Origin of the sequence: Lentibacillus daqui (genome assembly GCF_027186265.1) — a bacterium.
In the GTDB taxonomy this organism is placed as follows: domain Bacteria; phylum Bacillota; class Bacilli; order Bacillales; family Amphibacillaceae; genus Lentibacillus_C; species Lentibacillus_C daqui.
Map to the genome: position 1 here is coordinate 3,517,168 of NZ_CP114176.1, position 115,343 is coordinate 3,632,510.

102 protein-coding genes, 3 pseudogenes and 2 riboswitches (2 of these 107 only partly in view) are annotated in these 115,343 nt (G+C 41.0%); of the genes and pseudogenes, 33 read left to right on the top strand and 72 right to left on the bottom strand.

Annotated elements, in window-relative coordinates; genetic code table 11:
* The 5 genes from O2S85_RS17540 to O2S85_RS17560 form a co-directional block, all read right to left on the bottom strand.
* Window positions 1-6: the beginning of a YwhD family protein gene (locus tag O2S85_RS17540; RefSeq protein ID WP_269410569.1), read on the bottom strand. It extends 522 nt beyond the left edge of the window; 6 of the gene's 528 nt are visible here — the first part of the coding sequence; the start codon lies at window positions 4-6; its stop codon lies beyond the left edge, outside the window.
* A gap of 122 nt (window positions 7-128) precedes the next feature.
* Entirely contained in the window at window positions 129-917 is a 789-nt protein-coding gene (locus tag O2S85_RS17545) for a YhfC family intramembrane metalloprotease (RefSeq protein WP_269412635.1), read from the bottom strand.
* 33 nt (window positions 918-950) lie between these two features.
* Window positions 951-1,238: a DUF3784 domain-containing protein gene (locus O2S85_RS17550; RefSeq protein ID WP_367746896.1), complete on the bottom strand. Its 288-nt coding sequence runs from the start codon at window positions 1,236-1,238 to the stop codon at window positions 951-953.
* A gap of 272 nt (window positions 1,239-1,510) precedes the next feature.
* Window positions 1,511-2,017 carry a YwgA family protein gene (locus O2S85_RS17555; RefSeq protein ID WP_269410571.1) on the bottom strand — a complete coding sequence of 169 codons (507 nt, stop codon included), beginning with the start codon at window positions 2,015-2,017 and terminating at the stop codon, window positions 1,511-1,513.
* Window positions 2,007-3,317: an HD domain-containing protein gene (locus tag O2S85_RS17560; protein WP_269410572.1), complete on the bottom strand. Its 1,311-nt coding sequence runs from the start codon at window positions 3,315-3,317 to the stop codon at window positions 2,007-2,009. The genes O2S85_RS17555 and O2S85_RS17560 overlap by 11 nt, the downstream gene beginning before the upstream one ends.
* A gap of 162 nt (window positions 3,318-3,479) precedes the next feature.
* On the opposite strand from O2S85_RS17560, the gene O2S85_RS17565 reads away from it, so the two are divergent.
* Entirely contained in the window at window positions 3,480-4,331 is an 852-nt protein-coding gene (locus tag O2S85_RS17565) for a lipoate--protein ligase family protein (protein WP_269410573.1), read from the top strand.
* 338 nt (window positions 4,332-4,669) lie between these two features.
* On the opposite strand, the gene pta is transcribed toward O2S85_RS17565, so the two are convergent.
* Window positions 4,670-5,638, bottom strand: a complete 969-nt coding sequence (gene pta / locus O2S85_RS17570) for a phosphate acetyltransferase (protein WP_269410574.1) — start codon at window positions 5,636-5,638, stop codon at window positions 4,670-4,672.
* Between the two features lie 246 nt (window positions 5,639-5,884).
* Between pta and hemQ the strand changes: the two genes are divergently transcribed.
* The 3 genes from hemQ (at window position 5,885) to O2S85_RS17585 (ending at window position 7,923) form a co-directional block, all read left to right on the top strand.
* On the top strand, window positions 5,885-6,634 hold the full coding sequence (hemQ, locus tag O2S85_RS17575; protein ID WP_269410575.1) for a hydrogen peroxide-dependent heme synthase: 750 nt from the start codon (window positions 5,885-5,887) through the stop codon (window positions 6,632-6,634).
* Between the two features lie 334 nt (window positions 6,635-6,968).
* Window positions 6,969-7,550, top strand: a complete 582-nt coding sequence (gerQ, locus tag O2S85_RS17580; RefSeq protein WP_269410576.1) for a spore coat protein GerQ — start codon at window positions 6,969-6,971, stop codon at window positions 7,548-7,550.
* A 121-nt stretch (window positions 7,551-7,671) separates the two neighbouring features.
* Window positions 7,672-7,923, top strand: a complete 252-nt coding sequence (locus O2S85_RS17585; RefSeq protein WP_269410577.1) for a hypothetical protein — start codon at window positions 7,672-7,674, stop codon at window positions 7,921-7,923.
* Window positions 7,924-8,155: 232 nt separating this feature from the next.
* Here O2S85_RS17585 and O2S85_RS17590 read toward each other — a convergent pair whose 3' ends face one another.
* The 6 genes and pseudogenes from O2S85_RS17590 to O2S85_RS17615 all read right to left on the bottom strand — a co-directional run bounded on the left by O2S85_RS17590 (window position 8,156) and on the right by O2S85_RS17615 (window position 11,660).
* Complete coding sequence (locus O2S85_RS17590) at window positions 8,156-8,524, bottom strand: DUF423 domain-containing protein (protein ID WP_269410578.1); 369 nt, start codon at window positions 8,522-8,524, stop codon at window positions 8,156-8,158.
* Between the two features lie 51 nt (window positions 8,525-8,575).
* Window positions 8,576-8,869, bottom strand: coding sequence for a YwdI family protein (locus tag O2S85_RS17595; protein ID WP_269410579.1), 294 nt, complete (start codon window positions 8,867-8,869; stop codon window positions 8,576-8,578).
* 195 nt (window positions 8,870-9,064) lie between these two features.
* On the bottom strand, window positions 9,065-9,214 hold the full coding sequence (locus O2S85_RS17600; RefSeq protein ID WP_269410580.1) for a hypothetical protein: 150 nt from the start codon (window positions 9,212-9,214) through the stop codon (window positions 9,065-9,067).
* Window positions 9,215-9,383: 169 nt separating this feature from the next.
* Window positions 9,384-9,602 (bottom strand): annotated as a pseudogene (locus tag O2S85_RS18995) (coiled-coil domain-containing protein); the annotation flags it as partial.
* A gap of 106 nt (window positions 9,603-9,708) precedes the next feature.
* Window positions 9,709-10,005 (bottom strand): phasin family protein, encoded by a 297-nt coding sequence (locus O2S85_RS17610; protein WP_269410582.1) that lies wholly within the window; start codon window positions 10,003-10,005, stop codon window positions 9,709-9,711.
* Between the two features lie 11 nt (window positions 10,006-10,016).
* Window positions 10,017-11,660 carry an ABC1 kinase family protein gene (locus tag O2S85_RS17615; RefSeq protein ID WP_269410583.1) on the bottom strand — a complete coding sequence of 548 codons (1,644 nt, stop codon included), beginning with the start codon at window positions 11,658-11,660 and terminating at the stop codon, window positions 10,017-10,019.
* 243 nt (window positions 11,661-11,903) lie between these two features.
* Here O2S85_RS17615 and O2S85_RS17620 point away from each other — a divergent pair, with 243 nt between their 5' ends.
* On the top strand, window positions 11,904-13,247 hold the full coding sequence (locus O2S85_RS17620; RefSeq protein ID WP_269410584.1) for a YjiH family protein: 1,344 nt from the start codon (window positions 11,904-11,906) through the stop codon (window positions 13,245-13,247).
* A 79-nt stretch (window positions 13,248-13,326) separates the two neighbouring features.
* Here O2S85_RS17620 and O2S85_RS17625 read toward each other — a convergent pair whose 3' ends face one another.
* From O2S85_RS17625 to ku, 3 genes are all read right to left on the bottom strand, one after another.
* On the bottom strand, window positions 13,327-14,151 hold the full coding sequence (locus tag O2S85_RS17625; protein WP_269410585.1) for a sugar nucleotide-binding protein: 825 nt from the start codon (window positions 14,149-14,151) through the stop codon (window positions 13,327-13,329).
* Between the two features lie 40 nt (window positions 14,152-14,191).
* Window positions 14,192-15,202: an acyltransferase family protein gene (locus O2S85_RS17630; protein ID WP_269410586.1), complete on the bottom strand. Its 1,011-nt coding sequence runs from the start codon at window positions 15,200-15,202 to the stop codon at window positions 14,192-14,194.
* A 208-nt stretch (window positions 15,203-15,410) separates the two neighbouring features.
* On the bottom strand, window positions 15,411-16,262 hold the full coding sequence (gene ku, locus O2S85_RS17635) for a non-homologous end joining protein Ku (RefSeq protein WP_269410587.1): 852 nt from the start codon (window positions 16,260-16,262) through the stop codon (window positions 15,411-15,413).
* Between the two features lie 134 nt (window positions 16,263-16,396).
* Between ku and O2S85_RS17640 the strand changes: the two genes are divergently transcribed.
* Window positions 16,397-18,214, top strand: coding sequence for a DNA ligase D (locus tag O2S85_RS17640; RefSeq protein ID WP_269410588.1), 1,818 nt, complete (start codon window positions 16,397-16,399; stop codon window positions 18,212-18,214).
* A 197-nt stretch (window positions 18,215-18,411) separates the two neighbouring features.
* Here the strand turns inward: O2S85_RS17640 and O2S85_RS17645 are convergent, their stop codons facing one another.
* From O2S85_RS17645 to O2S85_RS17660, 4 genes are all read right to left on the bottom strand, one after another.
* On the bottom strand, window positions 18,412-19,806 hold the full coding sequence (locus O2S85_RS17645; RefSeq protein WP_269410589.1) for an L-cystine transporter: 1,395 nt from the start codon (window positions 19,804-19,806) through the stop codon (window positions 18,412-18,414).
* Window positions 19,807-20,173: 367 nt separating this feature from the next.
* Window positions 20,174-20,614 (bottom strand): OsmC family protein, encoded by a 441-nt coding sequence (locus O2S85_RS17650; protein ID WP_269410590.1) that lies wholly within the window; start codon window positions 20,612-20,614, stop codon window positions 20,174-20,176.
* A 39-nt stretch (window positions 20,615-20,653) separates the two neighbouring features.
* A complete protein-coding gene (locus tag O2S85_RS17655) occupies window positions 20,654-21,013 on the bottom strand; it encodes a DUF488 domain-containing protein (protein WP_269410591.1) in 360 nt (119 codons plus the stop codon).
* A gap of 316 nt (window positions 21,014-21,329) precedes the next feature.
* A complete protein-coding gene (locus O2S85_RS17660; RefSeq protein WP_269410592.1) occupies window positions 21,330-23,054 on the bottom strand; it encodes a phospho-sugar mutase in 1,725 nt (574 codons plus the stop codon).
* A 480-nt stretch (window positions 23,055-23,534) separates the two neighbouring features.
* On the opposite strand from O2S85_RS17660, the gene O2S85_RS17665 reads away from it, so the two are divergent.
* A complete protein-coding gene (locus O2S85_RS17665) occupies window positions 23,535-24,617 on the top strand; it encodes an AI-2E family transporter (RefSeq protein ID WP_269410593.1) in 1,083 nt (360 codons plus the stop codon).
* A gap of 72 nt (window positions 24,618-24,689) precedes the next feature.
* Here O2S85_RS17665 and O2S85_RS17670 read toward each other — a convergent pair whose 3' ends face one another.
* Window positions 24,690-25,544, bottom strand: a complete 855-nt coding sequence (locus tag O2S85_RS17670; protein ID WP_269410594.1) for a GNAT family N-acetyltransferase — start codon at window positions 25,542-25,544, stop codon at window positions 24,690-24,692.
* 206 nt (window positions 25,545-25,750) lie between these two features.
* Here O2S85_RS17670 and O2S85_RS17675 point away from each other — a divergent pair, with 206 nt between their 5' ends.
* The gene (locus tag O2S85_RS17675; RefSeq protein WP_269410595.1) at window positions 25,751-25,930 is read left to right on the top strand and encodes an SE1832 family protein; all 180 of its coding nucleotides are present in this window, start codon (window positions 25,751-25,753) and stop codon (window positions 25,928-25,930) included.
* Between the two features lie 21 nt (window positions 25,931-25,951).
* Here the strand turns inward: O2S85_RS17675 and O2S85_RS17680 are convergent, their stop codons facing one another.
* Window positions 25,952-27,763 (bottom strand): cation:proton antiporter, encoded by a 1,812-nt coding sequence (locus O2S85_RS17680; protein ID WP_269410596.1) that lies wholly within the window; start codon window positions 27,761-27,763, stop codon window positions 25,952-25,954.
* Between the two features lie 557 nt (window positions 27,764-28,320).
* On the opposite strand from O2S85_RS17680, the gene O2S85_RS17685 reads away from it, so the two are divergent.
* The 5 genes and pseudogenes from O2S85_RS17685 to recQ all read left to right on the top strand — a co-directional run bounded on the left by O2S85_RS17685 (window position 28,321) and on the right by recQ (window position 33,071).
* Window positions 28,321-28,743 (top strand): MerR family DNA-binding transcriptional regulator, encoded by a 423-nt coding sequence (locus tag O2S85_RS17685; protein WP_269410597.1) that lies wholly within the window; start codon window positions 28,321-28,323, stop codon window positions 28,741-28,743.
* Window positions 28,730-30,073, top strand: a complete 1,344-nt coding sequence (locus O2S85_RS17690) for an RNA-guided endonuclease InsQ/TnpB family protein (RefSeq protein WP_269410598.1) — start codon at window positions 28,730-28,732, stop codon at window positions 30,071-30,073. The genes O2S85_RS17685 and O2S85_RS17690 overlap by 14 nt, the downstream gene beginning before the upstream one ends.
* A gap of 143 nt (window positions 30,074-30,216) precedes the next feature.
* Window positions 30,217-30,624: a type VII toxin-antitoxin system MntA family adenylyltransferase antitoxin gene (gene mntA, locus O2S85_RS17695; RefSeq protein WP_269410599.1), complete on the top strand. Its 408-nt coding sequence runs from the start codon at window positions 30,217-30,219 to the stop codon at window positions 30,622-30,624.
* 10 nt (window positions 30,625-30,634) lie between these two features.
* Window positions 30,635-30,781 (top strand): annotated as a pseudogene (locus O2S85_RS17700) (HepT-like ribonuclease domain-containing protein); the annotation flags it as partial.
* A 145-nt stretch (window positions 30,782-30,926) separates the two neighbouring features.
* The gene (gene recQ / locus O2S85_RS17705; RefSeq protein WP_269410600.1) at window positions 30,927-33,071 is read left to right on the top strand and encodes a DNA helicase RecQ; all 2,145 of its coding nucleotides are present in this window, start codon (window positions 30,927-30,929) and stop codon (window positions 33,069-33,071) included.
* Window positions 33,072-33,249: 178 nt separating this feature from the next.
* On the opposite strand, the gene O2S85_RS17710 is transcribed toward recQ, so the two are convergent.
* On the bottom strand, window positions 33,250-34,488 hold the full coding sequence (locus tag O2S85_RS17710) for an aminopeptidase (protein WP_269410601.1): 1,239 nt from the start codon (window positions 34,486-34,488) through the stop codon (window positions 33,250-33,252).
* 304 nt (window positions 34,489-34,792) lie between these two features.
* Here O2S85_RS17710 and O2S85_RS17715 point away from each other — a divergent pair, with 304 nt between their 5' ends.
* Entirely contained in the window at window positions 34,793-35,122 is a 330-nt protein-coding gene (locus O2S85_RS17715; RefSeq protein ID WP_269410602.1) for a winged helix-turn-helix transcriptional regulator, read from the top strand.
* Window positions 35,123-35,288: 166 nt separating this feature from the next.
* On the opposite strand, the gene O2S85_RS17720 is transcribed toward O2S85_RS17715, so the two are convergent.
* From O2S85_RS17720 to O2S85_RS17790, 15 genes are all read right to left on the bottom strand, one after another.
* Window positions 35,289-36,425 carry a YvbJ-related protein gene (locus tag O2S85_RS17720; protein WP_269410603.1) on the bottom strand — a complete coding sequence of 379 codons (1,137 nt, stop codon included), beginning with the start codon at window positions 36,423-36,425 and terminating at the stop codon, window positions 35,289-35,291.
* Between the two features lie 2 nt (window positions 36,426-36,427).
* Window positions 36,428-37,495 (bottom strand): DUF5105 domain-containing protein, encoded by a 1,068-nt coding sequence (locus tag O2S85_RS17725; protein WP_269410604.1) that lies wholly within the window; start codon window positions 37,493-37,495, stop codon window positions 36,428-36,430.
* Between the two features lie 474 nt (window positions 37,496-37,969).
* Window positions 37,970-39,469, bottom strand: coding sequence for a histidine ammonia-lyase (hutH, locus tag O2S85_RS17730; RefSeq protein ID WP_269410605.1), 1,500 nt, complete (start codon window positions 39,467-39,469; stop codon window positions 37,970-37,972).
* 201 nt (window positions 39,470-39,670) lie between these two features.
* A complete protein-coding gene (nhaC, locus tag O2S85_RS17735; protein WP_269410606.1) occupies window positions 39,671-41,077 on the bottom strand; it encodes a Na+/H+ antiporter NhaC in 1,407 nt (468 codons plus the stop codon).
* 217 nt (window positions 41,078-41,294) lie between these two features.
* Window positions 41,295-41,534, bottom strand: a complete 240-nt coding sequence (locus O2S85_RS17740; RefSeq protein WP_269410607.1) for a hypothetical protein — start codon at window positions 41,532-41,534, stop codon at window positions 41,295-41,297.
* A gap of 156 nt (window positions 41,535-41,690) precedes the next feature.
* Window positions 41,691-42,158 (bottom strand): flavodoxin domain-containing protein, encoded by a 468-nt coding sequence (locus O2S85_RS17745; RefSeq protein ID WP_269412636.1) that lies wholly within the window; start codon window positions 42,156-42,158, stop codon window positions 41,691-41,693.
* Between the two features lie 9 nt (window positions 42,159-42,167).
* A complete protein-coding gene (locus O2S85_RS17750; RefSeq protein ID WP_269410608.1) occupies window positions 42,168-43,214 on the bottom strand; it encodes a ribonucleotide-diphosphate reductase subunit beta in 1,047 nt (348 codons plus the stop codon).
* 141 nt (window positions 43,215-43,355) lie between these two features.
* Window positions 43,356-45,791 carry a ribonucleoside-diphosphate reductase subunit alpha gene (locus tag O2S85_RS17755; protein ID WP_369419635.1) on the bottom strand — a complete coding sequence of 812 codons (2,436 nt, stop codon included), beginning with the start codon at window positions 45,789-45,791 and terminating at the stop codon, window positions 43,356-43,358.
* 60 nt (window positions 45,792-45,851) lie between these two features.
* Window positions 45,852-46,032, bottom strand: a riboswitch (cobalamin riboswitch).
* Window positions 46,033-46,153: 121 nt separating this feature from the next.
* The gene (locus tag O2S85_RS17760; RefSeq protein WP_269410609.1) at window positions 46,154-46,459 is read right to left on the bottom strand and encodes a hypothetical protein; all 306 of its coding nucleotides are present in this window, start codon (window positions 46,457-46,459) and stop codon (window positions 46,154-46,156) included.
* A 771-nt stretch (window positions 46,460-47,230) separates the two neighbouring features.
* Complete coding sequence (locus tag O2S85_RS17765; RefSeq protein WP_269410610.1) at window positions 47,231-47,374, bottom strand: hypothetical protein; 144 nt, start codon at window positions 47,372-47,374, stop codon at window positions 47,231-47,233.
* Entirely contained in the window at window positions 47,359-48,420 is a 1,062-nt protein-coding gene (locus O2S85_RS17770; protein WP_269410611.1) for an ABC transporter permease, read from the bottom strand. Before O2S85_RS17770 ends, O2S85_RS17765 begins: the two co-directional genes overlap by 16 nt.
* Window positions 48,420-48,983: an ABC transporter permease subunit gene (locus tag O2S85_RS17775; protein ID WP_269410612.1), complete on the bottom strand. Its 564-nt coding sequence runs from the start codon at window positions 48,981-48,983 to the stop codon at window positions 48,420-48,422. Before O2S85_RS17775 ends, O2S85_RS17770 begins: the two co-directional genes overlap by 1 nt.
* Before the next feature lie 11 nt (window positions 48,984-48,994).
* Window positions 48,995-49,276, bottom strand: coding sequence for a hypothetical protein (locus O2S85_RS17780; protein ID WP_269410613.1), 282 nt, complete (start codon window positions 49,274-49,276; stop codon window positions 48,995-48,997).
* A 938-nt stretch (window positions 49,277-50,214) separates the two neighbouring features.
* Window positions 50,215-50,613, bottom strand: a complete 399-nt coding sequence (locus tag O2S85_RS17785) for a hypothetical protein (protein WP_269410614.1) — start codon at window positions 50,611-50,613, stop codon at window positions 50,215-50,217.
* Between the two features lie 20 nt (window positions 50,614-50,633).
* Window positions 50,634-50,840: a helix-turn-helix transcriptional regulator gene (locus O2S85_RS17790; RefSeq protein WP_269410615.1), complete on the bottom strand. Its 207-nt coding sequence runs from the start codon at window positions 50,838-50,840 to the stop codon at window positions 50,634-50,636.
* A gap of 460 nt (window positions 50,841-51,300) precedes the next feature.
* On the opposite strand from O2S85_RS17790, the gene O2S85_RS17795 reads away from it, so the two are divergent.
* Entirely contained in the window at window positions 51,301-51,459 is a 159-nt protein-coding gene (locus O2S85_RS17795) for a hypothetical protein (protein ID WP_269410616.1), read from the top strand.
* A gap of 286 nt (window positions 51,460-51,745) precedes the next feature.
* On the opposite strand, the gene O2S85_RS17800 is transcribed toward O2S85_RS17795, so the two are convergent.
* The 4 genes from O2S85_RS17800 to megL form a co-directional block, all read right to left on the bottom strand.
* A complete protein-coding gene (locus tag O2S85_RS17800; protein WP_269410617.1) occupies window positions 51,746-53,170 on the bottom strand; it encodes an alanine/glycine:cation symporter family protein in 1,425 nt (474 codons plus the stop codon).
* Between the two features lie 407 nt (window positions 53,171-53,577).
* Window positions 53,578-54,093, bottom strand: a complete 516-nt coding sequence (locus O2S85_RS17805) for an acyl-CoA thioesterase (RefSeq protein ID WP_269410618.1) — start codon at window positions 54,091-54,093, stop codon at window positions 53,578-53,580.
* Window positions 54,094-54,171: 78 nt separating this feature from the next.
* Entirely contained in the window at window positions 54,172-55,614 is a 1,443-nt protein-coding gene (gene cls, locus O2S85_RS17810; RefSeq protein ID WP_269410619.1) for a cardiolipin synthase, read from the bottom strand.
* 176 nt (window positions 55,615-55,790) lie between these two features.
* Complete coding sequence (gene megL, locus O2S85_RS17815) at window positions 55,791-56,975, bottom strand: methionine gamma-lyase (protein ID WP_269410620.1); 1,185 nt, start codon at window positions 56,973-56,975, stop codon at window positions 55,791-55,793.
* A gap of 389 nt (window positions 56,976-57,364) precedes the next feature.
* A riboswitch (SAM riboswitch) is annotated at window positions 57,365-57,481 on the top strand.
* 173 nt (window positions 57,482-57,654) lie between these two features.
* Here megL and O2S85_RS17820 point away from each other — a divergent pair.
* From O2S85_RS17820 to O2S85_RS17830, 3 genes are all read left to right on the top strand, one after another.
* Window positions 57,655-59,364 (top strand): O-acetylhomoserine aminocarboxypropyltransferase/cysteine synthase family protein, encoded by a 1,710-nt coding sequence (locus O2S85_RS17820; RefSeq protein WP_269410621.1) that lies wholly within the window; start codon window positions 57,655-57,657, stop codon window positions 59,362-59,364.
* A 329-nt stretch (window positions 59,365-59,693) separates the two neighbouring features.
* Entirely contained in the window at window positions 59,694-60,623 is a 930-nt protein-coding gene (locus O2S85_RS17825) for a GDSL-type esterase/lipase family protein (RefSeq protein WP_439649422.1), read from the top strand.
* Window positions 60,624-60,678: 55 nt separating this feature from the next.
* Window positions 60,679-61,302, top strand: coding sequence for a YpmS family protein (locus O2S85_RS17830; protein WP_269412638.1), 624 nt, complete (start codon window positions 60,679-60,681; stop codon window positions 61,300-61,302).
* 70 nt (window positions 61,303-61,372) lie between these two features.
* On the opposite strand, the gene O2S85_RS17835 is transcribed toward O2S85_RS17830, so the two are convergent.
* Complete coding sequence (locus tag O2S85_RS17835; protein WP_269410623.1) at window positions 61,373-62,002, bottom strand: hypothetical protein; 630 nt, start codon at window positions 62,000-62,002, stop codon at window positions 61,373-61,375.
* A 329-nt stretch (window positions 62,003-62,331) separates the two neighbouring features.
* Between O2S85_RS17835 and O2S85_RS17840 the strand changes: the two genes are divergently transcribed.
* On the top strand, window positions 62,332-63,948 hold the full coding sequence (locus O2S85_RS17840) for an ABC-F family ATP-binding cassette domain-containing protein (protein ID WP_269410624.1): 1,617 nt from the start codon (window positions 62,332-62,334) through the stop codon (window positions 63,946-63,948).
* 708 nt (window positions 63,949-64,656) lie between these two features.
* Here O2S85_RS17840 and O2S85_RS17845 read toward each other — a convergent pair.
* Both O2S85_RS17845 and O2S85_RS17850 read right to left on the bottom strand, forming a co-directional pair.
* Entirely contained in the window at window positions 64,657-65,589 is a 933-nt protein-coding gene (locus O2S85_RS17845; RefSeq protein WP_269410625.1) for an L-threonine 3-dehydrogenase, read from the bottom strand.
* 132 nt (window positions 65,590-65,721) lie between these two features.
* On the bottom strand, window positions 65,722-66,912 hold the full coding sequence (locus O2S85_RS17850) for a glycine C-acetyltransferase (RefSeq protein ID WP_269410626.1): 1,191 nt from the start codon (window positions 66,910-66,912) through the stop codon (window positions 65,722-65,724).
* A 263-nt stretch (window positions 66,913-67,175) separates the two neighbouring features.
* On the opposite strand from O2S85_RS17850, the gene O2S85_RS17855 reads away from it, so the two are divergent.
* Window positions 67,176-67,310, top strand: coding sequence for a hypothetical protein (locus O2S85_RS17855; protein ID WP_269410627.1), 135 nt, complete (start codon window positions 67,176-67,178; stop codon window positions 67,308-67,310).
* 92 nt (window positions 67,311-67,402) lie between these two features.
* Here the strand turns inward: O2S85_RS17855 and O2S85_RS17860 are convergent, their stop codons facing one another.
* From O2S85_RS17860 to O2S85_RS17890, 7 genes are all read right to left on the bottom strand, one after another.
* The gene (locus O2S85_RS17860) at window positions 67,403-68,476 is read right to left on the bottom strand and encodes a LysM peptidoglycan-binding domain-containing protein (RefSeq protein WP_269410628.1); all 1,074 of its coding nucleotides are present in this window, start codon (window positions 68,474-68,476) and stop codon (window positions 67,403-67,405) included.
* A 468-nt stretch (window positions 68,477-68,944) separates the two neighbouring features.
* Window positions 68,945-69,871: an oligopeptide ABC transporter permease gene (gene opp4C, locus O2S85_RS17865; protein ID WP_269410629.1), complete on the bottom strand. Its 927-nt coding sequence runs from the start codon at window positions 69,869-69,871 to the stop codon at window positions 68,945-68,947.
* A gap of 14 nt (window positions 69,872-69,885) precedes the next feature.
* A complete protein-coding gene (opp4B, locus tag O2S85_RS17870) occupies window positions 69,886-70,851 on the bottom strand; it encodes an oligopeptide ABC transporter permease (RefSeq protein ID WP_269410630.1) in 966 nt (321 codons plus the stop codon).
* A gap of 32 nt (window positions 70,852-70,883) precedes the next feature.
* Window positions 70,884-72,629 (bottom strand): oligopeptide ABC transporter substrate-binding protein, encoded by a 1,746-nt coding sequence (gene opp4A / locus O2S85_RS17875; protein ID WP_269410631.1) that lies wholly within the window; start codon window positions 72,627-72,629, stop codon window positions 70,884-70,886.
* Between the two features lie 30 nt (window positions 72,630-72,659).
* Complete coding sequence (locus tag O2S85_RS17880) at window positions 72,660-73,679, bottom strand: ABC transporter ATP-binding protein (protein WP_269410632.1); 1,020 nt, start codon at window positions 73,677-73,679, stop codon at window positions 72,660-72,662.
* A gap of 4 nt (window positions 73,680-73,683) precedes the next feature.
* Window positions 73,684-74,712: an ABC transporter ATP-binding protein gene (locus O2S85_RS17885; protein WP_269410633.1), complete on the bottom strand. Its 1,029-nt coding sequence runs from the start codon at window positions 74,710-74,712 to the stop codon at window positions 73,684-73,686.
* Between the two features lie 276 nt (window positions 74,713-74,988).
* Window positions 74,989-75,915 (bottom strand): DUF1002 domain-containing protein, encoded by a 927-nt coding sequence (locus tag O2S85_RS17890; RefSeq protein ID WP_269410634.1) that lies wholly within the window; start codon window positions 75,913-75,915, stop codon window positions 74,989-74,991.
* Window positions 75,916-76,154: 239 nt separating this feature from the next.
* On the opposite strand from O2S85_RS17890, the pseudogene O2S85_RS17895 reads away from it, so the two are divergent.
* Window positions 76,155-77,426, top strand: a pseudogene (locus tag O2S85_RS17895) (MFS transporter); the annotation flags it as partial.
* Window positions 77,427-77,727: 301 nt separating this feature from the next.
* Here the strand turns inward: O2S85_RS17895 and O2S85_RS17900 are convergent.
* The 5 genes from O2S85_RS17900 to O2S85_RS17920 form a co-directional block, all read right to left on the bottom strand.
* Entirely contained in the window at window positions 77,728-78,672 is a 945-nt protein-coding gene (locus O2S85_RS17900; RefSeq protein WP_269410635.1) for an ABC transporter ATP-binding protein, read from the bottom strand.
* A gap of 2 nt (window positions 78,673-78,674) precedes the next feature.
* The gene (locus O2S85_RS17905; protein WP_269410636.1) at window positions 78,675-79,733 is read right to left on the bottom strand and encodes an ABC transporter ATP-binding protein; all 1,059 of its coding nucleotides are present in this window, start codon (window positions 79,731-79,733) and stop codon (window positions 78,675-78,677) included.
* A gap of 32 nt (window positions 79,734-79,765) precedes the next feature.
* Entirely contained in the window at window positions 79,766-80,785 is a 1,020-nt protein-coding gene (gene opp3C / locus O2S85_RS17910; RefSeq protein WP_269410637.1) for an oligopeptide ABC transporter permease, read from the bottom strand.
* Window positions 80,782-81,714 (bottom strand): oligopeptide ABC transporter permease, encoded by a 933-nt coding sequence (gene opp3b / locus O2S85_RS17915; protein ID WP_269410638.1) that lies wholly within the window; start codon window positions 81,712-81,714, stop codon window positions 80,782-80,784. Before opp3b ends, opp3C begins: the two co-directional genes overlap by 4 nt.
* A 115-nt stretch (window positions 81,715-81,829) precedes the next feature.
* Window positions 81,830-83,527: a peptide ABC transporter substrate-binding protein gene (locus O2S85_RS17920; RefSeq protein WP_269410639.1), complete on the bottom strand. Its 1,698-nt coding sequence runs from the start codon at window positions 83,525-83,527 to the stop codon at window positions 81,830-81,832.
* A gap of 370 nt (window positions 83,528-83,897) precedes the next feature.
* Here O2S85_RS17920 and O2S85_RS17925 point away from each other — a divergent pair, with 370 nt between their 5' ends.
* Together O2S85_RS17925 and O2S85_RS17930 are read left to right on the top strand one after the other, a co-directional pair.
* Window positions 83,898-84,230: a DUF3899 domain-containing protein gene (locus O2S85_RS17925; RefSeq protein ID WP_269410640.1), complete on the top strand. Its 333-nt coding sequence runs from the start codon at window positions 83,898-83,900 to the stop codon at window positions 84,228-84,230.
* Window positions 84,231-84,321: 91 nt separating this feature from the next.
* Window positions 84,322-84,567, top strand: a complete 246-nt coding sequence (locus tag O2S85_RS17930) for a YuzB family protein (protein WP_269410641.1) — start codon at window positions 84,322-84,324, stop codon at window positions 84,565-84,567.
* Window positions 84,568-84,582: 15 nt separating this feature from the next.
* Here the strand turns inward: O2S85_RS17930 and O2S85_RS17935 are convergent, their stop codons facing one another.
* From O2S85_RS17935 to O2S85_RS17945, 3 genes are all read right to left on the bottom strand, one after another.
* Complete coding sequence (locus tag O2S85_RS17935) at window positions 84,583-84,960, bottom strand: RidA family protein (RefSeq protein ID WP_269410642.1); 378 nt, start codon at window positions 84,958-84,960, stop codon at window positions 84,583-84,585.
* A gap of 60 nt (window positions 84,961-85,020) precedes the next feature.
* The gene (locus O2S85_RS17940) at window positions 85,021-85,638 is read right to left on the bottom strand and encodes a lysozyme family protein (RefSeq protein ID WP_269410643.1); all 618 of its coding nucleotides are present in this window, start codon (window positions 85,636-85,638) and stop codon (window positions 85,021-85,023) included.
* A 136-nt stretch (window positions 85,639-85,774) separates the two neighbouring features.
* Entirely contained in the window at window positions 85,775-87,127 is a 1,353-nt protein-coding gene (locus O2S85_RS17945) for an MATE family efflux transporter (RefSeq protein WP_269410644.1), read from the bottom strand.
* Between the two features lie 239 nt (window positions 87,128-87,366).
* Here O2S85_RS17945 and O2S85_RS17950 point away from each other — a divergent pair, with 239 nt between their 5' ends.
* Window positions 87,367-88,971, top strand: coding sequence for a long-chain fatty acid--CoA ligase (locus O2S85_RS17950; protein ID WP_269410645.1), 1,605 nt, complete (start codon window positions 87,367-87,369; stop codon window positions 88,969-88,971).
* Window positions 88,972-89,486: 515 nt separating this feature from the next.
* The gene (locus O2S85_RS17955) at window positions 89,487-90,758 is read left to right on the top strand and encodes a hypothetical protein (RefSeq protein ID WP_269410646.1); all 1,272 of its coding nucleotides are present in this window, start codon (window positions 89,487-89,489) and stop codon (window positions 90,756-90,758) included.
* 104 nt (window positions 90,759-90,862) lie between these two features.
* On the opposite strand, the gene O2S85_RS17960 is transcribed toward O2S85_RS17955, so the two are convergent.
* The 6 genes from O2S85_RS17960 to O2S85_RS17985 form a co-directional block, all read right to left on the bottom strand.
* Window positions 90,863-91,012: a hypothetical protein gene (locus tag O2S85_RS17960; protein WP_269410647.1), complete on the bottom strand. Its 150-nt coding sequence runs from the start codon at window positions 91,010-91,012 to the stop codon at window positions 90,863-90,865.
* A gap of 563 nt (window positions 91,013-91,575) precedes the next feature.
* On the bottom strand, window positions 91,576-94,674 hold the full coding sequence (locus O2S85_RS17965; RefSeq protein ID WP_439649423.1) for a DEAD/DEAH box helicase: 3,099 nt from the start codon (window positions 94,672-94,674) through the stop codon (window positions 91,576-91,578).
* Window positions 94,675-94,813: 139 nt separating this feature from the next.
* Complete coding sequence (locus O2S85_RS17970; RefSeq protein WP_269410649.1) at window positions 94,814-96,007, bottom strand: MFS transporter; 1,194 nt, start codon at window positions 96,005-96,007, stop codon at window positions 94,814-94,816.
* Between the two features lie 189 nt (window positions 96,008-96,196).
* Complete coding sequence (locus O2S85_RS17975; RefSeq protein ID WP_269412640.1) at window positions 96,197-96,931, bottom strand: sulfite exporter TauE/SafE family protein; 735 nt, start codon at window positions 96,929-96,931, stop codon at window positions 96,197-96,199.
* 97 nt (window positions 96,932-97,028) lie between these two features.
* Window positions 97,029-97,541 carry a DoxX family protein gene (locus O2S85_RS17980; protein ID WP_269410650.1) on the bottom strand — a complete coding sequence of 171 codons (513 nt, stop codon included), beginning with the start codon at window positions 97,539-97,541 and terminating at the stop codon, window positions 97,029-97,031.
* A 265-nt stretch (window positions 97,542-97,806) separates the two neighbouring features.
* The gene (locus O2S85_RS17985) at window positions 97,807-99,255 is read right to left on the bottom strand and encodes an amidase (RefSeq protein ID WP_269410651.1); all 1,449 of its coding nucleotides are present in this window, start codon (window positions 99,253-99,255) and stop codon (window positions 97,807-97,809) included.
* A 367-nt stretch (window positions 99,256-99,622) separates the two neighbouring features.
* On the opposite strand from O2S85_RS17985, the gene gdhA reads away from it, so the two are divergent.
* The 7 genes from gdhA (at window position 99,623) to O2S85_RS18020 (ending at window position 107,042) form a co-directional block, all read left to right on the top strand.
* Window positions 99,623-101,005 (top strand): NADP-specific glutamate dehydrogenase, encoded by a 1,383-nt coding sequence (gdhA, locus tag O2S85_RS17990; protein ID WP_269410652.1) that lies wholly within the window; start codon window positions 99,623-99,625, stop codon window positions 101,003-101,005.
* 35 nt (window positions 101,006-101,040) lie between these two features.
* Window positions 101,041-101,220, top strand: coding sequence for a hypothetical protein (locus O2S85_RS17995; protein ID WP_269410653.1), 180 nt, complete (start codon window positions 101,041-101,043; stop codon window positions 101,218-101,220).
* A 133-nt stretch (window positions 101,221-101,353) separates the two neighbouring features.
* Entirely contained in the window at window positions 101,354-102,085 is a 732-nt protein-coding gene (locus O2S85_RS18000) for a hypothetical protein (protein WP_269410654.1), read from the top strand.
* A gap of 15 nt (window positions 102,086-102,100) precedes the next feature.
* Complete coding sequence (locus tag O2S85_RS18005; protein WP_269410655.1) at window positions 102,101-102,496, top strand: GntR family transcriptional regulator; 396 nt, start codon at window positions 102,101-102,103, stop codon at window positions 102,494-102,496.
* Window positions 102,497-103,363, top strand: coding sequence for an ATP-binding cassette domain-containing protein (locus O2S85_RS18010; RefSeq protein ID WP_269410656.1), 867 nt, complete (start codon window positions 102,497-102,499; stop codon window positions 103,361-103,363). It abuts the gene before it with no gap.
* A gap of 194 nt (window positions 103,364-103,557) precedes the next feature.
* The gene (locus O2S85_RS18015; protein ID WP_269410657.1) at window positions 103,558-104,982 is read left to right on the top strand and encodes an aldehyde dehydrogenase family protein; all 1,425 of its coding nucleotides are present in this window, start codon (window positions 103,558-103,560) and stop codon (window positions 104,980-104,982) included.
* A gap of 896 nt (window positions 104,983-105,878) precedes the next feature.
* Window positions 105,879-107,042, top strand: coding sequence for an N-acetylmuramoyl-L-alanine amidase family protein (locus O2S85_RS18020; RefSeq protein ID WP_269410658.1), 1,164 nt, complete (start codon window positions 105,879-105,881; stop codon window positions 107,040-107,042).
* Between the two features lie 306 nt (window positions 107,043-107,348).
* Here O2S85_RS18020 and O2S85_RS18025 read toward each other — a convergent pair whose 3' ends face one another.
* The 5 genes from O2S85_RS18025 to O2S85_RS18045 form a co-directional block, all read right to left on the bottom strand.
* The gene (locus O2S85_RS18025) at window positions 107,349-108,380 is read right to left on the bottom strand and encodes a MerR family transcriptional regulator (protein ID WP_269410659.1); all 1,032 of its coding nucleotides are present in this window, start codon (window positions 108,378-108,380) and stop codon (window positions 107,349-107,351) included.
* A gap of 461 nt (window positions 108,381-108,841) precedes the next feature.
* Window positions 108,842-109,315, bottom strand: a complete 474-nt coding sequence (locus tag O2S85_RS18030) for a thioesterase family protein (RefSeq protein ID WP_269410660.1) — start codon at window positions 109,313-109,315, stop codon at window positions 108,842-108,844.
* A 106-nt stretch (window positions 109,316-109,421) separates the two neighbouring features.
* A complete protein-coding gene (locus O2S85_RS18035) occupies window positions 109,422-110,384 on the bottom strand; it encodes a 3-hydroxyacyl-CoA dehydrogenase NAD-binding domain-containing protein (protein ID WP_269410661.1) in 963 nt (320 codons plus the stop codon).
* Window positions 110,385-110,387: 3 nt separating this feature from the next.
* Window positions 110,388-111,281 (bottom strand): beta-keto acid cleavage family enzyme, encoded by an 894-nt coding sequence (locus O2S85_RS18040; RefSeq protein WP_269410662.1) that lies wholly within the window; start codon window positions 111,279-111,281, stop codon window positions 110,388-110,390.
* The gene (locus O2S85_RS18045; RefSeq protein ID WP_269410663.1) at window positions 111,274-111,831 is read right to left on the bottom strand and encodes a GbsR/MarR family transcriptional regulator; all 558 of its coding nucleotides are present in this window, start codon (window positions 111,829-111,831) and stop codon (window positions 111,274-111,276) included. Before O2S85_RS18045 ends, O2S85_RS18040 begins: the two co-directional genes overlap by 8 nt.
* A 243-nt stretch (window positions 111,832-112,074) precedes the next feature.
* Between O2S85_RS18045 and O2S85_RS18050 the strand changes: the two genes are divergently transcribed.
* Window positions 112,075-113,712: a BCCT family transporter gene (locus O2S85_RS18050; protein WP_269410664.1), complete on the top strand. Its 1,638-nt coding sequence runs from the start codon at window positions 112,075-112,077 to the stop codon at window positions 113,710-113,712.
* An 83-nt stretch (window positions 113,713-113,795) separates the two neighbouring features.
* On the opposite strand, the gene O2S85_RS18055 is transcribed toward O2S85_RS18050, so the two are convergent.
* Window positions 113,796-114,389 carry a hypothetical protein gene (locus O2S85_RS18055; protein WP_269410665.1) on the bottom strand — a complete coding sequence of 198 codons (594 nt, stop codon included), beginning with the start codon at window positions 114,387-114,389 and terminating at the stop codon, window positions 113,796-113,798.
* A gap of 6 nt (window positions 114,390-114,395) precedes the next feature.
* Window positions 114,396-115,343 carry the 3' portion of a ParM/StbA family protein gene (locus tag O2S85_RS18060; RefSeq protein ID WP_269410666.1) on the bottom strand. The gene runs 264 nt beyond the window's last position, so only the last 948 of its 1,212 coding nucleotides appear in the window; its start codon lies off the right edge, out of view — the gene reads right to left on this strand; it ends in the stop codon at window positions 114,396-114,398.

The following is a 115,343-nucleotide window of genomic DNA, read 5'->3' on the forward strand; positions in this document are numbered from 1 at the left end:
ACTCATTCTTTGAACCTCCTTCATACTGATGGTACCTATTGTAGCACAGGTAAAGCGAAACTTCATTCAGTGAGGGTTCCCTTGCTTCAATGAATTAGAAAAAACAGTTGAGGAAGAATTTTATAAGTTTAAATCTCTCTATTTGTAAACAAGGACCTTGATTTTACTATGAAAACAACGGCCAAAATTGCAACAATACAGTTGAAACTCTCTACTATGAAAATGTTAAAATGGATTTTTTGATATAAAGTTGCAACAAAGTCAACCGCAGCATGAGCTAAAATCGCGTATAGCAGATATTTCATTTTCTGGCTTTTCACTCCATAGAGAACCAATAATGAAAACCCTAAGTGATGCGTAAAGGCGAATATTCTTTCCAAGCCAGTAAATAAATACACATAAGCAGGTGTGTTTACCAATTGTTCTTTTCCAGCCTGCAAGCCTTCAGCAACACTCCCGCTGTTTGTCTGGATGAGTGTATCTAAGGTTCCTGAATTGACCATATAGGCATTGATGATTAATGAAATACTTGCCAATCCTCCGATGAAAAACGCTTCAACACCACCATGTCCAATCCCATAAGCAATCCCATCTTTCCAGTCTCGATAATTTTTCAAAAAGTAACGAAATCCAATGTATCGTCCCACTTCCTCAAATATCCCCGCAGCCAAACAGCCGTAAAGAGCGTAAAGGTAGGGATTTGTTAACCACTCCTGTGTGTATGGATTAACCCCGAACACATATTGATGCAGTAATTTCTCCAGGATTTGCGAAAACACAATAAAAACGAGCAGCCCGATCAGAATCGGCTTCCAGGAAATCCGGTATTTTCTTATAAAATAAATTGCACAAAACACTGGTACCCCAATTGCCAAAACCCCGCTGATCACCATAAATACAATGGATAAAGTACCCACCAATTGTTTATCCCCCTTATCCCTTTCAAATTTTTAATAACCCACCTGGTCCAAAATGATCGATATGAGAATCATAATGATTAATATAAACACCAGAATTCCAGATACTGCACCAATGGAGCTAAACCAAATGACTAAGAATGATGTTATAATAGCGATAATACCAGTGACAATGAATAGAACCCCTATTCTGCGTGCTAGCTTCTCTCTATTCACTGGTTCCCAAAAACCAGCAAAAAAGAAAAATGTTTTTTTAGACCGGACAACGTATCCAATCCATACGAAACATGCACCAATAATGATACCAATCAGTGAATCCATGTCCACGTTTCACATCCTTTAATCCCGCAAAAGTCTTGTATGATTTCTCCCTACCAAGGTTTACGATAATCGTTTATAAATGTTTCATTTATTCATAACAGATAGGTAAGGTTTTTGAGGTGACAAAAGATAATTTGGTCGATATGTCGGATCGAAAAATCGGCACGTTGCCTTGGGAGAAACCAGGGGAGAGATGAGTGGGCTTTATCCTGACAAGGGCAGAATAGAGCTGGATGATTTGTATATTTGCTTACCTTAAAGAAAATCCGCCCTTATGCAGGCGGATTTTCTTTCAATGAATCGATCAAAACCCAAGCTTCTTTAATTTCCTGTTCCGAATAATTTTGTTTGGGTTTAACCATGTAGACCTTCTCTACCACTTGTTTTCTCGGTAAATCATCAAAATAAAGCATCGTTGCGACAAGTTCCAAAAACCGGGAACTTTTTGTTTTCAATTCTGCTACCTTATCAGCAAAATCAGGCATGTCCAGGGAAAACTGACGCAGGAATTCCTGACCATCCTTTGTGATTTGATAATTGTATTGATAATAATTACTTTTTTCCTCTTTCTCTTCTGAAACAAATCCCAAGTTTGTCAGCTCTTCTACTCTCAGAGACAGTTCCTCTGAATACGGTCCATAAAAATGAAACTGAAACTTTTCTGCAAACGGTACATGGTTTTTTTGTAAAATATAAATCATTTTCTGCAACTTTTTGCGGCCTGGTACCTCTTTTGCAATAGAAAAGAAGTGCATTAATTTGGCATGATCAGTTAACATGTTGATTCGCTCCCTCATGATACAAAAGTTCTAGTATCCGTTTTCTTTTATCATCATCCATTTCCGGAAGTACATCAGCTGGAAAATATAGCTTATGATCGGTACGTTTCTTCCCGGAAATGGACTCAACAATATCCGATTCGCGGGAAAGCTCGCGAAGTTCATGATTTGGCATCAGCAAGAAAATCGGCAGACGCTCTTCCTCCTCACCAGGCCGGTAAAAATCGTATGGCAAGTCTGACGATGAGTCAACCACCAGATAATATTCCGGATCGATTCCAGCTTCCTGAAACATTCGGTACAGCTCCATCCATTCTTTCATTTGCAGGTTTGGATTGAATTCCACATACTTAAACAGCCGCCGATTCATAAACCGTTCGCACAGGTCACGTAGAATCGCATCGTCTTCCTCCTGCCAAAGCTGGAAATAATAGAATACAATTGCTTCATCCAGTTTCAAGTATTCATCAAGATCGGGTTTTTCGTTAAAAAAAGAAATAAAATGCGTCGGCTTTAGCTTAAATTGATAGTTATTATCAAACAAATACTTCGCCCGATGCAAAATCTTTGATAGAATCACTTCAGCACTGCGGGTTACCGGGTGAAAGTATACCTGCCAATACATTTGATAACGGCTCATGATGTAGTCCTCCACCGCATGCATCCCACTCGACTTAATAACAACCTGATCGTCAAGCGGGCGCATCACTCTCAGAATTCGCTCCATATCAAAATGGCCATAACTGACCCCAGTAAAATAAGCATCCCGCTGCAAATAATCCATCCGGTCGGCATCAATTTGACTGGAGATAAGACTGACAACCAGCTTATCTTCATATGTTTTCGCAATCACGTCCGCAACCTTTTGGGAAAAACCCTGTTCCACCCGTTCTAAAATCGTATGTATTTGCGTATTACCAAGGATAATTTTCTGGGTAAAATCTTCATGATCGAGTTTAAAGACTTTTTCAAAGGAATGGGAAAAAGGACCATGTCCCAAATCATGCAATAATGCGGCACAAAGGCACAACAAACGTTCATTATTGTTCCATTGCGGTTGATTCTGGAAGTTGAATATGATTCGGCGGACAATCTCATACACGCCCAATGAATGGTTAAAACGACTATGTTCAGCACCATGAAAAGTCAGGTTGCTCGTCCCCAGTTGTTTAATTCGCCGCAAACGTTGAAATTCCGGTGTTGCGATTAAATCCCAAATGACCCGATCATTCACATGAACATATCGATGCACAGGATCTTTAAATACTTTTTCCTCATCCAACTGTTCTTCTTTATACATTTCATTACACAACCCGTTTCTTTTCGATAGTTTTGTTATATTATATAATAGAAACCCGAAGTTAAAAAGAGGCTTTGGCAAATTCATTGTTGCCGGCGCATTGCTCATATTGAGGAAAACATGACAATGATGCAGTTTCCAAAGCACTGCAAGGAGTAAAATATGAAAAATTGGCAAGATATTATACGACATACAACATTTCGCTATGTGGATCAATCAGAACAAGCATATATCGAACAGATACCCATTTCGGCCATGGCCTCGTTTGCCATTGATGATGCCCTGGCAACATCAGTCAGCGAGGGGAACTCACCACCGACCCTCCGATTATGGGTACATCCGGAAACAATCGTGCTTGGTATTCCTGATGCCCGCCTCCCCTTTATTGAACAGGGAATTACGATGCTTCAGGAGCAGGGATATCAGGTAATTGTCCGTAATTCAGGCGGGCTTGCCGTTGCCCTTGATGCAGGCGTGTTAAATATCTCACTCGTCTTACCCGGGGTAAAACATATATCAATTTACGACTGTTATGAGGCGATGGTCAGCTTTGTTCAATTCATGCTGCGGGATAAGACGGACGCAATTGAAGCTTACGAAATTGTTGGCTCCTATTGCCCCGGTGATTATGACTTAAGTATTGGTGGTCGCAAATTTGCCGGCATTTCCCAGCGTCGAATCAAAGATGGCGCGGCTATTCAAATTTATTTGGATGTAAACGGAGACAGCCATCACCGTGCCGCATTAATTCGCGACTTTTATGCGGTTAGCTTGCAGGGGGAAGAAGCAACGTTTGCCTATCCCGAGGTGAATCCCGAAACGATGGCCTCCCTGTCTGAACTGCTTCATGAGCAAATAACCGTAGCCGATATGAAACAACGAGTTTTTGCCGCCTTAAAAACATTAAGTGAGGAAATCATTTGCACGGATTTCTCAGAGGATGAGCTGGCAACATTTTATACACGGCTCCGGCAAATGGAAAAACGAAATGAATTCATTTTAAGGATGAAATAATTCGAGCCACCAGACCTTCTATAGGAATGGTGGCTCTTACGCCTGCGGGATACCTGCAAGCGGTTGATATCACGCACGTTTGGGTTGATGATTCCAGTGTGCAGGTCGATATTTGGGATCGTTTGGTCGATATCACGCGTTATTGGGTCGATGCCCTGCAGCATATGGTTGATATCCACTGCACACTGGTCGATATTACATGTAACCCAGTTGATATCCGCGTGCTTTTGGTCGATTGCGCACCCGCTTTAACTAATACTCTACGATTCCATATTTTCCCTACCAATTTGCGTGATACCCTGTACTATCCGATTAAGCCGCCCCGGAACACGGGCTGATTACGATTGAGCGGCAGTGATAAGCGCAAGGTGATACACGTCATCGGCATTGCAGCCGCGGGATAAGTCATTCACTGGTTGATTTAATCCTTGTAAAATCGGACCAACGGCTTGAAATCCACCGAGGCGTTGAGCAATTTTATACCCGATATTGCCTGCCTCAAGACTTGGGAAGATAAATACATTTGCCTTACCTTCCAGAACTGAATCTGGTGCTTTTTTCTTTGCTACACTTGGGACAAAGGCTGCATCAAATTGGAATTCCCCATCAATCACCAGGTCAGGATTCTTTTCCTTTGCCAGTTTGACTGCTTCTACGACCTTATTCGTCTCATCTGATTTGGCTGAACCCTTGGTAGAAAAACTAAGCATAGCTACCCGTGGATCCACATCAAATAATTTGGCAGTTTCGCCACTCTCCACGGCAATTTCAGCTAAATCCTGACTGTCTGGAGCAATATTGATCGCACAATCAGCAAATACATATTTTTCTTCACCGCGCACCATAATGAATACGCCCGACGTTTTCTTGATTCCTTCTTTTGTTTTAATAATCTGTAACGCCGGCCGGACTGTCTCCGCTGTTGCGTGTGCTGCCCCACTTACCAGCCCGTCTGCTTGATTCATGTAAACAAGCATAGTGCCAAAATAATTTTCATTCTGCAACAACTCACGAGCTTCCTCTGCAGTCGCTTTTCCTTTACGCCGTTCAACAAACGTTTCAACCATTAATTCAAATTCCGGAAATTCCGCCGGATCGACAATTTTGCTTGCGGATACATCGACCCCAATTTCCTCCGCTTTATGCTTGATATTCGTCTTATTTCCAAGTAGCACAGGGGTTAAAATTCCTGCTGCTCCCAATTTACCAGCAGCTTCCAATATTCGTTCATCCTGCCCCTCTGGAAAGACTATATGTTTATCCTGATTAATAATGGTGCTTTCAATTGTTTCAAAAAGGTTACTCACATCGAACCCTTCCTCTCAAATAAAATTCTTTCGTGATTGCTATCATCTGTCCAACCAACATCATAATGGATTCAGGATAATATGAAAAGAAATCCACTACGATTAACCGGGTTTTTCACAAATCTGTTGAAAATGTTGATATAGCAGTTGATTTCGAAACCGTACTCCATGATTATCATTCCCCAATTGTGTTATAGTAAAAACATGAGCAATGAAAATGGATGATATGTAAAGGAGCGATATATAATGGTCGAAGCAGTTGAAACAGCGGACGGTTGGTATTCCTTGCATGATCTTAGAAGTATCGACTGGACTTCCTGGAAGATGGCATCAAGTGAGGAACGAGAAGCTGCCATTCATGAATTCGAACAATTACTAGCTAAATGGGAGGCAGTTGAAGAAGCTAAAAATGGCAGTCATGTACTTTACACAGTGATTGGTCAAAAGGCGGATCTCATGTTTATGTTTCTCCGTCCAACCATGGAAGAGTTGAACGAATTGGAAACAGAATTTAATAAATCAAAGTTCGCTGAATATCTAAGGCCGTCTTATTCCTATGTATCTGTCGTTGAAATTTCCAAGTATTCCGCGCCAAAAGAAGGGCCAGCATTAGAAACTTATCCAAAAATCCAGGAACGGCTCAAACCAATTTTGCCAAAGTGGGAGCATATGTGTTTCTACCCAATGGACAAGCGCCGGCAAGGGGAAGACAATTGGTATGCGACAGAAAAGGATATCCGGGCAAAACTGCTATATGAACATAGTAAAACCGGCCGCAAATACAGTGGCAAGGTGAAACAAATCATTACTGGATCGTTTGGCTTTGATGACTGGGAGTGGGGCGTTACATTATTTGCCCATGATCCTATCCAGCTGAAGAAAATTGTTTATGAAATGCGCTTTGATGAGGTCAGTGCCCGTTTCGGCGAATTTGGTGAATTCTTCGTCGGCAACCACCTGCCAAAAGAAAATATACCAGCATTTTTACACGTGTAAACTGTTTATTAAAAGGCTTCCTGCCACTTTTCAGGAAGCCTTTTTGTCATTTAGAGTTACGTCTCTCTTTTATACCTCCAGCATAACGATTACTTAGTTGTTTTGTCATACCTGATATAAAAATTTCATACACATCATTAAAGAGCCTAGCATAAGGATATACAGAAATGGGGGTGTGCGTTTGACTATTTTCCATGCATGTCAGTTTTTTTCATTGTGACCTAAAACGTGCTGTCCCATCGATAATTGAATAGTCAATGGAATGTGAGTCGAAACGATACCCTTTGTATTAACTCTATAGTGTAGTTTAAATTATTAGGTGGAGGTTTTCTTTATGAGTGAACAGCAAGATTATACCAACCCAATGTATCCTTACTACTACCCATACCAATCCTATTATCCAGTATACGACTATCGAGCGCTATATCCACAACAACAATTTTCACGAGCTGAGCCGCAGGGTGGCCAGCAATTTCCACAAACAACACAACAATTCCCGCAATCAGACCAGCAATTTCCGCAAGCGCAGCAGCAATTCCCACAGTTCCCAACAGGCGCAGCGGGTGAACAAGGTGGTACAACCGGAACAACTGGCACACCAGGCGAAACCGGGATGCTGCCACCACAGCAATCCTATATTGAAAACATATTACGACTGAACAAAGGAAAAGCCGTAACTGTTTATATGACGTTTGAAAGTGGTGAAAGTGGCGGTGGCGGTAGGGAGCAAGTATTCAAGGGAGTAATCGAGGCCGCTGGTCGGGACCATATTATCTTAAGCGATCCAGAAACAGGTATGCGCTATTTACTGTTAATGGTTTATTTGGACTACATCACATTTAGCGAAGAAATTAATTACGCTTATCCATTTGGCGGTGCAGCGGGCCCTGGTCTGGCAACATATCCGCCGCGATAAAGGCTGCCTAAAAAAGTATGGGAGGTTCACTTTTAAGGGTGAATGCTCCCATACAATATCTTCCTTCTTAAACATTACCATTCCTGTGAAGATTGTGTTTGCCGAAAAGGAGCGTACATCTATGCGACATCCATATGAAAAATTTATGAAGATGGAATTATTCGCCATTATCGGGGCGATTATTGTCGGGATTATCGCTCTTATCAAAGGCTTTGTTTTAGTCGTCATCCTTGCCCTTTATATGGTGTCCTTTAGTATGTTTAGTGGCGCAATAGTGGAATGGAACACACGTCAAACACAACAAGCAGGTAAACATCTGTTGCAGGCGGCAATGTTATTTATTTTCACGACCTATATGATTTTCCATTTATAAAGGATGTTCAAAAAGTCCGGTAAAAATGACGTGCCCCTTCAAAAGGGGTATGCCGACGTTGGGCGCAAAGCCCGTTTTTAGTCGGCCTTCCTTTGAAGAAGTTCGTTGGCTTGCTTTTCCGCTCCTCATGTATCTTCTATGTACACTCCGGTGCTCAAAGCTACGCCGCCTAGAACTTCTCGGTCCTTTTTATCCCTCCTTTTTGAACACACATTTATAAAAAGTATATCCTTTACAAATATTTCATGACAGCATACCCTAGCAAAATCCAGCCGATTAAAAATGCTACACCACCGAGCGGGGTAATCATGGCAAATGTTTTAATTCCGGATGTGGAATAAATATACAGGCTCCCCGAAAACAGGACAATCCCAATAAAGAACAGCCATCCAGCCCAAAGCATACCGCCAGTCTGAATTTTACTCATCAAAAGGCCGGTCACGAGCAAGGCCATGGTGTGAAACATTTCATAATGAACAGCCTTCTCCCATATACCCAGGGACTTTTCCGTAACTTTCCCCTCTAGCCCGTGCGCTCCAAAAGCACCTAAAGCCACTGCCAAAAAACCATTAAGCGCACCAAGCGCCAAAAATAATTTCATCTCCGTTCATCCCTTCATGAAAAATAGGTATCGAGTGAAATATGTGAAAACCTAAAAGTCAAAAATTGATTTCCCATTCGCACCATCATCATCAAACTCCGATTGTTTTCCTAATTGCCCATTACGTGGTGAGTCATACGTTTTTCCCATCATTGCCTTCATTTCATTTGCTGTAATATCATTGGTCGTTGCAGTTGGTTCATCTGTATTCTCAAGAAGAAGCTCACATAATAGTTTCACATTTTTGATGTGCTCGATCATCTTTTTATGGCTTGTTTGTTTTTCCCTTGCTTGTTGAGCTTCCCTGATGATTCGCTGAAGCACCGTTTGATCCGTTACTGACATCGTCTAACCGCTCCTTATTTGAACTTTCTACAGTATAACACGTGAAAGGGTATCTATGTAAAATCACGGATTAAGGTGGTATGTGCCAAATTAGTTGAGTATCCTTACTAACTAGTTGATCATTTGCGGTATTTCAGTAGCCCAGGTTTCGTGCGCGTACAAAAAGCCTTAGTTCTGTTCCAAGGCTTTGGCGTTCTAACTGAAGATAGTTTTTTCTTTTTCCTTCTGCTGCTCTTCTTTTGTATAGCGGTCAAAAACCCATTGCAGAAACTTGATTTCACGTTTTTGCAATGGCCTGCCAAGCTTCTCTTGCGTATCCTTACATACCTGCGAAAAACTTCCCATGATATTGACCCTCCCAAAAAAATGACAGTCAAAATACTCTCTATATTGTATCCTTATTCTAGTCATATATCAATCTGACCAAATATGTGTTTTTTGTGCATCTTTAAGGCTATGCTTATTGCTTTATAACATCTATCTTATTGTTTACTTCCAAAATCTTTCTGGTATTTTACATGCCGGATTTGACTTTTTCGTGCATCAGAAAAAAAGCTAATCGATCGAGTTTGGCTTGAAATCGATCGAGTTTGGCTTGAAATCGATCGAGTTTGGCTTGAAATCGATCGAGTTTGGCTTGAAATCGATCGAGTTTGGCTTGAAATCGATCGAGTTTGGCTTGAAATCGATCGAGTTTGGCTTGAAATCGATCGAGTTTGGCTTGAAATCGATCGAGTTTGGCTTGAAATCGATCGAGTTTGGCTTGAAATCGATCGAGTTTGGCTTGAAAGGCCCCCTTTTACAGGGGGCCTTTCAATGAACAAGTTTATTTCTTTAACTTATTTACCTATTTTTTCTTCCAGGTCATTGATTCTTGAACGTAGTACCTCCATATCTTCTTTGGTTGCAATGCCTAAGTCTTTGAGCATTTTTTCAGTCTGGTTTTGTTGCTTGGTACTCCATTCGCTTTTTTTGGATTCGCCTTTTTCAATAAAATTGTTCATTACAGTACGTGCCTGTTCCTGAGTTAACTCATTTTTATCAACCAGATCTTTCAATTTCTCTTCCAATTTCTCCTTGCCACTCACAGCTGCACCCAATCCCAACAAAAATCCTTTACGTAATAAGTCTCCCATGATATGACCTCCTATTTGTTTGATTGTATCATTTGATAATGTCGTAAAAACAACAAATTCAGGATAAAGAAAAAGATAACCAGAACAATCACGCATCCGATTAGCAAGAACGACATTCTCATTTGATAAGCATAAATACCTGTCAAACCACTACCTGCAACCATAATAAATGATATGACTTCAAGGAGCAAATAGAACTGATGCAGTAATCGATTATACTGTTTCTTCTTTTGCCATTTTCTATCCTTTTCCCCTCTTTCCAAGAAATCTAACATCGCTTTAGGAAAAGAGATGACTGGCTTTAGTGCATCTTTGGCAATTTCCTTATATACTGATTCGATAAAGGTCTTGCCACCAAACCACTCCTTTATCAATGGCTTGGCCCATTTTCCCAGATCGATTTGTGGGTAAATGCCAAATAATATACCAAGCACAATTGATACGGCCCGACCTAAATAAGCATAATCGGCCGAAAGCTGGATGGGCTGTTCCCGAATGAAAATACGAATATCATCCTTGATTTGTTCCATTACCTGGTTATCCATATTATTAAACGAGCCGTTTTCATACATTTCAATTGTCTGCTTAAACATTTTGATAAGGGAGTTACGGTCGGCATTTGGCAGGAGAAATTTCATCTCATCCAGTGCTGTTAATATCTTGTCATAATCATCGACAATTATCCCTTGAATGAGGCGTTTAAATAATTGGGTATCCTGTTTGCGAATTTCACCAATCATTCCAAAGTCAATAATGACAATGGTTCCGTCTTCCTGAATCAGAATATTCCCTGCATGTGGATCCGCATGAAAATAGCCAGGGTTAAAAAATTGATCGAAATAAAAATCAAATAAAGTTTTCGCGGTCTCCCTAATATTAATCTCATGTTCATGCATGAAATCGACATCGACTATTTTGGCACCTTTCACCCATTCCATGACGAGAATTTTATCGGTACACAACTCATCATAATAATCCGGAATATGTATGGATGGAAACCCTTCATAACGTTCCTTGAAATATTTCGCAAAATCAAGTTCCTGCCTAAAATGCAATTCTCGCTCCATGACAAAAATTAATTCGCGGTACAAGGTATGCAAGTCGGTCTTTTTTCCAAGCCTGGTAAACACGCGCATCAGCCAAAACACAATTTTTAATGCTTTAAAATCCATATGAAACGTTTCTTTCACATGACGCCTGCGGATTTTAATAGCGACAAGCGTGCCATCAAGCAGCCTCCCTTGATACACTTGCCCGATGGATGCGGATGCGATCGGTTTTTCCAGTATTTCACTAAAATGGTCGTCAATACTGCCTCCCCATTCCTGCTCCATGACGTGTTTTGCATAAGAAAAGGATACAGGTGGAACGCGATCAACCAGACCCGTTAATTCCTTGATGAACACATCTGGCATCAGGTCAGCCCTTGTACTTAAAAATTGCCCAACCTTGATTAATACGCCGCCAAGCTTCACCGCTTTGATCCGGTATTCTTTGGCTATTTTGCTTAGTAATTCATTCCATTTTTGCCATGTTCGATCATCCCAGATTCGATGCCTAACATGAAAAAGGTATATTTGGATGATAAACTTTATTGTCATCCAAACGATAACCGTACAACGATAGATAACATTGTATTTTAGTGGCTTTTGCACGATTAGCACCTCAACTTACTATACCCGCAATTGTAAGCGCCTTAAACTTGTTTTCACGCATTATCGGGCTGTAATACCAAGTTTCACTGTATAGCATATTCATCTCTTATATTTATACTCGCTTTTAAAAAAATTAAATTTAGGGCTGGATTATTTTGATCTTTAACGGTAGAATGGTGAATAAGTAAAGAAATTATATTTATTTCGTTATTAATGTATAAAAATACGCAAAGGGGAATAATTATGCATGAAAAATATAGACTTATAGATCATCTGAAATTTATCATTCCGTCATGCATCGGTGTTTTTCTATTTATGATACCTATCCCAAGCAGTGATGGACTAACTATTCCTATTGCCGTTTTGGCCAATTGGGTAGAGAATTTGCTGGTTGATCAGCTTTCAGCTATTATGATGATCATTATTATCATTACAGCTATCATGACGGTACTTGCCAAAATCAGACCAGAAACATTCACCAAATCACCATTCTTTCAAAATCTGTTCCATGTCAGCAATTTTTGGGCCGTAACGCGCGTGTTAGCTGCCATATTTGCCGTGATGGTGTTTTTCCATTTGGGAACAGAAGCCATCTATAGTGAGGATACCGGGCAAATGCTCCTTGGTGACTTATTACACGTATTGTTTGCTGTCTTTTTGTTTGCCGGATTATTTTTGCCTTTGCTGACGAACTTTGGGCTGCTTGATTTATTTGGTACACTAATGACAAAAATTATGCGGCCATTGTTCCGTTTACCGGGTCGGGCATCAATTGATTCACTGGCGTCATGGGTAGGCGATGGAACGATCGGTGTACTGTTGACAAGTAAACAGTATGAAGATGGGTACTATACCAAGCGTGAAGCAGCCGTTATTGGTACAACTTTTTCCGTTGTTTCGATTACCTTCACGTTGGTAGTCATTGGTCAAGTGGGACTTGAAAATATGTTTGTTCCTTTTTATTTAACAGTACTCATAGCGGGCCTCGTTGCTGCCATCATTATGCCGCGCATTCCGCCGTTATCGAGAAAAGCGGACACTTACATTAATGAAACGACAGAAGATATCGAGGAACAAACTCCCGAAGGATATAACAGTCTCACATTTGGCTATAAAAAGGCATTAGAACAAGCCAAAAAGCAGTCCAGCCTTACAAAATTTCTCAAAGAAGGCGTGCAAAACATCCTGGATATGTGGATGGGAGTTGCCCCAATCGTTATGACGTTTGGCTTGGTTGCCCTGGTTATTGCGGAGTACACCCCGTTCTTCCAGTGGTTGGGTGTACCATTTATTCCACTACTTGAGCTGTTGCAAATACCATCTGCAGCCGAAGCTTCGGAAACGATATTAATCGGGTTTGCCGATATGTTTCTTCCGTCCATTGTAGGCTCATCGATTGAATCGGACATGACCAGGTTCATCGTTGCGGCACTATCCGTTACCCAGCTAATCTACATGTCCGAAGTTGGCGGGCTGCTGCTGGGAACCAAAATACCGGTCTCCTTTGTCGACTTATTTGTCATTTTTATACTAAGAACTATCATTACGTTGCCGGTCATTACTTTAATAGCACATTTTCTTTTTTAGACAGAAATTGGATATAAAACAAAAGAGGCTGCCTCCTGAATGAAGGGATCAGCCTCTTTATTATTTAGCTGGAAAATGGTCAATTATTTACAGCTAAAGCATGCTTTATTTTCTGAACAATTAACGAGGTGTTTTTTGGTAACTCTTGATCTACGTGTTCATCTTCACTGGCCTTTTCCACTAGTTCATCATCATAGCCCAGCTGTTTTGCCACTGCTTTCATAAACTCATAGATACTGCTTATTTTAGCCGGGCCGACATGATACACGCCGGTTAGGTCATTATGGGCCATTTCATTAATAACCATTGTGACATCGTCAATATGCACAAAGGAGCGAATCAGATCGTCACGAAAGCCAATTGGTTTTCCCGCGCGCAAATGGTAGGCCAAGCGATCTGTTTGTTCATCCAATTTACCAATAACATTTTCTCCATAAATTGGACCCGCTCGTAAAATCACAGCATTCGTCAGTTCATTCGTAATTAAATGTTCCGCCTTTACCTTCCCATTTACATAGTTATGAAATTTATGGTCATCAGGTAAAGTGGATATTGGATCATCTTCCACGTATGGACCTTTGCCATCAGAAAAAACTAAATCGGATGACAAATATACCAATTTTATCTGCGGCGTCAGATGCGTAATCAAGTGCATAAGACCTTGATCGGTTAACTCGTTCTCATTTGGCCCGCTCATCACTGCCCATACCACCACATCCGGGGTCTCCTCCTTAAAAAAGCGGGAGAATGATTCCGGTTCGTTGACATTCAACTTATAGAGTCCGTCAAGCATGGCTGGTTCCTGTAAATATGTTCCGATCACTTCATCCGTTTCCGATTCCTTTAATTGTTTATAAACAGATACACCCAAATAACCATTAGCTCCGAAAACACATATTTTCATTTTTGCCACCTTCTATAAATTGGATTTAGAGGTTGTTCTGCTAGCTGTGCTCTGTTTTCCTACTTGCCTGACTAAAGACACCTCTTATAGATGATAATTTCCCCTCAATGACCGGTTGTGAAACCACCTGAATTGGTTTGCTTGACAATAGAAGGACGATAACTGCCGCAATGACGGCCAATCCAGCCAAATCCAAAATATTATCGACCTTAAACAAATCATAATGCCGGAATACTTGAATAAAGAATCCATGCAGGAGATACACATATAACGTTCTTGTTCCCAAATGGGTGAGCATATTTTTATTTTTCGGAACCCAGGCTAAAACGCTCATCGCCATTAGCGCCGAAGTGATATAAACAAGCAGACGTGCAACACCACCGAAATCCGGCATATCAAGATCACTATACGATTTGGAAGCCAATAGCCAGCCAGAGTTTATTTCAGGCGCAAAATAAATTGCTCCGGCAACCGACACCATGACGATTACCGAGATAATTCTTGCCGCTTTCGTCTTTAACAGCATGACATGTTCTTCTTTCAGCCAATAACCAATCAGGAAGAACGGAAAGAACACAAAGGTACGTGATAAACTAAATGTTTGACCAATCTCACCGAAATACCCAACAAGCAAGCCAATTTCAACAGCAATAGCCATACCTAATACGGGCGGTATCTTTTTAAACCAGTACAACAGCATATGCCAGCTGAATAGACTGAACAAAAACCACAGTGACCACTGCGGATCAAACAGACCGTTTTGCCAGCTGTCTTTGCCAATAATGAAATAAAAAATCGTATAAACCATCTGAAATATTAAATATGGTAATAGCAATTTTTTTGCTAGTTTTAGAACATAGTCTTTTTTGCCCGACCCTTTTGCAAAAAACCCGGATAAGAAGATAAATGCAGGCATATGAAATGTATAAATCCACATGTATAGCGTGTTAATTTTCTGCGAGTCGTCTGCAAATGGTTGAAGCATGTGACCAAACACCACTAAAAAAATTAATGCTAGTCTGGCATTATCAAAAAACGCATTTCTTTCCATGAAGCTCATCCTTTTTAAAAAAAGTATGTTGTTTAATTTCTAGTTTACCCGTTTTCACACGGAAATACCTCCATAACGGCCTATTTTCATCAGGATGTTAAAGCTGTGTAATTGAACTGAAATGAAGATATCACGATGTAATAATTTCTATAAAAATGCCATACTTTTGGTCAGCGTTGTTTGGGTGCCCCGACACCCAAACAACTGACTACTTCGCCACCTTTTTCTTTTGAGTTGTTGCTTTTTTCTTTCGTTTTGGTTGTGCCGGTTTGGGTTTGTCCTTTTTGGCACGATCCAGTGACGCCTGCAGTGCATCCATCAGGTTGGTCACATTATCTGGAGTCGGTTGTTTTTCACCCGTTGCTACTACATGATCCTTATTATTTTTCTTATCCTCAATTAAATCAAGCAAAGCGGTTCGGTAGTCATCTTTATACTTTTCCGGATCAAATTCGGTTGACAATTGTTCAATCAGCATTTTCGCTGTATCCAGTTCTTTTTCGGTTGTCTCTACCTGCTCAGGCACATTTGGCACGTCCTGTACTTGCCGAACCTCATCAGGATAATGAATGGTTTCGACAACCAATGTATTTTGATAAACCCGAATACAAGCAAGCTGCTCCTTAGAGCGGATAATCATTTTGGCGACACCAATTTTACCTGTATCCTGTAATGCCGCTCTCAGCAGGGCATAGGATTTACTACCGCCTTCATTAGGTGACAAATAATAGCTCTTTTCAAAGTAAATCGGGTCAATTTCCTCTAATTGGACGAAATCAACAATTTCCACCGCTTTATCCGCTTGTTCTTTCTTCAAAGCGGCCAATTCCTCATCGTCCAGGACAACAAATTTATTTTTGGCATATTCATAGGCTTTTACAATTTCATCATTTTCTACTTTTCGGTCACATACAGGACAAACGCGTTCATATTTGATTGGTGTCTGGCATTCTTTATGAAGCTGCCTAAGCTTGACATCTTTGTTTTCCGTAGCGGCATGCATTTTAACCGGAATATTCACCAAACCAAAACTAATAGTCCCCTTCCACATCGTATGCATGAAACATACCTCCTTTTTTTACATGAAATGTCTCTGTTTTAGTGTTCCGTTCTTGTTTCACTTTATCCTTTATGGGTAATTATCTTCTCTTGAGCCATATTATAAAGTGATTACTAAAAGGAGGTGTTTTAGTAATGGAAATCATGAAGCCAATTGCCAGCACAACCATACCGACCGGCGCTGAGTGGGTATATGAGGTGAAATATGATGGTTTTCGTTGTTTGCTTTCCTGGGAGAAGGATCAGGCGACATTAACAAGTAAAAACAATAAAGATTTAACTTCCTTGTTCCCTGAAATTGTAAATTTTTGCAATGTCCACCAGAAAAGGGTTGAACACTTGCTACCCGTTCAATTAGATGGCGAGTTAACTGTATTGAATCATACGTACCAGGCTAATTTCTCATGGATGCATACGCGCGGCAGAATAAAAACGGCATCGACAATCCACCAAGCGGCAAGGAAACGGCCGGCAACATTACTGGCATTTGACATGTTGCAGGTAAACGGTATCGATTTAATGACTAAATCATTCCAGCAACGCAAAGAACAATTAAAAGATTTTTTTATTGCAGGCGGCTGGGATTTTGATATTTCTCCATTAAATCGGATTAGTTACGTGCCCTGTCTGCAGGATGCAACCGAACTTTGGAATCGTATTTTTACATATAAGGCGGAAGGGATCATTGCCAAACGGAAAAATAGCGACTACACAGGTGGAAAAAACCATCGCGACTGGTTAAAAGTGAAGAATTGGCGCACCATCCAATGTGTTCTTACCCATTACGATCCGAAAAATGATTATTTTACCGCCGTTGTTTGGAATGGTCATGATTGGCAGGAAGTCGGCAAATGCAAACATGGGCTTGGTCAGGAACCAAAAGCGACGTTAAAGCAATTATTTGCCACCAAAGGGGAAAAAGTTGAAACTGGTTACCTGCTCCCACCAGCTATTTGTGCAGAAATCCATACCCTTGATTTACTGGAGCAAGAAATCCGCGAACCCGAGTTTGCCAAGCTGTTGGTTAACACCCTTGCTACAGACTGTACAGCAGAAAAATTAGCACTGGACATAGCCATGCTACCTGAAGAACTGGATTTAACCAAACCGGATAAACTGTTATGGCCGAATGCAAATTTCACAAAAGGCGATCTGCTTGTTTATTTAAGAGAAATATCACCCTATATGCTGCCATTTTTGCAAGATCATGTACTCACATTAATTCGTTGTCCGGACGGCGTGGATGGGGAATCATTTTTCCAAAAACACCTACCCGATTATGCCCCCTCCTATATTGACAGTATCATGGCAGAAAACGAACGGTTGATGATCTGTAATAACTTGAAGACACTTGTCTGGTTCGGTAATCATGGCGCATTGGAATACCATATTCCTTTTCAACGGTCTAAAAGCGCAACCCCTTCTGAAATTGTATTCGACCTTGACCCACCAGACCGAGAGCGTTTTTCACTTGCTGTTTTTGCAGCTCAATTATTAAAACAAATAGTTGATGATCTAGAAATTGTTCCCTTTGTAAAAACATCAGGTAATAAAGGATTACAAGTGCATATCCCTATTCCGGAAAATAGCATGACTTATGATGAAACAGCTATTTTTACGCAAGCGATTGCCCGGACGCTGGAGCAGGAATATCCACAGTATTTTACAACCGAGCGAATGAAGAAAAATCGTCATGAACGCCTGTATCTTGACTATATGCAGCACGGTCGGGATAAAACGATCATTGCCCCTTATTCACCAAGGAAAATTACGGAAGGAACAGTTGCCACGCCACTTTTTTGGGAGGAACTCAAGGAGGATTTATCACCGGTTGAATTTACAATTGCCAATGCAGTTGATCGTGTAAAATCACTTGGCGACCCATTTGCCGGTTATTTTATTGTGAAGGAACGGCAGAATTTAGATCCGGTGAAACAATTAATTGAAGAATGATGGTTTAAAAATATCATGGAAAATGCTCGATATTTCCCGGGAAATGTCGAGGAAATATAACGTGTTAGATTCCGATTGTACAGTGAGGTGAACTGATAGCGGCAGCAAGTTGACTATCAACCGGTATGCCTGGGATATCAGCCCAAATCATTAAACTATCACAAAATGGCCGCTTCCTCTCAGAAGCGGCCATTTCCTTAAATAGCTATATCTTTTTCAATTGCTGTTTTATCATTAAATGTTTTTAGATTTAATTTTCCCAGAATACGTGAAGTCAGTGTTCCTGATAATATCGAGTCATTGACGTTTAGTGCAGTACGGCCCATATCGATCAGTGCTTCAATGGAAATTAACAACCCAGCGAGTCCGACTGGCAACCCCATCGAAGAAAGCACGATGATAGCTGCAAATGTTGCACCGCCGCCAACACCGGCTACACCAAACGAACTGATGCCAACAATTAAGACCAGCTTGGCAATGAATCCGAATGTAAATGGATCAATGCCGGCAGATGGTGCAATCATGATCGCCAGCATCGCCGGGTATAAACCTGCACAACCATTTTGACCAATGGTGGCACCAAATGATGCGGACATGTTAGCAATACCTTCATGTACACCAAGCGAATTTTTTTGCGCATTGATATTTAATGGGATTGATCCCGCGCTTGAACGCGACGTGAACGCAAACGTCAGCACAGGCAAAACTTTTTTCAAATACATCATCGGGCTTAAACCAAAGACCCCGACCAGGATTAAGTGAATAATAAACATCGTAATAATCGCTACATACGACGCGATGACAAATTTACCAAGCTCAAGTATTCCAGCAAAATCAGTGCTGGCAACCGTATTCGCCATCAACGCTAAAATGCCAAATGGCGTCAAACGCAAAATCAAAGTGACAATCCGCATGACAACAGCATATAGCGAATTAATGATTTTTGTAAAGATCTCAGCCTGCTCGGGATTCTTTCTTCTTACCCCTAGTACCGCTATGCCAACGATAAGTGAAAAGATAACAACGGCAATTACCGATGTTGAGCGTTGTTGGGTCATATCCAGAAAGATATTTGATGGAATAAAGTCTAAAATCTTCTCTGGTGTCGATGTCTCCTCAACTTCACCCACTGTTTGCTCCATCTCACTACTGCGTTCCATTTCTGCTTGACCAGCATCAATTTGATCAGCATTCAAATGAAACAATGCCGCACTGCCAATTCCGACAAGTGCCGCAACCATTGCCGTAACCACGAGAATTCCAATAATCCATGCAGACATTTTCCCTAATTCTGATGATTTCTCCAGATTGATGATCGATTGGATAATCGATACCATCACAAGTGGTACAACAATCATCATAAGCAAATTGATATAACCGCTGCCGACAATATTATACCATTCAGTTGTCTGGGTTAATATATCTGAATCTGCGCCATAAATAACCTGCAATACAGCGCCGAGCACAATGCCAACGCCCAGCCCCGTGAATACGCGTTTTGTAAATGAAAAGTGTTTCTTCTGCATCCAAATAAGAAGACCGATAATTGCTAGTAAAACCGCAATATTTACGATAATTAAAAATGCATTCACGGTTTTTCCCCCCTGTCATGTTAATCGGAATGATATAAGATAATCCCGATAATGTTAGTATGCTTTAATACTATACAGGGAGATACAACTATGTGTCAAGAGAAAAGAAAATGGGCGATTTAATAACAAAAACACCGGAGCTAACGTGATCTTTCCTGTTAACCACAAATGAAAACTTTAAAGCTGTAACGACCAAGCCATAGGGGATAAATTAAAATTTCAAGCCACATTGTTCCAACCAGGTGATTTTAATCAAAAGGCAACCAGACAACATCATCTGGCTGCCCAAATTCAACTTTTACGGCGTTTTTCATTCATTATACGGCGATTCCCAAATTTCGCGTACTTTTATGGCAGTTTTGCATTCCTACCCAATTGTTGGTTCCAATTCAATCTCCACATTACCGCGTATAGCCCGGGAAATCATACAGCTTTTTTCCGCCTTTTCCACAAGTGTTTTTAACTTTTCCTTTTCTTCGGTAGTTGCACTGCTTTTTAAAGTTACAGTTGGTTTATGGATGATTTTTTTATACGTAATGACACCCTTCCTTACTTCGACAATTCCTTCCGATTCATGGTCCATATTTTGTAGTGGCAACCCGGCACGTTCGATCATTGCTGCCAGTGTAATAATATAGCATGTTGCAGCAGCCCCCAGAAGCATTTCATCCGGGTTTGTACCAATGCCTGGACCGTCCATTTCCGGCGGGATTGAAATCTTCGTTTGTAAGTTGCCAGCTTTGATAAATCCTTCACTGTTTCGCCCACCTGGCCAGTCCGCCTGTAAATGAAAATGATGTTCAGTCATTTGCTCACCTTCGTTCCTAAATTTTTCTTTTGGTTAAAATTATTGTTGTTCCAATATTTCCTTTAACACATTTGCTTGATTATGTGTTTCATCTTTTGCAGAAAATAACAATGTTACATGTCCATTATTTTCTTTCGTTATTTTTTTTAGCTTTTCTAATTCCTCATGCTGTGATCCTTCAGCCAACTCATCTTTATACTTTTGCTTAAACGCTGGATACTTGCCCGGATCATGGCCAAACCATTTTCTGAGTTCATTGGATGGCCCTACGTCTTTGATCCAATAATCAAGTTTCGCCTTTTCCTTTGACATACCTCTGGGCCATACCCGATCAACAAGTATCCGTATACCGTCGTCTTGTTCTGCCTCTTCATAGATTCGTTTGATTGCGATTGCCAATGCCAGGTCCCTCCTTATTCTATTCAGCTTTAGTGACATGGGATCGCTCTTGCATCAATCATATCGCTTAAAAAAGAACTTAAACAGTAAAAAGGCTTCTGTCCATCGTAATAACAAAAGCCTTTTGCTCATACTTTTCTATAATTTAAATTGACCCACTAGTTCAAGGAAGCAGGTGAACCCTATATTTATATCGACATAGAAGTGGGTTTATGAAGCAAAAAGCAACAGATGTAATTTTCCGTTAAATGAATAATTATAATTACCAGGTCTAGATAAAGTAAGCCCCCTACCTTCAAACGATAGAGGGCTCTCGTTAGTTCCGCTTCATTATAGCTTCCATCTCTTGTTGCAATGCAGCCAATTTTTCCGCACTTGCTTCACTGGATTTTTCGCAAACACCATAGTAGCATTTTATTTTCGGTTCTGTTCCTGATGGCCTAAAACATACCCAACTGTCATGTTCCAACAAATACTTGACTACATTTTCTTTTGGTAACGTGATTTGTTCTACCTTGTTTCCGTCATTTAGCAATGTCCGCTCACTGGTGAGATAATCTTCCACTTGCAACACCTTCAGACCACCAATTTTCGATAGCGGGGTGGTACGAACTTCTTCCATCATTGCCTCGATTCGTGCGGCCCCTTCTTTACCTTTCAACGTCAGTGATGTCATGCCTTCCCGATAATACCCATATTTTTCATATAACACGTCTAATGCATCAAGTAATGTCTTCCCTTGCTTTTTCCAGTAATACGCCAATTCACTGGCCATTACCGCGGCTTGTACGGCATCTTTATCCCGGACAATCCCGGAGATTAAATAACCATAGCTCTCTTCAAAACCGAAGATAAATGTCTCCTCTGTTGTATCATACTGGCGAATCTTTTCCCCAATATATTTAAACCCGGTTAATGTATCAATCGTTTTGACATCGTGGTCGCTGGCGATTGCCCTGCCAAGTTCAGTAGTGACAATGGTTTTAATCATCCGGGCATGCCTTAAATCCGAACGATTACTTTGCGTCAAAATATAATCTAATATAAGTGAACCGAGCTGATTTCCCGTTAACACTGTGTATGTTTCATTTGCATCTTTTACCGCGACACCAAGGCGATCCGCATCTGGATCCGTACCGATTAAAATGTCTGCGTCGACCTGTTCCCCATCAGCCATTGCCATCGTAAATGCCTGATGCTCTTCAGGATTTGGAGAAGCAACGGTAGAAAATTCCGGATCTGGTTTTGCCTGTTCTTCAACGACATGGACATTTGGGAAATTTAATTGCTTCAACCCTTTTAACACTAGATCATAGGCTGTCCCATGCAACGGCGTAAAAACAATGGATAAATCCTTATATGCCTGTTTTTCGTCATCAGGTAACCTTGAGATTTGCTTTAACTGATCCAGATAGGCCTGATCAATCTCATCACCTATCCAATGTAATAGTTCATGTTCCTCCAATTGCTTTTGATCAAGAACTGGAACGGTCAGCTCATTTTCCGTTTGGTTGATAAACGTAATAATCTTGTCTGCTTCTTCCGGAATGACCTGTCCGCCATCATCGTTATATACCTTGAACCCGTTATATTCAGGTGGATTATGACTGGCTGTAATCATGACCCCGGCACAGGCTCCCAAATGTCTGACCGCAAATGATAATAATGGCGTCGGGTGTAAAGAGGCAAATACGTACGCTTTGATCCCATAAGCTCCCAACACTTTAGCCGTTTCCAAAGCAAATTCCTGTGACATATGCCGGGAATCGTAGGAGATAGCCACTCCCCGTTGATCAGCATTTGTAAATGTTGCTTGTAAATAATTAGCTAGTCCATTTACCGCTTTACGAACGGTATAAATATTCATCCGGTTGATTCCTGCCCCTAAAACCCCGCGCATTCCGCCTGTACCAAAGGTTAACTCCTTATAAAAAGCGTCCTCAGCCTGATCATGTTCCATTTCGAGTACCTCTGCTTTTAGTACTGGTTCCAGACCCTCAAATGACTGCCACTTGTTAAAAACAATTTCCCATTGCTTCATTGCAGCATCTCCTTTACCCTTTTTAATGGGCCATTATCCTATTTCAAACGATTAGCCGACCCACCAGTCTATTTGTTCAAATTTTAGCATACTATTAAACGGAATTCTATTTGCGGAAGAGCTTTATTTGTTTAATTTCTATTATTTCCGGAAATAATAAGAAAGTGTCTCTTTCTATTTTATTCATTTGAAGATAAAATAATACTATATTGGAGGATGTTCAAAATTTCGTCCTCCTTTTTATTAGAAGTGCGTGTTCAACAGGAGGATAAAAAGGACCGAGAAGTTCTAGGCGGCGTAGCTTTGAGCACCGGAGTGTACATAAAAGGTACATGAGGAGCGGAAAAGCAAGCCAACGAGCTTCTTCAAAGGAAGGCCGACTAAAAACGGGCTTGCGCTCAGGCGTCGGCATACCCCTTTTGCAGGGGGCATGTCATTTTTACCGGACTTTTTGAACATCATCTAGAAGGCGGTGACCGTATGTACAAAAAACGCTGGTTCCAAGTACTAGTTTCATTCATTTTAATCTTTCTCTTAATCTTGTTAATCTCTGCAACAGATTTCTTATTTGATCCAGTTTTTAAATATCTGGCAGCTGTTGCTTTGCCTATCGTTGGTGCTGGTGTACTTTTCTATTTAACAAAGCCGATTGTCCACCTGATGGAAAAGTATAAGGTACCTCGTGTGTTGGCTATTTTTATCGTTTTTATTCTGCTGATTTTACTTATTTATCTGGTTATCCATTACATTGCGCCAATTGCCCAAAAGCAATTTTCCAATCTGATTAATAATATACCGGAAATGGTGGAAGGAGCACAGAGTTTAATCTCTTATTGGCAGGCCAATCAGGATATTATTCCAGCAAACGTGAATGAAGCGATTAATCATATTACATCCAACCTGCAGAGCTACATTGAATCAGCCATGTCCTTTTTGTTCGGCTTTATTAGCCAGCTGATCGGCTTTGTGGTTTCAATTGTGCTTATTCCATTCTTTTTATTTTTTATGCTGAAGGATCACGATAAATTCGTTCCATTTATTACACAGATCTTCCATAAGGAAAAAGCAAAAAACATTAGCAGCCTGATGCATAAAATTGACCACACTTTATCGCATTACATTCAAGGACAAATCATTTGCGCCGTATGCGTTGGATTTTTATTGTTCATTGGCTATTTAATTATTGGCTTAAACTATGCTTTAACCTTGGCCTTGTTTGGAATGGTGATGTGTGTGGTTCCGTTTGCCGGTGCATTTATCTCTGTCATTCCAGCAATGATTGTTGGCCTTTTCCAGGAACCTATTATGGCAGTGTGGGTAGCTGTGATCATGATTGTCGCTCACCAGTTGGAAAGCAACCTTATTTCGCCAAATATCATGGGAAGGGCGTTGAAACTCCATCCACTGACTATTATTACATTGGTTCTTGCTGCCGGAAGTATTGCCGGCTTTCTTGGTATCTTGTTTGCCGTCCCATTCTATGCAGTCATTAAAACAATCATTGTTCATTTTTATAAAACCTATCAGGACTCAAAGATAGATAAAAACGATGCATTGATTTAGCACAAAGGTGAGTACCGGACTGAACATGACAGTGGCTGGGGCACCATTCATTCTATATGAATGGTGCCCCTTTTAGTCCCTATTATTGGAGAACCGATACACAATCGAATCGCCAATAACATAATAGCCCATTTTTTTATAAATCCCATTCGATGTCGGATTGCTTTTGTCTGTATACAGGCTGCAAAATTGATAGCCTTGCTTCAATAACTTCGCTGACAATGTTGCCACAGCACTTGTCGCATATCCCCTTCGTTTAAATGAATCTGGTGTATAAACAGCATTTATAGTTATACCATGTTTTGTTTTTCGTGAATGATTCACCATGGAAACCGGCTTCCTATCTACTGCCCATAGGTAAACCGACTGATTACGGATGTACCGTGATGCTGTCTGGATCGCTTTGGATTCAGACATACTTTCATTTACTTCTTCACCAAATTGAATAAGCCATGATGCAATCAATGCATGATGCTTTATTTCAGCAGACACCAATTCTCCCTTGGCCATTGGTACAGGTTGAACATGATCAAGTTGATAGATTAATTGTTCCATATGGATGCTAGCTTTCGTATTCCAGAGCTGTTCCCATTGTTTTACAAACATCGTCGTTGCCTTGACCGGCCCAATAATACTAGGAATATGGATATGATGGCTAAACAAAAATTGAGTTAGCACTTCGATGATACCTTCATCAACAGCTTTTGTGTCTGCCAATATCCAGTTCATTGGTGTTTGCATGAACGCAAATACCGCCTCATGATCGTTTTCTACAATTCCTAAATAACCGTATTCATCATGATTGGGTTCCTCCAGTAAACGCCCAAGGATGCCAAGCATTAAGTTATTACAGGCTTCCTTTTGCATTAATAGAGACTCGGCAAGTTCGGCAAATTCCTGTGGTGAAGATACCAGTGTTACTTTCATTCCATTTCCCCCTTGTTCCTTTTGATTATTTTATCACGCATGAACGGGGTGTAATACCCCCACTTTTAATTCATTAGAGAAACAACTAAAGAAGGTGGGTGAAAAGGACCCCACTAGATGAATTTTCACTTTACCATCCAGCCTATTATTCTTTTTTGTAAAGCGAAAATCGGTTAGAATGAAGGTATGAATGAGGAGTGATGATCATGAATAAAAGGGATATCGAGGCAAAAATCGCCGAACTGAAATCTGACTATGTGCGGATTCAAGGGGATGCTGAAAAATTGGTTTTAGTCGGTCAAAACACTGCAACCGCTGAAAAAAAACTGATTGAAATTGAAGAAGAAATCGCTGCTATGTACCGCAAAATGGAAGAATTAGAATAGTTCAAGTGCCAGACACCCGAACTATTCTGAGTTGTTTTGGTGTCTGGCACTTCTTAAACTGACCACAATGTCGCCAGGTTCAGGGATTGCTTTCATGTCTGACGAATAAAAGATAATTTTCCCAGAGGGCTTAATGATATATAACGGGATTGACCCCGCATCCAACTTCTCCAAGTACTGTTTATAATTAAATTTCTCGGTTAACGTTGTTTGCTTAAAACATGCTCCAGATAAAATGCTTTGATTTAAATCTTCTGTGGATATCTCGTCACCGAACAAGATACGTCCACCAATTTTATTGACAACGTCATTCGTGTCACCATCCATTAATTTATACGGGCTGACCTTGTAGACATTGGTTCTGCCATATTCCGGCATAAATGTTGTACAAACGAGTGAATTGTAAGAATGATACTCGGTAGCAGCAATTAAATACTCATATGGCGTTGTATCCAAATGATATTCCGTTTGCTCCGACAGCATTTCGCCATGGTAAAACGGTATTCCCGCCTCTCGTGCCTTTCTTAATTTTTCCCAGGAGGAATCAACAATAATAACCGGTGATTTTGCCCTAACTAGTGATTTTGCCAAGCCAACGGTAAAGGTATTACTGCCAACAATGATCGTGCCTGGTCTTCCCTCCATTGATAAATGAAGTTTTTTGGCCAGCCAGCTAATCGAAAATCCATGGGCAACAACCGTAAAGATCACAAGTCCAAATGTCAGTGTTGTAAGAATTCCTGCATCTTCATAACCGGCATCACCCAGCACAACGGCAAAATAACTGGAAACCGTTAAAGCCACAATACCTCGGGGAGCAATCCAGCCGACCAATATTTTTTCATTCAACGACAAAACGGTCCCAATCGTTGACAGAAAAATGGACAACGGACGCACGACAATCATCATTAAGATCACATAGCCAATAATTCTTGGTTCAAAAATATGCAGGATCGTCTCCATATTTAACGATGCGGACAGCATAATGAAAATGGCTGATATGAGCAAAATCGACATATTCTCTTTAAAATGGCGCATATCCTCAACTGAGCTGATTCCCATATTAGCCAGCGTTATTCCCATTGCTGTCACCGCCAATAACCCTGTCTCATGTGCTGTTTCATCCGCAATGGTAAAGCACATGATTACGACAACAAAAACGGCTGGTGATTTGAGATACTCGGGGATATGTCCTGTTTCGAACATCCAGCCAATCCCTCGTCCACACAACCAGCCAAGAACTGCTGCAAAAATAGAAGCAGCAAAAAATGCTAATAGTGATAAACCATTCGGTTGCGTTGAGGCGAAGTAGGAAATAATTTCAAAGGCAAATACCGCAAGCAATGCGCCAATCGGATCTACAATAATCCCTTCCCACTTAAGAATCTTTGCAGGACGTGGTTTTAATTTCGATTGCCGCAACAAAGGCAGAATCACGGTTGGACCAGTCACAATAAACAGCCCGCCAATTACAAAGGCAACTGCCCACGACAGACCTGCTATATAATGTGCAGTCAATGAACCCAGTATCCAAGCAATAAACGCCCCGATGGTGGAAATACGAAATACAGGCCGCCCCAGACCACGCAATTCTTTAAAATTCAAATTCAGACTGCCTTCAAACAAAATAATTGCAACGGCGACCGTAATAATGGGTTTATATAAAGTGCCGAAGTCTTCCTGGGGATTCATGATGCCAAATACAGGGCCAACCAGTAATCCCGCAACAGACATCACAACAATGGCCGGCATACGGTACCGCCATGCCAGCCACTGTGACCCGATGCCCAGGAGACCGACTAACATAATTTCAAATAAAACAGAAGGAAACATCCCATCCCCCTTTTCTTCTTTAATATTTTATAAAGTCATTTTAAATGGGTGATGAAATAAAGTAAACCATTTAATTACTAATTCCGTGAAGTTTATTTTGGAGAGTTCCCGAAACCCTGATATACAAGGTTATTTCGGATTGTACAGCCACAACTTGTCGCGAAATGAATTCACTGTTTTTTGACAAATATATACAAATAGTTACAAACCTTGTCAGATTGAATTTACACAACATTTATACCTGACTACAAACTGTGTGCTATTTACATTGCTTTTTGGAATCGGTAATCTAATTTATCCAGCCCTCTTAGAATTGGGTCTGGTGCAATATTTCCCTCTATTTAGACAAAATATTTCCCGGGTAATAATGAATATTGTCGTTTTTCAATACTAAATGTTCCATTATAAATCCTTGTTTTTCATAAGTAACGTTTATTCTATGATGGGGGTCCAAAACAGTTTAATCTAAATTATTTAAAATTAATTACTTTTTAGCAGGATTCTTGCATTTTATGTCGAACCTTGTAAGTAGAAATAAAATGAGGAGGATCGCTAACATGTATACCATCGATGAAGCATCCAGCATACTTGGTGTTCATCCCACTACATTAAGAAGGTGGGAAAAAGAAAGGAAGATAACATCCTCTCGAACCACCGGTGGCCATAGAAGATATGCTGTAAAAGACCTCAGTGCTATCAAGCGTGATTTGAAACCACTTCAAGACAAAATTGTTATTGGGTATTGCCGTGTCTCATCATCGGACCAAAAGGAAGAGTTAAAAAGGCAGGTCCATACCGTATCGCAGTATTGTTCGGCAAATGGATATCAGTTTCGTTTTATAAAAGATCTGGGAAGTGGTATGCTTTCCATTATTACTGTCTTTAGCAGCCGCTTGTATGGAAGCAGAAGTCACAAGCGAAAGAAACTGCAACAAGCGGTGAAACAGGTCATTGAGGACAACGGCCATGCTTACGTATAATAAAAAGGTACGATTGGTGGTTACAAAGGAAAACAAGCAGTTACTCGATTCTCAATCCAGAATGTGCAACTGGCTGTACAATCAATTGCTGGACGCGGTGGAAGAAGATTATCACAATGGAAAAAAGAAAAAACTGCTTTCCGGCAGAAACCTGAGGAATGAAGTACCGAAAATAAAAGGGGAAAACCCATTTTTGTTTAAAGTCCATTCCTCCCCATTGAAAAATACGGCATTACGGTTAAAAGATGCCTATGAACGATTTTTTGATCCAAAATTAATGAATGAGAAACCAAAATATCGTTCATGGAAAAAGAAGTGGTTTTCGCTATATTATGATGAACCAAAAAAGGGCTTTAAATTATTGGATACCAATCTGCTTTCCTTAAGTTTTGGCAAATTAACAGATGAAGAATACAAGGAATTAAGGAAAATGGATGAACAGACCAGGAAGACCATCAAAATCAAAGTTGGACTTGTGGAAGCGGTAGAACTAAGCAAAACGGAGAGAATCAAAACCCTTCGCATTACAAAGGATCTGGATTCGTATTATGCCATTTTTACAATAGAAGATGTCAAAGAAATCACCAAGGTGAAGGAACAATCGTTTATTGTATTTGATCCCAACCATAATAATTTGGCAGTAGGATTAGGTAGTGATGGAAAATCATATGAATTGAAATCAATGAACGCACTGTTGAAGTATTGGGATAAACGAATCGATGAAATCAAATCAAAACGGGACAAATGTGAAAAATTTAATAAACTGGTATGCACCCCAAATGTTACGTATTTTGAGCCAAGCAAACGTTGGAAGAGACTCAATCATGCTTTGGAAAAGGCGCAATTAAAACGTCGAGAACAAATGAAGACGCTGTTATTTAGCTATGCGCATTATTTTTCCAAGCGTTACGATGCGATCTACATTGGTGATTATACTCCGACTCCCGATGTGGCAAAGTACGGGACGATGAGAAGGGCCATGTTAAATCAAACACCAGTTGGTAAATTCAGGAGTATTTTGAACTGGGTGCAGGCAAAAAGTGGTAAATATTATCAAAAGATCGATGAACGTGACACAACCAAAACCTGTTGTGTCTGCGGTAATAAAGAGAAAAAGGATCCATCTATTCGCAGCTTTACATGTGTAAACTGCGGTACAACGCTTTCGAGAGATATCAACAGTGCAGTTAATATTGGAAAGAAAGCCAAAAAGCGATTGCCTCGCACAGGCTACATAGGTGTGGAATCCCCTATGTATACAGTGTGGTGGGATTTTAAACAGGCAAAGATTGCTTGTGGTTTGACCCCATCTGCTGGCCTCGGGAAGTAAATCCGAGGGGTGAAACAAACATTCTTCTTGGTAACAGAGAAGAGGTCTTTGATTAATTTTAGGCTTAATTTCGATTAGGTTTAAATAAACAAAGGAGTGCGGATACTGTATAATGAAAATATAGCTAAAACGAGGTGAGAAGTATGCTTACGGTGTCACAAACGGATCAAATAAAAAGCATCTTACTGCCAGCTCTTTCCCCTGTCTTTATTTACCTGTTCGGTTCTACAGCAAAAAACCAGGATAGAAAAACAAGCGATATCGACCTGGCCTTTTTGAACGACCAGACACTGTCTCCCTACGATATCTTTATGATCGGACAGAGAGTGGCAAGTGCGCTGGACAAGGATGTTGACTTGGTTGATCTGCGGCAAGCTTCCACCGTCATGCAATTACAAATTGTACATTACGGGAAATTGCTCTATTGTGCTGATGAAAACAGACGAATGGCATTTGAAATGAACGTATATAAAATGTATGCAAAGTTAAATGAAGAACGCGAGGTTATTCTGAAAACAATTGGAGAGAGTGGTGAAATATATGGTAAATGATGTTGCTGTAAACAAGGCTAGTATGATGATAGGGTTTCGAAATATTGCTGTCCACGATTACAAGACTATTAATTTGGCAATTGTACAGAAGATTATTGAGAAACACTTGGATGATATAATCATGTTTAAGGATAATGCTGTGAGCAAGTTTAGCTAGGTCATAACACATCCAATTTCACTTTTCCTTACCTTTCTCAATCAAAATACCACTTTCGATCAGATTCTCTGCCATCTTATATTTCCCTACTATTCCCGCCGAAAAATATGTTAGGATGATACTAGTATAGGAGGTTAGTCCGGTCATGACAAAAGAGGAAAATATTCTGCAAACCTATTTTGGCTACGAAACATTTCGCCCCGGCCAAAAGGAAACCATTAATCATGTTCTACAAACAAATAATACGCTCGCTGTGATGCCTACGGGTGGCGGAAAATCATTATGCTACCAAATTCCGGGTCTATCCCTCGATGGGTGTGCCATTATCATATCTCCACTCATTTCGTTGATGAAAGACCAGGTTGATTCTCTCAATGCACTGGGAATCCCGGCAACTTTTATCAATAGCTCCCTTACACCCGACGAACAACAGATACGCTTAAACAACATGGCAAACCAACAATACAAATTTGTCTATGTTGCCCCGGAACGGTTTGAATCAGGAAGCTTTGTCAATGTCGTCAAACGCATACCTTTGTCATTGGTCGCCTTTGATGAAGCACACTGCATTTCGCAATGGGGGCATGATTTTCGTCCAAGCTATCGATCTATCGTTCCCAATTTAACCCAGCTGACGAATATCCCGGTTTTTATTGCGCTAACAGCAACGGCTACCGAGGAAGTGATTACCGATATCCAATCATTGCTGCATATTGATGATGCACATGTTGTTAACACTGGCTTTGAACGGGATAACCTGTCTTTTCATGTTGTTAAAGGAAAAGACAAGATGACCTATGTTCGCTCCTTTTTAAAAGAACACGGATCGGAATCGGGAATTATTTATACAGCAACCAGAAAACAAGCTGATACATTATATGAGCAATTAACACGCAGAGGAGTTGCCTGTGAAAAATATCATGCCGGGATGAGTGAAGATGAACGAAAACGTGCCCAAGCCGCATTTATCCAGGACGAAAAAACAGTCATGATCGCAACGAATGCATTTGGGATGGGCATTGACAAATCCAACGTCCGCTACGTCATTCATTATGCAATGCCAATGACTATTGAATCGTATTACCAGGAAGCTGGCCGCGCGGGACGAGATGGCGAGCCAAGTGACTGTATTCTGTTATTTTCGCCACAGGATGTACAACTGCAGAAATTCCTGATTGAGCAATCCCTGATGGATGAAGAGCAAAAACACGATGAATACCGAAAATTACAGGCGATGATCAACTACTGTCATACCCATAGCTGCCTGACAACGTTCATCCTGGAGTATTTCAATGATCATCCCGTGAAGAAAACCTGTAATCACTGCAGCAACTGCCTGAACCGTCAAGAAAAAAGCGACATCACCGAAGAGGCGCAAATGATTCTTTCCTGTGTCAAACGCATGGGTGAACGTTTTGGCGTGGGCATGACCGCCAAAGTATTAAAAGGGTCTAATGATAAAAAATTACATAACTTTGGTTTCCATCGTCTGACAACATACGGTATCCTTTCCGCTTATACGGAAAAAGAATTAACTGAACGAATTCACTTTCTTGTTGCGGAAAGACTGCTTGACATTGAGGAAGGACGATACCCGACATTAAAGTTAAATCAGGCCTCCGTAGATGTGCTTAAGGGTAAACGAACTGTCACGATTTATACCGCGCCCATTCCAACCGGCGAGGAAGCTGATTATCAAATGGGTCTATTCCAGCAACTGCGGACATTACGTAAACAGCTTGCCGATGAAAAAGGAGTTCCACCATATGTGTTGTTCTCTGATGCGACATTGAAAGAACTGAGCCGCTACTTTCCGGATACGAAGGAAGACATGCTCACTATTAAAGGCGTGGGCGAAAAGAAATATGAACAATATGGCGAGGTATTTTTAGATGTTATCGTTAAGTGGCGTGCGGAAAACCCGGATGTAAAACCAAAAATCCGTATATCTGATTCCGTTACTGCAAAACCTGCGAAACGCAAATATGACGATGCAGGTCCAAGCCATATGGTCAGCTTTCAACTGTTTCAATCAGGCAAATCAATTAAAGACATTGCAACTATACGAGAGCTTTCCCCACAAACCATTGAAGGACACATATTTAAAGCATTCAAAGACGGATACCCTATCGCCTGGAATATCTTTTTTAATCCGGACGAAGAAGCAGCAGTTCTGGCAGCCCGAGAAAAAATCGATGAACCTAAACTAAAACCATTACGTGAAGCACTATCCGAAGATTATAGCTATACAACAATCAAAGCCGTATTAGTCAAAAACGGGTATATGTAATGAACCAGAGGGGACAGGCACCGCGTCCCTCTGCCCTTGTTTGTGCCTGGCTTGATATGCTTGTGCAAGCTTGGTGTTGGTGGATTACTCTCTGATAAGGCACTATTTTGCGGTTTATTCCCAACTCCATTTTGTGTCATCCCTGTCATGCAAAAACGAAGAAATGCTTTTTCATTTATTATTTCATATCAAACGCCCATGTACCATGACGGAAAACAGCATCCGTTGTACCGTCTTCCTTCACGCCGTCAATATCCAGTTTCTCGGAACCAATCATAAAGTCAACATGGTTTAGGCTGTCATTCACTCCATGCTGATCAAGCTCTTCTTCCGACATATCCGCGCCGCCTTCCAGATTTGTCGGATAAGCCTTTCCAAGTGCAATGTGGCAAGAAGCATTTTCATCAAACAACGTATTATAAAAAATCAAACCGGACTGTGATACAGGTGATTCATGCGGTACAAGTGCCACTTCACCCAACCGGCGGGAACCTTCATCCGTGTCAAGCAAGTGTTTCAATGTATCTTCTCCCTGTTCCGCTTTAAAATCAACCACTTTCCCATCTTTAAATGTCAAAGTGAAGTTATCGATTAAGCTACCACCATAATTTAGCGGTTTTGTACTTGATACCGTACCATTCACGCCATATTTATGTGGAAGCGTAAAAACTTCTTCCGTTGGCATATTTGGATTGAAGGTAATTCCCTTTTCTGATATAGCAGATCCACCCTTCCAAATATGTCCCTTTGGCAACGCTATTTCCAAATCGGTTCCTGGCGCTTTATAAATCAACTTTTGATAATTTTTCTTGTTTAATTTTTTACGAGCAGTTATCAATGCTGCATTATGTTCCTCCCAGGCAGCGATTGGATTATCGTTGTCAACGCGGACAATCTTAACAATCGTATCCCACAGACTTTCGATGGCATCTTCCTTACTTTTATTCGGGAAAATCTTCTGTGCCCAGTCACCGGTTGGAATCGAAATGATCGACCAGGTTATCCGATCATTCATGATATACTGCTGGAAATTCCGCAATGCCTGCGCACCCGCTTTGCTTGCCTTGGCAACACGTGACGGGTCAATATCTTTTAATAAATCCGGGTTCGTCGAGCGAATCTCCAAGACAGCTGCTCCATCTTCTGCATATGTATCATGCAGCTTAACCTTCCATTCCGGATAATCAGCAATCACTTCATCTGGTGCATTTTCATAATAAAGTTTCGTCAGCGCATCATCACCCCAACTAACATGAACATCTTTTGCGTCTAATTCATATGCTTTGCGGACAACAATTCTAGTAAAATCAGCCCCTTCAATCGGTGCATTGATCATTAATGCCTGATCCTTTTGCAAATTCACTCCCGTCTTCAAGGCTAATTCAGCGTACTTTTCCTGCGTTTGTTTACTCACCATACTATTTCTACCTCCTAAATCGTATTCTTTTATTATTTCACAAAACATTAGGATTTCCAAATACTCAATTCCATCCCTACATGTCTATAGGTCAAATGTCTGAACTTCCGGTGTGTTGGATCATCATCGTTGACTGACCGGAACAACCGAGAATATTTTTCAATTAGTAAAAAACCAACTACACTAGTCTATTCCTTTCGTATCATAGGATCCAGTTTCCATTTACGGAAAAGCTTCCATGTGTTATCATTATATTAGGTTACTTTTCGTAATTACTTAATAAACCAGAGAGAAGGTGATCTTCATGGAAGAATTGTGTCCGCGTTTTGAAAAGGCCATGCAACTAATGAATAAACGCTGGGTAGGACTGATATTATTCGAACTATTAAAGGGAACGAAGCGTTTTTCGGAAATGGAATCGGACTTGCCCATCAGTGGAAGATTACTCTCTGACAGACTAAAAATGTTAGAAAAAGAAGGAATTGTAAAGCGGAATATTTATTCGGAGTTTCCGGTTCGCATTGAATATTGCTTATCTGAAAAAGGCAAAGCATTGGAACCAGTTATCAAGGCAATTCAATGCTGGGCAGAGGAATGGATTACGATGGATGAAGTAGCGGAAAAAAATAGTTAACAAGCAGGCCGTTGGTAAATTGCCTGCTTGTTAAGTACATCTTTAATTGTCTTCATTGCAATATAAATGGTTTTGTAAAAGGGCCAAGTTTAATTTTAGACTAACTCCTGTATATAGATAGGGTTAGTTTGGTTTTCCCTATCCAATCAAAAGTTCGTTGCTCTTTTTAAATGAAAGAATCTTTTTTATTCGACCACTTGTGTACTGGCGGGTTATCGATCTTTATCGTCTTTTTATTTTCCCAATCCTCTGTCTCAGTCCCATCAGCTTTCTCACTTATAAGATCATCGACCATCCACTTGCCCTTATGCTTGTCATACTTGAGCGTAAAATGACGTAAATTTTTATAGGAGACGTCAATAAAATCTTTTTCCTTTTCCATTTTAACCTTTTCATTATAAGAAACAAGTACAGACACTTCAGCCGTCCAATCCCCTTCAAACAAACTCAAATCTAAATCGTCCATATTAATTATCGACTCCAAAAATTGGGACTCCATATTTTTGACATGTCCCTTGATTGCCTTGAAGTCATCGTCAAGCCCAATAAGTTTCTTCTTAAAATCGTTGGTGCTATTCGTAAATTTATCGGGGTTGAAGCCGGACGTAACATAGACCGACATATCCTCGTTAAAATTGTTGGTCGCATTGATAATATCTTTTTCCACTTTTTTATTGCCACGGGCTAATTTCTCATCATCGATCAGGAAGCTGACGTCAGCATCACCCCACACATCCTTCTTTTCCTCTTTATCGAACGTACCGAGAGCGTTTTTCACGGTTGCTTTCACCTTATATTCACCCGGAAAGATTGGACCGAAGATTTCTTTCTTTTTGTCAACTTTATTCAATGGTCTTTTTTCACCTTTAATAGCCAGACTAAGTTTATCGCTATCATCCTGACCTTTGGCTTTTAAATTCACTGTCCTAATCTTTAATTTGTAGTTTGGAAATATACCCATAGTTTTGCCATCTTCAAAAAGACTAACCTGTTCCTTGGAAGACGTGAAATCCTTGTCTTCTATTTGTTTCTTCAATTCGTCTTTAATCACCTGGAAACTCTCATTATTTTCTTTTAAATATGCAACAAACGCAGATAAAGATGTTTTATTAATGACCGCTTCTTGTTTATCCGGCTCGACCAATTTTTTCAATGTATTTGTATCATTTTTTTCTACGGCTTCATTGAAGGCTTTTACCGTTTTTTCCGGTTTATGTTGATTAGCCATCCCGGCATAAATGATAACAAGGACTGCAATGATAGCAATGATGCCTCCACCGGAAATAAACCATCTTTTATTCATGTTTAACGAACACTTCCCTTGGCGAAGACCCTCATTAATCTGTCATTCGCATCTTCCGAATCATCAATAACCCATTTATCATCTTTTTTCACCATTTCGATTTCAAGCTCCTGAGTCGCGGATTTGGCTTCCAGATCATCAAGTATGGAATCAAATTTCGATAAAGCATATTTTTCTTCCTTTTTTACATCGAAGTCATCATGTTTTTCCCTGTATTTGGATTTATATTCCGTTATCTCTTTGTCTATATCATCCATTGAGAGCACAGAATACTCAACTTTCACATACGCTTTATCATTGGCGTTTGCTATCACTTTGGTTTCCACTTTATCTTTTTCAGCGGAAGCCTGCTTGAAACTATCATAATACTCTTCCATTTTACTATCCGAAACATCCTTGGAAAGAATGGTTTCCATGTTGTCTTTAAATTGATTTTTAGCGTCATCCTGTATGCCATCTTTGTCTGCTGACACGTACTTCTCGTAATCATTATTCTCTTTGTCGAAATAAATCGTCTCAATGTATGCCTTTAGCGCTTTACCCGGATCTTGTAAGGATTTTAGGCTATCATTATAATTGCTTGTATCCAGAGGGACTTGGACATCCTCTGTTTCTTTACTGTAGTCTGAAGACTTTGGTGAAATATTAATTTCATACTTTTTATCTTTGTCAACATCAAATAAAACCGTCATTTGCTTCTGTTTATCCACCCCGATTTCGTTCATTGTGTCGCCTTTCAAATCAACTCGGGGATTGGTGTCATCAACGGGATCCAATTGATTGTCTCCATCATATAATTGAATATCATTATTAGGAAAAACATTAATAGACGAATCCGAAATATTTTTTAACTTTAGGTCAATCTTTAATAAACCACCATCTTGATCGTCATCCCCAGACACTCCATCATCTTTGCCGGATAATATGTATGATGCATCTTCAATTGAAGCCTCAATTGTTTCTGATGATGTACTAGCTTCTGCTTCTGCCTTTTTGTCCTTCGATTTACCACAAGCTGTCAATGCTACTATTAGCAAACAGCAAAATAAAAGTATTCCTGCCTTTTTCATTACACTTTTCCTCCCATTAATAGCTTTAAGTGAGTGTTCAAAAACGAGGATGAAAAGGACCGAGCAGTTCAAGGCGGCGTAGCTTTGAGCACCGGAGTGTACATAAAAGGTACATGAGGAGCGGAAAAGCAAGCCAACGAAGAAATGCGAAGTGTCATTTTCACTGGAGTTTTTGAACAACCTCTTTAGGTGAATATGCAAAATCAATAGACTTATTTCTTGATTAAACAGGGCAATAAAACCAGCGAAAAAGTCTTTTATCCTACTGTTATAGACTCACTCCTTTTAAATAATACTTTTGCATATGATTACAACTATATTTCAGATTTATTTCTTGGTCAATACTATTTTTGAAATTTTATGCAAGATATACACCTTCCAACCAACGGAAAACAATGTAATGCTACATTTCATTTAAATAGTTCTATATGTGCGTGTTCAAAAAGGGGGATACAAAGGACCGAGGTCGGCCCATTAATGCATGGTACATTCATATTCATACGCCTTTAACCAACTCGTCAACGCTTCAATATCCTTGTTAAATACCCGATCTTTTGTAATCGAAGGAACCACTTCTCTTGCCTGGTCATATAACGCCTTAGTCTGGGCAGCCATCTTTTCTACCCCACGATATTCCACCGCCTGCATGGCACAGATCAATTCAATTGCTACAACCCGCCGTGCATTGGTCAGGATTTGCCATGCATGCCTGGCAGCGATCGTTCCCATACTGACATGATCCTCCTGATTGGCTGATGATGGAATCGAATCAACACTTGCCGGATGCGCCAAAGTTTTATTTTCCGAAACGAGTGATGCGGCACTATACTGCATGATCATCGCACCAGATTCAAGACCAGGATTCGGGCTTAAAAATGGGGGCAAATCATTCAGCTGCGGATTTACTAACCGTTCAATCCGACGTTCTGCTATATTGGCAGTTTCTGAGATTCCCAGTTTGATAAAGTCCATAGCAAATGCGATCGGCTGTCCATGAAAGTTTCCACCGGAGATTACTTTATTATCCTCGGAGAAAATTAACGGATTATCCGTAACGGCATTGATTTCAACCATTAGTTTTTCACGAAGATAGTTAACGGTTTGCCAGCAAGCACCCAACACTTGGGGAATACAACGCAGGGAATATGCATCCTGCACCCGTAGTTCGCCCTGTTTCGTTGTCAGCTGACTATCCTGCAATATAGCGCGGATTCGTTTGGCAACATCTATTTGTTCCTCATAGCCGCGAATCTGATGGACATCGGCATCAAACGCATCGATAATCCCGTTTAATCCTTCCATCGTCATTGCAGCAATATGTTCCGATTGACTTAGTAGTTTTTCCGCTTCCAGATAGGTAATAACGCCAACCGCTGTCATTGCCTGTGTACCATTGATCAGAGCCAAACCTTCCTTCGCCTCAAGCTGTAAGGGAGCTATTTCTTCCTGCGTCAATGCATCGATTGCCGGCATTCGTTTATCCTTATAAATCACTTCCCCTTCACCTAATAACCCCAAAGCCAGATGTGCTAACGGGGCCAGGTCACCGCTTGCGCCAAGTGAGCCCTGTTGCGGTATAATCGGGTGGATTTTCGCATTGATAAAGGATACGAGCTGTTTGACTAATTCCGGACGCACCCCGGAATAGCCCTGCGCCAATGCATTTGCTCTTAGTAGCAGCATTGTCCGGCTAATTACTTCGGGAAATGCTTCACCAACCCCACATGCATGCGAATGTAACAAATGCAACTGTAGATCCTGTAAATCATCCGGTTCAATTACCACGTCACTAAATTTGCCGAAACCAGTATTAATCCCGTACATCGTTTGTTTTTTTTCAATCAATTCATACACCTTTTGCCTGTTTTGAAAAATGGTTTGTACCGCTTGTTCAGATAAAGCTACAGGTTCATTTTTATATACAACGCGTTCTACTTCAGCAAGTGTCAATGTATTTCCTGTCAATGTTATCATTTTGCCATACCTCCACAGTATCGATTTATCATGGTAAAGTCCCCAATAAAAAAGAGGCTTCGGTTACTGGAACCAAGCCTCTTGCTCACCTCTATATTTTGATTGGATCGAATGGTAATAACCAAGCATATGCCCACCTCAAGAACAAATATCTGATTATTTTATATTATACCTGTTTTTCGGTTTTTGTTCAAGTCTGAGTTAATTATTTGTCTCCTCTGATGTACCTCGTTTCCGGTAAACAATGGAAAACCCGACAAGTGAAAAAATGATGGAGATAACGGGAACACAATAGTTCAAGACTGCATACGGTGCATATGCTACTGCACCAACTCCCAGCGTACTGGCAACAAACACCGCATCCGTGCTCCATGGGACAAGTGCCGAAGTAATCGTTCCACCGTCTTCAAGCGCTCGTGACAGGTTTTTGGGGTGCAGATTTTTATCTTTAAAACTTTGTGCATACATCCTCCCCGGAATGATAATAGAAATATACTGTTCAGCAGTAAACACATTGGTTAAAAATGATGATACGACCGTTGTTGCACATAGGCTTCTCGCCGTACGTGCCAGCTTCAGGATTTGTTCAACAATTGCCATTAGCATACCTGTTCCTTCCATCAGGCCACCAAAGATCATTGCAACAACTGCCAAGGAAACAGTGTACAACATGGATTCCAGTCCACCCTGATTTAATAAATCGTTAACCGTGTCATTTCCTGTTTCGATATGATACCCTTCTTGCAGTGCATTCACCGCATCACCAATACTTCCACCCTGAATCAAAATTTCCGCTAAAAAGCCCAAAATAATTCCTACGGTAAGCGCGGGCAATGCGGGAACTTTTTTAAACACAAGAAAGATGACCGCCAACGGAATGAGTAACAGCCACGGCGAGATCACAAAATTCGCTTGCAAACTCTCCATAACCGCATCAATATTTTGCGCGTTAATGGAATTGCCCGCAAACTTCATTCCCATAACCAGGTAGACAATTAGCGCAATAATAAAGGCAGGGACCGTTGTATACAGCATATGCTTGATGTGTTCCGATAACGTTGTTCCAGCTATTCCTGATGCCAGCACTGTTGTATCGGAAAGTGGCGACATTTTATCACCAAAGAAAGCACCAGAGACAATCGCACCAACAATCATGGCCGGCGGAATCCCCATGCTAAGTCCAATTCCCATGCCAGCTACACCAATCGTACCAATCGTCGACCAGGAACTGCCAATCATCAACGTAACAACCGCACAAATCACTAACATCGCCACAAGGAAAAAGGATGGCGTGATGATTTCCAATCCATAATATATCATCGTCGTCACAATTCCCCCGCCAACCCAGGCACTTATAATAAGTCCAACGAAAATCAAAATAATAACGGCTGGTAACACTTTGGTGATACCTTGATAAATGTAATGTTCCAGATCACTCCAGGAATAACCGCACAACCACGCAATAAATGCAGCTACAATAGCACCCAACAGAATTGGAATATGTGGGGCTCCATCATAAACAATAATGACAAAGGTCATCGCAACAATCATAACAACAAATGGAATGAGTGCTAATATTAATGGAATCTTTTTCTTGGAATTCTCCATCCTTATCCCCCCTATGAAAATTACCTCTATATTTATCCTGCTCTTTGCAAGAACCTATGCACCTTACTTGATAAAAAGACTAGTTTGTTCAGTAAGGGCGTTTATCTATTTTAATATCAATTTGTTAGACTATCTTATTGGTTCTTTAATACTTTATCATGGTAAAGTGATGAAGTCAATGGGTTTATTTGCTTTGTAGATGGTGAATTTCATCTACTTATAAATTATATGCCGAGCAAACCCGAGTCAACATCGGCCGGCCACATGTATTCGATAGCTGAATGACAAGTGCTGAGAAGCCACCGGAAAGAAAGGGGGGATGGTTGATAGGAATGAAAAAGTATGCCGAATCATCCGGGAACATGGCTATCTCGGTTGGTTGGGGAGAAAACGCGCGGAAATCTACCGTGAGCATGCCCATCACGACCGATTGGTGGGAAACTCGAATCAAAACCACCAAGCGAGTGTATGACCAGTTGCAAGGAGCAGTCCATAATCGATCTTGCTCAAACCAACCACACAAAATAATCCAGCATGACTATTTCTATCATGCTGGAAAATCAATTTGTTACCTATCTATTCATTTTTACTGGTTGTACCAAGCTGAATTTTATCATCTGGGAGCTGCAATAACCCCCATCGAATGCTGTTTCACTTTATCCAGCAAACAATCAACAAATCGCGTACATTTCCTTACATCCTCAGACTGTGGCCGTAATTCCACTTTCAATGTTACCGCCAAATCAGTTTGAACATACAACATATCACGAAATTCATCGACTGCACCACAAAAATACGGGAAAAAGCTGTCACCGGAGCCGAATATGGCGGTAACCAAATTTGGAGTGTCTGCTCTTTCCAGCTCCATATACAAATTCATCATCTCACCGGGAATATTGCCATTTGCCCACGTATATGTCCCAATCACCAAGCCATCATACTGCGACAATCGCTCCATTGGAAATTTCCTTACTGAAAATAGCTCGACATCAACTAAGCGTTCCTGAAGTTTCTCCTGAATAATTGCTGCCACTGCTTCCGTATTTCCGGTTACCGATGTATAAACCATCGCAATTCGCATGCCAATCACCTACAATTCCTCAAAGCCATTGGACTGGGTTACCTTGGAATAGGTTCGCGCCTTTTGTTCAAAGAAGTCCGATTTGGTTTCGTTGATCATCTCGTCACTGAAAACATGGATCCATGGCATTGGATTTTCCCGTTCCGTATATAAATTGTTCAAGCCTATTTGTCGTAATCGCTTGTTGGCAAGATACTCAACATACTGATCAAATTCTTCCAGATCAATTCCATTTATATCAGCCAAAATATAATGTGCCCAATCTTTTTCTAATGTAGTTGCCTTATCAATCGATTGATAGATATAATCGATATTTTCATCCGTATCCAATTCCTTATTTTCTGCAAGCAGGATGCGGATAAGCTGGGTGATGAAATACGTATGCTGCATCTCATCCCTTTGAATATAGCTGATCATCGTACTAGTTTTTAACATTTTCTGTTGCCGGGCCAGGTTATAGAAAAAAGCAAAGCCAGCATAGAAATAGATGCCTTCCAGGTTAACTGAATTTACCGCAAGCTTGAATAAATTCAATGGTGTTGGATGGTTTCTGAATTCATCATACACATCCAAAATCAACTGGTTTCGTTTCTTAATAACCGGATCACTTTTCGCCTGATTGAAGCGACGATTTTGTTCTTTTAAAGGTACCAGTGAACTAAGAATATAGGAATAGGATTCATTGTGTACCGCCTCCTGTTGGGAAATCACGGCAAAAATCGCCTTAAAGCTGGAATCTGTGACATAATCCATCACTTGATTCATGGTCGGTGTTTGCAAACTGTCAAGCATGGCCAGCTGGGTATTGACCCGTAAAAAAACATCCTGTTCGGTTTCACTTAACAAGTCCCATTGCTTGATATCATCCTGCATATTGATTTCCTGTGCTTTCCAAAAATTTGATAACAGCGCCTGGTACAGGTCATACATTTGCGGATAAGCAATATCATTCCAGTTTAATAACCCCGATGATTTTCCATTAATGATCCCGGTTGACTTATTCGGATACTCCGGATTCAGTAAATTAATGCGTTTGATTGGTGTGTTAACCGACATTGGTTTAACCTCCTCTGATTATCTATAAAGGGATAGCTATATTACTCTCAGGTAATTGGCCGTGTCCGGACCCGTATCTGCTGAGGCGAATGCGCTGGTGCTTTTCACGCCTCCGACATCTGACGCCCGGCATCTAACCTCTTAACTATGGCACGCCTCACATTCATCAATTTCCGCTTGTGATGTGCTTCTGACATAATAGGTCGTTTTCAATCCTTGTTTCCAGGCTTCAAGATGCAGATTCAATAAATCCTTTGCCTTAATATCATGTCGGACATACAAGTTAAAACTAATCGCTTGATCGACGTGACGCTGACGGGCCGCGTTCTGCTTAATACTCCAATGCTGATCCAATTCGTGTCTGGAGCGGCGATAATAGGCATATGTCTCGTGATTGAGGTCTGGTGGTGTTACTTTAAATTTAAAATTCTTCTTCTCCTCGGCATATTCTACTGCATAAATTGGGTCAATCCCATCAGTTGAACCACCAATTTTTGCTGTAGACGAATTTGGTGCTACCGCCATTAGCCAGCCATTGCGCAGTCCATGTTCACGAACGTCATCACGCAAAGCCTGCCAAGCCTCGGTATCATAGCCCTTGCGATCAAAATACGCACCTGTCTCCCACTCCGATCCAGTAAATTCCTTGTACGTTCCTTTCTCTTTTGCCAGTTCCATCGAAGCTTTAATGGCATGATAGGCAATTGTTTCATAGAGTGTATCGGCATAGGTTACCGATTGCTCTGACTCCCAATAGATTCCTTGCTTTGCCAACAAGTGGTGCCAGCCAAATGTCCCGAGTCCAACCGCGCGATACTTTTGATTGGTTACCTGTGCCTGACCAACCTTAATCGTGTTCAGATCGATCACATTATCAAGCATTCGCATTTGGATCGGCACCAGTCGTTCGATCACATCCGCTTCAACCGCACGAGGTAAATTAACCGATGATAGATTACAGACGACAAAATCACCTGGTTTTCTGATCATCACAATATTGCCTTCCTCATCCTGATATTCGTTCGTGATTGTTGTCGCCGACATATTTTGCATAATCTCTGTACATAAGTTACTGCAATAGATTGATGTATAGCCTTTGCCGCGGACATGCTTATTCGGGTTCTGGCGGTTTGCTTCATCACGATAGAACATGTACGGTGTACCAGTTTCCAGTTGAGCAATCATAATGCGGGCCATAATATCCATCGCCCGGTAGGTTTTCCTTGGCAGTAACGGGTGATTAACCGCTTCTTCGTATTTTTCGGTAAAATATTTCGTATCTGTTTCATCATAGAAGTCTTCTAAGCCAAGCGGGTTACCTGATTCATCTTTCCAGCCCATGATTTGTTTCACCTGATGCGGGCAGAAAGTATGCCATTCGCCAATACTGCGGCCGTTCTCATCAACTTCCTGCAGCTTTTTCATAAATAAATCTGGAATGGCCACTCCAGTAAAAATATCGTGGGCTTTCCGGCGTTCGTCACCATTATTGGTTTTCAGATCAAGGAACCCATTCATGATATCCTTATGAAAAACATCCAAATAAATGGCTACAGCTCCCTGCCGCTGGCCAAGCTGATCAACACTGACTGCGGTATCGTTCAATAAGCGGATCCATGGGACAACCCCTGATGAATTTCCTTTAAATTTCTTAATATCAGACCCAAGCGCCCGTACTTTTCCATAGTAAATACCAATTCCGCCGCCGTCTTTGCTTAATCTGGCAATATCCCAATTATTCAGGTAAATCCCATCAAGCGAATCGTCCACTGTATCAATAAAGCAGGAGGACAACTGACCAAAACTTTTCCCGGCATTGGCAAGCGTTGGTGTGGCGACCGTCATATACAAATTGCTCATGGCCCAGTAAGCCTCTTTCACAAGTTCCAGGCGTTTATCCTTCATTTCGTTTTTCATCAATGTCATCGCAATAATCATAAACCGTTCCTGTGGTAATTCAAACACCCGATGTTCATGATCCCTTGCTATGTACCGGTCGGCCAGTAAAAATAGACCAATATAATTGAATAACTTATCCCGCTCCGGATCGATCTCCTGACCAATAGCGATGATCTCATCTTTATCGTAAACAGCAAGCAAATCCGCTGCATAGATGCCTTTATCCGTAAGCGTTTGGATTAATTGATAAAAGTCTCCGTATTTTTTACTTGGATCATATCCGCGATTTACTGCTGCTTGTGCATAAAGATCATTTAAATACATCTGTGCCGCTACAAACGTCCACCCTGGCTGATCCATGGCAATATGATTTAAAGCATAAAATAATGCCTGCTCGTTTGCCTCCTCTTTCGTCACATCCATTGACTGTAGTTCCCGAATAACATCATCTGCCTTCAGGTTATACCGCTGTGCTGCATCTTCAATGACGGCAACAATTTCATCGACCATTGCATCCATTTGTGTTTCCATTATTTCTTCCTCCCTATGAAACTCCCTGGAAAATGAAAAAATCCACACCAGAACTTGGAGTGGATCGAAACAACAATGCCAACAATCATCAAGAAAGTCGAAGGAAACGTACATTCTTTCCCGTCCAATCTTGGTTGACACTATCATTTCATCTTCTCCATCCCCGAAGAAGTTGAAATTTTATTAGACACGCATTGAGTAAAGCATATTTTCAACGCCTAAAAGACTGGTCTCCTGACTCATGCTTCAACCTACACCCGAGCCCTTCCCGTTGATAGAATTACAGTGGTGTTTACTCAGTTTCGTCAGCATTTACAGTTGCGGGGGCAGTCCTGGATTTGCACCAGGTTCCCAATTAAGCAAAAGCATCTTTTTGTCAAATACTATATATAGTTTTATTCTACAAAAAATTACACAATATATTGTGTTGGCTACTACTATCTATCCTAAATTATATTTGTCAGTTTAGCAAGGGTTTTTTAATCGAATCTAAAAAATCATTTTTTATTTTATCCAGCGTTAGTAAAGAACCACGATACAATAAGAAAGATACCCGCAACTCCCCAAATAGTAAGTCCTCCTATCCACCAAACGACGAATTTAGTGTTTTTGGACTCTCCTTTACCCCATGTATCTGCTTTTATAAAGGCAATCTTACGCTTCACATTTTTCACCGTAGAAAAATAAATAAAGAATCCAATTACAAAGTAAAAAATAATTAACAAGGTTTTGATCACATCCACAGTCGTTATTTCCGAATTGAGCATAACAACGATCATGAGTACGACAGCAACATCCAAAAGATGAATCCACACCTTGACCTCCCTAAAAAGTTTCCTGCGTTTAGCTATCAAAAGGAAACTAAAATTTATACAAAGGGTAATTATACTTATCACATCACATATCACAATAGCAAAAAAATAAACCGGTTGTCATAACACCGGCTACATAGTAGTAAGTAATAAAATGCAACAAAAACTTTGCTTGAAAATTGAAAATGCGTAATGATCTAATTAATTAACCACCAAACTGAAAAATCAATACACTAATTATAAGGCATATTAGTGCTATAAATATAACTATGTATATGGTTCGTTCAGAAGGCGAGAGTTTTCTCTGTTTTTTTATTTTATCCAAATGCCGTAAGTATAAGACTGAAATAATAACAAATAAAACACTGGCTATCGCACTTAAAATTTCTGCAAATAAAATCAAATGTACCACCCCATTTAGGCTAGTTAGCTCATATTCGGTTGGATGCAAAATTCCCCCCTATGAATTAGGCTCTCATATCAATTAAAGTATGACATTATGTACAGAATAACAGCAAATGGAAAAACAATAAAAAACCAGTTTAATCCCTGTAGAATCCTTATCGAGATTGTATAATTTTTATTTGTAGCCTTTCTAATATACAGAAATGAGATTAAACCGATTATCGGTGTGAAAAAGGCTAAATATCCGTAATTTGACGGAATCCATAAGTGTCTTTTTTTAACCATACTAGGACCCCCTCCTCCTTCAAATTGTTTTACAATCTAGCCCAATTGAAGCACAATCTTATCCTGTGAATGTACCTGGTTAATTTATTCTTCAATTTTTCTTTTGGATGCTGAAAAAGCAGTAATAACACTAGCTAAAATAACAAAAATAAGCATTCCGAAGCTAACAACACCAATACCCATTCCTACCCAGGAACCAACAATGTATGATGTTATAAATAATGCCACAGAGGCATTAAGCAAATCAGCAACGTAAAGTCTAATTTCTGTTTTATTTGGCTCGAGTTTTTTTCCTCCGGGCGTTTTTTTATCTGATTCTTCTTGGTCATTTTACGTTCTTCCAGAAATATATCGTTCATGCCTTTAACTATAAAATTCAGGGCTAAAATAACCATCGTAAAGGCAATAATCACATCAAAGAACATCCAGGACCAGCCACTTAGATGATCAAACCCATTACCAACCATGCCGGACCATTCACTGGAAACGGAAAGGTATGCGGATTGTCCATCACCCAGATCTTTTGCAATTGTCCCACCAAATAATAAATGAAAAAACCCAAGGTGAATGAGCAACACCAATACTTGAACAATTTCTAGTGTGAATTGAATAAACAAGCGGGGTATCATATAAGGTAGAACGTGTTTTCGCAATAAATGAATACGGCTCCCTCCCAGTGTTTTAGCAGTTGTAATAAATTCCATTTTATAGATATGGTCGACCTGATTTCCAATTAACAATGAAGTGGTTGGGATGGCTACAATCGTTAAGATAATCAACTCATAAATAGCTCGTAGTACGAAACTGTATTCATCTGCTGTATAATTGGGAATCATGATCACGTCAAAAAGAAGCACATAACAGAGAAGTGCTGTTGGTATAAAATAAAATCCATTCACAAACCTACTGACATATGGCTTTATCCTGGAAAAGAATCCCCCGAAAAGAAAACCAATTATAGCCGATATCATAACCCGTAAACCGGCGACAAGTATCGAAATACCTAACGTATATTTGGCCCCCTGTAATAACAGTACAAAAATATGTCTCCCTACTTCATCGGTTCCAAGTGGAGGTACTTCCAATGGATTAAATGGTCCGCTCCCTGTCATTTTCCCCTGGCTATCGTAGCGAAAGTCGGTAACTGGTATCTTGCCATGAAAAAATATAGCATGAATAAAACTGGCAGCTACTAACAAAACCAAAAATATAAATCCGCTCAAAAAAAGAGGATGTTGGAATAGCTTTTTTAAACGTTTTTCTGTATGCATCATCAAACCTCCACCTGTCTGCCGGTCATTTTTTCTATTATGCTCTGTCCCAAAGCCTGTATCGCATAAATGGGTACAAATATGAACAACAGACCCATTGCTAATATTGGGGGTGAATAGTGCTCCATTATAAAGTGCATCAAACCGTCGATGTTGAATGCATATTCGATCATAAGCAGGTTGGACAGCATAAACCAGGTAATAGATTTGGCGTGCAAGAAGATATTGATAATGGCATTACGCAAAACGTGGGAAAACAAAATATTATGTGTTGTTAACCCTTTGGATTTTGCAAAATCGATATAGAGTTGAGCATATTCTTCCTCAAAATCGTAAATCATGGTACGGTAAAAAAGTAACGTCGGCAATATAGCCAGTACGATAATAGGTATGACAAATACCCGTTTATCTGCGAAGGAGCCAATACTAAAAAACACCATGTCCGTATGCTGATGGATGAAAATTGCTGCAAGAATCGAGAGACCAATTACAAGTACATCAGGAATGGATTCCCCAATAAAGAATAGAAACTTGATCCTTTTACGCCCCTTTTCTGAAAGCAGCATTGTAATGAGGGTTAACGCCAAAGCGAAAAGAAATGCAATGAGGCAACGACAAGTAGTATCATAGAATATTCCCAGCGTTGCCAGATACCAGGAAATACGGAATACGTTTTCTCGAAAACGTCGTATGTTATTGTACTTGGATGAACCATGCTCGATACAATTGATTCAACTGCATCTATGTAGCCATAAACATTTAGCTTTAACCCATCGAACAGAGCAGGTAACGCAGCTGCTAGAACAATACCCATAACGGTAAGGAGAAACTTTAGAATGATACGATAATAAATACTCATGTACTGTCCCCCATCCCATTTAGTTATCTCGGTGATTTCAATAAACACATTTCGAGATGCAGATGTGGTAATGCTTTTTCTAACTTATTTTTTATGCAGTATAAAATAACCGCCATAGAATTAGAATAAATTAATGATATTTAAAAATGGGTGTTTTTTGCCCGTTCCCTCGAAACAGTATATTTCAAGATATTCTGATTAATATTCATATCCCTGGTAAGATGGTGAAAATTGTCGGTGGTAGGTACATTCTGGATTGTCTGAAATCAGCCGCCCCCTGCACCAAAATCATATACCTTAGTAATGTAAAGGAAAAACTCCTTTATTCACTGCTTATTCAGTGGACTCACCTCCTTGGGTTGGGCCCTAAGGAGGTTTTCTATATTTCGGGGTAAAATCCTGCCCATTTCCAGTAAAAATTTAGTTTTTTAACTTTGACCACCTGATCCTCACTTAAAAAGAAAGTCACATTTGAGATGGATCCCAATCTTCATCGCAAGTTAAGCAGATACGCAGCCAATCACGACACCACAATGGTTACCGTTGTAGAACAGGCCTTAAATGATTATTTAAAAAGTACCGGCACATAAATTCCGGGAATCTAGAATACATGGGAAAAAATATGTTCTTTTTTAAAAAAAGTATGATAGGAACGATATTTATTTTGATGTGATTTAAAAGAGGCATTTTTAATATAAATAAAAAGTGAATAATTAAATTGGCTACCGGCTTCGCAAAATGATAGCCGTATTTTATGGTGTTTTGCTGTCCCATATTTAAGAATGAACGCATTCCGCATGGCCGGACAGTTATTTGTAGGACCTTTTTAAAGTATTTTCAGTTGAGTTTGGTACCTTTTCTAGCAAACAGTGGTGCCACTACATTCTCCAAACGGTTGGAATCAGTAGATAACTAAGTATGAAACCAATTAAAAATGTTTAATTGATAAACTGTTGTACAATTTGGGATACCATGAAAACAAGCACACTAAAAATAATTGCTGCAACCATAACATTGATTGGATTCCCTACAATAAAACCGGTATACAGACCTACCGTTCCAATCACCAAGAAAACTAAAATAAAAACAAATGATAAAGCAAGAGATACTAATATTTGACGTATAATTCTGTGATCTGCAATGACATAACCCGAATTCCAACTCTCATCCTTTTTCTTTATTAAAAAACTTATAATCTGATAAACCGCTGCGATTGAAAGTACTCCCCAAAAAACCCAGGAATTATTATTATTCATAAGTTTTGAATAACCCATGTAAATAAACTCGAACAGCAGTAATAAATAAAAAAGAAGTATCATCCACTTTTTGGCTCGCATCCATCTCACTCCCAAACTTATTATTCCAAAAAAAACACCTTTTCCACCGGCTCATTTACAATTGACGCTATAGCTAACACCACTCCAATCTTAGGTTCATATTTTTGTTTTTCTATAGAAATAATGGTTTGTCTATGCACCCCTACCTGATCGGCCAATTCCTCTTGTGTTAAATCGGCTTTACGTCTTAAATACCTTACGTTGTTTTTAACCACCGTCTTTTTCAAGTTTATCCTCACCTCTATTGTATAGTATCATATACATAATATAGTTTAAACTATACATACAGGTCTATAATACATCTTCAAAATATGTAAATGGACCTCTAATGACTAAAATCCTTAGGTTATAAATCACGAGTTTCCGGGTGTATACTAATGTATATTGACTGCATGTGGCAGGGGGACACCGCCGCTATTTATGTTTGCAAACGCATTCGGAACTACTTTTCTTAAAATGCTTGCTGTCCCGTTTATATCAGCATTCAGCAACACACCACTTTTCTGTACGCTTTTTCCCCACCCTTACTATCATCCGTTCCCTTCCTTTCAACTTTTATTATAGTCAGTAATTTGTGTAAAAAATATATAACAAGATCAACCGGGCGAAGGAAATGTTGGCGAGTGTAGAAATTAACCGGAAATGAATTCGCTCTCGTTCCAATTATCAGGAGGAGAAAAGCAGCGTGTGGCTATTGCTCGTGCATTGGTACACGAACCAGATTGGTTGCTAGCTGACGAACCAACGGGAAACCTGGATACTGAAACAGGGAAGACGATATTCACACTCTTGCAGGAAATGAACCGAAAAAAGGTTGTGGTGTTATTCTTATCACCTATGACCTAGGACTCGCAGAAAAATCGGATAGTTTCATAGATAGGAAGGATGGTGAAACGGTGAATAATAATGATTACTAAACCTTTCAATACTTAAAAAACTATTTTGACAGGTGTTATATCTGACAAATAAGCTGAGTTTGATTGCGTATCAAACTCAGCTTATCCATATTTAACCATGCCATAGAAAGGAAGAATCCAATCACGGCCATAAACTGCCCCACTGTCAGGTGAGCAGTTTATCATGCATTAACGAGCTGTAATTCTCCCACTGTATGAAGTTTCAATTTATAAATCTATTTATCCGCATGCGAGGCGGTTTCCCGATCCCAGAATTCGACACCAGTATCATCCTCTAAAACATCACGATAAAATACTGGGTCCTTGCCGGCTTTGCGCTGCTCGCGGTAATCTTTCAGAACGCGGTTGGCAATCTTGAACAATTTGGCAACAGCATAGAGGTTAACCAAAGCCATAATTGTCATAGACAGATCGGCAAGTGCCCAAACAAAATCAAATGATGCAACCGTACCAAAGGCAACCATCAAGATAACGGCAATCCGGTATATAAACAAGCCTACTTTACTATTTTTGATATAACCGATATTATTTTCCCCGTAATAATAATTTCCGAGAATCGAACTATAGGCAAACAGAAAGATGGCAATACCAATGAAGATAGCCCCCCATTCACCCACTTGAGACTGAACCGCATTTTGGGTTATTTGAATCCCGTCTAATTGACTTCCCTCATAGCCGCCAGCCAAGATAATAATAAATGCGGTCGCACTACAAATTAAAATTGTGTCGAAAAAGACGCCCAAGGCCTGAATTAAGCCCTGTTTTGCCGGGTGGGAAACCTCTGCAGTTGCTGCCGCATTCGGTGCACTACCCATACCGGCTTCATTGGAGAACAAGCCACGCTTAATTCCCAACATAATGGCAGCACCAAATCCGCCACCGGCTATTTCACGAATACCAAACGCATTTTCCACAATTAATGCAATCATACCCGGAATCGCAGTTATATTAGCCACCAAAACAAAAAGTGCCAGGATAATATAAACAACAGCCATCACCGGAACAATGTATTGGGTGACATTAGCAATGCTTTTCAACCCGCCAAAGATGACAATCGCGGTCAGCAAGGCAAGAATAATGGCCATTAGCCTATTGTCAAAGTTAAATCCTCCAGAAAAAGCAAGCCCAATTGTATTGGATTGTACAGAATTAAAAAAAAGCCCATAGGTGAATGTGATAATTATCGCAAAGGCAATCGCCAGCCAGCGGTTATTGAGCCCCTTTTCTATGTAATAAGCAGGTCCCCCGCGATATTGATTCGCTTCGGGCACCTTATAGACCTGTGCCAACGTACTTTCCACAAAGGCAGACGCCGATCCCAATAAAGCAACCAGCCACATCCAAAACACGGCACCAGGTCCACCTAGCGCTACGGCAGATGCTACACCGGCAAGGTTCCCGGTCCCTACCCTTGCAGCGGCACTAATTGCAAATGCCTGAAAGGAAGATGTCCCTTTTTTTCCATCCGCACTAACCGTCCGTTTATCAAAAATAACCCGGAACATTTCGGGAATCATTTTGAATTGGACAAAATCCGTTTTAATCGTGAACCACAAGCCTAATCCGAGTAAGACAACAATAAGAATATACGTCAAAAAGTTGTCGTTCACATTCTCTACCAACGTTTGAATGGTGTCCATGCAATATTCTCCCTTCAATCTTTAAAAACCCTTTAAAACATATCTTTCTTTTCCGTTCCCGTAATCATTTTTCAAAAAACATATGCCATTTTCAGGTTCATCCTGTTTAAGTGGACAGGTAATGGTAATGACGAAAACCGCAACCAATTTAAATAGAAAAGAAGCCCTGTCAAATTGGCTTCTATGTTACTGTGTTACACTGTACTATTTTAATATATTCTTTACATCAGTACAAATTATTTATTATTCTGGACGATGGGATCTGTTGATTTTAATCGGTTTCTAAAAGGTATATTCCAGCACAAAACTATGATCATGGGCAACTTCACTGGACACCGGTGAGGATGCACGGGTTGGTGTGGAGCATGCCCGGTTTAGCTGCCCTTTTCATAGCAACAAAGCTTTTCCTATTTCCCCCAAGGATACGCGGTGCCAAAGTTTTTCGCCATTTCTTTGGAGAAGCCTCGTCTTTGTTTCCGATGTTTGGCACGTTCAGGCGCACCTTCATGCAGATATTTTTCTTGTTCCGTTTCCGGGTAGACACTTGGTATAGGTACTGGGTGTCCATTGCGATCGACCGCGACAAATGTTGTAAATGCCGTGGCACAAACGCTGCGTTTTCCTGTTACTAATTCTTCCATCACGGCTTTGACGAAGACTTCCATCGAGGTATTATGGGTCCAAGTGACAAACGCCTCGACACAAATCGAGTCACCTTCTTTAACAGGTTCCAAAAAGTCAACGGAGTCCGTGGACGCTGTTACAACAGGTAATCGGCAATGACGAACAGCTGCAATTGCTGCAACATCATCAATATGTGCCATTAATTTGCCACCAAACAATGTCCCATGATTATTTGTATCTGGTGGTAAGACATGTGACGTTTTTACTGCTAATGAATTGGAACACGGTTTACTTTCCATGATGCATTCTCCTTTTTAACGTAACAGATTCAATTTTTATCAAGTTCTATCAAGTTCATAACAGACATTTGTATTTTTTTACAATATCGGCGACAACAACCTGGATAACGACTCTTTAAACCGAATACCCAATGAACGCTTTTCATATAGTTTTTTCGTCATTTGCGTTGACAGGGAGATGTCGTACTCAAATGCTGCTACCAACTTTTCAGCAATACCCGTATCATATAAGAAGGCATTCACTTCAAAATTGAGCCGGAAGCTGCGGACATCGATGTTGGCGGTCCCGACAGAGGAGATTTCACCATCGACGATAATCATTTTGGCATGAAGAAACCCATGTTGGTAAATAAATACTTCTGCACCAGCATTCAATAAATCCCCGATATACGATAGTGTTGCCCAATAAACAAACGGATGGTCCGGCTTGTTCGGGATCATGATCCGCACATTCACACCAGATAAAGCGGCGATTCTTAATGCATCACGCAAACTTTCATCGGGAATGAAGTAAGGAGTTTGAATATAGACATAGTGTTTTGCCGATAAGATCATTTTAATATAACCATTCTTAATTTGCTCCCAATCCGAATCAGGACCGCTGGAAACGATTTGAATGCCAACATCTCCATTAGGTTCCGCCGCATAATACCGTTTGTCATATAAAATATCATTCCGTGATGCCTGATTCCAATCAAGAATAAACCGGGTTTGCATATTCTTCACTGCATCCCCCGTCACCCGTAAATGGGTATCCCGCCAATAGCCAAATTTTTTTGCCTTGCCGAGGTATTCATCCCCAATATTAAACCCGCCGATATAGCCAATTTGTCCATCAATAATGGCCAGTTTCCGGTGGTTGCGATAATTAAGTTTAAAATTGACTTTGGGAATCTTTGACGGAAAAAATGCTTCCACTTGTCCACCTGCCCTGCGAATCCGCTTAACAAACTTCCTGCTTAAGCGGCGGGAACCCATATCATCATAAAGCACGCGAACCTCTACCCCGGCCTTCGCTTTCTTCACCAGGCAATCAGCAATACGTTTACCAAGCTGATCATAACGAATAATATAATACAATAAATGAATATGATCGGTCGCTTTTTCGATATCGTCAATAAGTGCAGCAAATTTCTCCTTTCCATCGGTGAAAATTTCCACATGATTATCCTGGGTGAAAATAGCATCATCATTTCGCAAATGTAAAAAATATAAATCTTTGTACGCGACAATGGCGGGGTTCTTAAAGACAAACCGATTTTCCTCCAATGCCGTTAACTGGGCTTCTACGGATTTCTTTACTCCCAGCCTGCTCTTGGTATCCCATGTGAATATCCGTTGTTTGCTTATGTTTCTTCCAAATATCAAATATAAAATAAAGCCAGCAATCGGAATAAATAACAAGACCATCAGCCATGCCCATGTGGACTGTGCATCCTTGCGTTCCAGGAAAATGATCGTAAAGGCCAGTGCAATATTAACAATCATTATTATAGCCACTAAGTATGGCATGAACACCATGTCAGTTTCTCCTCTCAAAAAGCAAACACATTTTACTTTATCATTTGTAAGCAATATGTATATCATCCGTGCATTCTAAATTACTATTGTATACCAGTGCCAAGAAAAAACAAAGGGGGTAACAAAAAGGGTCAGCCCCACCACTTTAATACATTAAAGCGGCAAGGGACTGCCCCCTATATTTTATCCAGCGCCTGTTTGAGATCATCCCAAACGTCTTCCCATTTTTCCAATCCAACAGACAAACGTATAAGCTGATCGGTTATTCCCATTTCCAATCTGGATGCTTCCGGGATAACCGCATGTGTCATAGTAGCCGGATGTTCAATAAGTGTCTCGGCATCACCCAGACTAACGGCGATTTTCACAAATGATAAAGCATTTAACATCGCTTGTGCATCCTGTTTTGTTCCCTTTATTTCAAAGGAGATCATACCGCCACCGCGTTTCATCTGTTTTCCCATAATGGCATAAGATGGATTTGCTTGATCACCCGGGTAATAAATGCTCGCGACTTTTGGATGGTCTTTAAGCTTGGTAAAAATTTGTTCAGCATTATCACAATGCCGATCAAGGCGAACTGGCAACGTTTTAAGCCCACGAATTAACAGCCATGCATCAAACGGTGAAATAATACCGCCGATATCCTTTTGGGTGGACATTTGTACAGTATCCAAAAAGTCTTTGGATCCAACAACAAGACCAGCTATAACGTCCCCATGACCACCGATATATTTAGTAGCACTGTGAACAACAATATCACATCCCAAATCAAGCGGGCGCTGTATATATGGCGAACAAAACGTATTATCAACGACAACCGGGATCGCAAATTCCTTGGCTACTTTTGCAACCATTGCCAGGTCAATCAACTTCATGGTTGGATTAATCGGCGTTTCCACATAAATACAGGCCGTTTCCGGTTTGATACATTTTCGCAACTCATCAGCGGAATTCATGTTGGAAAGGCTATGGGTTATCGCGTATTTTTCCTCCATCATGCTTAACAGGTCAAATGTACACCCATACAGCCCGGATGAACAGACAATATGATCATTAGCCTTGGTTAATGCAATCAAAACTGCCGATACAGCAGCCATCCCGGAGCCAAATGCCAGCCCCCGCTCCCCATGTTCTAACGCGGCCATTCGTTCTTCCAATGCCGTTACAGTCGGATTGCCAATTCGTGAATAAATATAGCCCTCCTCATCCCCGGAGAATCGGCGTTCCCCTTGTTCAGCAGTTGCAAATGTAAAAGTTGATGTTTGAAATAATGGTGGTGTTAAACTTCCCAACATATCTTTTGCATCATAACCATCATGTATGACAGATGTTTCCAAATGTTTAAATCGCTTAGCCATATTCCTCTCCCCTTTATGCGCTTTCTTTCTTTACATCCATGATATCGGAAAATACCAATATTCGAAAGTGTTTTCTGAATTATTGACACACTTTTTTCGCTAAACTGAATCCCCTCCTTGTTAAGATTTTAGAGGAGCTGCAAGCAGGACGGGAGGGGCTCGCCTAGTCGGGAGAGAATGCACCGAGGACGGGACAGAGACTCGCGAAGTCGGTAGAGTACGCTCCGGGACGGGAGAGGGACCCGCTAAGTCGGGACAAAGACTCGGGACAAAGACAGCAAAGCGATTTCGCTAATGAGCCATGATAATTCCCAAAATAACAGTTGACAGATGACACTACTCAGGTTTATACTTTTTATTAAATTAAATTTTTCAAAACCTTTTTATATCTCTTATCAAGAGCGGTGGAGGGATTAGGCCCTGCGAAACCCGGCAACCATCAGGCTAAAAAGCAGTCATGAAAGGTGCTACATCCTACAGGTCCTTGTCGATCTGGAAGATAAGAGGAGGAACGTTCTTATCCGCCCTCTTCTTAAGGAAGGGCGTTTTTTCGTATCCCCCCACGTCAATTACAACGCTCGATCAAAGTCATTGCTATACTGTGATACAAGCAATCCTTACAGAATTAAAGCATTGGCTGAAATAATCAGTCACCCAACTACCTTAGGAGGAATCATTGATGTCAAACTTTCATTCGCACGATTTAGAAACATTGTTGCTTCATGCAGGGCAGGAACCAGATCCAACAACAGGATCTCGCAGTGTTCCGATCTACCAGACGACTTCCTACGTATTTAACGATACGGAACATGCGCAAAACTTATTTGCATTAGCTGAACCAGGCAATATCTACACACGACTTGGCAATCCAACGTGTGCTGTTTTTGAAGAACGAGTCGCCCAGTTGGAAGATGGATCAGCAGCAGTTGCCACCTCATCCGGCATGGCAGCAATTACATTAGCTATTCTGAATCTGGCTGGTGCCGGTGACGAAATTATTGCCGACAGCAACTTGTACGGCGGAACCTATAATTTGTTTTCCACCACTTTGCCCCGTTATGGAATTAAGGTGAAATTTGTTGACGGGACAGACCTTGATGCCATTCGTTCCGCGATAACAACAAAAACGAAAGCAATTTATGGAGAAATTATTACCAATCCGAGTCTGAATGTGCTTGATGTGGAGGAAATTGCCAGCATCGCCCACGAACATCATATCCCGTTAATTGTGGACAACACGTTTGCTACCCCGTATTGCGCAAAGCCCTTAACATGGGGAGCCGACATTGTGATCCATTCTGCTACCAAATGGATCGGTGGCCACGGAAATTCCATTGGTGGTGTTGTTGTCGATGGTGGACGATTTAATTGGGACAACGAAAAATTCCCCGGGTTTACCGAACCGGATGAGAGCTATCACGGCCTCCGCTATGCAGACTTGGCACCGGCTGCCTTCGCAACAAAATTACGGGCGCAATTACTGAGGGATATCGGAGCATGCCTAAGTCCCATTAATGCCTTTTTGCTATTGCAAGGACTGGAAACCTTACATTTGCGTGTCGAACGTCATAATCAAAATGCGCTAGAAGTCGCCGCATACCTCAAGGCGCATCCAGCTGTGGAATGGGTCAACTATCCTGGATTGGAAAACCACCCTTCCCATTCATTGGCTCAAAAATATTTGCAACACGGTTTTGGTTCCATCATCACGTTCGGTATTCAAGGTGGCAGGCAAGCAGGAAGGAAATTGATTGACAATATTTCGATCTGGTCACATGTCGCGAATGTCGGGGATGCGAAATCACTGATTATTCATCCTGCATCCACAACCCATCAGCAATTAAGTGCGGAAGACTTGGAAAAAAGCGGTGTATCCGAAGAACTTGTCCGCCTTGCTATCGGGGTCGAAAATGTGGATGATATTTTAATTGATTTGGATCAGGCTATTGCCAAAGCTACCGATACAAAGCCAACTATCCAATCTTCCGGGAATGATGCCATTAAATGGCTGCTTTCATCCCCTTTTTCCCGTGAAGCTGGTGCGATAAGACAAAAAGTAATCGCAGTAATTGGCCAAGATCATAGCAAACAGGAATTACAGCAATTACAACAGTATGGATTCCAAATCGTCGAAGTAAATGAACAGACCCAAGCGCCGGATACAATTGATGCAGCTTGGTTGAAAAAAGGACCTGTCCCCGCCAGCACGCTGGAACAGTTTATTAATGCACAAGGAAAGATCCTGTGGATAGAACAACCGGATGAAACCGATCCAACACTGGAACATGCAAAAGCTTGCGGAATTACGGTTATCACCGGATTAAACCCCAATGAAACATTTATACGTTTGCGCAACAACACATCCGAACAACTGACTGTTGAGGTATAACAATTTTTTAAGGTTTTGGAGGCTGACCCTATATGGGTACGGCCTTCTTTTTTTACATCATTTTCGCGACAAAACATGTATGCTATAATCATAATCACAACTTGCAAGAAATAATGGCTTCTGTGTGTGTTCCACTAGATATGGATGATTTTAGCAGGAGTCCCCCTGTCTTATTATTACAATTTTATAACATGCCAAATCAATGATAAAAACATGATATACTAGCCAAGATAAACGGGTAAACATATACTATTATGCACCCTTTTCGCATTTGTTCTGATTCATTTCATTTCTTGCATACAGTATAATAGAACTATTTTCGTATTGGTGTGATAAATTTGAGGAAGTTTGCAGTTATTTTTGTTATTTTACTTGTCATTATCGGTGCAGGAGGCTTTTTTATTTATTATAGTCAAGCTCACCAAGTGGAAAAAACGATTCAAGATGTCCAGGACCACTCTTCTGAGCAACAGACAGCCGATAAAAAACAAGAAAAACATGATTCCAAGCAGGATCAAAAAGAAAAATCGGAACAAGACACAAAAAAAGAAGATGATAAAACCAGTATCAAGGCGTTTCTGGAAGACACCGTACAAAACACGATCAATTATTTCACCAATAACGAAGTCCACGTTGTATCTATTGGGGACTCATTAACCGAGGGAGTTGGCGATACGACAGATGGTGGTGGATATGTCGGTATCCTGGATAATACGATTAACCAAAAGAAACATGTGGCGGAATTCGATAACTACGGTAAACGGGGAAACCGGTCAGATCAGCTACTAAAACGCCTGGATATCCCGGAAATATCCAATTCCATTAAAGATGCGGATATTGTCACGATCACGATTGGTGCAAATGATATCATGAAGATTTTAAAGGAAAATATCACGGACCTGTCATATGCAGATTTCAACGAAGAGCGATTAAATTATGAGCAGCGGTTAATTAAAATTTTTGATAAAATAAATGACCTGAATCCAGATGCAAATATCTATCTGATTGGCTTTTATAATCCATTTGAGCAATACTTTCCAGATATCAAAGAACTTGGTACAATTGTGAAAGATTGGAATACTACTGGAGAAAAAATATCCAGAGAGTATGAAAATGCAACATTTATACCGACAATAGATTTATTCGAGGATTCAGATACCAACTTATTTGCGGATGATAATTTTCATCCCAACACACTTGGTTACAAACGCATTGCGAAACGAGTATTAGAATACCTGCAACCAGAACATGCAACCTAACGATTTGGGAAAGCTAATGAGTACCAATTGATTTTAATAAGCGAGGTGAACTGCTATCACGGAAAGAAGAAATACCGAACAACCTGGAGGGAAATGGAAACGACTATTTTTTGGCTTGCTTATCTTTGACATCGCCATTATTGTCATATTACTGCTATTAATTTTCTGGCCTGTGTCATCAACACCTGCCCCACAATCAGAGGGGAATTATGACCAAAAAAGTTCTGAATTTGTTGTTCGTACCACAAAAGAGAACCTGAATGAATTAGTCAATGCTTATATTGATCAATTATTAAATGATGCAGACCACCATTATAAAGTTTCTCTGGAGAATGATGTTCATTTAATTGGTGAACTGCCAGTATTTTCTTCAACCGTACCACTTTCTGTCCATCTGGAACCAATTGTTCAAGACAATGGGAATGCTGTTTTGAAACTGCGATCCATATCGGTCGGGATGCTGGAATTGCCCAACAAGAAAATAATGGAATACATGAAGCAGTATCTGCCAATGCCAGAGTGGGTAACGATCGATCCAAAAAATGAAGAGGTTTATGTTGCTATCGACAAAATGGATATCAAGAGTAACTTTCAGGTCAGCATTGAACGATTTGATTTGGGAGCAAACGATTTAGCCTTCAAAATCAAAGTCCCTTATGAAACACTGGGAATTGATTAAAGACACTGATCGCCGGGGTCGGGGCTAATCAAGACATTAAATAAGGGATCATCCAATAACAGATGATCCCTTATTTTACAACGAACTGCTTTACTTTTTCAGACAAAAAATATATAAATGATTGCTTTGCCAATGGCTGTGCTTCTTGCACTAATTGGTGTTTGGCATTTTCCATACATTTTGGGTAATCTCCAAGTTTGCCTTCATAAACTAATTGTAATCCGGAAAGATTGCGAATGTCGGCTGGTGTTACCAAGCAATGGGGTTTTTCTACTTGAAACGATTTCACATTGTGTAGAACGGTCGCAACAAACTGTGAACAAAACAAGGCATGTTCCCGTTCAAATTCAATCCGGAGCAGTACCCCAAATAGACCGAGGAAATTATATTTATACAGATGCTTTCGTGCTTCGATTGCCTTGATATTCTGCAAGACCTTTTCACATTCATGATCTGATAAAGTATAGGAATAAATGGCACAGGCAGCGTCCTTTAAGAAGTCACTGTTGATATCTTCTTTAACAAACCCGCCTATAAATGGATTATGCGGCCGCTTCCTTCCAAAACTGTATACTTCCTTCAACTCGTGATCAAAGGCAATGGAAACATGGTTAAGTGATTGTTTCGTACAATAATTAATCACCCTGGCCAGATATGTTCCTGTGTCTGTAAAGAGAAAGTAAATCGTTCTCTCTTCCATAATTTCCCCTCCGTTAGGCTTCATGTTAATTAAAAAGTAACAATTAAATATGAGCAATGAAGCCAGCCATTCCAAACTGTGCAAATGTTTTTTCCTAATAAGAGGATGTTTTTGAAAAGGATTAACTTCCCGTAAACATCTTCTGTGAGATGTTACCATAAACTTTATCCGAAAAATGGTCAATATACAAGTTAATTTTTTATTTTTACCGTTGTTTCTCTGATATTTCGTGTTCTCTGATTATTATATGCACATTATCGATTGACGAAACCCGGTAAATCCCGTAAGCTAGCCATGATTACTATTTTTTTTGGAGGATTAGAAAACACATGATAACTGTTACAAATGTCAGTTTACGATATGGTGATAAAAAATTATTTGAAGATGTCAATTTGAAGTTCACACCCGGAAACTGCTATGGCATAATCGGGGCGAATGGTGCTGGAAAATCAACCTTTCTCAAGGTATTATCTGGTGAAGTAGAGCCGCAATCCGGCGATGTTTCACTATCTCCTGGTGAACGGATGGCTGTTTTGAAGCAGGACCACTTTGCGTATGAAGAATATAACGTGATCGATACCGTTCTGATGGGGCATGAACGGTTGTATGAAGTAAAACAGGAAAAAGATGCCATTTATCTGAAAGCAGATTTCTCTGAAGAAGATGGTATGCGCGCAGCTGAACTTGAAGGCGAATTTGCCGAAATGAATGGTTGGGAGGCGGAATCTGATGCAGCGGTTCTCCTTAAAGGTCTGGGTATTGACGAGTCCTTACATTTACATGCCATGGCTGATTTAACGGAAGATCAAAAAGTGAAAGTCTTGCTGGCTCAGGCATTGTTTGGCAACCCGGACATTCTCCTGCTGGACGAGCCGACGAACGGTTTGGATATTCATGCCATTCAATGGTTGGAGGAGTTCCTGATCAACTTTGAAAATACGGTTATCGTTGTTTCCCATGACCGGCACTTTTTAAATAAAGTATGTACCCATATTGCTGACGTTGACTATGGAAAAATTCAAATTTATATCGGGAACTATGATTTTTGGTATGAATCCAGTCAGCTAGCATTAAAGATGGCTCAGGAGGCAAACAAGAAAAAAGAAGAAAAAATCAAGGAGCTGCAATCATTTATTGCCCGATTCAGCGCCAATGCATCAAAGTCCAAACAGGCTACATCACGAAAAAAACTGTTGGATAGCATTACTTTGGATGATATCAAGCCGTCTTCCCGTAAGTATCCATATATTGCCTTTACTCCTGAACGTGAAATCGGTAATGATCTGCTTCGGGTGGAAGGATTGACGAAAACAATCGGTGATAAAAAAGTGCTGGACAATGTCAGTTTCACCATTAATAAAGATGATAAAGTAGCATTTGTCGGCAAAGATGATATCGCTAAAACGACATTATTCAAAATTTTGATGGGGGAAATGGAGCCAGATGCCGGCACCTATAAATGGGGTGTTACCACATCACAATCTTATTTCCCAAAAGATAATTCCGAGTACTTTGAGAACAACGATTTACCACTAGTGGATTGGTTACGACAGTACTCTCCGGAAGACGAAACGGAAACATTCTTACGCGGATTTCTGGGCAGAATGCTTTTTTCCGGGGAAGAGGCATTAAAGAAAGCAAGTGTGCTATCCGGTGGTGAAAAAGTTCGCTGCATGCTGGCCAAGATGATGTTAAGCCAGGCAAATGTCTTATTGTTGGATGAACCAACCAACCATTTGGACCTGGAGTCCATTACCGCCTTAAACAATGGTCTGATCAAATTCAAAGGATCCATTCTCTTTACATCCCATGACCATCAATTTATTCAAAGTCTGGCTAATCGCTTAATCGAACTAACCCCAAGCGGTGTGATCGATAAAGAAATGAGCTATGATGAATATATTCAAGATCAGAAATTGCAAAAAGAAATAGCAGCGATGTATTAACAAAAGCGAACAAGGTCGGTTAGCAGTGGCACCAATGCTTTTGTATTCCGGCAAATCAAAGCCCCTTCTTTTACAGACGGGGTCTTTTTTGTGATCATTGTAAAGATGTGTGCAAGTCCGCTATGAGAGAGGTGGGGTCTCGCTGGGATTTGGTAAGCAATTTGAGTGGTATCTACCGTGAGATTGCCTGTCTAGGTTGATTGGTTTGCATTAGTGCAGAATATCTGCCGTGAAAAGTCTCCTCTCGTTCGATTGTGATACATAAATGTGGAGAATCTTCCGTGAGATTTCCCGTCTCAGTTGATTGGTTTGCATTAGTGCGGAATATCTACCGTGAGAGGACTCCTCTCGATCGATTGGCATACAAAGGCGCTTCACATCAGTCGAGAGGTTTTTGCTATTATGATTTTATCGACATTTCCCGGGAAATAATGATAAATTTCCATGATATTTTCAAGCAACAATGCCCATATTTCCGATTAAAACCCAATTATGAGTACATACTTGATTTGGATGCCTTATGCTACACCCTTTGATAAGGTTTCGGATAGTATTTTTTGATTTCGGACAGTATTTCCATTAAAATGCTGGAAAAATTCTTTCAACCCCTGAACACGCAACACCCCTCTACTTCAGCGATCCGCTCCATTTCCGGTAAAACCGTACCAAACATTAAAAAACCTCCCTCTAACAGGAAGGTTTCACACGTTACTTATTACTAATTTTCTCCAACATATCCGCCGTCATACCGGCAAGGTCATATTCCGCTGTAAATCCCCATTCTGCTTTTGCTGCTGAGTCATCCAGCGAATTCGGCCAGCTTTCCGCTATTTTTTGACGGACGGGATCAACATCATATGTTAATGTAAATTCGGGAATATGTTTTTGTATTTCCCGGGCAAAGTCTTCCGGTGATGCGGAAATGGCAGTGATATTGAAAGCATTGCGATGACTTAGCTTATCCGGATCAGCCTCCATTAATTGAATGATGGCATTCAGGGCGTCCGGCATATACATCATATCCATATACGTATTTTTGGCAATGAATGATGTATACGATTTATTTTTCACTGCTTCATAATAAATTTCTACTGCATAATCTGTTGTCCCGCCACCAGGTGGAGTAACATGAGAAATTAAACCCGGAAATCTGACTCCACGGGTATCTACGCCAAATCGGTGATAATAATAATCGCAAAGTAGTTCGCCGGCAACTTTATTGACACCGTACATGGAAATTGGACGTTGAATCGTATCTTGTGGCGTCGCATTCTTTGGTGTTGTTGGGCCAAATGCGCCGATTGAACTGGGAGTAAACAGCTTTAGTTTCAACTGACGCGCGACTTCCAACGCATTGAGCAATCCACCCATATTTAAATCCCAAGCTTTTTGGGGATTTGTCTCGGCCTTGGCAGACAATAAGGCAGCAAGATGCATGATTGTATCCACATGATAGGATTTCGCAATAGAGTATAATTTTGCAGCATCTGTTACATCTGCAGTTTCAAACGGTCCGTTACTGGTTTGCGATGTTTTAATATCTGTTCCAATTACATTTTCTGTTCCATAGGTTTTCCGGAGTTTATCTACAAGCTCTGAACCAATTTGGCCAAGAGCACCGGTGACTAAAATCTTCTTCATGCCAATTACTCCTTACTTCATCGGACTAGTGCATGTTCAATCCCATATCTTATAGCGTGTAACCTCATTATGGGGGTGTTACAACCTGTTTATTAGTGATAAAAAATCATTCTGCATGCTGCCGAGTTTTGTTTAGATCACATCTAACTCTTTTCCTACCTTTTCATATATTGCCAATGCATCATCAAGCATTTGCTTTGTATGGGCTGCGGTTGGCATATTGCGCACGCGTCCCGTACCTCTTGGAACTGTTGGGAAGACGATGGATTTGGCATACACGCCTGCCTCAATTAATTTCTTACTGAATTGCTGAGTTGCTTTTTCATCGCCAATGATGCATGGCGTAATTGGTGTTTCACTATGACCAACATCAAAGCCGAGCTGACGTAACCCTTCTTTTAAATACTTACTGTTTTCCCACAGTTTTTCATTTAATTCCGTGCTTTCCATCAATAGTTCGATTGCTTTGGTAGCGGCTGCTGCATCGGCTGGTGTAACGGCTGTTGAAAACAAGAATGGGCGGGAGCGTACTTTTAACCAGTCGATAAGATTGGCCTTTCCAGCGACATATCCGCCAACAACACCGATTGCTTTGGAAAGTGTCCCCATTTGAAAGTCAATCTTATCCTGCAAGCCAAAATGTTTAACCGTACCTGCACCGTTTCCTAATACACCTGAACCATGTGCATCGTCGACATAGGTGATTAGATCAAATTCTTCTGCTACTTTAACAATTCCTGGAAGGTTGGCAATATCGCCATCCATCGAAAAGACACCATCGGTAATGACCATAATTTTATTATATTGACCGGATTCTACAGCTGCCTTTGCCTTATCACGCAGATCATCCATGTCCGAGTGATTAAAGCGAATGATTTTTGCCCGTGATAAGCGACAGCCATCAATAATCGATGCATGATTTAACTCATCGGATAGAATCGCATCCTGCTTATCCATCACAGCTGATATCGCTGCCATGTTACAATTAAACCCGGATTGAAAGGAGATTGCTGCCTCTGTACCCTTGAACAAGGCTATTTTTTTCTCCAATTCCAGATGAAGGTCGAGCGTCCCGTTAATCGTGCGAACTGCACCAGCGCCAACACCATGTGAATCAATTGCTGCTTTGGCTACCTGCTTCAACCGCTCGTCCGTGGCAAGACCTAAGTAATTATTAGAAGAAAGATTGATTAATTTTTTACCGCGAATTGTAATAACCGGACCGTTTGCTCCCTCCACAGGATCAATTTCATTATACAGCCCGCGTTCACGCAAATCTGCAATATTATCGTCTAAAAATGATTGCAGTTTCTTGCTTGTCATGTGAATCCTCCTTTATATGTAAACGCTATTATATCATATTAAGTTTATCATACTTAATCCATTTTGTTTAATCATATCCGATACCACACTCTCCTATGTTACATACCTTCATGGAAAACGCGGGTTTCTTTAGACGTATTTACCATAAAATTGATTGAACCTTTCAACTTTGTAAGGTTTTACTACAAAATTGTCATGAAAATCGATGGTTTCATTTACTATTTTTCATTATACTAGTACTAGATCTTAAAGGTGAGGGAAACATGATGAAAAAGCTTCTGGTTACATTTTTATTCGTACTGATTGTGGGATTTAGTATTGTTGGGGTTGCCCAGTATTCATCAAAATCGGATGATGTTATTAAAACGCATCACGGGGCAATAAGTGTTCAGTCATAGATAAGTTGGGGTTTTTAGGCATAGAAAAAAGGGAAAACATCACTATCAAGATGTTTTCCCTGGAAATTGCTGACGTTAATTGTGTTCAGATATTAGTCTAAAATCGTAACGTTTACTGAACGTACGCCCCAATTATTTGCTTCACCTTTGTTCGGTACGTGAACGTCGATTTTATTGCCGTTAATTGCACCACCAACATCTGCTGCGGTTGCACGACCGTAGCCTTCTACATACACTTCTGATCCTAATGGAATGACATTTGGATCAACAGCAATAACTTTTGCATCCGGATTAGCATTCAAGTCTACACCTGTTGATGTTACACCGGAGCAACCAGAGCATTCAGATGTATATGCCGTTGCAGATACACTGATAGTTTTACCTTCTGGCGCATTATTATTATCGTTTGATTCAGTTTCAGTTGCTTTTGTTGACTCTTCTTTAGCTGGCTCAGCTTCGGTTGCATCATTATCTTCTTTAGCTGGTTCTGCTTGTTCAGTCTGCTGTGTATTTTCATCCTGATTATCATCTGATGCTTCAGCAGTATTATCGGCTGGTTGTTCCGCTGGCTGTTCAGCCGGTTGTTCACTTGGTTGCTCAGATGGCTGCTCTACTGGCTGTTCAGCCGGTTGTTCAGATGGCTGTTCTGTTGGTTGCTCAGCCGGTTGCTCAGATGGCTGTTCTGCTGGCTGCTCAGCCGGTTGTTCACTCGGTTGCTCAGATGGCTGTTCTGCTGGTTGCTCTACTGGTTCAGATACCTGCTCATTATTCTGGGCAACATTTTCTCCATTAACTTGGAGTTTCTGACCAACAACGATTAAATCGGAACTCAGGTTATTCCATGCCTTCAGATTGGCTACCGTTGTCTCAAACTTATGACTGATACGGAATAATGTATCGCCTTTTTGAACGGTATATGTGTTGGTGTTTTCTTCCGTTTCACCAGTATTACCAGTTTCATTGATCACTAGTTTTTGGTTTGGGAAGATCAAATCTGTATCTAAATTGTTTTGTTGTAGTAAATCGTCTACTGTTGTGTTATTTTTTTGTGCGATGTCCCAAAGGCTATCACCTTTTTGGACGTTGTACTCTTCTGCTGAAACATTCGTTACAGCTGCGCCAGCAATAATGACACCTGTAGCTAATGCTGCTACTATTTTTTTCATCGGGTAGTCCCTCCTTCGATTTCTGACAATGCCTATACTATCATACGGGACAGGCCAGTGCAGTTACAAAACGGTTAAGGTTATATTACAAGAATTACCGAATCAACTATATTCGTTACAAAAGATAATAAGTTTGTGACAGGGGGTAAAATTTACTATATTAATAGTAATAAAACCGCATTTTTCTGGTAATTTCTACATTTTTCATAGAACCAAAGAGGAAGCGAAGGCCAAACAACAAGAACTTTCAGCTATAGATTGCCCGAGATTCGCTGCAGAACGAAGCAAAATCGCTATAGCTGTAATGCGAGGGTGGTTGTGCGTAACTTTTAGCGGCTTTTAATCAGATTCTCCCCGGGATTCCTTCTCTTGAATATTTCGCACAAAAAGGCTTGTCCTATATATTATCAGACAAGCCTTTTAAATAAATCATTCCACTATAAGCAGTCAATCTATATGACAATCACCCTACTTACGTGATTTCGGATTAAACGCATCCTTAAACCCTTCGCCAATAAAGTTAATTGATAGAATCGTAAACGTAATCGCTAAACCAGGTGGAATCCAAATCCACCACTTACCGCTGAGTGTACCTGGGTCGCGGGCAGCTTGTAACATATTACCCCAGCTTGGTGTCCCCACTGGCACGCCAAATCCCAGGTAACTTAAACCTGTTTCAGCAACAATCATCGCCGCTAACAATAATGTTGCCTGGACAATAATCGTGGACATCACGTTCGGCAATAAATGCTTCATGATTACTTTGGAAGGTCTGGTACCGATCGATATAGCACTTAAAATATATTCGTTCTCCTTCTCTGACATTACCTTGCTCCGGATAACCCTGGCAGCCCCCGTCCAGCTTAACAAACTAATGACGACAATTAATGCAAGGACACCACTATCAACAAAAATGGTTTTCAACACGATTACAAAAATCAGAAACGGGAAATTCATCATAAAGTCGGTAAACCGCATGAGAATAGAATCCACTTTGCCTCCATAAAAACCGGAGATGGTTCCGATCAATGTGGCAATTAGAATAATAATTGCTGTGCAGGAAAAACCGATCATCAAGGATGTCCGTCCGCCATAGAGCAACATCGTCACAATGTCCCGGCCCGCTCCGTCAGCGCCCAGCCAATGTTCAGCGGATGGCATCGCATCAATTAGCCGCGGTTCAATTCGGCTTGGGTCAATATCCGTCAAAAAAGATGCCGACAACGACAAGGCTGTAACGACAACCAGAAAAATAAGACTAATCATCGCCAAAAAATTGTGGGTAAACTTTCTACGGGCAAGCGCCCATTGTGACAAACTCTTCTTCACCGGCCTTTTCGCTTTTGACGTTGGAGGGGTCGGCTGCTCAGGCAGTTGATTTGTTATCGGATCCATATTGCATTCCCCCTTTAATCCAACCTGATCCTTGGGTCAACCAAGGCATACAGAATATCAGCGATTAAATTACCAAGAAGTGTCATCACGGTTAACAGCATCGTGATACCCATCACAACCGTATAGTCGCGGTTGTTAATGGAATCGACAAATAATTGCCCAACCCCTGGATAGGTGAAAATTGTCTCTATAATGACTGACCCGCCGATAATCCCTGCCAGGTCAAATCCCAGCAAAGTAACAATCGGGATGACCGAGTTTCGTAAAATATGCTTATTATAAATTTTCCGCTCGGATGTCCCTTTTGCTCGGGCGGTTCGCACATAGTCCTTTTGGGCGCTTTCTATCATGTCATTACGTAAAAACTGCGTATAACTGGCGATCGGTAATAAGCCCAGACATAAGGATGGTAAAATGGCATGCTGCACCTTGCTAACAATATATTCCCAAGATCCTGGGCTTACCCCGGAACCAATACTGCCCGTTGCTGGCAACCAGCCCAACTGAAAGGAAACAAAATAGATTAATAATAAGGCCGCTACAAAACTCGGCATTGCCAAAGCTAAATAATTGATAATCTGTACCCCATAATCTCCGGTTGTATTAGGCCGTCTTCCTGCATATTTGCCCATTAAAAAGGCGACTATGTACGTAATAAACATCGCGATGACAGCCAGCAAAATGGTGTTTGGCAAGCGTGACCAAATCAAATCGGAAACAGGCATTTTATGCACGAATGATTGTCCAAAATCTCCATGTAAAAAACCGCCGATCCAATGTAAATACTGCTGATAAATCGGATCATTCAATCCCAATTTACTACGCATGTCCGCAATATATTCCGGATTTGCATTCAATGGATCGATTTTCCCTGTCAGGGCATCCCCTGGCATTAAATGTGCCAGGAAGAATACCACAACAGAGACAAGCAAAATAATCGGGATCATGGTGACAATTCGTCGTAATGTATAAACAAACATGTTATTTTCCCCTTACATTTGGATTGTCTTGCTTAATTCGATCCACCAGCGTCTGTAACCCACCATAAGTAAGGATCCTTTATAGCAGTAAATGAGTTCGTATGCACATTTTGCACCCGCTTATTTACGGCATAGACATCTACAGGGGTGTATAAGAAAATCATCGGTAATTCTTCATTAACAAGTTGTTGCCACTCTACATAAGCATTCTTTCGGTAGTCGCGATCAAATGCCTTATCGCTAAGACCTTCTTCAATTAATTTATCCGATTCCTTATTCACCCAACGCGGATAATTCCAGAGGTCGTCTACTTTCCATAAGCCAGTTGGATCTGGATCACTAGCAAGCCCCCATACACCCATAAATGTTTCGACCGATTCATCATCCTTTTCAACCGTGTCGTAGAATAAATTCATTTCCTTTAAGCTACCGCCGTTCAACTTGGCGTTGATACCAACATCCTGCCAGTTTTGCAAGATATATTCGGCCCGCGGTTCAGAAATATCAGTTCCGGACATGGAATCAAAGTTGACCGTGAATTTTTTGCCATCCGGGTCTTCTCGCCAACCATCGTCATCCACGTCTTTGTAACCCGTTTCATCCAACAGTTTTTTCGCTTTCTCCGGATCGTAATCATAGGTTGTTAGTTCGGATTCATCTGCTTTGGCCCAACTGACAGGCGGCATTGGTGCTTCGATTAATTCACCCAATCCATTGGAGAAGGAATCAAGGATGCCTTGCCGGTCAATTGCATATGCCATGGCCTGACGCAGTTTTTTGTTTTCAAATTTGTCGTTATCCATGATGTTTTTCTTCTCTTTTTTATCCCAATGACCAAATTTAAATCCAATATACGTAAAGCTTAAAGCTGATTCTTCATGAAGATCCAGATTATCCGATTCTTTAACCTCTTCATATTGGCTGCTTGGAATTTTCATAACGTCGATTTCACCATTTTTCAAGGAACCAGAAGCCAATGAGCCGTCAATGACTTTATAAACGACACCATCCAGATATGGCTCACCTTGCCAGTAATCATCAAACCGCTCCAACTCAACCATTTCCCCCGGAACAATCTTTTTCACTTTAAATGGCCCAGTACCAATTGGATTTTTCCGCACTTGATCCGAATCTGGCAAATCCTTCACCGCAATATCTTTGTAATAATGTTTTGGCATCGGATAGCTCCATAGATTATCGATCGTGTTTGGTGCAACATCGGTCAAATGCACCACAATCGTCTTATCGTCTTTGATATCGATACCAGAGATATCATCAGCTTTACCCTGCTGGTATTCCTTTGCCCCTTCGATCATTTCTACATTGGGAAACCGTGATCCCTCATAATCCGGATCGGCAATCACTTCATACGCATAGGCAATATCTTCGGCAACGAGCGGCTCACCGTCATGCCACTTAATATCGTCTTTGATCGTAAGGGTAACAGTTTTGGCATCTTTATCAACTTCATAATCAGTCATGCCAGGTTCTGGTTCCAGTTCGTCATTCGTCTGTACTAATTCATCTGTCATAAAGTCAAGAATATGTTTATCATCTTCCCCTTCATACAACCCCGGTTCCAGCAAACCCTTAAAAGGCTGCCCAAAACCGTACGTTACTTTACCACCTTTTTGCGGCTCACCTGCTTTGGCCTTTTCACCACTATCAGATCCGGAATCTGTTTCTGTCTCACCGTCTGTAGTAGTATCCGCACAAGCAGCCAAAACCATGGACAGAGCAAAAACAAGCGTTAACAATAACCAGAATTTCCTTTTCAACTAATATTCCCCCTCGTAAAATATTAATCTTTAATCATCCTGATACAAGAGACATGCGACCTGTTGATTAGGCCTCACCTCCTTCAGCGTTGGTACGATTTCTTTACATTTCTCCATCGCAACCGGACACCTGGTATGGAATACACATCCTGTTGGCGGATTTTGTGGGCTTGGCACATCTCCTTGTAAAATAATGCGTTCTTTTTTCTTTAATGGATCTGGTTCTGGAATTGCTGATGTTAGCGCTTTAGTATATGGATGCAATGGTTCATGGTAAATTGCGTCCTTATCACCAATTTCAACTAAATGCCCCAAATACATGACACCAATCCGGTCACTCATATGTTTCACAACACTGAGATCATGGGCAATAAATAAATATGTTAGATCAAATTCATCCTGCAGTTCTTTTAACAAGTTCAATACTTGGGACTGAATCGATACATCTAATGCACTGACCGGTTCATCGGCAACAATCAGCTTGGGATTAAGAGCTAATGAACGAGCAATACCAATTCGCTGCCGCTGTCCACCCGAAAATTCATGCGGATATTTGTAATAATCTTCTTCACGCAGGCCAACCCGACGTAACAGTGCTTTGACATCGTTCCGTAATGCTTTGTGAGATTGCTTCGTATAATTGCGCAGGGGTTCATCAACTAAATGGCCAACCATCATTTTGGGATTCAAGGAAGCATATGGATCTTGAAAAACCATTTGAAAATCCTGACGTGCCTTGCGCAATGCGGGCCCGCTCAAACTGGTAATATCTTTGCCATCAAAAATAATTTGTCCATCCGTTGACTCGGTCAGCCTGAGGATAGTTCGGCCGGCTGTTGACTTTCCACAGCCCGATTCACCTACAAGACCAAATGTTTCTCCCTTCTTTAATGTTAGTGAAATATCATCAACTGCTTTCACATTGCCAACCTTCCGTTTAAAAAATCCAGCGTGTACTGGATAATATTTTTTTAAATGCTTGACGTCTAACAAAACATCTTTATCGGCTAAATTCTTTTTCTCCTTCACGGATAGGCTTCGTTCACTCATAACCTCACTTCCTTCTTCGCACCTGTTGTGTATTGTCTGGATAACACGTATTATAAAGAAGGCATCTGGCATACTGTCCTTCAGCAACCTCGGCAAGCTTTGGCGTTACCTTGGTACAATCCCCGAATGCCTTTGGACAACGATCAGCAAACCGGCAGCCAACGTGTGGCATATTTTCAAGTGATGGAACCACACCGTCAATAGTATTTAATTTTTCAGCATTCTCGTCCATCCGTGGTATACTGCTTAACAGCGACTCCGTATAAGGATGTTTTGGTTTGGTAAACAATTCGACTACATTGGCTGTCTCCACAATCTGCCCCGCATACATGACAATCACACGATCAGCCATTTCCGCGACAACACCCAGATCGTGTGTAATTAGCATAATCGCCATATCCTCTTTATCCTGGATTTCCTTCAACAACTCCAAAATCTGTGCCTGAACGGTTACGTCAAGTGCGGTTGTCGGCTCATCGGCAATCAACAATTTTGGATGTAACGCAATCGCCATGGCAATCATCACCCGCTGCCGCATTCCTCCTGAAAGCTGATGCGGATATTCGTCGATAATCTTTTCCGGCCGCGAGATACCGACCTGCTTTAATAAATGAATTGCCTTTTCCCGTGCTTCCTTTTTGGTCAACTCCACGTGGTTAAATAGTACCTCCATCAATTGCGAACCGATCGTGAATACCGGATTCAGTGCGGTCATCGGTTCCTGGAAGATCATCGCAATATCTTTCCCACGTACTTTATTCATTTCTTTATCTGTCTTTTTCGTTAAATCTTCGCCATTGAATATGATATTGCCGGAAGAAATTTTAGAATTCTGTTTGGGCAACAGCTGCATGATGGATAGCGACATCACACTCTTGCCGCAACCCGATTCACCAACGACACAGACAACCTCTCTTGGCTTTACTTCTAAGCTAATATCGACTACCGCATGTTGTAATTCCCCATCGATGATAAAACCTGTATGTAAATGATTGACCTGAAGCAGACTGTTCTCTTGCTGATCTTGTGCCAATCAGCCTTCACTCCCTTCACAACTTGGTTAAGATCGCAAAAATGATGACAAAAATAGTTGATTCGATCAGGCGACAAAACAGTTTACAATATAACTACTATATTTTCATAAGTATGTAACATGATTGTAAAATAACAATTATTTATTTTAGTATAAATTATTTTCTGAATGTTAACAAGCCCCCTTTTCACATATTTACAAAAAAATGGGGCAAAACCCGTCCGCCATTTTCATTCATTCGTGTGGCGGGGGGGTCTGCCCCAAGATCTATTCCGATTAACCAAATAAGCCTTTGAAGAAGTTGATGATCAGTTGGAAAAGCTCCTTAAAGAAATTGGCAACTTTCTGCCAGAAGCTAGGGTCAATGTCATCGATTTTGTTTTTTACCTTTGACGCGATATCACTAAGTTGGTCTTTCACTTTACCAAAGTCAATGTCCAGATCACGCATTTTGTCGAACAGGTTAGTCAGCATTTGTCGATCCTGTTCGCTCAGGTTGACCTCCATTTTATCCAGCTGGTCTTTGACAATTTGTTCGACTTCCTCCTTGGTAGCAGGATCTTTTTCGGCGATTTCCTTTTTAATATCAGTAAATAATTCACTTACCTTTTCCTCATTCAGCCCATCTTTTTCTGCCAGATCGGTAGCGGCGTCCAATTCATCGTTCGCCAGTTCCATCCGTTCTTTATCCAATTCAACACCTTGTACATCATAGGCCTTGTAAATACCGGTTAATGCGGAGTGCCCGCTCACCTTGACCGGCGATACGACATCGACAGTTGCATCCTCTACCCCTGCCGTTAATAATGCATTGGCATACATTTCGCTCGTTACCTCCGTGATATTATCCGGTGTAACAATATTGATGGTTAACCCTTTTCCTTTTTCCTCCCTGGTGATTTTTGCCGATGAATACATGTGTGAATGTGGATCACCATCAATGTAATTGGCAATGTCCTGTCCCGTAACATTATATTCCTCTACATCATCGGGATTGGTTACTTTCAGCAGGTCACGGACTTTTTGCTTTTGCTCGGCGGTTAATGTATCACCATAAACGACAACCGGCACACCCAGTTTTTCATTTATACTATCGGAATTATCGTTTGCTCCATCAGTGGCCATGACAGGTAATGAAATCCCGGTAATCAGGCCAATTAATACAAGCATCATAACGAGTTTCTTCCATAATTGTTGTCTCATATCGTTGTCCCCTTTTCATTTGCTTCCACTATACTATTCGTGAACACATGCTTATTTCTATTCCTTCATCGGATAAATCATAACCAGATTATAACCTATTACGCTTAAATAAGACACCAAAAAATAGGTTCATATAATTGAAGAATTTGTGTACATGAACCATTTTTAACATTATTTGAGCATAAAACTTTCCTTTTATTCGTTTCCTATTTATTATTTAGGTTGACGAATTAAATGTCCGAAAGAGGGTATTCACAATCGTTGATCAACAGGAACGTATAGTAAAGCGAAATTTGGCGATCATGTGGTTTGCCAATTTTTTTGTTGCTAGCAGTATGACGATGATTTTGCCATTCCTTTCTTTGTACATTGAATCATACGGGAACTTCTCCGCTTCCTATGTACAAAACTGGTCTGGCTGGATTTTTGGTATTACATTTGTCACGGCACTTATTTTTTCTCCGATTTGGGGGCGTATCGGTGACAAATATGGAAGAAAACGTGTTTTAATCATTTCTGCAACAGGTCTTGGCATCTCCATTTTGTTAATGGGATTTGCCACAAACGTATGGCAGCTATTTATATTACGATTTATCATGGGTGTATTTACTGGGTTTATCCCGATATCGCAAGCCTTTATCGCAACCCAGACACCGAAGCGTATTGCTGGCCGTGTCCTGGGAACCTTACAAACCGGAAGTATTACTGGCCAGTTGATGGGGCCGCTCATCGGTGGAGCCTTTGCAGATGTATTCGGATATGCAGCTACATTTCGTTGGACTTCGATTTCCATTTTCATATCCGGAATTCTTGTATATGTTGGGGTTAAGGAATTAATGATTTCATTTGCCGATGATAAAGATAGCAAAAGCTCTTATTCCAGTAAAGAGGTCATCGCTCACATCTTTTCTCGCCCTGTATTGCTCGTTGTCATGTTCATTTCCATGCTTGTGCAGGTTGCCCACTTTAGTGTACAGCCGATTTTATCATTGTATGTGAACGAACTGCATGGGTCAGCAAATATTGCCTTTTATTCCGGGCTCGCCTTTTCCGCAGCAGGCCTTGGCAATCTGTTCATGGCAAGACGTTGGGGACGCTTGGGTGACCGTATTGGTTATATTAAAATAGTAATCTTCTTATTATTCATGGCGGGGATTGTCTATTTCCCAGCAGCTTTTGTCACGAACATCTGGCAATTAGTTATCCTAAGGTTCTTCCTCGGAATAGCGATTGGCGGCATTATTCCGGTACGAATTGCTTACATCAGGCAAGAGGCGCCATTAGCGATTCAGGGGGAAGTCCTCGGATACAACACATCGCTACGTTTTGCCGGAAATATTATCGGTCCCATGCTTGGTGGCATGTTAGCAGGATTCTTCGGCATTTCCAGTGTATTTTTTGTTACCAGTGGTTTGCTCGTTTTAAGTGGAATCATCATGCTCATCACCTGGTACCGCAGTGAATATCAAGGAAATCACGCACATCGGCGATTATCATCACATCATAGCTAGGTGGGACCCGGGGACGGTTCTCCTGTCCCATCATTTTTTACATAAAATCATAACGGGGATGCGATCTCCTTTGTCATGAAGAAAAATTTGCTTGAATTCCAGCCAATTGGTTAGCTTTCGTGGGTTTTCGATCAACTTTGCGACTGCCTCGATCTACTTCCGTGCGTTTTCGATCGACTTTGCAACCGGTTCGATCAGCTTTCGCGCACTCTCGATCAACTTTATAACCAGCGCGATCGAATTTCATAAAAAAACCGGACACGTTCATGCGAATGTGTCCGGTTTTGTCTAAATCTACATCTTATTTTTGTTTATAATTCGCCTTGCATTCTTCAAACTCTTTTTCTGAGCCGTAAACAAAATGACCAGGTGCAATCTCCCGCATTTTGACCTCATCCGCTTCTGTATATTGATGATCTTCCGGATGGTAGGCCTGCCGCACGCGTGAACGTTCGTAATCGGGATCAGGCAGCGGAATCGCCGATAGCAGTGATTGCGTATATGGATGCATTGGATTACGGTACAAATCTTCAGCAGGTGCAAGCTCGACCAATTTGCCAAAATACATGACGCCGATCCGGTCACTGATATACTTGACCATCGATAAGTCATGGGCAATAAACATGTAGGTCAACCCTTTTTCTTTTTGCAGCTTTTTCATCAGATTAACGACTTGTGCCTGAATCGAAACATCCAAGGCGGAGATTGGTTCATCCGCAATAATGAATTCGGGATCCACTGCCAATGCCCGAGCAATTCCGATGCGCTGCCGTTGTCCTCCAGAAAATTCGTGTGGGTAACGATTCGCATGCTCGCGATTCAAACCAACTGTTTCCAGGAGTGAATACACCTTTTCCATCCGATCCTTTTGTGATTTGGCAAGGCCATGAATGTCAATCCCCTCGGCAATCAGATCCGAGACCTTCATCCTTGGGTTCAATGATGCATATGGGTCCTGGAAAATCATCTGCATTTTTCGATGAAGTTCTTTCAATTGTGCCTTAGACTTTTTCTCATGCACATTTACTCCCCGATATAGCACTTCTCCATCGGTTGCTTGGTATAAACGGATAATTGCCCGGCCAGTGGTTGACTTCCCACAGCCGGATTCGCCAACAAGCCCCAATGTTTCACCTTTATAAATATCAAATGTTACTCCATCGACAGCACGAACTTCTTTTGGCTTTCCCACGTTAAAATGCTGTTTCAGGTTTTTTACTTCCAATAATTTTTCCATTTCCGCCATTGTTACCTTTCCCCTTTCCCGGAACCAACTTGTTGTGCGTGGAACTTATCCATTCGCTCTTTTACAACAGAAGGTGGCTCTACTTTTGGTGCATTGGGGTGTAATAGCCATGTGGCGGCATAGTGCGTATCCGAAACTTGAAACATTGGCGGATCTTCTTCCAAATCAATTTGCATCGCATAAGGATTTCTTGGTGCAAACGCATCACCTTTAGGCGGGTTTAACAAATCAGGTGGTGTGCCGGGAATCACATATAGTTCCTCATTGTTCGTATCCAAGCTTGGCATGGAACTGATTAATCCCCAAGTATACGGATGTTGTGGATTATAGAAAATTTCATCTACCGTCCCGATTTCGACAATTTTCCCGCCGTACATCACGGCTACCCGATCAGCCACATTGGCGACGACACCCAAATCGTGTGTGATGAAAATGATCGATGTTTCAATTTGCTTTTGCAGTTCTTTCATTAAGTCCAGGATTTGTCCCTGGATCGTAACGTCCAATGCTGTTGTTGGCTCATCAGCAATTAATATCTTTGGTGCACAGGCAAGCGCGATCGCAATGACAACCCGCTGCCGCATTCCGCCTGAGAACTGATGCGGATATTGTTTCAGGCGAATTTCCGGTTTGGGAATTCCAACCAAATCCAATAGTCTGACAGCCCGTTCTTTTGCCTTGTGTTTGCTCAAGTTTTGATGTTTTAATAATGGTTCCATAATTTGCTTGCCAATTGTCATCGTCGGATTCAAGGATGTCATTGGATCCTGGAAAATCATCGAAATGTCCTTTCCGCGAATTTTTTGCATCTGTCCTTCCGATGCTTTAGCAAGATCTTTATCATGAAACAGAATTTCTCCTGCTTTAATTTCCGAATTTCCAGGTGGTAGCAGGCGCATAATCGATTTGGTAGTTACTGATTTGCCAGATCCGGACTCGCCAACAATCGCGAGTGTCTCTCCCTCATACAGGTCAAAGTTGACACCACGGATCGCCTGCACTTCCCCGGCAAATGTATGGAACGATATATGAAGATCATTTACTTCCAATAACTTATTCACGTTGTTTCACCTCACTATTCATGGACTATCTATTAATCACGCATTTTTGGATCAAATGCATCGCGAAGTCCATCTCCAATCAAGTTACAGGTAATCAGGACGATACAGATCACAATACATGGAATAATCATTAAATGGGGGAGAAATTGAAACGTCTCATACCCATCTTCAATTAATGTACCCAGTGATGCATCTGGCGGCTGTAAACCGATCCCGATAAAGCTTAAGAATGCTTCAAAAAAGATAGCACTCGGTATGGTAAACATGGTGTTGATAATAATAACTCCTGACAAATTCGGTAATAAATGTTTAAAGAGTAATCGATTATTTTTCGCCCCAAGCGTTCGTGAAGCAAGAATATACTCCTGATCCTTCAGTTTTAATACTTGTCCGCGGACAACTCGAGCCATGCCAATCCAGCCGGTAATAACCATGGCGATCGTAATGGATAGAATCCCAGGTTTTAAGATTAATAGCATTAAAATAACCACGATCAAATTCGGAATACCCGAAATAACTTCCAGTATCCGCTGCATGATGTTATCGACACGTCCACCCATAAAACCAGATATCAATCCATACACAACCCCAACCAGCATATCGATCACTGCTGCGAGCAAGGCGATATACAACGATACCCTGGTACCCAGCCATGTTCTGGTAAACAGGTCACGTCCCAGACTGTCTGTACCAAACCAGTAATATTCGCCAACATTTTGCTGTTCGTATACATTCGTTTTTTCACCGCCAACATCCATTGTTCCATCCAAGATCCCGATTTTCTCCAACCCGGGAACGCGGGGAGGAAGGTTGGCCTTGGTTACATCTTGCTCAACCCCATCATACGGTGTGATATGGGGACCCACGATTGCCATGAAAATGATCAATAGCAAAACAACCAAACTAACTAGGGCACCTTTATTTTTTCGAACACGCAGCCAGGCATCTTTCGCAAATGAAAGCTGCGGTTTCTCAATCTTTTCACTATCAACATTGCCTTTGGGAGCGGGTGCAAATCGGTCTTTTGGTATTTCTTGCGTATAATTCGTCATGATTTATCCCCTCCAGCCAGGCGAATCCTTGGATCAATAATGCCATATAGTATATCAATGACTAAAATAATCACGGTTAACAAGAAAGCAAAAAACAGCGTTGTCCCCATGATAATCGGGAAGTCATTGGTTTGAATCGATTTAACAAACTGTTCGCCAATTCCAGGGATGGCAAAAATTTGTTCAACCACCAGGGAACCTGTCATCAATCCTACTGCCATCGGCCCCAGTACAGTTATCAGAGGAATGAGTGCATTGCGGATGGCATGCTTAAAGGATACTTCCATTCGAGAGTTCCCTTTTGCTTTTGCTAAGGTAATATAGTCTGATCCTAACACTTCTATTAGCTCTGTTCGCATAAAGCGGGCTGCAGTCGCCACAGGAAATATGGCCAGCGCGATGGTAGGCATGATTGATGAGGCAAATCCATCCCAGGAAGCCACTGGTAATAATTGCAGTTTTACTCCAATATAATATTGCAAGACCGCCGCAAAGACAAAGGATGGAATTGATTTTCCCAATACAGCTAAAAATGTACTTCCATAATCAATCCATGTATTCTGAAACATGGCAGCAAGCATTCCCAGTAAAATACCAATAATGGTTCCAACAACCATTGCCTGGAATCCAAGTTCCAATGATGGTCCTACACGATTCATTAATAAGTGGGTAACCGGTTGATTATCAAACTGAAATGATACACCAAGGTCACCTTTGACAATATTCACCATATAGTTGGCATACTGGACAGGAATTGGCTTATCCAATCCATATTTTTCATCCAAAATAATACGTTGGTCTTCAGTCAGTTTTTCTTCGTTTTGAAACGGGGTACCAGGCAAAAACTTCATTAAAAAGAATGTGACAGAGGCTATAATAAACAACGTAATAACCATATAGATTATCCGTTTCATTAAATACTTCGCCATCCTGTTTCCTCCTAAACGCAATTAAAAATAAAAATATTCTCAAAAAAATTGTCGAAACATGGGAAAGAGAGTATTTGTTGAAATACCCTCTTTCCAATTGTTGTCATCTGGTTATTTATTTTTCAATGGTGACATTTTTCAGCGAGTAATCCGGTCCGAATAAATGCTCTTCCAAACCTTTGACATATGGTTTGATCAATGTGATACGTCCACGCTGATAGATTGGTGCAATAACTGTGTCTTCCTGAATCAAAAGTTTTTCAGCTTTCAACATCGTTTCCCAACGTTTTTCAGGGTCGTTGGCATATTTTATTTTGGCATCGTCAATGAGTTTGTCATATTCTTTGCTCGAATATCCAGTTTCATTATTCCCACCATCTGTAACGTACAGGTCAAGATAGGTCATTGGATCCAAATAGTCTGCTCCCCAGCCATGCATCACAATATCATAATTTTGTTCACTTGTGTCCTTCAAACGAACTTTAAATGGAACATTGGATACATTCAATTTCAAACCATCAAGATTGGATTCTAATTGGTTTTTGAAATACTCAGACGTTGTTTTGGCATTTTCGGTATCATCACTTAAGTAATCAAGCTCAAGTGAATCCTCACCCAATTCCTTCAATCCTTTTTCCCAATACTCCTTGGCTTTGTCAACATCATAAGAAATTAAATCGCCACTATCATCACGGAAGTCTTCATCCGTTTCAGGGTTGGTTGCCAAACCGCGTGGTACATAGCCGTCAGTTGGCACGGAGCCATTTGCCAGCACTTGATCTGTATAGGCTTTTTTATCAAATGCCATCGCCAATGCTTTACGGATATTTTTGTTGGCTAATGGCGTATCTTTGCCGTCACGTTTTTGGTTGAATTTCAAATACCATGAGCTTGACTCTTCAAACGTAGCAGCATTTGGATCGTTTTGATACTGTTTTGCATATTCAGCACTTAACGCAGCCGTACGATCCGTTTTATCTGTTTCAAACAAGTTTACAGCAGTACTTGGTTTTTTAGAAACTTGTACATTGACCTCATCCAGGTTTACATTGTCTTTATCATAATATTCATCATTTTTTTCATACTTCCAGTTTAGACCGGAACCATCCCAATCGGTTAACACGAATGGTCCGTTTGCCAACATGTTGTCACTATTGGTACCAAATTTATCGCCTTTTTCTTCAACGAATTTCTCATTTAACGGCAGGTATGTTCCAAATGCTAATAAGGAATCAAAATATTCAATTGGTATATCCAGTGTTACTTTTAATGTATAATCATCTTCTGCTTTTACAGCCAATTCGTCCGGATCTTTATCACCATTTATGATTTCTGATGCATTTTTGATAACTCCGTCAAACATGTACGCATATTCCGAACCAGTCTCGGGATCAACGGCGCGTTGCCATGCATAAACAAAATCATTGGCAGTTACCGGATCACCATTTGACCATTTGGCATCTTCACGCAATTTAAACGTGTATTCCTTTCCATCTTCACTAATATCTGGTTCACCGTCGGCGATTGCCGGAACCGGATTGTCATCTTTGTCCAATCCATAAAGACCTTCCATTGTTTGTCCAAATACGATAAAACTAGCCTGGTCTGTTGCCAGTGATGGATCCCCGGTTGGAATCTCTTGCGTTTCAATCATATTAAAGACTTGCTTGCCAGAGGAACCACTGCCATCTGAACCTTCTTTGTCACCGCTCCCCTCACCGCTGCTTGAATCTGACCCACCACCACAGGCAGATAGTACCATAGCGACAGCCAAGACAAACCCAATAAAGAGATAATATTTTGACTTTTTCATTCCCCGACCACCCTTTTATTTTTTAATAGTGCTACATCTCTTATTATACAATATAATTTTTAATTGTAAATTGTTTTTTTCAATACATTTTGTTATTTTATGACTAGTTTTGAAGAATGATTTCTGCTATTTTTGACCAAAAACCGTTAAATTATAGGCACTAGCGCCTATAAACAGATAATTTCCAAAGGGATTCTTTTTACCTAAATTACCAAATTATTTTCTTTTTATAATAGCAACAGCGAATAAATTTAAGGTATTTTTGCAACATATGATAGAGAAAGAAAGCGAAATTAATTTTATAAATATAGCTTCATTCATGATATAATATGCTGTGATTGTTAAAATAACACAAGGGAACGTCAAGTATATGCTGAAAAAATTAGCTATTTGGGTGGGAGTTTCGCAAATCCTTATCCTTCTAATCTGTTTCATTATTTATAAACGCATCGATTTACTTGCCTACATCAATGTTGCCTTTGTCATTGGTGCTATTTTGATACTGCTATCCATGGCCGGATATGTTACAAAAGGTCGGTTCTTTGATATTGTCTTTTACAGCTTTCAACATATTTTCAGCCAGATGACGGATAAAGACCGACGTCCACTATCAGAACTCGTTCCGCAAAACTACCTTTTCCCGTTTATATCCGGTATCATTGCGATCTCGCTCATGCTGGGTGCATTATTTTGGTATATGTAGGGACACTCCTTGCCCCAGCAGAAACATTGATTTACCCTACAAAATATGCTACAACTGGGACAGTCCAGATATAAGGAAAGAAAGTGATAACGTGGGTATTGTTGTTATTGACGTTTGTGACGGAAATGCAATTACCACTTTAGATATAGAAGGTATCCTCGAATCCGAATTCCCCGAGGTGTCCGTGATCATTAGTGAATGTCTGCTGCATTGCGGGCTTTGCCGTGTACGGCCATACGCGCTTGTTAACGGAAAGAAGGTTTTTGCGAAAACACCTGAGGAATGTTTAGACAAGATTAGAGAGGCAATCAAAAAAGAACTGGCTGTTTACTATTAACAGCCAGTTCTTTTTTTACCTTTTATACGCTACGACATCCATCTCCACACGAACATCTTTTGGCAGGCGGCTTACTTCCACGCATGCTCTTGCCGGATATGGCTGCTCCAGGTGGCTGCCATAAATCTCATTTACTGTGGCAAAATCATCCATGGATTTCAGGTAGATGGTAAATTTAACAACTTGCTTAAAGTCTGTTCCTGCCTCGGTTAAGATGGCCTGTAAATTTTTTAACACTTGATTAGTTTGATTTTCAATCCCTTGTTCGACTGCTCCCGTTTCAGGATTAATCGGAATCTGACCGGACACATAGACAAAATCTCCTGCCTCAATTGCCTGTGAATAGGGTCCGATTGCTTCTGGTGCGTTGGTTGTATGAATTGCTTTTCCCATTCTTACTCCTCCTTGTAAACATCTATTTTCTTTATCTTATCACTTTTCGCAGCTATTTTGCTATGAATCTTCCAACTCCTGCTTATATTTCATCACATCCCGGGCATAATAAATATCCCCGTAACAGGCATCATACTGTTTTGCCTCTTTGCGTAAACAGGTATAATTCGATTTATCCTTGGCATCCTTATACATTTTCTTGGAAAAGTCAATTGCTTCCTCTTGTGTATACGAACCCGACTTGCCCTGCACGTAGTTGATAAACCCCTTGCCAAAATTGTACGATTGGATCGCTAACTCTACATCCCCATCGGCCGCATCAATTGTATTGGCAAAATAATGAACACCTTGTTTGATAGATAGCTCCGGATCATCAATACAGCCGATTTTTCCACAATAACTTTCCGAAGACTGCATGGGATCATTACCACGACCACCTGATTCTTGCATCATTATTGCCAATAATACATCTTTGTAGTCTTCAACCCCATACTTTTCGGCATACTTATCCACAAGCGGTTCATAATTAAGCACTTGTTTACTGATCAAGGAGCGGTTGATTTGAAAATCGGGATCATGCTGTTTTGTAGTAGCCAGCGAAATAAAAACAAACATCCCGCATAAAACAATGAAAAGGCCAAGCGCCCGTTTGATCGCTTTCTTTCTGTTTCGTTTCATGATACTTTCCCTTTCTGAGTGAATAATAGTTTCATAACATTATCCACAAATCCATTCTATATTTTGTACCGAATTTAGGCAAGATCCACAAAATACGGTGTTATACACAGGTTTATCCACAACTGTGTATAAATGTTTAACTGTTCGCACTTTTTGTGAATAACTCTTTCTTTCGCCAATTCCCATAGCGATAATATAAAAAGGCAAATATACTGCTGATAAGAAAGCTTGTGCCCATTCCAACAGCGATTCCCGTTTCACCGATGACTTTGGCAAAAAGTGCAGTTAACGGATAGCGCAGCACCCAAAACGAAATGATGTTTAATGCCAGCACCTGATACATCGCACCGGATGCCCGAACAATGCCATTCAAAATAAAATTGATTCCTAGAAACGGATAACACAACGCCACTATTTGCAAATATCTGGTTCCAAATCGAACAGCTTCCTGATCGTGAATGAACAACCTTATTCCAAACGATGCCAGGAACACAACGACAATCCCAATGCATAGCATGACGCTAAAATTATAGATAACACCAAATTTGGCGATATGACGTACACGTGGCCAATTTTTGATCCCGATATTTTGCCCGGCCATGCTATTGACTGAAGTCCCTAGTGCGTGTGCTGGCAGCATGAGGATACTATCCAACCGCTGAGCCGCACTGAACCCTGCTACTACGCCCTCGCCAAATCCGGTTACGACACTCATAATCGCTGCAACCCCCGCTGATACAACGGCCATTTGCAAACCAGATGGAATGCCCAGATTTAAAATGAGGCCAACCTCTTGCTTACTGGGTACCTTTGGCAAGCTGAAGGGGGCTAATTTTCGATACAGCACATAGGTGATTCCATAGACAAATGCTAATCCCTGGGAGGCAATCGTTGCATAGGCAGCGCCTTTTACTCCCAAGTGTAGTCCGGCAATGAATAATGGGTCGAGAATAATATTTAATATGACCGAAATAAATACAAAGCGTAATGGGGTTTTACTGTCGCCCAGTGACCTTAGTACGGTGCTGATAAAGTTATAGCCGAATAGAAATAGAATGCCGAGAAAATTGATCCGCAAATATTCCTTCGCCTCGGACATCATTCCCTCCGGCGTTCCCATCAAGTGTAACAGTGGCTTGGAAAATGCGAAACCGAGGACACCAAGGACGATGGACAGGCAAAAAAGCACCACTACAAAGGCATTCAAATAACGCTTCAAACCGTCTTGACTATCACGCCCTTTTTGTTGCGACAAAATCGTTAATGCAGCATTATTCAAGCCGATCACAAAGGATAACATCGTAAAAATAATCGTACTGGAAACAGCCACAGCTCCCAGCGCATTGGCACCGAGTAAATTTCCCACCCATAAGCTATCTGCAAACTGATAGGAAGTCTGTAACAGATTCGTCAATATAATGGGACCGGAAAATGCAATCAACTGTTTAAAAATATTTCCCTGTGTAAAATCATATTGTCGTACACGCACAACATAATCCCCTTCCATCACGCTTGAAATTCACTAATTTCCAATACTCCCATTTGTTGAGATAAATAACACCACAAGATTCAGCGTTAATTGCGTTCCTACCCGGATAATTCTCATTTTACCATGTCTGTATATATACTTCCCGACATATAATGCTAGTACTTGAAGATCATACTTTTATAATAATCATAATTATATGATATTATTAAACTAATAAAACTATAAAGGAGATGGTTGTGATGATGCAAACCCCATTATTAGTAGGATCGATGCTCGAGCATGCGGAAAAGTTTTTTGCCAGGAAACAGGTAATTTCCCAAACACACGATAAGCTCCACGTGCTCACCTATGCCGATATTGGCAGAAGAATCCGGCAATTAATGAGTGTATTGACGGAACTGGGTATACAAAAAGGTGATCGGGTTGGCACCTTGGCCTGGAATCATCATCGTCACTTGGAAATTTATTTTGCCGCTCCTGGCATGGGTGCTGTACTGCATACCATTAATATTCGTTTATCAGTGGAACACATTGTTCACATTATTAATCATGCAGAAGACAAAATTATTTTTATCGATGAAGATATACTGCCACTTGTTGAAAAGATTCACGATCAGTTGACGACCGTTGAGGCATTCGTGGTTATGACAGATAAACCAGAAATGCCAACATCCACGCTGCACCCATTATATTCCTACGAGGAAGTGCTTCATACCGGCGATCCGGCATTTCCTTTTGCACATGATATGGATGAAAACGATCCGGCGGGCATGTGCTATACATCAGCTACAACGGGCAAGCCTAAAGGTGTCATGTATTCTCATCGGGGCCTTGTCTTGCACAGTTTTGCTCTCGGTCTCGCTGACACGCAGGCAATTTCCGAGTCCGATGTTTTCATGGCGGTTGTCCCACAGTTTCATGCTAACGCTTGGGGTGCACCATTTGCCTGTACCTGGTTTGGCACAACACAAGTTTTCCCCGGACCACAATTTACACCAAAGCGGCTGGCGGAATTCATCGAACGGTATCGGGTAACCATTACTGCCGGTGTTCCGACCATTTGGCTGGGATTGATGAAAGAATTGGAACAGGGAAACTATGATACATCAAGCCTGCGTGCGATTTTATGTGGGGGATCAGCTGCACCAGCGGGATTGATTCGTGCTTTTGAAACAAAATACAAGATTCCGTTTTACCATGCATATGGTGCAACAGAAACAACGCCATTGGTCACCTATTCCCGTTTAAAAAGTTATCAACAGGATTTAACCGACGATGAAAAAATAAAAGAGCGTTCCCGCCAAGGTATTCTGGTTCCCGGTCTGGAAATGAAAATCATTGGGGAAAACGGTGAAGTTGCCTGGAATGACAAGGAAATGGGCGAGTTACTCCTGCGTGGCCCATGGATTGCCAGTGAATACTACAAGGACGAAAGAAGTGACCAAGCGTTTGTTGATGGCTGGTTCCATACTGGTGATGTCGTTACCGTTGATCAAGAAGGCACCATCAAAATAATGGATCGGACAGGCGATCTCATTAAAAGTGGCGGGGAGTGGATTTCTTCGCTTGATCTGGAAAATGCGCTGATGGCACATGAAGCTGTTTTTGAGGCATGTGTTGTTGCAGTACCTGATGAACAATGGCAAGAACGTCCTATTGCCTGTGTTGTTTTACATGAAGGTTATGAATCATCAGTAGGGAAGGATGAGCTAATCGAATTTTTGCGACCTCAGTTTGCCAAATGGTGGCTGCCGGATGATGTTATCTTTATGGACGAAATACCCAAAACATCGGTTGGGAAATTTCTCAAGCAACAATTACGCGATCAAGTAAAGCAACATTAATTGGCATGCCAGACAGCAACGCGATTTAAAAAGTTTATACGGCGTGTCTGTCAAGTCTCGATAGGAATTGGCGCGGGTCGTCGTGCGAGGTGCGTTACGATCATTCGCACGGTTCGACCAGCCCTGCTCGTCTCGGTAGATTGGTAAGGAAAGGTACGTGGAAACTACCGCGAGTACCCTTCTTGGCTGATTCTTTTGAAGATGCTCAGCGGATCAACCGGGAGTACCTCTCTCGGTTGATTCGTTAAAAGATGTTCAGCGAATCTACCATGATAGCAGCTCCCCCCTGCCCCGGCTGATATAAAAATGCGTGGCTATTAAATAAATGGAATAACCGATACTTGCCGTTAAATTCACGCTTGACAATTTTATGAAAATTCACTACCATAATAGTAATTACGCATTGAGCAACAGCACAATAGGATATTTTTCGCCACAATTAACTAATAATTTAAATAATTTTGTGGCAATACCTCAATTACACTAGACCAATACTTTACAAGGAGACCCTGTCTATGAAAATAAAAATTGCTGTTTTTGGTAGAAAGGAATTAGTGGAACGAGCCCTTGTTTATACAGAAGGGCAAGATGATGTTGAAATTGTTCCTTTTATTTATACGGATGCGAAAGAAACCGCTGATTTAATTGAAAAGGCGGTGATGTGTGACATTTATCTATTTGCCGGGGCACTGCCATTTATGTATGCTCGGGAAAAAATTATTAAGAAGCGGCTGCCCGCTGTTCAGGTAGCTTTTGATGAATACATGCTACTCACATCATTCTATCGGTTGCGAAATATGCACAACAGACTGGTTGATCGTGTCTCCATTGATGCACCTGAGAGAAATCGTGTAAGCGAGGTAAGCACGGAATTGGCCATGCATGATCATCACATTTATACGTATAGTTATGGTGATCAAGTCCAGTTTGATATCAATCAGATCGTGGCCTTTCATGAGCAGCTTTGGCAGCAGGGGAAAATTGATTATGTCCTGACATCGATAGAAGAAGTGGAAGAACAGTTGACAGCCTGTGATGTTACGGCATACTGCATGAAGGTCCCAAAAGTTAACATTGCAAATGCCATCAACCAGGCAAAGGCAAAAGCGACACTCAATCAAACCAAAAGCACGCAGATTTGCGCCGGGTTTGTTCGTCCGAAGCAGGAAACAGAAGAAAAAACAGCAAAAACTCAAAGTGATGATTTGCAACAGATTCTATCTGCATTTGGCAGTCAAACCCATTCCGCAGTATTGGAAAATGGCAACCGTTTTGCTTTGATCGGGACACGAGAACTATTAAATTACCTGACCAATCACTATCGGGACTTTCCGTTGTTGCGGGAAATTGAACAAAAACTGCGGATGCCAGTAGATATCGGCTTTGGACTTGGATTAACAGTAAAGCAAGCGGAAGATAATGCCCTGTTAGCATTGGAAACGTGCCAGAGTACAGAAGGAAGTGCCTGTTATCTCATCAATGATCGCCAGGAAACGATAGGACCACTTGGCGTGGAAAAACATGTGGATACTTCGCAGCTTTATCGCGCACTTATCCACAAGGCTAAATTAAATAATGAACTGTCTTACAATTTTATTGATTTTATTAAACTGAGGAATAATGAACCTTTTTCCGCCAATGATATCGCCAAATATTATCGGGTAACCAAGCGCAGTGCTGAACGAACGATTTACAAATTGTTATCTGGTGAAGTGATCAAAGTGGTCGGCGAGGAAAAACCATATCAGAAAGGACGCCCGCGGAAACTGTTTAAAATAACGATTTAAATGGATGGGGCAAAGAGAAAGGGTCGGATTGCTACAACAATCTGGCTCTTTTTTCACAGGTAAAGAAAGCAGAAAAAATACCCCATTTTCAGGGATATTCATAGTTAACTTTTATTATTAAACAGGTAATTCATGATTTGGTCAAAAAATGAAACATCGTCTGTAATCACAAACACAGGTAATAAAATAATCGCGATAACCACCGCCGCATTCGCTACAAAAAATTTGAAAAAGGCATGGAGTACTTTCTTCAATTTGACCATCTCCCAGTTTAGAATATGGCTTAACGACATGAACGTACATCATACTGCCAGCAAGCCGGATAATGCGGATTAGTGTGAATATATTTTATATTATACACCAACCTTGGAATAGATAAAACCGTTTTCCAACAAAAAATAAAAACAAACGCACTTATATTGATGTTGCCATGGCCACAACCGGGTTGATACTTCCTTGTATCCGGTTGATATTGTTGCTATCTTGGTCGATATATCGCTGCGTTCGGTTGATGTTTCACTCGATCCGGTTGATGTGTCCTCTCCCAGGTCGATATTCGTTAAAATCCGGTTGATATAGTTTCTTTCTGGTTGATGTACACAATCCCCGGGTCGATGTATCACTCGGTTTGGTTGATATACGCTTACCGGAGTCGATATTTCCTCAGATCCGGTTGATACAAATGCTCTCCAGGTGGATAAGCCACTTGTTTCGGTTTATATTCTCGCTTCTTGGTTGATGCCTTCCTGGATCCGGTCGATAACCACGCTCCCCATACCATATTCCCGCCATACTATATAAAAAGAACTGCCAAGCACTATAGGCTTAGCAGTTCTTTGATATCGTCTTCGGTTAAGCTCGTCAGCATTTTCTCACCAGGCTGAATCACTTGGTCGATTAGTTCCCGTTTCTTCTGCTGTAAATCATAAATCTTTTCTTCAATTGTTCCTTCTGTTATCAGACGAATGACTTGGACGACATTTTTCTGGCCGAATCGATGTGCTCGACCTGTTGCCTGATCCTCGACTGCGGGATTCCACCACAGATCATATAAAATGACTGTATCCGCTCCTGTCAAGTTCAATCCGGTACCTCCAGCCTTTAAGGAAATCAGGAAGACACTTTTCTCACCAGCATTAAACCGTTCACTCATTTGTACCCGTTCCTGTGACGACGTGGAGCCATGTAAATAAAAGTAGTCGATACCTGCTTCTTCCAATTTGCTAATGATAATCTCATGCATGCTGGTGAATTGGGAAAAAATCAGCATGCGTTTGCCATTATCCACCGCATTATGGACGGTTTCCATTAATTGCTCCAGTTTTCCTGATGTCCCTTGATAATTCTCAATAAACAATGACGGATGACAGCAAATCTGACGTAATCGGGTTAAGCCGGCCAATATTTTCATCCGGTTTTTTTGAAAATCATCATCTTTCATTGATTGAGCCGCTTCTTGCTGCAGCTGCCGTAAATAACCAAGATACAATTTTTTCTGTTCACCGGTTAACTCAGATACATGCACCGTTTCGATTTTTTCCGGAAGTTCTTTTAAAACATCTTGTTTGACACGACGTAATATAAACGGTTTGGTCAATGTAGCGATTTTTTCATGGGACAGCTGTCTGAATGTGCGCTGGTTTGGCATAAGCCCGGGTAAAATCACCTGGAAAATGGCCCACAACTCATCGATGGAGTTTTCGATGGGTGTTCCGCTTAAAGCAAATCGTTTACCTGCCTTCACTTCCCGTATTGCCTTCGATGTTTTGGTCGCATAGTTTTTAATATACTGGGCTTCATCAAGGATTAACGTTTGAAAATTTAATTCCCGATATAAATCAATATCTTGTCGTAATGTCGCATATGAAGTGATCCAAACATCCTTATCGACCGTATCCTGAATCAACTTGTGCCGTTCTGCAGGCGCACCGGCCATGATCACCGTCCGTAAATCAGGTGCAAACTTCTGGCATTCGTTTTTCCAATTGTATAAAACCGAGGATGGCGCAACAATCAAATGCGGTCGTTCTTTTGGCTCGGAAAGAATGTAGGCGATACTTTGCAATGTCTTTCCCAGCCCCATATCATCGGCCAAAATACCACCTAATTGATAATTACTCAATGACTTAAACCATTGATACCCCGTTTTTTGATAGTCACGTAAGGTAGCTTGCAATTCATCCGGCAATGGGAAAACTTGCTCCTCTGGTGAAGTCAGCTGATGAAGCAGCCGGCGAAATGATGGATCATAATCTTTTTTCGTATGAATCAGTTCGTCGATTTGTACACCACGATAAACCGGTACCTCGACATTCCCATTCTGGATATCCGACTGCTTAATGTTCAGGTCATCAAACAGCTGCTGGACCGAAGCAAATTCCTCCCCTTCCAAGGAAAGCAATGCACCACTTTGCAGACGGTAATACCGTTTCTTCTCCATGACAGCATTCAACACTTGATTAATCTCGTCATCCTGGATTCCATCAATGGTAAAACCGACTTCCAGTAAATTGGACGAGGTCTCCACACTTACATTTGTTGATGGAGACGGTTGATTTTCAACAATAAATTGGCGAATTTCCGATGTCAAAAACAATTCAACATATTGCTCAAACAGAGGCAACATATGGTATAGAAAGTCGTATAATGTTTCTTCATCCGCTTCAATATACAATTCCTTACCATTATAATGAAAGTTGGCCTGCTCGATTAAACGCATAATCTGTTGTTCCTTGCTGATATCACGGATAACAATCACATCATCCTGCTCGCGACGGCCATTGAATGGATCAATTAAATGATCGCCATAATGGTACTCCAATTTGCCGACCACCCAATCTCCCTGCACATCGAGGTAGAGCTTGGCCCTTAGTGGCACCTGAATAATCTCTGATGCAACATTTTCCGCTATTTGCACATCGCCAACCTTCTTCAATGTAGGAAGGACCTCCGACACAAACACATCCGCCTGCGTTTTTGAGACAGGCAATTCCCGATTTTCCATACCCACATCGTCCAGCTGTTCAATAACCGGCAGTTGATCTTTTCCCGGGAAATAAAATGTTCCTTCAGAAAATAACAGCTGGTAATCGGGAAAGTAAACCGTCTTATCCATCTCATCCATGGCCAACACCATTTCTCCCCGCTTATTTTTTGAAATGGCAAAATGAAATGGCAGTTCATTTTCAACGATATCGATATGTTCATAACTGTTACTCCGGGTTTCCACTGTCAGCTTGCGATCGATTAATTTCTCAAGCAACGGTTTGATTAACAATGGCGGAATCAGGATCGACCGTTCAGACTGATCCTGATAATGATAAAATGCTCGGGAATAGATTTTTTCGTTACGCAGAATGTTATATAACGTTTCCAATATCTCCTGGTCCTGCGTTAGAAAGTAGTGACTATCCGGATGATAGGTGAATTTTTTGGTGAAATAATACTCATTTCCATTTAAAACTTGTTTCAGGAAATCATACACATTTTTTACAACATACGGATGCTTCACGCCGGCTTTCAATTCGAGTAATAATAAATGGTTGAACGTCCATTTCAGATAATATTCCATCTGCATCGGCACCTGTTTAGTAATCATATCTGAAGGCTCCGGCTGCTGGATGGAAATCAATGAATCGATCAGTCGGTTTGTTGCCCGATAATTATTTGCCGTTTGGTCAGGTAACTTCGATGACGATTGTTTCGCAATGGCGATTAAGGCTGCCACAATGTGTTTACATGTATGATAGGTCTCAAAAGCTGGACAATCACAATACGCAATAAGGTTCCCTTGATCAAATTCTTTCATATATATCTCAACAAAGTATAATGATGTCCCCGTGACGGTGGCAGACCATACCTGATTATTCCTATCATAAACCGGAGCACTGACACGATTTTGTTTATAGTATTGCATTCCCCTTCGATAAACAGGATCCGGAAAAAGTTGTTGTAAATTTATATTTTGAATGCTTTGCAAAGCAAATTAACCTACCTTCTACAAGCGCTATTTAATTCTATTGTATACGAATCTTGCATGTTTTTAAACCCGGAAACTATCCATGCATTCGTTTCTTCGCTCGAATCAGCAAGAACACATACAAAACCATCGATAGCATTACCGAACATGCTCCTGTTGCATAAATGGAACTATAGCCAAACATAAATGCCAGCTGGCCAAATATCATGGCACCGAGACCAACCCCTAAATCAAAAAAGGAGAAAAACGTAGCATTCGCCATTCCTTTACGATTGTTTGGCGCTTTATCAACCGACCATGCCTGAAGTGCCGGCTGTACACTGCCAAAACCGAGTCCGTACATACCTGCTGCAATTAGCATTGTGGTTAAATTCGGCAGCCAGGATAATAAAATCATCGCAACAAAAATTAACACTGTACCCGGTAGAAAAACATATTCATGTCCTTTTTTATCGTAAATCTTGCCGGCAAACATCCGGGAAATCATCAAAAACAATGCATAAACCAGGAAATACAGCTCGATTCCATCGATATGCTTCTGGGCAGCGTATAGTGGTAAAAATGAAGCGATTCCCCCAAAAGTTACCGTGATAAAAAATAGTAATACAGATGGCTGCAATGCCGTTTTTTCAAAAATATCAAATTTGACCGTTATTGTTTTATCAGGAGATTGCTCGACTTGTTTGTAACGTATCCTGCTTGAAAGCAAAAAGGAAATGAGACCAATCACGGCACAAATAAGAAACAACTGGGTAAACGAAATGGCTCCGGCAAGTGTCAGACCAAGAGATGGACCAAACGCAAGAGCCAAGTTCCCGGATAATCCGAAATAACCCATCCCTTCACCGCGACGTTTGGGCGGAATAATATCGGTAGCGATCGTACCTCCAGCCGTGGTGGAAAATCCCCAGCCAACACCTTGAACCATCCGCATGATAAATAAAAGCACAATACTGGCGATGAACGCATAAGAGCCAACCGACAAGACGAAAATAGCCAGACCGACCATATAAACAAATTGTCTCCCCTTCGATTCCAACGCATGCCCAGCGTATGGTCGCAACAATAACGCCGAAAATGTGAAAATACCGGTAATGATTCCGATTAATTGATCACTGCCCCCAAGTTCCTTGACAAACAGCGGAATGGTTGGCAATGTCATTTGAAAGCCCAAAAATATAAAAAAATTAGCCAGACAAACAAGGACAAAGTCGCGCGTCCAAATTTTATCTGGAGTGGGTTCCACTTGCATATTTGCTTGTGAATTCATATTAAAAGGCCGTCCTTTCTTCGTATCTTAAAATCTATTATACAGGACGCGCGTTAGAAAAGGAATGGGTAATGCTTCATATATTTTTCATCAAGCATGAACGGGCTGTCATACCCCCACCTCAAATCGTGATGAAACCAAAATCTCTGAAAGCAAAGGGTAAAAGACCACCAACGATGAAGATTCATATTACCTTGTGAAAAAACAGCCGCGGAGACACTCATACAATTGATCAACCAGCATATATACGCCAGTGAATAACAACAGAATATAGGTCAAATAACGAAACAGACGTTGATTAATATGTTTGAATACCAGTTGTCCCAGCACCAATCCGATCAGGACAAGCGGTAAGGCCAATACGCTTGATTGCCAGACCAATTTGCTTGTACCGGCAAAAATCACCTGAACGACCAGACTCACCAAATAGATAAACAAATAGAATGCTAATGTTGTGCCCCGTAGTACTTCCTTCGTTGTATTCGTCCCGGAAAAATAGAGCAAAATCGGTGGACCTGGCATACCAATGCTTGTGGTGAAAGCGCCTGATAGTGCCCCGATGAAAAAATCCCTTTGTCCAGTTTGACGAATGCGGAAATTCAGGATTAATAATACCGTTAACACAAGAATAAGCAAGCTGATCCCCAGTTTAAGCCAAGTCATATCAATAAATAAAAAGATGGAAATACCAATTGGCAATCCTGCAATACTACCTGCTACAAACCTTTTTAAAACACCGAAATCAATATCTTGTCTGATTTTCCAAATAAGTGCACAGGAAATGACAAGTGACAGGATTAAGTTAAGCTGAATCGCCTCACGAGGGGCAAATATGAATAGCAAAAATGGTGTAGCCATAATGGAAAAACCAAATCCTGTACTTGTCTGCAGTATGGAAGCGAATAAAATAATCACGATAAACATTACAATTGTCTGCAAACAAACACCTACTAATTGAACAATTTACTCCAGTTTAACAAAAAAGTTGACCCAGGAATATCCCGAGCCAACTTATTTTACGTTACACTGATACGGCGTGTTTTTTTCTCCTGCTTTTCTTTTCTGCGGTGCGATTTTTCAAAAATGGGATTACCCATCGATCCAAGCCAAATCGTCCTGTATTATGCCCTGCAACAAGCAGAAATGTTGTTATTAAAATCATGATTCCATTTGTACTTACGGTACCGCTGAACAGAAATGCAAAGTTCATCGTAATGGCCATTAATGCCGCAAAGTTTGTAACCAGGCCAAGAATTAAAGCGATGCCGACTAACAACTCACCCCACATGACCAAAAAGCTGAATAAACCTGCATTCGGTAATGCAACATGTTCCAGGAATGTTGCCCACCATCCTTGTACAGCCGGATTTTCTCCACCAGCACTGGCAATGGCGCCTTTGATAAATCCACTAGCATCAAACCCACCAGTTATTTTGCCGAATCCCGAGATAATCCATTGATACCCTATATACACCCTTAGAAATGTCAGGACACCTGCAACAACCTTATTGTTACGAATGAATTCAACAAACATGCTGTCCATCTCCTTTGATATGATTTGTTCAGTATTTCACAAATGATGCCAAGCCAGCTTGTATCTTTATTACATCTTTATCATAACATGTATTTGTTTAAACGGCCGCATATTTGTTCACCATTTCACAATTATGTCGCAAAATTATGGCCGAATTGTGAAACAGTAAAAAGGTGCCAGCTTATAGCACCTTTTTTAATTCTAAGAAAGTATGACTGTATTCAGCTGATGCCAGGAAAGGGGAAGTCCGGCTCTAGCATCTTTTTTATTTGATATTGGTTTCATCATGCTTAACAAACGATAAATCAGGGCTACGGAACCCACCAGTGATCATTTCGTATCCACGACTGGCTCGCAATACAAGTCCATCTGCAAAACGATTTCCGGCGATCTGCATCCCCACAGGCAAACCATCCTTTGTGTTCCCTGCTGGTATTGAGGCTGCTGGCAACCCGGTCATATTATAAATATGGGTCATCATCCAATCCGAGTCCGCCTCAATTGGATGCCCTTGAATCGTTTCCGGTCCAAGCAGCTGATAATCAAATGCCGGTATCGAAAGGGTTGGTGACATTATTAGATCGTAATCCTGGAAATAGCTTTGCAACACATTCCAAACCTTTGTCCGTTTTGACTGATAGCTAATATAATCACTTGTACTCACCGAAAACCCTCGTTCAATCATAGTCTGATAAGAAGGTGTGATTAATTCCGGTGTTTGTTCGAGAATATCTTTTCCATCGGCAGCGGCTGCAGCATACCACATATTTTTGAAGAAACCGAGAAATTCATGTAAGGTCATACCGAAATCCATCGACACCTCTTCAACCTTACAACCTAATGCACGCCATGTTGCGACCTGTTGATCGATAATTTCTGCCACTTCCGGATCAACCAGATACATGCCAAAATCCTTCGTGTAAGCAATTTTCACGCCGTCCAGCGGTCCTTCCATTTGCACAGTTAATTTTTGATCCGATGCAGGTAAGGAAAATGGATCAGTTGTAGATGGCCCTTGAGTAACGTCGACAAATAATGCGGCATCTTTCACCGATCGTGTTAATGTACCATGATGGACAAACGGATTATTTGAACCAAATACATTTTGCAAATTATTATCCATCGGAATTCGTCCATAGGTTGGCTTGAAGCCATATACACCGCAAAAACTTGCCGGAATGCGAATCGATCCACCACCGTCACTGCCCTCAGCAAACGGTGTCATCCCGGAAGCAACAGCTGCAGCGGATCCGCCACTGGAACCACCAGCCGTTTTTGTCACATTCCATGGATTTTTCGTTGCCCCAAACAAAGTATTATCAGTTGTCCCTTTGTGACCAAAATCCGGTGTATTTGTTTTACCAAGGATAATTGCTCCAGCATCTTTTAACCGGCTGACAATCGTTGCATCACGATCAGGAATATGATCAGCAAAAAGTTTGGTGCCAAAAGTTGTTCGGATTCCTTTCGTTGGTGTCAAATCTTTAATCGCAACAGGTACACCATGCAGTGGTCCCAATTCCTTACATTCACTTACATCCGCTTCCTTTTGTATTGCCTCATCCCGTACATGATCGTTTAAGGTAACCATTGCATTGATATCCGAATTATATGTACTAATTTGTTGCAAGTAGTAATCAGCCACTTCAACAGGCGAGATCGTCTTTTCCCTAATTCGTTTTGCTATTTCCCATGCATTCATATTTTGTTCCACACTCATACCTCCTTCTTATCATCATCCTAGCACGTTTCGTATCATTTCTCTATTAGCGGGTGTTGAAGTATGAAATACCCAGACTGTGGCATAATAAACCGAAGTAACCGTTTACTAAATTGTGTAATAATTTCATCTAATCGCTTGCAATTATTATTAAAATGCTGTAAACTGTTTAGTTATAACAATATTGTTCATTTCAAAAAAGCTCTTTCGCATGATTCCGATGAGTACTCACCAGTTATCACATCACCTTATTATTCGGTCATTAATTTTACAACTTAATTGTTCAGCATTGAGCGTGCATGGTCCGTCAACTGCCGAATGGTACCATTATTTTTATTTTTAAGATGGAAGGGGAAAATATATGATAATGACACAAACTACTAAAGACGATTCCTTACAGCGTGCAAAAGACTATGTTGATGGCGTATTTAAAACAGTGCAAGAGCGAAATCCCGGCGAGGTTGAATTTCATCAAGCGACAAAACACATATTTTCATCACTGGTACCGGTTTTTGCCAAACATCCAAAATACATGAAAAATGGTATATTGGAACGTATTTCTGAACCGGAAAGGCTGATTACTTTCCGTGTTCCATGGGTGGATGATAATGGCAATGTTCAGGTAAATAGAGGGTTCCGCGTTCAGTTTAATTCCAGTATCGGACCGTATAAAGGCGGTACACGATTTCATCCTTCAGTCAACGCAAGTATTATCAAATTCCTCGGTTTTGAACAAATTTTTAAAAACGCGTTAACTGGACAGCCGATTGGTGGCGGTAAAGGCGGTGCGGATTTTTCTCCAAAAGGAAAATCCGATAATGAGATTATGCGTTTTTGTCAAAGCTATATGACAGAGCTTGTCAATCATATTGGTCCAAATGTGGATATTCCCGCCGGTGACATCGGCGTTGGGGCACGGGAAATTGGTTTCATGTTTGGTCAGTATAAACGATTGCGCGGAGCCTATGAACCTGGTGTTCTGACTGGTAAAGATGTACGGTTTGGCGGCAGTCTTGTACGTCCGGAAGCAACCGGATATGGATTGATTTATTTTGCCAATCATATGATGCATGATTTAGGGTTAACCTTTGAAGGAAGCAATGTCGTTGTCTCTGGCGCAGGAAATGTGGCTATTTATGCGATGGAGAAGGCTATGGAACTCGGTGCAAAGGTTGTGGCCTGTAGTGACTCAAGTGGTTATATTTATGATGAACAAGGCATTAATCTGGAAACAATCAAACGTCTGAAGTTTAGCGGCAATGGCCAGGTAGCTTCCTATCTTGATGAGCATCCACATGCGGTTTTTCACGACAACTGTGCAGAGATCTGGAACGTACCATGCGATATTGCCTTGCCATGTGCGACACAAAATGAAATCGATGCAGATATTGCCAAAACATTGATTAAAAATGGTGTAAAAGTAGTCGCTGAAGGTTCCAATATGCCATCCAATCAGGAAGCAATCGATTTGTTTAATGAAAGTCATATTTTATTTGGCCCGGCAAAAGCTGCCAATGCTGGCGGTGTGGCCGTATCAGCGCTGGAAATGGCCCAAAACAGCATGAAACTAACCTGGCCATTTGAAAAAGTTGATAAAAAATTACACGAAATTATGTTAAACATCTATCACAATGCGGTAAATGCTGCAGAAGAATACGACTATGCAGGTAATTTGGATGTTGGTGCAAATATTGCCGGATTCATCAAAGTCGGCGATGCGATGATCCGTGAAGGTGTTGTGTAATAACTTATTCATTTGACATTAAAGGAGTGGATTGGTTGAGACGCTTTCGTGATGAACGAAACGAACGAAGACGTCGGGATATTGATAAATCCAACAACTGGCTGCATGTTCTCGACTTCTTCATTGATCTCATACTACTGTTCCCACGGGTGATCTATTGGCTAATACGCCTCTGCTCAAGAGCGATGAGACATCTATTAGATTCCATTACCTAAATAGAAGTGCAAAGACAGTCTTGCACTTCTTTTTTTATGCCTATTTTTAATTTGGGATTGACTTTTTTAACTTCCACACATATACTGTGTATAAACATATATACAGTATAACACTGACAAGGAGGTCTCTTTCATGAAAGATTGGAAACAAGCATGGTACCTGGCGAAGTTTGAATTGAAAGCTTCCAAATGGATGTTTTTATTACTATTGCTATTCACGTTTTTTATGCTGTTCTTTTTCGTTACTGTCCTGGATACGGGTGTGGAAAAAAGAACAGCAGGATTTGATTTCTTTTTTATCTTGATGTTCTCTTCCACAATGATGATTTGGTGGAAACCCAAAGATTTTCAAATCAATAAAGTTGGTGGGGATGTGTTCGCCTCTCCTTCATTGGTGATGTTGAATCACCTGGCCATTAAGAAAGATGTGATAATAAAAAGCCGATTTTTTGTTCATTTTGTCTATTCATTTCCGTATCAGCTGATTTTGCTGCTTTGCCTATATCCATTAACACCAGCGTTACAAAGCGTTTTAACCCTTAATGATTATATCGTCTTTTCAATTATTTGGCTGTCATTTAGCTTTTATGTGGGGTATCTTTTTGCATCGAGTGAGATTGGTGGCAAAAGCAAATTAAGTGCTACATTGGCAGGAATTTTAATTCTCGGCATCGTTATTGTGACATTATTTTTGTTTTCCTTAATCCAGCTTATAACAGGGTATACCATTTTTTATTGGACGATTATCATCGCGCAAAACTGGCCGCTTGCATCAAGCCTGATATCAATTATTCTAGCCATTCTCGGCATTAATTACTGGCTCCATTATGCGCGCAAAGGGATGGATAAAATTGATTATTTGTAGAAAGGAGGGTGTCCCGTGGAACTGCCAATCCATCTTTCCAAAGATACTAGGGAACCGATTTATCATCAGGTTGAAAATCAACTAAAGGCGCTAATCGCTGGTGGACAATTGACCGCGGGTACACCACTGCCTTCGATTCGTGCCCTTTCCAAAGATCTCGAAATTAGCATTATCACGACAAGAAGGGCCTATCAGAACCTGGAGCAGCAAGGGTTTATCCGTACCACTCAGGGAAAAGGGACATTTGTTGCTGATATCGCTGATGATAAAAAACATCAGGTGAAAATATCCTCTGTTTATCAAACGATTGAGCACGCGGTCGATACAGCCTTGCAATATGACTATTCGTTGGAACAAATCAAGGAGATATTTCATGAAATTATTGACAACCACCGCGAGAAAGGAGAATGAATGATGCATCATTGGTTGGAAATTGAACAGTTACAGAAAAAGATAGATAATTTCCGGCTTGGACCGATTGATTTGTCGATTGAACCCGGAACAATTACCGCATTAGTTGGCAACAATGGATCGGGTAAGAGCACATTATTCAAATTAATCATGAATCTGGCAAATCCCGACATGGGAAATATCAAGATATTCGACAAATTTGTTTATGGCTCGGATGAATCGTGGAAAGCTCAAATAGCTTATCAAGCACAAACAACGATCGGTTACACTTCATATACCGGCGAGCAACTGAAGTCATTAATTGCTCCATTGTATCCGAACTGGGATGACACATTATTTGCAGAAATAGTTCATTTATTCAACATTCCATTGGATAAACAATACCGAAAACTTTCTCAAGGAGTGCAGCAAAAATTAAATCTTGCTTTGACCACCCCACGCAACACCCCATTATTATTACTGGATGAGCCGACATCATTTATGGATATTCCGGCGAAAAAGCATCTCATGGACATTTTGGTTGACTGGATGGATCACGGAGATCATGCGATTGTTTTTGCCAGTCATCAAGCCGAAGACATCATGAAATTGGCAGACTATCTGTGTGTATTCCGCGATGGAAAAATGCTCGGCACATTTGAAAAGGAAGAATTAACGGAGAGCTATAAACGCTATTGGCTGCAAGAAGCCCTTCCTGAAAACAGGATACCTGGAGAAATCGCCAGGGATCAACAGCTTTTGACCTCAAATCAGCCAGATACAACCGAGAAATTCCTTGTTCAAAATAATATTGAATGGACGGATCAAACAGCACTACGATTGGACGAAATTATTACGTATTTATTGGCTGAAGGAAAGGACGGGTAAATATCTTGAAAACCATAATATCGGTCAACAATTTGGAAGTGGATTCGGGCTTGATGAATCGGGAATGGAGTACTGGTTTGGTGCTCCGCTTTTTAACAAGCTGGAGGTGACACTTCATGTTTGAAATAAGTCATTTTGGGATACTAGACACCATAGACATGAAATATCACTTTTTTTATAAAGGAGTTCTTAACATGCGCAATCATCTAAAGCACTTTATTAATGGTGAATGGGTCGAATCAACCGGATCAGAGACCTTGGATGTCATCAATCCAGCAACAGAAGAGGTGATTGGTAAGATCAGTCTGGGAACAAGAGAGGATCTGGACAAGGCAGTAAAAGCGGCCAGGAAAGCTTTCCCGTCTTTTTCGCAAACAACAAAGGAAGAACGCATTGAATTGCTTGAAAAAATCGCTGCTGAATATGAAAAGCGTAAAGATGATATTGTCGAAACCATAACTGACGAGCTTGGTTCCCCACTTTCGATCTCGGAAAACGTCCATTATCAAATGGGATATGCGCACTTTTCCCAAGCTGCAAAGTCATTGAAAGATTTCTCATTCATGGAGGATCGTGGTGATCACACCGTCGTTAAAGAATCGATCGGGGTTAGCGGGCTGATCACACCTTGGAATTTTCCAACCAATCAGACCTCAACCAAGATTGCCAGTGCGTTTGCAGCTGGAAGTCCGGTAGTATTAAAGCCGTCTGAACTCACACCATTCGCGGCAATTATTCTAACGGAAATCTTTGAAGCTGCCGGTGTTCCAAAAGGGGTCTTCAACCTTGTTAATGGCCTTGGTGATGTAATTGGCGATGGCATTAGTTCCCATCCGGATATTGACTTCGTGTCCTTTACCGGTTCAGTCGGTGTTGGACAAAAGATCATGGAAAACGCCTCGAAAACGATTAAAAACTTTGCGCTTGAACTTGGCGGCAAATCACCACTTATTGTATTGGAAGATGCCGACATCGAAAAAGCCGCAAAGACAGCAGTATCAAACATTGCTATGAACACAGGACAGGTTTGTTCAGCAGCAACACGGATCCTCGTGCCTTCCTCCATGAGGGAATCATTTGAGCAAGCAGTAAAGAACGTACTACCTGAGTTTCCAATGGGTGATCCACGCAAGGAAACGAACATTGGCCCACTTGTATCCAAGAAACAGTGGGATCGTGTTCAATCTTATATCGAGAAAGGTATGCAAGAAGGTGCTACCCTAATTACTGGTGGAACTGGTAAACCAGAAGGACTGGAAACAGGTTACTATTGCAAGCCAACTATTTTCAGTAATGTGACGAATGACATGCAAATAGCGCAAGAAGAAATCTTTGGCCCTGTTATGTCGATCATCACATATGAAACGGTGGATGAGGCCATTGAAATTGCCAATGATACGGTTTATGGATTGGCAGGATATGTAGTCGGAAAAGATCCTGAGACGCTCCGTAAAGTCGCAACCAGCATCCGCGCCGGCCGGATTACCGTCAATAGTGGCGAGAAAGATTTCGCAGCGCCATTTGGAGGTTATAAACAATCCGGAATTGGCCGGGAGTGGGGCGATTTCGGCATTGAAGAATATCTGGAAACGAAGGCTATCTTAGGGTTCCCTTCATAAAGAACAGTGGCACAGGGTTATGAATTCTACGATATAGTTCATAACCCTGTTCTAATAAAAATTACTTATCGTCTTTTCAGCTTTATCGTAATCACAAAGTTGATAATAGTCAAAACCAATGCAGCTATTGAAGCAGCTAATGCAAAATACAACATTATTTCACTCCTCGCTTGCATTATTTTCATAAAGAGGATATGATATACATAAGATAATGAAAGGGGAAAGAGGGTAAACCCCTCAATCCCGGTTGGTTTTCTCGGTCTTCTTTGTTGTTGCGAACAGAGAAGACTTTTTCTTTTGATTGCGGTTTTCTATCATGGTGGTCAATAGTTGCAATATAGCAACAGGCACATTACAGATTGCCACAATCAGAAGTAAAATCTCTTCTATTTCTTACTCACCTCCTTTCTACAAGGAGAGTGGAGGTATCATATCCTCAAAACTATTATAACAAGTTTAAAAATTTTTGCACGCATTTGTTCGCCAACCACTCTTTGCTTTAGTCCACAGTATATAATAATCATATATGGAATATTGCCCGGGAAATAACCAATATCAATCCCGCCCCTCTTACACATATTATTCCCCTGTATCCCGCTATTAAGTGCTGTATTTCACTGATCATCAAGCGTCTTTACCAGTGTTTTAGCAACTTTACATCTTGTACCTTTAGAAAAATGTGATTCCATATTTGTCTTCTTAATAAACAATGATTTGGCAACGAACATATTTCATTCTTCTACAAAAATCAATGATAATCTTCCTAAAAAAACATACGTTCCTTAGTCCTTTTTCATTAATTTGCTTAAATTTAGTTTACTATCCGGCTATCTTTGTCCATACTGAATATCATAAATAAATTATACCATTCTATGAAATTGCTTTGAGGAGGAACTATGTTGCGAAAAATATGTTTTACATTGGGTATTGCTGTTTTGTTTTCTTTATTCTTTATTCCCCAAGTCAGTCATGCTGAGGATGGTCAAACATACAAAGTCAATGGCACAACCGTGAATGTCAGGACAGCTGCTTCGACTGACTCGGATGTGATTGGGAAACTACACGAAGGGGATGAAATTGATATCTTTCAGGAGTCACATGGTTGGCTACAAACATATTACAACGATCAGGAAGCATGGGTGGCATCGCAGTTTATGACACCTGCTGATTCTGACAGTCAATCCAATATTACAGCATCGTCGAAGGAAACCATTACAGCGCCATCATCTAAAGTAAGGATCCGAACAGGTCCAGGGACAGAATATAGCATTATCGGTCAGACAACTGAGGGTGAAACGTACCCTTTACTGGAAACAACGAATGATTGGTACAAAGTCACCCTTGAAGATGGACAAACTGGGTGGATCGCGTCATGGTTAACAGGTGATCCTGAACAAGAGAACGCACAGGGGAAAACAGAGACTGAAGATCATGGGCAGCAAACAGAGCAAGTCGAACCTGACACAAAAAATAATAAACCACAGGGAGAACAAGCAGACACTGAGGCACCTGCAAATGGGACGCTTGAAGGTTATACGGTTGTTCTTGACCCCGGGCATGGTGGCAAAGATCCCGGCTCAAGTGCACAGGACGGTACTTATGAAAAGGACTATACACTTTCTGTAGCGAACAAGGTTGCCGCAAAACTTCAGAATGCCGGTGCAAATGTGATCGAAACAAGAACCGATGACACGTTTGTTTCATTACAAAATCGTGTAAATATAAGTGGAACAAACAATGCCAATGCCTTTATCAGCCTGCATTTTAACGCGTATCCGGAATCTACCATAAATGGGTTCAGTACCCATTATTATGCAACTGAAGACAGCAGACTGGCACAAGATGTACAATCAGCACTAAGCAGAAATATGGTACTTTCCAGTCGCGGTATTACGAAGAGTGACTACCATGTCTTACGCGAAAACAGTGAACCGGCAATTTTAATTGAGCTGGGCTTTATCACCAATACGAATGATTTAGCCAACATCCAAACTGATTATTACCAAAATGCTGTGGCTGATGGCGTTACTGAAGGATTAATCAATTATTTTCAGAATTGAGTGAGTACCAGGCACGCGGACAATTCGGGAAATTTGAGTGAATGGAAAGGAAGGCTGTCTCGGGATAGAGGCAGCCTTTTTTATTTTGAACACGGGCTAATTCAGCTAAAGAGAGCCCTTCTATGTGTATAACAAAATTTTCATTGGAAGTGTGGTAAATCATTTGCCCAGGTTTGCGTTGAAAAATTGATCGTTGGTATTTTGGCCTCAACAATTCTTATTGGCGCAACTTCATCAACAACTTTTTCATCATAATCCAATATGGTGACTAAAACGAATTGATCAGGAAAGAGATCGCGAACCTTGTTATTTCAAAGCATAAATCATATTCAAAATATCATTAAATCGATAAGTCTTAACATCATATCCTCTTTCCATCAACCAATCCATCAGCTTTGATTGATCGGCATAAAACTCATCTTCTATCGCCTTGATTGCCAGCCTATTTTCCTCCTGATGAAACGAATCGATTACTTGTTGGCGATGTTGATCGTTCTCAAACATTAAATCAACAATACAAATCTGTCCATTATCTTTCAAAACACGGTCCATTTCTACGAGCGCAAGCAATTTTTGTCCATCCGGAATATGATGCAAGGCATAGCTTGTCACCACTCCATCTACTTGATTATCCAAAAGTGGTAAAGCGAGAAAGTGACCTTTGCGGGTATCAATCGCTGGATGCTTATGATTGCACTGTTTTAACATTTCCTCTGACTGGTCAACACCAATAACGTTGACTCCCTGTGCTAAAAACTGCGAACCAAGGTTTCCGGTGCCAATTCCAATATCTAAACAACTATCACCGGAGTTCAATTGCATCGTATGCACGGCTTTAGCTAATGCTTGTTCATAATCTTGATGGACATTAAAACGATCCCCGTGCATCTTAATGTGCTGATCATAATTCGCAGCTTGTTTATCAAAATTCCATTGGTCTTCCCAATTTTTACGGATATGTTTCATTGCTTTTAAATGTTGGGCTAACTCATAAATTTCACTGGTAAAATCCTCATTTTCGGTATGCTCCAGCATCCGATCAATAGTTTCAATCATGTCTTTCATTTCAAGCCATTTCTCAAACAGAACCGAGCGCTGAATATTCAAGTATTGTTTCATACTCATGTTTGGATTTGCCAAAAGTTCTTGTATGTCACGTACGGAAACACCAACTTCCCGTAACGCTAGAATCGTGCTCAGCCGCATCAAATCCGCTTCATGGAATACCCGATAATCATTTTCTCCATCTTTTTTCGGAAACAGCAATCCCTTTTCCTCGTAAAAGCGTATTGATCTTGCTGTCGTATTCATCTGCTTTGCAACCTCTTTTATATGCATTTTCACACCCCCTTCCCTTACACTATAAACGTTAACGTAAGGGAAAGGTAAAGGATTTTTCAAGTGTTTTTTTAAATATGTTAAACTAACATCATTACAGTGAAAGGTAGGGAACTTTTTGGACCAGCAAATGGAACAATTGACTCATGAAGCGAAGAAGCGGTTTGGACTTGATCATTATTATTTAAACAGACACCATTACTTTTCGATTATGGTGTCCATGCTGTTACTGGAGAAGTAATACCATTGGATGAGTTTTAATAGTAGGGGGAGAGGGCGTCAAATACTGATAACCCTACCTTTGAACAGACCAGATACTGCTTTTCACTTTCTCTTTATAAGGTTTATCGGCGATTTTGGTTTTTTAACGGCGGTTTTGCATGATTTATCGGTGAATTTCACCCTTCTAGCGGGCGGTTTCCAAAATATGGTGGGACAAGGAGCCTGTCCTCATGTCCCACTCATTTGCGCCGGATGCCGATGATGCGGCCTGCTTCTTTTGGTTTTTCTGCTGGTGTATATTGGTCAGCGAGCGCTTTTACTTTGGTATAGACATCATTTGGAAATGGTGCTGGTCTTCCAGTGGATTGATCGATACCCATTAGCATTTGTTCGCTGGTTGCTGCACGTTTTCCGTCTTCACCGTACAATTCATAAAAAACATGCATGCGTTTTGCATCGTAATCAAGGATTTGCAAATGAACTTCAAATGGTTCATCCAGTTTCATTTCGGCCAGATAGCAGACATGCGTCTCCATCGTATAGATCGTATAATGCTGTTCTTCCCGAAAAGTATCATCAATACCAATTAATTTCATCAAGCGGTCGACGCCCCAACTGAATGCCCGAACATATTCTGCATCATTCATATGTCCATTATAATCGATCCATTCCTTTTGGACGCGATTTTGCAAAATAACTTTTCCCTCTGCCATTTTAATCCCTCCCTTATCAGGAATAAAGCTATGAAACAAGTAACCTGGGAACTCATGTTTAGCTCCGGCACCTCGATTAAGAAGCGGTGCTCGGAGCCGTTCTTTCTTACAGATTTCCGTTTAGATTAGCTGCTGGCCAATATTTTTCCAACAGTTGCTGTAGTTCAATCAGGAATTGGTCACGGCGCGTTTCAAGAGCTTCCATTGATACGCCTTCCGTTTGCGCTTCACTGCCGGTAATAACTTTTTCCGCAAGTTCATCCGTTAATTCCGGTGCGACAAGTTTAGTCCACGGTAGCTTCAATGCTGGGCCAAATTGTTCCAGTAAATGACGCATACCGGCTTTTCCACCACCCATATGCAAGGTTAAGAAAGGTCCCATTAATGCCCAGCGTAGTCCAGGCCCATAAACAATCGATGTGTCTATTTCTTCTGTTGTTGCTGCACCATCATTGACGATATGCAGTGCTTCCCGCCAGATGGCTTCCATCAAACGGTCGGCGATATGGCCTTCTATTTCTTGTCGAACGATTAACGGCTTCATGCGAATGCCTGTATAAAATGCTTGTGCTTGTTTAACAAATTGACCGTCCGTTGCTTTGCCTCCGACTAATTCGACAAGCGGCATTAAGTAAACCGGGTTAAAAGGATGGGCTACAACGACGCGCTCCGGATGTTTCGTACAATCCGCCTGTAATGTACTTGGCAAGATACCAGACGTACTGGATGCGATGACAGCATGTTCAGGCGCATATTGATCGATGTCTGCGATGACTTTTCGTTTCAATGGTTCACGTTCCGGCACATTCTCTTGTACAAAATCTGCCTGACGTAATGCAGTCTCAAGGTCGGATTCAAAATATAGGTTATCCTGCGATGCCTGTGGATCCAGACCATACGTTTCCATTGCCGGCCATGCATGTGCAACTGCTTCACGCATCCGGCCTTCTGCTGTGGCATCTGGATCGGTTGCTGTAACATGATAGCCGTTGGCAAGGAAACGGGTAATCCATCCGTTTCCGATAACGCCAGTACCAACGACGGTAATATTTTTAATTTCTGTTGTCATATATTATGCCTTCTTTCCATTTGGATCCTTCAAATTCAAAAATTCACGTGCTTCTGCAGGGGACATCACGTCTGATCCCAAGCTTTGAATAATACCAACTGCTTTGTCAACTAGTTGTTCATTCGTAGCCAATGTTCCCTTTTTCAAATAAAGGTTGTCTTCTAATCCCACACGAACATTCCCACCTTGCAAGACAGACTCAGCGACCATCGGCATTTGCATCCGTCCGATTCCAAATGCTGCCCAAGTCGCATTTTCTGAAATTCGGGTTCGCATATATGCCAATGTTTCGGCATCTGCATCAGCGCCCCATGGAATACCCAGACAGAATTGGAACATTGGATCCCCATCAATAAGTCCTTCTTTGACTAATTGATTGGCAAAACGTATATGCCCGGTATCAAAGCATTCAAGTTCAGGTTTAACGCCCGCATCCTGAATTAATTTAGCTTGCTTCCGGAGCCAATCAGTCGGGCTGATATAAACCTGATCACCGAAGTTAACACTGCCACAGTCCAACGTACATATTTCCGGCAGTAACATGCCAACTGGTTTGTGGCGTTCCTCTGGTGTTTGCATATCGGTACCTTCTCCGCCTTTGGTTGGGTCGGACTCACTAGGAACCCAGTCACCGCCACCACCAGCAGTGATATTGATAATGACATCCGTATCCGCCTCACGAATACGCTCTACAGCCTCTTTAAATAAATTCGCATCATGACTTAGTTTGCCTGTTTCTGGATCTCTTACATGTAAATGGGCGATTGTTGCCCCTGCCTTCGCTGCTTTGATAGCAGAATCAGCAATTTCCTTAGGTGTCACTGGTACATAGGAACTTTTCTGTGTTGTCTCACCTGCACCGGTAATCGCACAGGATAAAATAACGTTATTATTCAAGATGATTTCCTCCTTGTCTATTTTTTGGAACATGGTTAAAGATCTCGCCGCTTTCAAAAAACTCGGTTAGCCGCTTGATCCAGTCGTAGTAGTCCATCCACTCACGTATCTCGGCAAGAATCTCATCAACCGCCTGTTCATCGGCCTCTGTTAAAGGATGATCTTCCTGTAAATCTTTCAATTTTCCTTGTAGCTTTTGCTCAAAGTGTTTGCTTTTATTAATCGCTTTACGCCAAGTTGAAGTAAATAAAGATACAAAGGTTTGATAATAGTCCTGTTCCACCTGATATAAATCTTTGCGTACACCTTTTTGAAAAACCCTTTCCGCAATATTCAAATCGATCATTTCACGAACAACCTGACTCATGCGGGTCTTACTCATACCGGTCTCAGCCGATAATTCATCAAGTGTCATTGGTGATCTTTTCATATAAATGATTCCCAACACACGCCCAACACTTGTGGAAACACCGAAAGAGCTCATGTTGTCAGCAATCTTGTCAATAAATTGTGTTTTCACGTCCGCAATTTTATCTTTATCGCCTTCCATCGCTTAACACCCATTTCTATTTGACTTAATGGCACTGTAACATAAAGTTACGGCTATCCAAAACGTCAAAAACCCTTGCATTTATGAGCATTTCATAGCAAATGGAAGCATTTCTGTTATAAACTTTATACATAAAAAATTACACAAACTTTATAAACTATATATCTCATTTAGTTAGGATACACATGTGCTGTATATCTTTAGCCATTTAAGAAAGGCTATCAATTAAAGAGGTGAGAAGCAATGAAAGCAAAATTAATCGACTGGCCTACGTTTATTGGTGCAATCGTGTTAATTCTGCTTGTATCCATTCCACTGGCGGTTTTTCCAGAGCAAGGCGGAAAAGTAGTTGACATGGCAAATGAATTTATGACCGGTAATTTCGGTGTTTTATATTTACTAGTCGGGCTGAGTGCTTTCGCCTTTTTACTTTTTGTCGCTTTTAGTAAAAACGGACATGTTAAACTGGGAAGTGAAGAAGATGAAAGGGAGTTTGGCACTTTTTCTTGGGCGGCGATGCTGTTTGCCGCGGGGATTGGATCGAGTATTCTTTATTGGGGAATGATTGAGTGGGCTTATTATTATCAAGGCCCGCCATTTGGAATTGCCCCCGAATCAAAAGAGGCGATCGAGTGGGCATCTTCCTATGGGATGTTTCACTGGGGTCCTATCGCTTGGGCTATTTATACATTACCGGCGCTACCCATCGCCTACTTCTATTACGTACGAAGGAAGCCCGTTTTAAAAATCAGTGAGGCTGTCAGACCAGTTATTGGCCGCCAAGCTGATGGGCCGCTTGGTGTTGTTATTGATGTGTTATTTATGTTTGGATTGATGGGTGGTGCAGGTACTACATTGGCACTTGGAGCGCCCATGATAGCTGAAGGAGTACATGATTTAATTGGAATCCCAATCACCATTTGGTTAAAAATCGCTATCATCCTCTTTTGTACCATTATTTTTGCATTAAGTGCCTATTCGGGGCTAAATAGAGGAATCAAGGTGCTAAGTGATGTCAATATATGGCTGGCTATTTTTATTTTGTTATTTATCTTTTTGTTCGGACCAACATTATTTATTAGTCAAACAACCTTCACAAGTATCGGGATGATTGTTGATAACTTTTTTCATATGGCGACTTGGCTGGAACCGTTTGGAAACTTGGCCGGCTTTAAAGAAACCGGCTTTCCCGAATCCTGGACTATTTTTTATTGGGCGTGGTGGGTAGTTTATGCGCCTTTTGTTGGTTTATTTGTTGCCAGGATATCACGAGGCAGGACGATTCGGGAAATGATTCTCGGGACAATGATCTATGGTACCATTGGATGCATTTTGTTTTTCGGGATTATGGGGAACTTTGGACTGTATTTACAGTTAACCGGAAATTTTGATGTGATTGGTTTTATGAATGAACATGGTGCCTCGGCTGCCATCATTCAAATATTGCACCAGCTGCCAATGCCAATTATCATGGTCGCATTATTTACCATCCTGGCGATTATCTTTTTGGCGACAACATTCGACTCATCCTCTTATATTCTTGCAGCGGTTGTACAAAAGGAAGTTCGGTCGGAGCCATTACGCTGGAACCGTTTATTTTGGGCCTTTACATTATGTTTGCTACCACTCGTATTGATGATTGTCGGCGGGCTAAAAACACTGCAAACCGCTAGCATCGTTGCCGGGTTTCCCGTTATCTTTATCATGTTCCTGCTTGCATGGTCATTCATGAAAGCTTCCAACAGCGATATCAAGGAGTCGGAAGATTATGAAACCCCTACCATTTATATTGATCGAAAAAAGATTCAGGAACAAATTCGTAAGCGCCGGAAGAAACGTTCTGCATTAGAGGCGTTTGAAGATAAGAATACGGATGATTAAGCAAAAAATGAAGTCCGTTCATTTCAAGGCCTAATTCGACTATAGAAAAAAGTCGGCAAGCCATATTAACAGGCTTGCCGGCTTTATCGGTTCATTCGGGAAAAGAAATCGCCAAGTGGATTATCGTCTTCTTCCTGCGCACCTTCTTCTGGATCTGGAAATTCATCCAGGCTATCCATCGTCAAATCATCAAGCGCATCATCATTACCCATGGACGTAGATTCGGACGTAGATTCCATTTGTTCCGCCGGTTGTATCGGTTCAGGCTCAAATTCCTCAGGGATGGTTGTCATTGCTGCTTCCTCCTGCAGATACAATGCCTCATCAATATTGGGCCTGTTACTGTTTAACGCCGCCAACAGTGAAGTTGCCCGTCTTGGGTCATTGATCAACTGATACAATATACTGCCAATCAGCGCCTCTGAGTGTTCGTGTTTCAGCCAGCTCTTTTGTTCCTTTGTTAATTGTTTTGGGAGTGGAATGGTGACTGTTTCACGCTCTCTTACAACTGTTTCATTGACCCCTTTTAGCACAAATTGGGCAATCCGGCTGGAAAAATTTCTCCGCTCCGTTTTTTTTAACCGCTGTAATTGCTTTAATAGATAATCAGGTGTATCAGAGGGGATACGAAAGGTTATCGATTGTCCCCGTTCAATACTTTTTCTCTCACCCATCATATCACCCTATTTTTGTTTCGCTGCTACTTTTGTCTCTTCCTTAACAGCTTGTTTTGGTGCCTGGTTCTTTGCTTGATCTTGTGGCTGTGCTTGTTTACCGATAAATTGGGAAATCAGCTTGTAATAAGCATTCGCCATCATCCAGATACTTTCATTTTCATTCTCAAAAAACTCAATGTTAAATCCATCCAGCTTATTGTTTAATGCCTTCAGGTAATCCTTTAGCACCGCTGAACCGCCACCAACAAAATAGCAAATCTCAGACTGCGAATTTTTCGCCCAAGTATTTCTCAAGAAACGATATTCCTTTTTCGCCAATTCCAAAAGAATATGATCGGTAATATCATGTACACTTGTTCTGCTGCCCTTAACCATGATGTGATGCCGGTCATTTTTTCTGGTAATGATATCGACAACATCACGTCTGCTGTCCAATTCAACACCATGTTTCTTCCGGATTTCTTCACGAATGGATTCCAATGATTCTGCAACACCCAAGTTGAATCCTTGTGCCTTATCATCATCTACATTACGATTTCTAATTACTGCAATATCTGTGGAAAGTCCACCAATGTCTTGAATTAAAATTTGCTTGTCAATCAGATCTTTATTGATTACTTTTAAATCATTATCCATAATCAGGTTGACATATGCTGCAAACCCTTCAGGATAAACCTTTACTTCATCAAATTTAATATTTACTTTTTTTCCTTGGTATCGCGGTGTAACTAAAAATTCAACTTGATGTACCGATCCCAACAGTTGTGAACGATAACCAACGTCTTTACCTTCCTTTACCTCTCTTAGCGGCAATCCTGTACCTAATGTATAGCGTGCATCAATCACATTTTCTCTCGTTTCACTAAATTCACCACTGCTCACCGCATCAAGCGCAATGGATGCGAACAGCATAATCAGGGTTTGGTCCTCTTCTGATTTGCTGCTGCCCGGATC

Excerpts from the sequence above, each read along its gene's own strand:
- O2S85_RS17550 (WP_367746896.1), bottom strand. The coding sequence starts at position 1,238 with ATGGATTCACTGATTGGTATCATTATTGGTGCATGTTTCGTATGGATT.
- O2S85_RS17555 (WP_269410571.1), bottom strand. The coding sequence starts at position 2,017 with ATGTTAACTGATCATGCCAAATTAATGCACTTCTTTTCTATTGCAAAA.
- O2S85_RS17560 (WP_269410572.1), bottom strand. The coding sequence starts at position 3,317 with ATGTATAAAGAAGAACAGTTGGATGAGGAAAAAGTATTTAAAGATCCT.
- O2S85_RS17565 (WP_269410573.1), top strand. The coding sequence starts at position 3,480 with ATGAAAAATTGGCAAGATATTATACGACATACAACATTTCGCTATGTG.
- hemQ (WP_269410575.1), top strand. The coding sequence starts at position 5,885 with ATGGTCGAAGCAGTTGAAACAGCGGACGGTTGGTATTCCTTGCATGAT.
- gerQ (WP_269410576.1), top strand. The coding sequence starts at position 6,969 with ATGAGTGAACAGCAAGATTATACCAACCCAATGTATCCTTACTACTAC.
- O2S85_RS17585 (WP_269410577.1), top strand. The coding sequence starts at position 7,672 with ATGCGACATCCATATGAAAAATTTATGAAGATGGAATTATTCGCCATT.
- O2S85_RS17590 (WP_269410578.1), bottom strand. The coding sequence starts at position 8,524 with ATGAAATTATTTTTGGCGCTTGGTGCGCTTAATGGTTTTTTGGCAGTG.
- O2S85_RS17595 (WP_269410579.1), bottom strand. The coding sequence starts at position 8,869 with ATGTCAGTAACGGATCAAACGGTGCTTCAGCGAATCATCAGGGAAGCT.
- O2S85_RS17600 (WP_269410580.1), bottom strand. The coding sequence starts at position 9,214 with ATGGGAAGTTTTTCGCAGGTATGTAAGGATACGCAAGAGAAGCTTGGC.
- O2S85_RS17610 (WP_269410582.1), bottom strand. The coding sequence starts at position 10,005 with ATGGGAGACTTATTACGTAAAGGATTTTTGTTGGGATTGGGTGCAGCT.
- O2S85_RS17620 (WP_269410584.1), top strand. The coding sequence starts at position 11,904 with ATGCATGAAAAATATAGACTTATAGATCATCTGAAATTTATCATTCCG.
- O2S85_RS17625 (WP_269410585.1), bottom strand. The coding sequence starts at position 14,151 with ATGAAAATATGTGTTTTCGGAGCTAATGGTTATTTGGGTGTATCTGTT.
- O2S85_RS17630 (WP_269410586.1), bottom strand. The coding sequence starts at position 15,202 with ATGGAAAGAAATGCGTTTTTTGATAATGCCAGACTAGCATTAATTTTT.
- ku (WP_269410587.1), bottom strand. The coding sequence starts at position 16,262 with ATGCATACGATGTGGAAGGGGACTATTAGTTTTGGTTTGGTGAATATT.
- O2S85_RS17640 (WP_269410588.1), top strand. The coding sequence starts at position 16,397 with ATGGAAATCATGAAGCCAATTGCCAGCACAACCATACCGACCGGCGCT.
- O2S85_RS17650 (WP_269410590.1), bottom strand. The coding sequence starts at position 20,614 with ATGACTGAACATCATTTTCATTTACAGGCGGACTGGCCAGGTGGGCGA.
- O2S85_RS17660 (WP_269410592.1), bottom strand. The coding sequence starts at position 23,054 with ATGAAGCAATGGGAAATTGTTTTTAACAAGTGGCAGTCATTTGAGGGT.
- O2S85_RS17665 (WP_269410593.1), top strand. The coding sequence starts at position 23,535 with ATGTACAAAAAACGCTGGTTCCAAGTACTAGTTTCATTCATTTTAATC.
- O2S85_RS17670 (WP_269410594.1), bottom strand. The coding sequence starts at position 25,544 with ATGAAAGTAACACTGGTATCTTCACCACAGGAATTTGCCGAACTTGCC.
- O2S85_RS17675 (WP_269410595.1), top strand. The coding sequence starts at position 25,751 with ATGAATAAAAGGGATATCGAGGCAAAAATCGCCGAACTGAAATCTGAC.
- O2S85_RS17680 (WP_269410596.1), bottom strand. The coding sequence starts at position 27,763 with ATGTTTCCTTCTGTTTTATTTGAAATTATGTTAGTCGGTCTCCTGGGC.
- O2S85_RS17685 (WP_269410597.1), top strand. The coding sequence starts at position 28,321 with ATGTATACCATCGATGAAGCATCCAGCATACTTGGTGTTCATCCCACT.
- O2S85_RS17690 (WP_269410598.1), top strand. The coding sequence starts at position 28,730 with ATGCTTACGTATAATAAAAAGGTACGATTGGTGGTTACAAAGGAAAAC.
- mntA (WP_269410599.1), top strand. The coding sequence starts at position 30,217 with ATGCTTACGGTGTCACAAACGGATCAAATAAAAAGCATCTTACTGCCA.
- recQ (WP_269410600.1), top strand. The coding sequence starts at position 30,927 with ATGACAAAAGAGGAAAATATTCTGCAAACCTATTTTGGCTACGAAACA.
- O2S85_RS17710 (WP_269410601.1), bottom strand. The coding sequence starts at position 34,488 with ATGGTGAGTAAACAAACGCAGGAAAAGTACGCTGAATTAGCCTTGAAG.
- O2S85_RS17715 (WP_269410602.1), top strand. The coding sequence starts at position 34,793 with ATGGAAGAATTGTGTCCGCGTTTTGAAAAGGCCATGCAACTAATGAAT.
- O2S85_RS17720 (WP_269410603.1), bottom strand. The coding sequence starts at position 36,425 with ATGAATAAAAGATGGTTTATTTCCGGTGGAGGCATCATTGCTATCATT.
- O2S85_RS17725 (WP_269410604.1), bottom strand. The coding sequence starts at position 37,495 with ATGAAAAAGGCAGGAATACTTTTATTTTGCTGTTTGCTAATAGTAGCA.
- hutH (WP_269410605.1), bottom strand. The coding sequence starts at position 39,469 with ATGATAACATTGACAGGAAATACATTGACACTTGCTGAAGTAGAACGC.
- nhaC (WP_269410606.1), bottom strand. The coding sequence starts at position 41,077 with ATGGAGAATTCCAAGAAAAAGATTCCATTAATATTAGCACTCATTCCA.
- O2S85_RS17745 (WP_269412636.1), bottom strand. The coding sequence starts at position 42,158 with ATGCGAATTGCGATGGTTTATACATCGGTAACCGGAAATACGGAAGCA.
- O2S85_RS17750 (WP_269410608.1), bottom strand. The coding sequence starts at position 43,214 with ATGTCGGTTAACACACCAATCAAACGCATTAATTTACTGAATCCGGAG.
- O2S85_RS17755 (WP_369419635.1), bottom strand. The coding sequence starts at position 45,791 with ATGATAGTGTCAACCAAGATTGGACGGGAAAGAATGTACGTTTCCTTC.
- O2S85_RS17770 (WP_269410611.1), bottom strand. The coding sequence starts at position 48,420 with ATGATGCATACAGAAAAACGTTTAAAAAAGCTATTCCAACATCCTCTT.
- O2S85_RS17775 (WP_269410612.1), bottom strand. The coding sequence starts at position 48,983 with ATGCTGCTTTCAGAAAAGGGGCGTAAAAGGATCAAGTTTCTATTCTTT.
- O2S85_RS17780 (WP_269410613.1), bottom strand. The coding sequence starts at position 49,276 with ATGAGTATTTATTATCGTATCATTCTAAAGTTTCTCCTTACCGTTATG.
- O2S85_RS17785 (WP_269410614.1), bottom strand. The coding sequence starts at position 50,613 with ATGCGAGCCAAAAAGTGGATGATACTTCTTTTTTATTTATTACTGCTG.
- O2S85_RS17800 (WP_269410617.1), bottom strand. The coding sequence starts at position 53,170 with ATGGACACCATTCAAACGTTGGTAGAGAATGTGAACGACAACTTTTTG.
- O2S85_RS17805 (WP_269410618.1), bottom strand. The coding sequence starts at position 54,093 with ATGGAAAGTAAACCGTGTTCCAATTCATTAGCAGTAAAAACGTCACAT.
- cls (WP_269410619.1), bottom strand. The coding sequence starts at position 55,614 with ATGGTGTTCATGCCATACTTAGTGGCTATAATAATGATTGTTAATATT.
- megL (WP_269410620.1), bottom strand. The coding sequence starts at position 56,975 with ATGGCTAAGCGATTTAAACATTTGGAAACATCTGTCATACATGATGGT.
- O2S85_RS17820 (WP_269410621.1), top strand. The coding sequence starts at position 57,655 with ATGTCAAACTTTCATTCGCACGATTTAGAAACATTGTTGCTTCATGCA.
- O2S85_RS17835 (WP_269410623.1), bottom strand. The coding sequence starts at position 62,002 with ATGGAAGAGAGAACGATTTACTTTCTCTTTACAGACACAGGAACATAT.
- O2S85_RS17840 (WP_269410624.1), top strand. The coding sequence starts at position 62,332 with ATGATAACTGTTACAAATGTCAGTTTACGATATGGTGATAAAAAATTA.
- O2S85_RS17845 (WP_269410625.1), bottom strand. The coding sequence starts at position 65,589 with ATGAAGAAGATTTTAGTCACCGGTGCTCTTGGCCAAATTGGTTCAGAG.
- O2S85_RS17850 (WP_269410626.1), bottom strand. The coding sequence starts at position 66,912 with ATGACAAGCAAGAAACTGCAATCATTTTTAGACGATAATATTGCAGAT.
- O2S85_RS17855 (WP_269410627.1), top strand. The coding sequence starts at position 67,176 with ATGATGAAAAAGCTTCTGGTTACATTTTTATTCGTACTGATTGTGGGA.
- O2S85_RS17860 (WP_269410628.1), bottom strand. The coding sequence starts at position 68,476 with ATGAAAAAAATAGTAGCAGCATTAGCTACAGGTGTCATTATTGCTGGC.
- opp4C (WP_269410629.1), bottom strand. The coding sequence starts at position 69,871 with ATGGATCCGATAACAAATCAACTGCCTGAGCAGCCGACCCCTCCAACG.
- opp4B (WP_269410630.1), bottom strand. The coding sequence starts at position 70,851 with ATGTTTGTTTATACATTACGACGAATTGTCACCATGATCCCGATTATT.
- O2S85_RS17880 (WP_269410632.1), bottom strand. The coding sequence starts at position 73,679 with ATGAGTGAACGAAGCCTATCCGTGAAGGAGAAAAAGAATTTAGCCGAT.
- O2S85_RS17890 (WP_269410634.1), bottom strand. The coding sequence starts at position 75,915 with ATGAGACAACAATTATGGAAGAAACTCGTTATGATGCTTGTATTAATT.
- O2S85_RS17900 (WP_269410635.1), bottom strand. The coding sequence starts at position 78,672 with ATGGCGGAAATGGAAAAATTATTGGAAGTAAAAAACCTGAAACAGCAT.
- opp3C (WP_269410637.1), bottom strand. The coding sequence starts at position 80,785 with ATGACGAATTATACGCAAGAAATACCAAAAGACCGATTTGCACCCGCT.
- opp3b (WP_269410638.1), bottom strand. The coding sequence starts at position 81,714 with ATGGCGAAGTATTTAATGAAACGGATAATCTATATGGTTATTACGTTG.
- O2S85_RS17920 (WP_269410639.1), bottom strand. The coding sequence starts at position 83,527 with ATGAAAAAGTCAAAATATTATCTCTTTATTGGGTTTGTCTTGGCTGTC.
- O2S85_RS17925 (WP_269410640.1), top strand. The coding sequence starts at position 83,898 with ATGCTGAAAAAATTAGCTATTTGGGTGGGAGTTTCGCAAATCCTTATC.
- O2S85_RS17935 (WP_269410642.1), bottom strand. The coding sequence starts at position 84,960 with ATGGGAAAAGCAATTCATACAACCAACGCACCAGAAGCAATCGGACCC.
- O2S85_RS17940 (WP_269410643.1), bottom strand. The coding sequence starts at position 85,638 with ATGAAACGAAACAGAAAGAAAGCGATCAAACGGGCGCTTGGCCTTTTC.
- O2S85_RS17950 (WP_269410645.1), top strand. The coding sequence starts at position 87,367 with ATGATGCAAACCCCATTATTAGTAGGATCGATGCTCGAGCATGCGGAA.
- O2S85_RS17955 (WP_269410646.1), top strand. The coding sequence starts at position 89,487 with ATGAAAATAAAAATTGCTGTTTTTGGTAGAAAGGAATTAGTGGAACGA.
- O2S85_RS17965 (WP_439649423.1), bottom strand. The coding sequence starts at position 94,674 with ATGCAATACTATAAACAAAATCGTGTCAGTGCTCCGGTTTATGATAGG.
- O2S85_RS17970 (WP_269410649.1), bottom strand. The coding sequence starts at position 96,007 with ATGAATTCACAAGCAAATATGCAAGTGGAACCCACTCCAGATAAAATT.
- O2S85_RS17975 (WP_269412640.1), bottom strand. The coding sequence starts at position 96,931 with ATGTTTATCGTGATTATTTTATTCGCTTCCATACTGCAGACAAGTACA.
- O2S85_RS17980 (WP_269410650.1), bottom strand. The coding sequence starts at position 97,541 with ATGTTTGTTGAATTCATTCGTAACAATAAGGTTGTTGCAGGTGTCCTG.
- gdhA (WP_269410652.1), top strand. The coding sequence starts at position 99,623 with ATGATAATGACACAAACTACTAAAGACGATTCCTTACAGCGTGCAAAA.
- O2S85_RS18000 (WP_269410654.1), top strand. The coding sequence starts at position 101,354 with ATGAAAGATTGGAAACAAGCATGGTACCTGGCGAAGTTTGAATTGAAA.
- O2S85_RS18010 (WP_269410656.1), top strand. The coding sequence starts at position 102,497 with ATGATGCATCATTGGTTGGAAATTGAACAGTTACAGAAAAAGATAGAT.
- O2S85_RS18015 (WP_269410657.1), top strand. The coding sequence starts at position 103,558 with ATGCGCAATCATCTAAAGCACTTTATTAATGGTGAATGGGTCGAATCA.
- O2S85_RS18020 (WP_269410658.1), top strand. The coding sequence starts at position 105,879 with ATGTTGCGAAAAATATGTTTTACATTGGGTATTGCTGTTTTGTTTTCT.
- O2S85_RS18025 (WP_269410659.1), bottom strand. The coding sequence starts at position 108,380 with ATGCATATAAAAGAGGTTGCAAAGCAGATGAATACGACAGCAAGATCA.
- O2S85_RS18030 (WP_269410660.1), bottom strand. The coding sequence starts at position 109,315 with ATGGCAGAGGGAAAAGTTATTTTGCAAAATCGCGTCCAAAAGGAATGG.
- O2S85_RS18035 (WP_269410661.1), bottom strand. The coding sequence starts at position 110,384 with ATGACAACAGAAATTAAAAATATTACCGTCGTTGGTACTGGCGTTATC.
- O2S85_RS18045 (WP_269410663.1), bottom strand. The coding sequence starts at position 111,831 with ATGGAAGGCGATAAAGATAAAATTGCGGACGTGAAAACACAATTTATT.
- O2S85_RS18050 (WP_269410664.1), top strand. The coding sequence starts at position 112,075 with ATGAAAGCAAAATTAATCGACTGGCCTACGTTTATTGGTGCAATCGTG.
- O2S85_RS18055 (WP_269410665.1), bottom strand. The coding sequence starts at position 114,389 with ATGATGGGTGAGAGAAAAAGTATTGAACGGGGACAATCGATAACCTTT.